Source organism: Thermostichus sp. OS-CIW-20 (assembly GCF_054061455.1).
In genome coordinates this window covers 56,722-152,863 of record NZ_JBSSEF010000003.1, presented here as the reverse complement: position 1 = coordinate 152,863, position 96,142 = coordinate 56,722, and the positions used below count along the sequence as shown (strand labels likewise).

Genomic DNA, 96,142 nt, shown 5'->3' with positions numbered 1-96,142 from the left:
AAGAAGTATGTCGAGCAGCAGGCAACGCCCAGATTGTGAGACTCAGGGGCATTGAACCCCTTCGTCTCACCGCCTATCCCCCATCCCGCCAAGCTCTGCTGTGGCGGGAGTACCCCGGAGGTTCTGATGGAAATCCGCCCTGCCACCCCTGAGGATGCGCCCGTTCTGTTTGATCTCATTTGTGCTTTGGCCGAGTACGAGAAGCTGAGCCACTTGGTAACGGGATCCGCTGAGCTGCTGCGACAGCATCTGTTTGGCCCCGAGGCCTTCGTTTCGGCGTTGCTGGCGGAGGTAGAAGGGCAGGCGGTGGGCTTTGCTCTTTACTTTCGCAATTTCTCCACCTTCCTCACCCGGCCGGGAATCTACCTGGAAGACCTGTTCGTGTTGCCGGAGTTCCGGGGCAGGGGCATCGGCAGGGCGCTCTTGGCGCGGGTGGCCCAGGAGGCGGTGGCCAAAGGATACGGGCGGCTGGAGTGGATGGTTTTGGATTGGAACCAGCCGGGATTGGAGTTCTACCGGCGCCTGGGCGCCAAGCCACATCCCGAGTGGATCCTGCACCGCGTGGTGGGTGCTGATTTGGAAGCTTTGGCTCGGCTGGCCGAGGATCCCTGGCGAGCTTGAGCAAGTCTTCTGGGATCGCAATTCGGAATGGCCGACGACCAGCCAAAAATCTGAGGGCGTGAAGGGGGGCCGAGACCTCTATGCTTGTATACTTGCGGCTGAGCTGAGCTCAAGGCCAAGCATGAGCCCACCGCAAACCGCTATTCCCCAGGGGGCTGAGATCCTCTGCATTGGCACAGAGTTGCTCTTGGGAGAGATCACCAACACCAACGCCCAATATCTGGCAGCCGAGCTGGCCAAGCTGGGGATCCCCCATTATTACCAAACGGTGGTGGGGGACAACGAAGCCCGCATCCACCACGCCCTGGAGGTGGCCTGCAACCGCTCCCGTTTGATTTTGATCACCGGCGGCCTGGGGCCGACCCCTGATGATCTGACCCACGCGGCGCTGGCCTCTTTCTTCGGGGTGGAGATGGTGGAGCACCCGCAGGTTTGGGAGGAGATCCGGCAGAAGTACGGCCAGCGAGGTATGGAGCCCTCCCCCAGCAACCGCAAGCAGGCCTTTTTGCCTCAGGGGGCAACCGTCCTGCCCAACCCGGTCGGCAGCGCCTGTGGCCTCATCTGGCAGCCGCGGCCCGACCTGCACATCCTCACCTTTCCCGGGGTGCCGCAGGAGATGCAGCAGATGTGGCAGGAGACGGCTGTGCCCTATTTGCGCTCCCTGGGCTGGGGCCAGGAGGTGTTCTACAGCCGCGTGTTGCGCTACTGGGGCATTCCCGAATCGACCTTGGCCGAACGGGTGGGATCCCTGCTGGCGGGGGAAAATCCCACCGTGGCACCCTACGCCAGCCAGGGGGAGGTGCGCCTGCGGGTTACCGGACGCGCCCCCACGCGCGAGGCGGCGGAAGCGTTGATTGCCCCGGTGGTGGAGCAGATTTTACAGGTTTCTGGGGAAGACTACTTCGGCAGCGACGAGGCCACCTTGGCCAGCGTGGTGGGGGAGCTGCTGCTGCAGCGGGGGCAAACGCTGGCGGTGGCGGAATCCTGCACCGGCGGGCTCCTGGGGCAATTGGTGACCGGGATCCCGGGCAGCTCCCGCTATTTTGTCGGCGGGATTGTTGCCTACGACAACCGCATCAAGGAGCAGCTTTTGCGGGTGGATCCAGAGACGCTGCGGCAGCACGGGGCCGTGAGCGAGCCGGTGGCGGCCCAGATGGCCCTGGGGGCCAAGCAAGTCCTCGGCTCCGACTGGGCCCTGAGCATTACCGGCATTGCCGGCCCAGAGGGGGGAACATCCACCAAGCCGGTTGGCCTGGTCTATCTGGGCTTGGCCGACCCGGAGGGGAAAGTGGAAGTCCACGAGTACCGCTTCGGCAGCTTGCGGGGCCGAGAGGGGGTGCGCTGGTGGAGCGCCCAGACGGCGCTGGATTGCCTGCGGCGGCGCTTGCTCCACTACCCCCTTTCGGGGGGATCCACCTCAGCAAGGCCAAATCCTTGAGTAAGCTGGGGGAGCAGGCAGATCTCGGAGCAGGCTGATGACCCCCGATGCCCTTCAGGCCGGCAGGGAGGCGCTGCAGCAGGGCCGTTTCCAAGAAGCCATCCAACTGCTGGAGGCCTACTTGGCGCAGTCTCGCCAGCGGGGCGAAGCAGGCGCATCCGACAGCCAAGCCCTGGAGGCCCAGATGAACCTGGTGCGGGCCTACCATCAGTTGGGCGAGACGGAGAAGGCGCGGGCGCTTTGTCTGGAACTGCTGCAGCACCCGGATCCGCAGGCGCGAGGCTGGGCCCAAAAAATCCTGCCCCGCCTGCCCCAAACGGTGGAAAAACCCGCTGCTTCCCCACCCTCCCCAGAGCCAGCTCCTGAGGCTCAGCCGCTCTCCAGCCGCCAACGGGCCGGTCAATTGGGCCTGAAGATCCCCCTGCCGGAGCGGGCCGGCCCTCTGCGCTGGGCCAAGTGGGGATCCCTGGGGGTGGGCATTCTGTTCCTCTGGTGGCTGAGTTTTGTGCTGGTGGGCGCTCACCTGGATTTCGGACGGCTGAGTTTTCCGCGGCAGCTTTGGTTTTTGCAGGGGTTGCTGCCCTGGCTGCGCAATGGCCTGCGCTGGTTGGTAGCCGGCAGCCTGGCGGTCAACTTTGGCGTCGGCCTTTTGTTTTTTGCCCCCTGGCTGATGGATCACCTGCACCGGCGGCTGCACAAGCTGCGCTGGGCCACCTTGGGGGAAATCGAGCGCCACAGTCCCGAGACTGCCCGTCTGCTGCAGCGCCTCTGCGCCCAAAAACAGCTAAAACTGCCTCGGCTGGGGGTGATCCCGGAAGGGGGGCCGCTGGCTTTTGTCTATGGCACGCTTCCCGACGGCGGCCGCATCGTGGTCACCCAGGCCCTGTTGCAGCAGCTTGCCCCGGATGAGATTGCCGCCGTCTATGCCCAAGCCCTGGGGCGCATCCTCAACGGCGACATCTTGATCCTGACCCTACTGGGATCCCCCGTTCAACTGGTTTACTTGGCCCTGGAGCAGGTGAGCCAACTGGCAAACAAGCGGCGGGATCTGATCGGGCATGTGGCTCCGCTGCTCTACCTGATCTACACGGTGCTCTCCTATCCCCTGTTTTTCCTCTGTCGCCTCGGCACCTACCACGCCGACCATTTTGCAGTGGAAGCGACGGGCAATCCCAACGGTCTGATGGCCGCTCTGCTCAAAGCGGCTGCCGGCCTGCAGGAGGCCGACAAAAACGACCGCCGCCCCTCTTCGCTGCTGCACTGCACCCGCCTCTTCAGCTTCTTGGACTTCAAAACCACCGCCGTCGCCAGTGCCGCCAGCTGCCTGCGGGATCCCGCCCAAGCCGGCCAAGTCTTTCTCTGGGATCAGCTCAACCCCTGGGCCCGCTGGATGCAGGTCAACTCCAGCCATCCGTTGCTGGGGCACCGCTTCCAGGTCTTGGCGGGGTATGCCCAACGGCTGCGCCTGCTGCCAGAGTTGAGCCTGGGATCCGGACCCAAGTTGGATGGGGCCCGTCTGCAAAGCCGCTTCTGGCTGGATCTGGCTATCTATGCTGCCGAAGTGAGCGGGATGGTAATTGGCTGGCTCCTGGGGCTGATCCTCTATCTGGCGCTGCCAGATCGCCTCGATCCCAAGGTGATTGCGGCAACAGCGGTGGTGGGCTATGGCCTGGGCCTGGGATCCAAGGCGGTCTTGATGTACCGCGGATCCCTGTCGCCCCAGCCGACCGATGTGCTGCACTTGCTGGCCGATCCCGAGGCGGATCCCTGCCGCAGCCAGCCGGTGGAGTTGGAGGGGGAATTGGTGGGGCTGGGACAGGCTGGCTACCAACTGGGGGCAGAGCTGAAGCTGCAAGATGCCACTGGGCTGATGCCGCTGCGCTTCACCTCTCCCCTGGGGCCGGTGGGCAATGTCTTTTCCGGCCTGAAGCGGCTCCGCGCCCTCATGGGTCAGCGCGTCAAGGTGGTGGGCTGGTTCCGCCGCGGCAACACCGCCTGGGTGGATCTGGCCTACGTCCAGGCGGGATCCCAGCAGCTCCACAGCCGTCCCCGCCTGTGGCTGGCGTTGTTCGGCCTGGGAGTCGTCTTGTTCGGCGTCTGGGGGGCCTTCTCTTTTCCCAACCTGCGCTTCTACCTGCGACGGTAGGAGCCGACCGCTAGCGGCGAGAGGCCGTCAACTGCGCCTTGCGCAGCCGCACCGACTTCGGTGTAACCTCCACCAGCTCGTCCTCGCCGATGTACTCCAGCGCCCGCTCCAGGTTCATCTCCACCGGCGCCTGCAAATGCACCAGCTCCTCCCCGCCGGCAGCGCGGTGGTTGGTCAGTTGCTTGGTTTTACAGACGTTCAACTCCAAGTCCTGCGGCCGGTTGTGCTCGCCCACGATCATGCCCTTGTAAACGCGGGTACCTGGCGTAATAAAGAACACCCCTCGGTCTTCCGCATTTTTCAGGGCATAGGTGGTGGCCACCCCCTCTTCAAAGGCGATCAGCACGCCGTTGCGGCGGGTCTCGATCCCCGGCGTCAGGGGACGGTACTCCAAAAAGCTGTGGCTCATGATCCCCTCGCCGCGGGTAATGCGGATGAACTCGCTGCGGAAGCCGATCAGCCCTCGGGCCGGGATGACAAACTCCAACTGGGCCCGTCCGTCCGCGCCTACCATCATGTTCTGCATCTCTCCCCGCCGCTGCCCCAGCCGTTCAATGCAGGCGCCCACCGTGGATTCCGGCACATCCAGCACCAAGCACTCGTAGGGCTCGTAGGGCTGGCCATTTACCTCGCGGAAGATCACCTTCGGCTGCCCCACCTGAAACTCGTAGCCCTCCCGCCGCATGGTCTCCAGCAAAATGCCCAGGTGCAGCTCGCCCCGCCCGGAGACCAAAAAGCAATCGGGGGAGTCGGTTTCTTCCACCCGCAGCGCCACGTTGGTTTCTAGCTCCCGCAGCAGGCGCTCCCGCAATTGCCGCGAAGTAACAAAGGTGCCCTCCTGGCCGGCAAAGGGAGAGTCGTTGACGCAGATCATCACCTGCAACGTCGGCTCGTCCACCTTAATGAGCGGCAGGGCCTGCGGGTTTTCGGGAGAGGTGAGGGTGTAGCCGATGTTGGCCTCGGCAAACCCCGCCACGGCGACGATATGGCCGGCAGTAGCCTCGGTCAGCTCAACACGCTGCAAGCCCTGGAAGCCAAACAGCTTGGTTACCTTGCCCTTGGCAATCGACCCATCTTCTTTGACCACCGCCAACTGATCCCCAAGGCGGATGGTGCCGTTGTGGATCTTGCCGATCACGATCCGGCCCAAGTACTCCGAGTACTCCAGCGTGGTGACCTGTAGTTGCAGCGGCTTGGCCGGATCCCCAATCGGCGGTGGGACATGCTTGAGGATGGCTTCAAAGAGGGGCTTCATGTCCAAGGGGCCGCTGTACCTCCCTTCCAAAAAGGCTTTCAGGTCGGCTTCTTCCAGGGCAAAGCCCTGCAACCCCGAGGCAAAGAGGTAAGGGAAATCGCACTGGTCTTCGTCTGCCCCCAGCTCCAAAAACAGATCCAGAACCTTGTCGACAACTTTGTAGGGCTCGGCGCAAGGGCGGTCGATTTTGTTGACCACTACGAGCGGGCGCAGGCCTTTTTCCAACGCCTTGCGCAGCACAAAGCGGGTTTGCGGCATCGGGCCTTCGTTGGCGTCCACAACCAACAGACAGCCCTCCACCATGCCCAGCACCCGCTCCACCTCCCCGCCGAAGTCGGCGTGGCCGGGGGTATCGACAATGTTGATCAGGGTTTCGCCGTAGCGGACGGCTGTATTTTTGGCCAGGATGGTGATGCCCCGCTCCCGCTCCAGCGTGTTGCAGTCCAGCACGCAGGCGGGAATGTCCTCTCCCTCGCGGAAGGTGCCCGCCTGGCGCAACAGGGCGTCCACAAGTGTGGTTTTGCCGTGGTCGACGTGGGCGATGATGGCGACGTTGCGGATGGGGAGTGACATAAATAATCAACCCATAAAGTATTGCCCTACAGGCGAGTTTGCCCTAGGGCTGTCTCTATAACTGTAGCGCAAAGAAGCGTTACATTAAGAGATAACAAAGAAACAAGCCGAACTCCCTGGTCGATGCCGACAGGGGCTGCTCAGGGGGTTCTGTCAACTGCGCCGGCAACCAGCCTGGCTCGCCTACATATCGGCGCCGCGCAGGTAAAGCAGCAGAATGACCGCTGGCCCTGCCAGGACGATCAAGGCCAACAGCAGCAACTGCACAAACACTTCGTACTGTCCGAACATGCCCCCAACTCCCAGCGCTTACGTTTTGTATCCTAAGGGCAGCTCTCCCCCTGAGATGAGAGAGCTGTTACAATTCTTCAACACCTGACCCCACTTCACCCCCTGGGGATCCCTAGCGCTCCTGCTGCGCCTGAAACGGCATTGGATCGAGGTTAAACAGCTCCTGCAGAATTTGCATAGCCCTGCGCCGCGCCTCGATGTCCCGCTGGGCCCGCAGTTGCACCATGGGATCATGCAGGATCTTGTTGACAATGCCGCGGGTGAGCGCCTCGATGACCTCCAGGTGCTTTTCGGCGAAGTCCTTGCCCAGGCGGGAGAGGGCTTTTTCCATCTCCTGCTCGCGGATGGACTCCACCTTGTGGCGCAGGCTGGAAATGGTGGGCACCGTCTCCAAGGAGCGCCACCACTCCATAAACTGTTCTACTTCTTCTTCCACCAAGGCTTCGGCGGCCAGGGCCAGCTTTTGCCGTTGGGCGCGGTTTTCTTCCACGATACGGGAGAGGTGATCCACGTTGAACACCTGTACCCCTCTTAGCTTTTCCACGCCGGGATCGATGTTGCGGGGCACCGAGATGTCCACCAACAGCAGCGGCTGATCCGGCTGCAGCACCCCCGCCAGTTGCTCGTAGGTGAGGATGGGCTGGGTGGCGCCGGTGCTGGTGAAGACCAGGTTGGACTCCGCTATGCTACTCAGCAGCGACTCCCAAGGCAATACTTGAATTGGCTGCTCAAATTGCTTGGCCAGCGCTTCTGCCCGCTCCAAGGAGCGGTTGACCACGGTGATATCCACCGCCCCTTTGGCCAAGAGGTGCTGCACCAACAGGCGAGCCATTTTCCCCGCCCCCACCACGGTCACCTTGCCCTGAGAAAGGGATCCCTGCTCCTGCAAGGCCAACTCCACCGCTGCCGAGCTGATGGACATGGCGCCAGTGCCGATCCCCGTCTCGGTGCGGATGCGCTTGCCGGCGGTGATGGCCGCCTTGAAGAGGCGGTTGAGGATGCGATCCATGCCGTTGCAGGCCTGGCCCAGTTGCTGCGCTTTCTTCACTTGCGACAGGATCTGCCCTTCCCCTAATACCAAGCTGTCCAGCCCGGCGGCCACCCGCATCAGGTGCGTCACCGCATCCTGGTAGAGCAGCGTAAACAGGTGCGGGCGCAGTTGGGGCAGCGGGATCCCTTTCGCCTCGGCCAAGAACTGCATCGTCTGTCGGACACCACTTTCCATTTCTGGAGTGACGATGTAGACCTCCAGCCGGTTACAGGTGCTGAGGATCGCCGCTTCCTCAATGTGGGGGTGGGCACGGAGCTGCTGGATCCGCTCCCCCACCTCGGCCTCGGGAATGCTGAGGCGCTCCCGGATCTCCACAGGAGCTGTGCGATGGCTAAGACCGACAACCGCGATAAACATGCCTCTCCGTCGTCTGTACAGCAACAGTTATTAAAAACAGAAACTATGAACAAAAGCAAACTCACCTAGCTAGGACAAGGAAGGCAAGACCGATGTCAAGGGATTGCCTTGTCTCGGCTGCAGCAAGCTTAGGTAACTTTTCTCAGCCTACCTAAACCCTAAGAACAGTATCGAGCCGGTTTTGCAGGATTTTGCTGAAGAGTTATTACGTTTTTTCGGGCGACTGACTGATAGATTTCTTAACTTCCCAAAGGACAAGAGCGACCTTCGCCAGAGGAAAGCCGCCCTTGCCGAGGGAGATGTCGGGCCGGGGATCCGTCAGCGCAGTTGCAGGCTGCGGGGCTGTTGGCCGTCTTTCATATGGATGGTATCCACAAAGCGCACCGTGCGCGACTGGCTGGAGATCACCAAGGTCTCGGTGCGTGCCCCGCCGCCGAAGAAACGCACCCCGCGCATCAGGTCGCCATCAGTAATCCCGGTGGCCGCAAAGAGGACTTCCTTGCCGCTGGCTAGCTCTTCGCATTCCCACACCTTGTCGGGATCCTCGATGCCCTGTTCTTTCAGTTGCCGTCGTGTCTCTTCCACCGGCGGCAGGTAGGTGCCCGCCTGCACCACCTCGGGGTCGTAGATCAGCCGACCTTGGAAGTGGGCGCCGAGGCAGCGCAGCGCCGCCGCCGAGATCACCCCCTCTGGGGCTGCCCCGATCCCCATCAGGGCGTGGATGCCGGTGCCGTTGAAGCCTGCCGAGAGGGCCGCCGAGATGTCGCCGTCGGTAATCAGCTTTACCCGCGCCCCCGCCTCCCGGATTTGGCGAATGAGATCGACGTGGCGCTTGCGGTCCATGACCACCACCGTCAGATCGGAGACCTCCCGATCCAGGCTTTCGGCGATAATCTGAAGATTCTTTTCCGGCGGATAGTCGAGATGTACCTTGCCCTTGGCCTGGGGCGGAGCCGCCAGCTTCTGCATGTAGATGTCCGGCGCGTGCAGAAGGCCGCCTTTTTCGGAGATGGCCAGCACCGCCATGGAGCCGTTTTGGCCCTTGGCCACCAGGTTGGTGCCTTCGCAGGGATCCACGGCAATATCGATTTCCACCAGCTCTTCCACGCGGCAGAACTGCTCGGCGTCCGGGCGCGTACAGATGCCCACCTCTTCCCCGATGTAGAGCATGGGGGCCTCATCGCGGGTTCCCTCCCCAATGACGATGCGGCCGCGCATGGGGATCTGGTTCAGTTTCTCCCGCATGGCCTCGACGGCCACCTGATCGGCGGTCTTGTTGTCGCCTTTGCCCATCCAACGGGCGGCGGCGATGGCAGCCTGCTCCACCACTTCGATGATCTCTAGCCCCAACTTGTTGTCCACGGCGTGCCCCCTTGGTATGTCGGAACGATGAAGGCCAATTAAGGATATCTTCAGACTCTTCCCCTCAGTTTACCAGGCGGGCTTCTTCTCGGGATCCCCTTGCCTCAGCTTTCATAAGCTGAGAAAACAAATCGGCCAAAGTCAAGCAGAAAGAGCGATCCCCGTCTTGCTCGTTGGCTATTGTCGGCTGGGGATCAAGAGTGATAGCCTGGCTTAAAGCCAATAAGTTTTTCTTAAGGCGATTAAAAAAAACGCAATGGAAAGATACGTTTTCGTCAACTGTTCTCAGCAGGTTCAGGTCATCCGAACAATTCCCGGCCACTGGGAGCGCACCCTCTTCCCCGGCCAGTATGCCATTTTCGAGGCAGAGCCGGACGACTACCTGGAGGTTTATAGCTGCTGCTGTTCTACCACCATTTTGGAAGAGCGCCACCCCTGCCGCCGTTTGTTGGACTCCTCACTGCCTGAGGCTGACCCCCACCTGGACAGGCTGGCAGATGCAGTGAACGGATGAATCAGCTTGGGGATCCCGGCTCCTGAGGCCGAGCCTCGGTTTCCTCGCAGGGCAGCTCGGCAGAGGGGGCATCGGGAGGACGGGTGAGGCAACTGCCTCGCGCGGCGTCGCGAAAGGTATCGATGCGCTCCACGCAATTGTGATAGCCACAGTAGGGGCAATAGAGGCGATCCCCTCTCCACCACCGCCGGCAGCGGTCACAACAGAAGTGGTAGAGAAACTCCAGCGCCACCCTCATGGCAACCGACTCCCTGACCTGGCAGAGCCGAAAAACGGAAAGAAATGGGGATCCCCTGGATCGCGGCGCTCCAGCTTAGCCAGCCAGTAAGACAAAGTCATTATGAGTATGGTATGTTAGGTTTAGTTTACATTTGTACTTTACCGTAAGGAGCGTCGACTGATGTCTCAGGAAGGATGTCTGCGGGTGGGGCAGCCCGCTCCCGATTTTTCGGCCACTGCCGTTTACGACATGGAATTTAAGACGGTGAGGCTCTCCGACTACCGGGGCAAGAAGTACGTGGTGCTGTTCTTCTACCCCTTGGACTTCACCTTCGTCTGCCCGACGGAGATCACGGCTTTCAGCGATCGCTACGACGAGTTTGCCAAGCTGGACACGGAGATCCTCGGCGTCTCGGTGGATAGCGAGTACTCTCACCTGGCCTGGATTCAGACCGACCGCAAAGCCGGAGGGGTGGGCGAGCTGAGGTATCCGCTGGTCTCCGACCTGAAAAAGGAGATCAGCGCCGCCTACAATGTCCTGGATCCGGCGGCAGGGGTGGCTTTGCGCGGCCTGTTCATCATCGACAAGGAAGGGATCATCCAGCACGCCACCATCAACAACCTGGCCTTTGGCCGCAGCGTGGATGAAACCCTGCGCACCCTGCAGGCCATCCAGTACGTGCAAGCTCACCCCGATGAAGTTTGCCCGGCCAACTGGCAGCCCGGCCAGAGAACCCTGAACCCCGACCCGGTGAAATCCAAGGAGTTCTTCGCGGCGGTTGCCAAGTAGGCTTGTCCAGGCCCTGTCAGGGATCCCGGGTTTTGACACTCCCCCGCCTGAAGGCGGGGGATTCTCACGTAGTCCATAAACGGACTCGTAAAGGCGCTGTCAAGACACCTCTAGACAGTTCCGTGTAGGTATGCTTTGCTGGAGCTTTTTTTTTAGCAAAAGGCAGCCCGACAAAGGATCCGACTCTTCTCAACATGACCTTCCGCCTCCCCTCTCCCTCGGGGAGAGGGGCCGGGGGTGAGGGCTAACAGCGCCGAACCCTTTCAAACCGGTTGCCAGTGGAGACGAACAAATGTGGAGACGAACAAATAAAGATCCCCTGGGCTGGCCAGGGGATCCGACAAGACAGAAAGACAAAGGTCGCCGGAATTAGTCCCAGGGTTTCCCGTTGGTGAATTTGTAGGTAACCGGCTCTTTGTTCTTGCCGATGTTGTGATCCACCTTGCCGACGGGCTGGCGCCCCTCGTTGACCTTCTCGGGAAAGACACCATCCTTGGGATGCACCAGTTCCGGCTGTCCACCCGCCGGGATGCGGAAGATCTGGTAGTCCTTGATCTTGAACTCGGAGATCAACTGAGCGCCGAGCGCCAGGCACTGCTCTTTGCGGGCGAAGGTGAGGTAGTTTTTGCCCTCCACCATCTCGGCGGCGCCGCCGGTGGGCATTTCAAACACTTGCCCCGGCTTGCCTGTCCAGGTGATCACATATTTTTCTTCGGTTTCGGCTGCGCTCAACAGCCCTCCGGTGGATCCCCCGAATAGGGGCAACTTTGCCCCCTGACGGGGATCGCCTTCCATCACAGCCATAGCCTACCTTCTCGTCGTCGTTTGCGTTGTTGGGCCGCGCTTGGGGTTGAGGCGCGGAGCACTTTGAATGTACCATCGGCCCGATTTTTGACCCCAGATCTGCCGGCGAACTGTAATTTTTCGTAGCAGATCCAGCTCTGGCGCGGGCGGATCCCGGCTTACTCTCTGAGCCACCATAGAAGCAGGCGGCAGAGCCCCACGTTTGCAACAGGAACGACGCCCATGGCCCAGTGGTCCCTCCATCCCAGTTCCCAGTCCAACGCCAGGGTTGTCCTCATTCCCACTGCCTTTGGCCCAGATACGCAGGCGCCGCTGGCCATCCTCAACGCCGGTGCTGAGCTGTGTGCTTTTGAGCCGCGGTTGGGGATCAATGTGGATGAGATAGCAGTGGCGCAGTTGCCGGGGCTGGTGGATGAGCCGCCCTATGGCATGTGTGAGGCGGCGGTTATTCAGGCTTGGCGACGACAACAGTGGCCGGTGCTGTTGCCTTCGGTCTTGGCGGCCAGTTGGGGAGCCATTCGTGCCCTTTGGAAGCACTACCTCGCCCTGAGTGTGGTGCATTGCAGCGCCCATGCCAACCTGATGCCGCCCGAGGAGATGACCCAGCCGGAGCAAGATATGGGCTATGGCAACGCTGCCTGGGTGGAGTTGCTCTACCAGCATAGGCTGCCGGTGGTGCATGTGGGGCTGCGCAGCGGCAGTGCCCGCGCCTACGCCTGGCTGAAAAACCACGCCAGCCCGATCTTTTGGGCCCAGGATGGCTGGGATCCGCAGCAGGTGGTGGAGGCTTTGCCGGAGCAGCCGGTGTTCTTGGTGGTGGACTGCAGTGTGCTGGATCCCTCTTTGGCGCCGGCGGTGCACCACCCGGAGCCGGGGGGGCTGAGTTGGTTTCAACTGTTAACAACCTGTGAGGCCATCTTCGCCGCCCGCCCTGTGATCGGCCTTTCCTTGGGAGGAGTGGCGGTGGGAGCGGCGACGCGGCCAACCGCCCGCATGGTGGCCCGCCTGCTCAATTGGCTGCTGGCCTGCTACGGCCTCTACTCCCTGAAGCTGGCCCCCAACCCCGCTACGCTCGAACGGCCCGAAAATAGATCGCGAACCTCTTGAGCCCGGCTTATGAAGGCTTTCTACCGGCAGGTGCTTTTTCCGAGGTTGCTGGATTGGGCTCTGGCCAGCGAGCGTCTGGAGAGCTATCGGCGGCAGCTTCTGGCCCAGGTGCGGGGAGCGGTCTTGGAGATCGGCTTTGGCACCGGCCTCAACCTGGCCTGCTACCCAGAGCACATTCAAAAAATTACAGTGGCAGATCCCAACCCCGGCATGGGATCCCTGGCCCGCCGCCGCATCGCGGCTTCCTCCATCGCCGTCGATTGGCTGGTGGCGGACGCCCAAGAGCTGCCTTTTTCGAACCAGAGTTTTGACAGCGTGGTCAGCACCTGGACCCTGTGTAGCATCCCCGATTTGGCCAAGGCTTTGGGGGAAATCCGGCGGGTGCTGCGGGTGGGGGGCAAGCTGTTTTTTCTCGAGCACGGCCTCAGCCCGGATCCCCAGGTGCAAAGCTGGCAAAGGCGTCTCAACCCTATCCAGAGGGCGATCGGAGATGGCTGCAACCTAGACCGAGATATGGCTGGCCCTGGCAACCGTTAGCCTGCCCTCAACTAGCTCTTTGATTGGCGTTCTCCCCCCTTTCATCCCCCGTATACGGGGGGAAAGGGGAAGAGCGGGATCTGCGCCGCCAAGGTTTCGGTCAAGACTCCGCTAGACTAAAACCTGTACCTGGCAATTCCCACCTTCTATGGGCGATCCTCTCACCCCTCAAGTTAGCGAGCGCATCTGCAAACACATGAACGAAGACCACGCCGATGCCGTGGCCCTCTACGCCAGGGTCTTCGGCCAGGTGGAAGGAGTGGTCCAGGCCCGTATGGAGGCCATCGACGCGGAAGGAATGGACTTACAGGTGGAGGTGGATGGGGCTGTGCGGAAGCTGCGCATCCCCTTTGATCACCCTCTCAAAGATTCTGAAGATGCCCACCACACCCTGATTGCCATGCTCAAACAAGCCCGTGCCCAGCTCAGGCAGGCCGCCGGTTAGCCACAAGTTAACGGGTTTGGATCCCGCCCAGGCTAGCAGGAAAGCAGGCAGCTAGCTGGCCTGCTGCAGGAGCAAATCCAGCTTGCCCTGGGCCTCAAGGGCGTAGAGGTCGTCGCAGCCGCCGATGTGCTGGTTGTTGATAAAAATCTGGGGCACGGAGCGGCGCCCGTTGGCCCGCTTGGCCATCTCCGCCCGCGCCGCCTCATCCCCATCGATGGCGTATTCGATGTACTTCACCCCTTTGCGATCCAACAGTTGCTTGGCGCGGATGCAGAAGGGACAAAAACGCCACGTGTAGATCTCAACGGCCATAGGGAGATAACCAACACTTTCACACACTTTTACATAGCTTAACATTTCTCCGAGGCCGGGATCCCTTAGTTGGCCTCCTTCCAGTTGTGGCCAATTTGAATGTCCACCACCAGCGGTATGGAAAGGGGCACTGCCTCTTCCATTTCTCTTTGAATGAGGGGCCGTAAGTCCTGCCATTCGGAGGGCTCTACTTCAAACACCAGCTCGTCGTGAACTTGCAAAAGCAAACGCGAGCGAAAATGCTGCAGCTTTTCCTGCAAGCGCACCATGGCCACTTTGATGATGTCTGAGGCGGATCCCTGGATGGGGGCGTTCACGGCAGCCCGCAGCTCGGCCTGTTTGCGATGGCCGGATAGCTGAGACAAATTGGGAAAATAGCGACGGCGGCCTAAAAGGGTTTCCACATAGCCGTGCTTTTCCACAAAGGCTTCGGTGGCGCGGAGATAGGCAAAAACGCCGGCGTAGCGCTCGTTAAATCGCCGCAAAAATTCCTTCGCCTCCGCTAGAGAGACGCCGGCAGTTCGGGCAAAACGCTGCGCCCCCATGCCGTAGATCACCCCATAGTTAATCGTCTTGGCCAGGCGGCGTTCTTCGCTGGTTACTTCTTGTTTTTCAAAGAGCAAGCGAGCGGTAAGGGTATGCACATCTTCCCCAGAGTGAAAGCACTCGATGAGGGTTGGCTCTTGGCTGAGGTGGGCCAGGATGCGCAGCTCAATTTGCGAGTAGTCAGCTGAGGCCAACAACCACCCCTCCTGGGGAATGAAGGCCTGGCGAATGCGGCGGCTGAACTCGCTGCGGATGGGGATATTTTGCAGGTTGGGGCTGGAGGAGCTGAGTCGGCCAGTAGCGGTAACAGTCTGGTTGAAGTTGGTGTGCACCCTGCCTGTGTCGCGTCTTACCAGAGCTGGCAGCGCGTCCACATAGGTGGATTTGAGCTTGGCCAGAGTGCGGTACTGGAGAATCGTTTCAACAACTGGGTGATCTCCTTCCAGCTTCTCCAAAACCGAAGCATCGGTGGAGTAGCCGGTGGCTGTCTTGCGAGTTTTTCGGATATCTAGCTTTAGCTTTTCAAAAAGCAGGGATCCCAGTTGCTTGGGAGAGTTGAGGTTAAAAACCTCGCCTGCTTGGGCGTAGGCTTTCTGCTCCAGAGTCTGCAGCTCTTTCTCCAGTTCCTGGGAAAACTGCCGAAGAAACTCAGTGTCGATGCGGATGCCGACCCACTCCATTTCTTCCAAAACATGGGCCAAAGGCAACTCCACTTGGACAAAAAGATTCCAGAGGCGTGGGTCAGTCTGTTGCAGCTTTTCGGTGAGGATGGGCACCAAACGATAGGCGCAGTAGGCATCGGTGCCGCAGTATTCTGCCACTTTGGCAATGGGCAGATCGGCGAGGGACTCTGCTTTGCCCAGCAACTTTTCGTAGCTGGTGGTGGGCAAATTTAAATAGCTAGCTGCCAAGTCGGCCAAGTTGTGGCTGGCCTCTGGATTGAGAACGTAGCTGGCCAGCATGGGATCAAATTGGATCCCTTGCAGGCGGATGCTATGGGCGCGAAAAATGCTGAGATCATACTTGCAGTTTTGCAGGCTTTTGGGCCGATTGGGATCCTCCCAAATGGGCTGTAGGCTCTGTTTGACCAGGTCCCAGTCCAAGTTGGATCCCTGGCGATGGCCAAGGGGCAAATAGGCAACATCCCGTTCTGACCAGCAGCAGCCAATCCCCACCAGTTGGGCGTCGCGGGGATCCAGACTCGTGGTTTCTGTGTCCCAGGCTACGATCCCGGAACAGGCCAACAGCTCCTGCCGCAACAGCTCCAATTTCTCCGCTGTATCCACGATGCACACTGCTGGCAAAGAGGGAGCGGGAGCAGCGGGAAAATCAAACCAAAGAGACTCGTCGTAGGTAGAGCCATCCTTTGAAGTTGTCCTTGCTTGAGAGGCTTGGGCTGGGATCCCGCCCAAAGTGGCCTGCAGTTGGCGCACTTGAGCAATGAAACTGCGAAACTCCAATTTCTGCAGCAGCGGCAGCACTTCCTCTGGGTCAAACCCAGTTAACCTCATGCTCTCCCAGTCAGGCGAAAGGGGGACATCGCAGTGAATTCGAGCCAGAAATTGGGAGTGCTGGGCTGCTGGGATCCCTTCCTTGAGGTACTGCTGGACTTTGCCAGGGATCTCCTCCAGATGGTTGAAAATCTCCTCCAAGCTGCCGTAGCGCTGCAAGAGCTCTGCCGCTCGCTTGGGGCCGATCCCCTTGACGCCGGGAATGTTGTCGGAGGGGTCACCACAGAGGGCTTTGTAGTCGACCACCTGCCAAGGCCAGATGCCCAATTTCTCTTTGACCTCTTGGGGGCCAAATCCGCTGACGCGATCTTTGCTGTTGAGGTGCAGAACCCGAATTCTTCCCTCGGGGTCAATCAACTGAAAGAGATCCTGGTCGCCGCTTAAGATCTGCACCCGATACTCTTGGGGGGCAAGCCTGCAGAGCGTACCCAGAACGTCGTCAGCCTCAAAGCCGGGCACTGCCAAAATTGGAATGCGCAGTGCCGCCAACACCTGCCTGAGGTTTTCCACATCCTCAATAAACTCCGGCGGCGTTTCCGGACGGCCTGCTTTGTAGGTTTCATCGGCCTCGTGGCGAAAGGTGGGCTGCCGGGTATCAAAGGCAACAGCTATGTGGGTGGGGGGGTATTTCTCCAAGACCTCCAGTAGCGATTTCAAAAAGCCAAAGCTGACACTGGTCGGGATCCCGGTGGAGGTGCGCAAGCCTCCCTCGCGGCTATGGGCAAAGGCGTAAAAAGAGCGGTAGGCCAGGGAGTGGCCATCGACCAAAAGGAGCGTCTGAGGGTGGGAAGCCATCGGCCAAGACCAACAACTGAGTCCAGCCTATCGTTTGCTGCCCCCTAGGGCCGCCAGGGAAACTGGCGAAAGTTGGGAGGACGCTTCTCCAAAAAAGCGCGTCTGCCCTCGGCAGCTTCCTCGGTCATGTAATACAAGAGCGTCGCGTCTCCCGCCAGCTCCTGCAGTCCCATCTGGCCGTCGCAATCGGCGTTGAAAGCAGCCTTGAGGCAGCGGATGGCCAGAGGACTGTGTTGGAGGATCTCCCGCGCCCAGCGGATCCCTTCGGCTTCCAGTTCCTCCACCGGCACCACCGCATTGACCAGGCCCATCTCCAGGGCTTGCGCTGCGGTGTACTGGCGGCAAAGAAACCAGATTTCGCGCGCTTTCTTCTGGCCCACCACCCGCGCCAGGTAGCTGGCCCCAAAGCCGCCGTCAAAGCTGCCCACCCGTGGCCCGGCCTGGCCAAAGATGGCGTTGTCAGCAGCGATGGTCAGGTCGCAGATGAGATGCAAAACATTGCCCCCACCAATGGCGTAGCCGGCCACTAGGGCAATCACCACCTTGGGCAGGGAGCGGATGATGCGCTGGAGATCCAAGACGTTAAGACGCGGAACCCCGGCCTCATCCAGGTAGCCGGCCTCTCCCCGCACGCTCTGATCCCCGCCGGCGCAGAAGGCATATTTTCCGTCCGTGTGGGGCCCGGCGCCCGTCAAGAGCACGACTCCAATCTTGGGATCCTCCCGCGCGTCCAGAAAGGCATCAATCATTTCGACGATGGTCTTGGGGCGGAAGGCATTGCGCTTGTGGGGCCGGTTGATGGTGATCTTGGCAATGCCGTCGGTCTTCTCGTAGAGAATGTCTTCGTAGAGCTTGGCCGTCTGCCACATGGTGTCCAGCGTCCCAACTGCCCTCCCATTATCCCGCTAGGGGACAGTCTGCAGGAGGGATCCCACCAGCCCTTCCAGGGTGTACTCCTGGGCCACCACATCTACCCGCCCCAAGATCTGCCTGCAGGTTGCCGCCGTTTTGGGGCCGATGGCCGCAATCTGCACCGGCGGATCCCAGACCTCAGGGCCTAGCCCTGCCTGGCGTAGGAGATGGGCAAAATGCTGCACCGTTTTGGAGCTGGCAAAGGTGAGGATATCCACCTGGCGATCTTTGAGAGCCTCCACCACCTGGGGATCCGCCGCTGTCGGACAGGCCGACTGGTAGGCGGCCACCTCCACCACCTCGGCTCCGCGTTGCCGCAGCCCCTGCACCAGCTCCTCCCGGCCTCCAGATTCGACGCGGGGAAAGAGGATGCGCTGCCCCTGCACCGGCTCCGGCCAAATGGGCAGCAAGGCTTCGGCCACAAACTCGGAAGGCATCAAATCTGGGCGGATGCCATACTGAGCCAGCACCGCCGCCGTTTTGGATCCCACCACCGCCACTTGCAGGGAGTGGAGCGCCCGGCTATCTCGCCCCTGCTGCTGCAGCCGCTCGAAAAAAGCCTGCACCCCATTGGCCGAAGTCAGCAGCAGCCAGTTGAACTGTTGCAAGTTGGCAATGGCGGTGTCCAGGGGATCCCAACTGCTAGAAGGCTGGATCACCAGGGCAGGCATCTCCAACACCCGCGCCCCCTGAGCCCGCAGCAGCTCGCGAAAAGCCGGCGACTGCCCCTCAGCACGGGTGACCAGCACCGTCTTGCCTGCCAAAGGAGCCGGTGGCGGCAACGGTGGGATCCCCAGCAAAAATTCCTGCCGCAGCCGCACCACCTCGCCCACTATCAATAGCCCCGGCAACCTTTCCCCAGCCTCCGGCTCTACCCCTTCCCCCTGCTGCAGCTCCGCCAAGGTGCCCACCCAAACCCGCTGCTCCGCCTGCCCCGCCCCCCAGATCAGGGCCGCCGCTCGCTCCGGCGGGATCCCCGCTGCCATCAACTGGGCCGCAATCTGCTGCCGCTGCCGGGATCCCATCAAAATCACCAGCGTATCCAACTGGGCCAGAGCGCCCCAGGGCAGAGCCTCCAGCTCATGGGCAGTCAGCACGGCAAAGGCGCGGCTCAGGTGTTTATCGGTCAACGGGATCCCCGCCCACAGGGGGCCGGCCAAGGCCGAAGATAGACCTGGCCAGATCTCAAACGGGCAGCCCGCCTCCCGCAGGGCCTGCACCTCCTCGCGGGCACGGCCAAAGATCAAGGGATCCCCTGACTTGAGGTGAACCACCTGTTTGCCTTCTCGGCAGCGCTGGATGAGCCAGTGGATGCCCTCCTGGAGGCTTCCTGGCCCAGAGCGTCGCCACACCTGCGCCTGCGGCGGCAACTCTGCCAACAAGCGCTCATCCACCAGCTCGTCGATCCAGATAGCCTCAGCCTGCCGTAGGATCTCCAGTGCTCCCTGCGTCAGGCCCGCCCGCCCGCCCAGCCCTGCCCCCACTAGATACACCTTGCCCATGCCCTACCCCTTGGAATGTCGATCTTGCCCCTTGTAAGAAGGGGATCCCGCTTGCTTTGCAAATATAAATCGAAGACGCCTCCCAACAGCTCCTCTTCCAAGGGGTGGCCAGCCTGAGGAAAAACTGGTCTACTTGCGAGATACTGAAAGCGTGGCCGCCTGAGGATCCCTGCCTATGTCCGGTGTAACTCCAGAGCCTTGGCCGCGGCGGCGTTTTTTGGCCAGTGGAGCTGCTCTGCTAGCAGTAGGAGCGGGCTCCCGCCCCTCTTCGGCCAGATCCCGGCCCTTGCGACTGGTCACCAACTGGTACGCCCAGGCCGAACACGGCGGCTTCTACCAGGCCCTGGCCCTAGGCATCTACGCCGACTATGGCCTGCAGGTGGAAATCCGCATGGGGGGAACGGCGGTTAACGTGTTGCAACTGCTGGCCGGGGGAGCGGCAGACTTTGTCCTCGGCGGCAGCCCCGAGGCCCTAGCGGCTCTGCAGTCAGGGATCCCGGTGCTCACCGTGGCCGCCTTTTTCCAGAAGGATCCCCAGTGTCTTTTGGCCCATCCGGGGGTGGGCATCGAGCGCCTAGAAGACCTGCGGGGCAAGCCCATCTGGGTCTCTCCAGGGGCCAACCTCACCTACTGGCCTTTCTTGCGGGCCAAGTTTGGCTTTACCGACGAGCAAAAGCGCCCCTACAACTTCAGCCTCACCCCCTTCCTGCTGGACAAATCCTCTGCCCAGCAGGGCTATGTCACCTCCGAGCCCTTCCGCGTGCGCCAGGAGGGCGGCTTTGATCCGGTAGTCTTCCTGCTGGCCGACTACGGCTATTCCCCTTATGCTACCACCCTGGAGACCACCCGCCCCTTTGCCGAACGACACCCTGAGGAGGTGCGAAAATTTGTGGCCGCCTCCATCCAGGGCTGGCAGAGCTACCTGGAGGATCCCCGCCCCGGCAACCGCCTCATCCGCCAGGACAACCCCAACATGAGCGAGGCCCTTCTGGCCTATGCCCACCAAGCCCTGCAAGACTACAACCTCCTCACCGGCGGCGACGCCGCCACCCTGGGGATCGGCGCCATGACCCACCAGCGCTGGCAGACCTATTTTCAGGAAATGGTTGCCCTGGGAATTGTCGAAGCTGGCCTGAATGTCCGCCAGGCCTACAGCCTCGACTTTCTCCCCGGCCCCACCGCCTGAGGGATCCCACCTCCCTCCATCACCGCCAAGCTCTGCAGCCGCGGCGATCCCTGCATCGCCAGCTCATGGCGCCGGTGCATCTGCTCTGTCAGCAGGTAGGCCAGAGGCGGGTAGCCGCTCAGTCGCTGCCGCGGGTGGGGCAGACGGTCGTTGCCAAACGTGCGGCGGTATTCCTCCGAGTCGATAAAGGCATTGACCATGGCTTGAAAGCCCTGGCGCACCAGAATGTTGTGATAGGCCGCCACCTCCTCCCTGCTGGCCGGCGCCCGTCCCAAAAAGTGCTTAAAAGCCTGCTCCACACAGCGGGTGTTGCAGCCGGCACTGAAAAAGAGTTGCCGGTAGAGCCGGGATCCCCCAATCTGGCGAACCAAGCGCTTAATCCCGATCCGCCCCCGCAAGAAGTCCTGCTCGATTTTCTCCAGCTCTCCTGTTTTCTCGTGCTGGTAGGGCTGGCGTTCCAAAAGCTGCTGATAGGCGGCCCGCAACAGGTTTTGCAACGTTTGCGGATCCCGCTGGCGTGGTTCCATGGCAATAGCTCCCAATCGACAGAACTGACAAAAACAGACAAAACGAGGGGCTACTTTAAAGAAATGGCCAAGAGAGTAGCGAATGGCTCAATACGCTTTTACGGCAAACTTCAGCACATCCTTCTGTAACAAAATTGCCAATAAAAGACCGTGAAGGTTCTACTTAAGATTTACCTTGCCGACAGAACGACCGGGGGAGATCTGCGATAAATATTTACGAAAGGATTGTCATTTTCTCCAATTTACGTGATTTCACTTTGTAACTTTCTAGCCGATAAAAAAAATTCCGTGTTTATTCGTAGTTAAGTATTATGACACTTCCATCCAGAATAACCTGCTCCAGATCCAGAATATAAGTTAAGTAAAGAATGCAGCCTCTCCCAGGGTCACAGGTGCAGGGCTCATCATTTGAAGTGCTCTGGTGAAGTGCTCTGGTTTGATTGACTGGGGACTCAGGTGTTGCTGTAGACCTGCAAGGGGGCTGCAGGGGAAGGGATCAATCAATTTTTGTGATTGGTTTGCGTTGCTTATGCAGTAGATCCTGCCCGCCGGGGTTTTTTGTCTGCCCTTAATGTGGATCCCGTCTATGGTTAAACAAATCCGGCTAGAGCCTTTATCTCGTGTCTCGGAGGTCGATACCTACAGCAATCTGCTGTCGGCCATTTTGTCGGAGGAGCTGCAGGTTTCGCGGGAATGTAACGGTCGCGGCCTCTGCGCCACCTGTCATGTTTACGTCAAAGAGGGAATGGAAAGCCTCACTCCCATCACCCCCCGCGAGGCCAAGACTCTGGAGACTATTACCAGCGCCCGCAGCAATTCCCGGCTGGCCTGTCAGGCGCGGGTGGTTTCCGATGGCGTGGTGGTGGAGCTGCCGCCGGGGATGTACGTGAACTCGCTGAGGGATATCGAAGTGCTCATCGGTCGGCGGGCCGAACAAGACCTGCTGCACCCACGGACGGGGAAGGTTTTGGTGGAGCAGGGCAAGATCATCACTCGCTCTACTGTTAAGCAGCTAGAAAATGAGGACTTCCGCATCATTGGCAATACGCTGGCCCAAACTCGGGAAGTTTGATGGATTGTCGATATTCAGGGATCCCTTGGGCTCGGCAGGTGTTGTTTTATAAACAATCAAAAAAAGAGTTGAACAATGTTGGATCCCTCAGATAGCTGACCAAGTTTATCGAATGCTTAGCCATTCATTTTGTTGACTCATTGGCATTATCTGGCCCAGTTGATCCCTACAAATCCCACCAAATCCTGTTGCTTTGCAATCTAAAATTATCCATTTTTTATCAGGAGAGCACCATGGTCACCACTCCATCTCGACCGGATCCCCGTCCTGCAGTCACCCTGCCTGTGGGCCGCGACAAGCATGCCCACTACAGTTACCGCGATTTCTTCCGCTTCAACCGAGATCAGGGCACGATCATCGACTGGAACAACACGCAAAATCTCCTGCTCAGCGAAGACTTTATTGTGGGCCTGCAAACAGGCTTGGAACGGGAGGTGGGGGATGCTTCGGCGGCGGTGATGTACACGATTGGCAGAGATTGGGGCATCCGCGATGCCAAGCACTTCTCCGAGTGGTACGAGCGGGAGTATGGGATTGGCGTAAAACAGTCCAACCTTTTGTTTTTGCTGGAGACTTGGTGGTGGCCTTTTACGGCTCAGGGCTGGGGCAAGTGGGAGGTGGAAACCGAATCCAAACAAAAAGGCTTCCTGTTTATCAACTTGTTTGACTCGATGGTGGCTCGCACCCTAGGGGATGTGGGCAAGCCGGTTTGCCATCTCTATGCCGGTTTGTTTGCCGGATTTTTCACCGCCATGACCTCGCGAGAACTGGGCTGCATTGAGATCCAGTGCTACGCCATGGGGGAAACCTACTGCAAATTCCTGTTGGGCGGGCAAGAACGCATTGATGCCGCCAATTTTTGGATCACCGAAGGGGCCAGCGCCCGCGAGATCGAGCAGCGTTTGCACCAGTTGTGAGGCTTGCTTGTGGCTTTTGAAGGCTCTCTGGGATCCCTCGACACTTTGGAGAAACGCCCATGGTCACCTTCAACTTAGACACCGATCTGGACTTAACCCAGCCGCTGGCGGTCTTTTTGCAGGGGTTGAACTGGGATAATCGACCCCCAGCCAAGGCTCCCTTTGCTCAAGAGCCGCCGCCGCAGTCCCCCATGCTTTTTGCCCAATCGGTGGGACAGTTTTTTGCCGGCTTCAATTGGTCGGGCATCTGCCCACGCTCAGAGCCGCTGCCGGAATTGCCGGCAGAGGATCCCTTTACCCTTGAGGATTTTGCCGCTTTGTTTGGCGGAGCTTTGCTCTAGCTCTGGTTTGTTCAGGGCTCTCAGTTGTGCTCTCTCGATTCGTGCTCTAAGGAGACTTCACCCATGGATGACCTTCACTCTTGGCCGGAGCGCATTGCCGAGCGAGAAGGGGATTACTTAACACCCGACGATCTGCAAGACCTGATTCGCTACTCTCTCTCTTTTCAAGAACGGCTGGAGCTCTACCAAGTCTTACAACAGCAAGAGCTGACCTGGATCCAAAAGGTTTTGCAACAGCAGGGGCACAGCGGTGGAACAGAGTCCCCTCTGACACCATCTCAGCGCCTCTTGGCTCGTCAATTGGCCTTTTGTTTGCGCTCCCTGGGCCTGAGTCTGTTGCTGGGGGATCCCACCCCTGTGCAGCAGGTAACTCTTGGTGCGATGGAACAGTACCTAGGGTTGCCGCAAGCGCTCGCTCAGCTACGGGCAGTGGTTCAGGGATCCCTGCCGGCGGATCAGCAGGGGTTGCTTGCCCCCTACTGGCAAGAGCTGCAGACTGTCTGCGCCACTTCTCAGGCCCAATCTCCTTCCCCTTCTTCTTCTGAGATGGAGGTTGACCTGCCCACAGTTCCGCCGGAGAGGGCTCTCACCTTGGCGGAAATGTTTGTGTGAAGCCCACTGAAGGAGGCTCTATCTATGAATTCAAGGGTTGCCGAGCTGATGCACCAAAGTGAGGGCCGCTATCTGCGCCCAGATGAGTTGAAAACTCTACACGCCTACGTGGAAGGGATCCCGAGGCGGGTACGCCTTTACCAGGTTCTGCAGGCCAAAGAACAAGAGTTGCTGGATCGGGTGATGGAGAAGTTTCAGCCGATGATGCCGAATTTGACCCGCCAGCATGGTCACCTGGCCTGGGAGCGCTGCCGCCGGGATCTGAGCATGGTGTGGCGCTACTGCTGCATGGCCATGCTGCTCAACGACGAAGACTACCTGAGGGATAAATTGCTCTACTGGCTGGAGACGATCCTGAAATCGTTCAAGATGCGCGACCAATGCCAGCCTGCCTACAAGTTAATGCTCGACTCCCTGACCTACATCTTTGGGGCAGAAGAGAGCGAGATGATCCGCCCTTATCTGCTTTTGGCCAAATCCATGCTGGTTAACTGAGTCCATTCGCCCTCAATCTATTCACCAAAGTTCCCTGCGCCCTCCGATAGCGACCTCCTTCTCCCGATTTACTGTATACAGCTTATACAGCTCACTCCTTAATCATTCATTCCCTCACGCCAAAAATTCCAGCCGCTCCCCAATCTATCCATCCCCGCCCTCTTGTCCACCTGACTGCGAGAATAGCCATGATCTCCCTGCAAGAGATTCTGCAAGACCAGATCTTGCCCGGACACTGCTTCAGCCCTGCCTACTACATCCGCCCCGACATCCACAGCGGCCTGCTCTACAGCCGCGGAGGATACCGCTTGGCGGCCTTTCCCATGCCCCTGCTGGAAGCTCTCTACTCCGGCCTGCGCTATGAAACTGGCCAAGCCACCCGCGTCATTCTCTACAACTGTGGCCGCGATTGGGGAGAGGCATTTTTCCGCCGTGTTGAAGACGAGCTTTCCGGCTACTACCAGCAGCCGCTGCAGGAATTGCCGATGGGGATCTTCCTGGATGCCCTCAGCGATCTCTGGGCTACCCACGGCTGGGGACGCCTGGAGCTGGATTTTTCCGCCGCCGACCGCGGCCTGGTTCAAGCCAAGATCCGCAACTCCGGCTTTGCCCTGGCTGCTCGTGCCAGCCTTAGGCCGGAGGAACTGTCTGCGCGGCGGGAGCCGGCTGGCCATCTGGAGGCGGGCATGCTGGCCGGCCTCTTCTCCTTGCTCTCGGAACGGGATCTAGTCTGTGTGCAGACCACCTGCGAGTCCCTGGGGGCCGACCTCAACCGCTTCCTCATCGGCACCGCCCAGCGCCTGCACAATTGTGAAGAATGGGTGCGCAAAGGCCTCTCCCACGAGGAGATTTGGGATCGGCTGGCCGCCGGTTCCTAGGGAGGGATCCCTGCTGAAGACCCATGTTTCCAGGCTGGCAGAGAAGGAGAGAATTGAATTTTTCTGGGTCTTAAGACTTGTAAAGACAAAGACAAATCTCCCTGCTCAATCTTTCATCTTTTGCAAAGTTTTTTGGGCTCCTCGGCCAGTAGGTCCTCAACTGAGCAGCCGTCGAGATCCCAATTGCTAAGAAAGTTAGCTGTCCTTAGGGATCCCTGCGTAATATATTTTTTCACACGCTCCCCTACAAATTCGCCATCCTAAATATTAGCTATTCCAAGTCTTGAGCAGTTGCGAAGGGGGAGAGGCAATGAATGCTCAGCAACGGAGCCAAATCATCGCTTCGGAGTGGATGATCGACAGCCAAAATCCGGTTCATTCCATTTCCCGGCTGAAGCGGCGGGCAACTTACTCCGACGTTACCCTTTGGTGGCTGGTGGTGCAGCTCAATCTGAGCGAGCACAACTCCATTCATTCTGATCCTCGCTAGGATTGACAGCCCAAGGAGAGTCGGTTAGAAGGGAATTCCAGCCCAAAACATCCTCACTCACGAGTCCAACTCGAAAGTTAAAGCAAGCTAAAAAAACAAAAGAAGAGCTGAAACTTGAGGTAAGCAACTTCTCAAGCAACAGCTCTTCCGTTCAAGGCGAGACCAATAGAGAGAAGCGGGGATCCCGATGCTCCCTAATCTGTCGGGGGCAAAGCCGCCACCTGAGCCGGTTGCACCGGCAGGAGGGGCCGTTGCACAATTTCCGTCGGCAGGGCACTGCGCAACTGAGCGGCTACCGCCACCGTTGTAACGTCGTAGGTTTGGGTAGCCAGCCGCGGGTAGAGGCCAATGCCGAGAATCGGCAACAGCAGACAGAGAGCCACCGCCATTTCTCGCGGGCGCAGATCCCCCAGGTAGTCTTCCAACACCAAGCCGGGATCCTGAGCCCCATAGAACACCTGCCGCAGCATAGAGAGCAAGTAAATGGGCGTCAGAATAATGCCCACTGCCGCCAGCAGAGCAATTCCTGCCTTGAAGGTCGGCGCATAGGCATCGCTGGTGATCAAGCCCAAGAACACCGTCAGCTCGCCCACAAATCCGCTCATTCCGGGTAGCGCCAACGAGGCCAGGGATCCTGCTGTAAACAGGGCAAAGGCCTTCGGCATTTGCTTAGCCAACCCGCCCAACTTGTCGAGGGCAAGGGTGTGGGTGCGCTCGTAGGTGATCCCCGTCAGGAAGAACAAAACCGCAGCGATCAGACCGTGGGAGATCATCTGCAAGAGGGCGCCGTTGAGACCTAGCTCCGTAAAAGCGGCAATGCCGATCAAGACAAAGCCCATATGGGCAATGGAGGAATAGGCCAAGCGCCGCTTGAGGTAGTTTTGCCCCAGGGCGGCCAGGGCTCCGTAGACGATGTTCACTGCCCCCAGCACCGCCAGCACTGGCGCGAAGTACACATGCGCCTCCGACAAGATGCCCACGTTTAGGCGGATCAGGCCGTAGCTCCCCATCTTGAGCAGCACCCCGGCCAGGATCATGGAAATGGGCGCCGAGGCTTCGCTATGAGCATCCGGCAGCCAGGTGTGCAGCGGAAAGACCGGCAGCTTCACCCCAAAGGCAATTAGGAAAGCTGCATACGCCAAGATCTGGAGAGCCAGCGGATAGGACTTGGCCCCCAGCTCTGCCATCTCCAAGCTAAAGCCCTCGCTGCCAAAGGCCATCGCCAGGGATCCCACCAGAATGAAAATAGAGGCGGCAGCGGTGTAGAGGATAAACTTGGTGGCGGCGTACTGGCGCTGTGGCCCACCCCAGATGGCAATCAGGAGATAAACGGGCACCAGCTCGATCTCCCACATCAAGAAAAACAGGAGCAGATCCTGCGCCAAGAACACGCCCACCTGGGCGCCGTACATCAGCAGCAGCAGGAAGAAAAACAAACGCGGCTTGTGGGTGAGATTCCAAGCCGCCACGATCGCCAAAGTCGTAATCAAGCCCGACAGCAGCACCAGCGGGAAGGAGAGGCCATCCACCGCCAGCGACCAGTGGAACCCGATCTGGGGCACCCAGGCGTAGCGCTCTGCCAGTTGCAGAGAAAAGTCCTGCAGGTCATAGTGCCGCGCAAAGACATAGACCATCAGGCCCAAATCAAAAGCCCCCACAGCGAGGGCATACCAACGCACCCAACGGCTCTGGGGGATCAAGGGGATCCCAAAGGCTGCCAGCAGCGGCAAGAGCACCAGGGCCGACAGCCAGGGAAACTCAAGAGAATTGCTCATGACCGGGAATAAATACTCATGCTCGATACCCCAATGATATAAAGCTATGTAAACAAATGGAAAGCGATTTTTACAGATCTGCGCTCTTGCGCAGATCTGGAGAAGGTTTCTCTGAGGCTAAGCCGGGAGGATTGCCAAGGGAGCGGCGATGGCAGCCCGGGTGGAAAGTTGCGCGGAGTTGGGCCCCCGCACTCCCTCGACACTGGGAACCAAGCAGGATCTACTCGTCTTCAGCGAAAACGAAGCGGTGCAACTCGTCCAGGGTAGGCTCAGGGCTTTCCAGCGCGAAAAGGACAGCATCCTCAATCACGGCGCTCACCTTTTCCTGAATGGCCTGGAAGTCCGCTTCAGTCATCAAGTTGTGTTCCAAGGCGTAGCGCTCCAGTCGTTTGATGGGATCCCGCTGCCGCCAGAATTCTTTTTCTTCCGGGCTGCGCAGCTCGTCGGGGTCGGCCAAAGAGTGGCCGCGGAAGCGATAGGTGAGGCACTCCAGCAAGGTGGGGCCTTCCCCGGCGCGGGCACGGGCAATGGCCTGCTGGGCTGCCTCCCGCACCGCCAGCACGTCCATGCCGTCTACTTGGTAGCCAGGCATGCCAAAGGCGGGGCCCTTGAGGTAGATGTCGGTTACCGAAGTGGCACGCCTGTGGGCCATGCCAATAGCCCAAAAGTTGTTCTCCACCACGTAGACGATAGGCAACTTCCAGAGGGCGGCCATGTTGAGACATTCGTAAAATTGGCCGTTGTTGCAGGCCCCATCCCCAAAAAAGCAGACGGTTACCTGGTCAGTGCCGCGGTACTTGGCCGAAAACGCTGCCCCTGTAGCCACAGGGATCCCTTCGGCCACAAAGGCATAGCCCCCCAAAAAGTTGTGCTCTGCCGAAAACAGATGCATGGAGCCGCCCCGACCCTTGCTGCAGCCAGTGGCCTTGCCGAAGAGCTCCGCCATCACCGCTCGCGGCGGGATCCCAGCGCTGAGGGCATGCACGTGATCCCGGTAGGTGCTGCAGATATAGTCGGTGGGCTTGAGCGCCTTGATCACCCCCGTGGACACAGCCTCCTGCCCGTTGTAGAGGTGCACAAAGCCGAACATCTTGCCCTTGTAGTACATCTCGGCGCACTTGTCCTCAAACAGGCGGCCCAGCACCATGTCTTCGTAGAGCATTCGAGCCTCTTCGGCGGAGATGCGGGGACTAGCCACGGGAGGGGTAAGTTCCTGAACCATTCTGAAATCCAATTGAGGGTAACCCGTTCTTGCAGTTTTTCAATTATCCCACGCTCAGGGACACCTGCGATCCCGCCAAGCTGGAGATCGCGGGGGATCCCAGCGGTAGACTGGAAGATTAAGGCAGGAGGCATTGCCGTTGCAGCAGCCACGTCGAAGTCGGAACTCCGTCTCGCTGAGGCGAAGACCTCAAGAGCAGGCACCCTGGCAAGGGTCTCGGGCGGCTGGGATCTCTCCCCCGAACCGGAACGGCTGGCCAACATAGCGGGGTGCGCCTATGGGAGCCCGTTGGGTTAGCGGTTTCGTGGCGGTGCTGTTTGCCCTGACGGTTACCCTGCTAGGGGGCTGGTACTTCACGGCAGCCCTTGGGCTGATTATCTTTCTGGCCCAACTGGAGTTCTTTCGGCTGGTACGGGCTAAGGGCAATGCGCCGGCCATGCGCACCACCATGTTTTCCAGCCAGGTGCTGGTGATTTTGCAGCAGGTCAAGCCCGAGTGGACCAGCCCTGCTTTTATTGTGGCGGGATCCATCATCTGTTTTTATTTGCTCTTTAAGCCCAAGGTGGCCACCATTGCCGATATTGCCACCTCAATTTTGGGACTGTTTTACTGTGCTCTGCTGCCCAGTTTTTGGATTCGGGTCAGGGCTTTGTCTTTATCCAAGGGCATTGGCGAAGGGCTATGGATTACGCTGTTGGCCATTGGCTGCGTGATCGCCGCAGATGTAGGGGCCTACCTGTGTGGTCGGGCCTTTGGGCGCACCAAGCTCTCCACCCTCAGCCCTAAGAAGACGGTGGAAGGGGCAGTGGCCGGGATCGCAGCCAGCATGGCCCTGGCTATGCTGGGAGCCCACTACCTAAACTGGCCCTGGAGCTGGCTGAGCGGCAGCGTGTTGGGGTTTTTGATTGGGTTGACCAGCCTGCTGGGGGATCTCACAGAGTCCCTCATGAAACGGGATGCGGGAGTAAAAGACTCCGGGGATCTCATTCCCGGCCACGGCGGCATTTTGGATCGGGGCGATAGCTACGTCTTTACCGGGCCGCTGGTGTTTTACTTTATGGAATGTCTGGAATGGCTCAACGCTTACTCTGGGCTGTAGAGCCATCTCGTAAGCCTGCCAAAACCCAAGAACGCACACCAGTTACAAGTGGGGGAGTCCTCAATTCAAAATGGCTTGGCACTCGGGAGCCTCTAAAAACTCATCCGGCGAAATGAGGTATCCTGGAGGCGCAGTCACAGGCACGAACCCCTCCAAGTTCAACTCGGTTTCGTCGTAAACCACCAGTTGGCTGAAACCGGCAACAGGATCCCCAGGATCCCCCTCCACCTCTAGAATGCGGGCTTTTCGCTGTATAATCCAAGGGTTCTCCCCTTCTAGTTCAGAAGGGGCCAGAGGGCGATCTAGGCCAAACACGAACTCTCCACTTCGACCGACGAGAATTGCCTCCAGGCTACCGGGCTTTCCTGCACCTACAAAGCAAAAAAAGTAGTCAGAGTTCGGGGTAAAATACAGGCCTATCAGGGGTAGTAGAGGCGGCCAGGATTGTTCATCTGGATGAAGGCGAGCACTGAAGCAAGCTTCATAACCTGCCAGAGAGCCTGGTTCAGAAGGCTCCCCACGACAAAGTAGGATGTCTCTCTCTGATCTCTTCCAGTCCTGTTGCGCCAAGGCAGGGATCCCAGGGGATAGAGCCATCAGGGCCATCAGTACCGTTGCCGTCAATGATCTGGACATAACGCCGTACCCAAAGCTGAGGATGGTAGTACCCTAGCTCGGAATCCCTCTCTAGCTGTGTGATCGGGGTCAAGACCGATGGGCCACTCTACCCCGAAGGGCAAAGGGTTGAACTGCTACTCTATAAAGTGATTCATCAAAGTGATTCATCCTTCTCAGCCGTTGGCCTATCCTCCCTATGACTGCTGCAATTTCCTCCGCCAACCTGCCCAGCCAGTACAACCCCTTTGAGACCGAGCCGAAGTGGCAGCGCTTTTGGGAGGAAAAGGGGTTTTACGTAGCGGATCCCAAGGCGCCGGGAGAAGCCTTCAGCATGGTGCTGCCCCCGCCCAATGTCACCGGCAGCCTACACATGGGCCATGCCTTTGCCTTTACCCTGCCCGATGTGGTGGTGCGCTACAAGCGCATGCGCGGCTACAACGTCCTCTGGCTGCCGGGCACGGATCACGCCAGCATTGCCGTGCACACCATCCTGGAAAACCAACTGCGCCAGGAGGGCAAGAGCCGCTTTGAGCTGGGCCGCGAGGCTTTTCTGGAGCGGGCCTGGGCCTGGAAGGAGCAATCCCAGGGCACCATCAAAAGCCAACTGCGGCGGCTGGGCCTGTCGCTGGACTGGATGCGGGATCGCTTTACCCTCGACGAGGGCCTGAGCCGGGCAGTTACGGAAGCCTTTGTCCGCCTCTACGAAGCAGGGCTGATCTATCGGGGCGAGTATTTGGTCAACTGGTGTCCGGCCACCCAGTCAGCAGTCTCCGACATCGAGGTGGACAACAAAGAGGTCAAGGGCCACCTCTGGCATTTCCGCTACCCCTTGGCCGCCGATCCCGGCCAGTACCTGGTGGTGGCCACCACCCGCCCGGAGACGATGCTGGGGGATACAGCCGTGGCGGTCCACCCCCAAGACGAGCGCTACCGCCATCTCATCGGCCAGTTTGTGCGGCTGCCCATCAAGGATCGCCTCATCCCCATCATCGCCGACGAGTATGTGGATCCCACCTTTGGGTCTGGCTGCGTCAAGGTCACCCCGGCCCACGACCCCAACGACTTTGAGATGGGCCGGCGCCACCAGTTGCCCTTGATCAACATTCTCAACAAGGACGGCACCCTCAACGAGAACGGGGATCCCTTCACCGGCCTGGATCGCTTTGTGGCCCGCGAGAAGGTGGTGCAGTGGTTTGCTGAGCACGGCCTGCTGGAGAAGGTGGAGGAGTACACCCACAGCGTGCCCTACAGCGACCGCGGGGGTGTGCCCATTGAGCCGCTGCTCTCCATTCAGTGGTTTTGCGATGTTTCCGGGATGGCGGCCCGCTGCTTGCAGGAGGAGCGGGAACACCACAACCCCCGCTTTATTCCGGAGCGCTGGACCAAGGTTTACACGGGCTGGCTGGAGAAGCTGCGCCCCTGGTGTATCTCGCGGCAACTGTGGTGGGGGCACCAGATCCCGGCCTGGTATCCGGTCATCGACGGCCAGCTCCCTGAGGATCCGCAGGCTTTTGTGGTGGCCCGCAACGCCGAAGAGGCGTGGGCCAAGGCGCGGGAGAAGTTCGGCCCCGACGTGGAGCGGCTGGAGCGGGATCCCGATGTGTTGGACACCTGGTTTAGCTCGGCGCTGTGGCCTTTTTCCACGCTGGGCTGGCCAGAGGAGACGGAGGACTTCAAGCGCTACTACCCCACCTCCCTGATGTCTACGGGCTTCGACATCATCTTCTTCTGGGTGGCCCGCATGGCCATGATGGGAGTGCAGTTTACCGGCCAGATCCCCTTCAAAGATGTCTACATCAACGGCCTGGTGCGGGACGAGCACGGGGCGAAAATGTCCAAGTCCAAGGGCAACGGCATCGATCCCATCGAGCTTTTGGACAAGTACGGCACCGACGCCCTGCGCTACGCTTTGGTTAAAGAAGTGGTGGGGGCCGGCCAGGATATCCGCCTGGCCTACGACCGCAAGACCGGCGAGAGCGCCAGCGTCGAGGCGGCCCGCAACTTTGCCAACAAGATCTGGAACGCCTCCCGCTTTGTGCTGCTGAACCTAGAGGGGCAAACCCCCGCCCAACTGGGATCCCCGGCTCCGGAGGCGCTGGAGCTGGCCGATCACTGGATCCTGTCGCGGCTGCACTCCACGGCCACCCAGGTTATTGAAGAGCTGGAAGCCTACGGCCTGGGCGAGGGGGCGCGGCTCTTGTACTCCCTGATTTGGGATGACTTTTGTGACTGGTACATCGAGCTGGTCAAGCCGCGGCTGCGGCGGGAAGACCCCACCTCCAAGCGCACGGCACAGCAGGTGTTGGCCAGCGTGCTGGAGACCATCCTCCGGCTGCTGCACCCCTGGATGCCCCATATCACCGAAGAAGTCTGGCAGCTCCTCACCCAGGCCAACCAAGCCACCTCCATCTCCGTCCAGCCCTATCCCACCCCCGACCCCAGCTGGGTTAACCCGCAACTGGAGCGGGAGTTTGGCCTGGTGATCCAGACCATCAGCAGCCTGCGCAACCTGCGGGCAGAGGCTGGCCTTAAGCCGCATCAGACCATCGCCGCCTTTCTGGTTACCGCCGATCCGGACGAGCAGCGGATCCTCACCACCGCCCAGGCCTACATCCGCGAGCTGGCCAAGGTGGAGTCCTTAGAAATCACGGGATCCCTGGCCAGGGATCCCAAGCAGGTGGCGGCTGCCGTAGTGGGCACAGTGCAGGTGCTGGTGCCCCTGGCAGGGCTGGTGGATGTGGAGGCGCTGCGGGCCAAGGTGCAAAAAGATCTGGCCAAGCTGGAAAAAGAAGCCCAAGGGATCCGCGCCCGCCTGGAGAACCCCAATTTTCTCAACCGGGCCAACCCTGAGGTGGTGCAAGCCAGTCAGGAGCAACTGGCGGAGCTGGAAGCCCAGATGAGATTGCTGGGATCCAGGCTGGAGAAGCTGGGCTGAGGTGGCGTCAGCGCAGGCAGAGCGGCGGGGTGATGAAGGCAATCTTCCCAGGATTTGGAAAAATCGGAGTGGCGAGCCCCTACTTCTGTGCTAGGATAGAGGAAGAGATCGTTGTCGGTTGTAGTGCTCGTTTCTTCTGGTCTTGACGGATTTTCACGTTTTGTATTGGCAGACGGCTCTCCGAACATCTCACCCTTTGTTACTCTCTCTTTCGGAGATCTTCTATGTCGATTTATGTTGGCAACCTTCCCTTTGAGGTGACAGAAGCAGATTTGACCGCTGTTTTTGCTAAGTACGGTTCTGTGAAGCGGGTGCAGATCCCCACTGACCACGAGACAGGCCGCAATCGAGGCTTCGGGTTTGTGGAAATGAGCTCTGAAGCAGAGGGGCAGGCTGCCATTGCTGCTCTGGATGGGGCAGAATGGATGGGGCGCGACCTCAAGGTGAACAAAGCTCGTCCCCGGGAAGAACGCCCCACCTCAGATTTCCGCTCTGGTAACGCGAACAGTGGCGGCGAGCGGCGGCGCAACTTCCAATCTCGCTATTAACTCGCTATTAAAACGTCAACCCCTCACCCCCGGCCCCTCTCCCAGAGGGAGAGGGGGGTTGGGGATCGAGACAACGAGCCTTTTCTTGCAACTAAGCCGGCGGTTTGTCCGGCCAGGGGTCTGTCAGGTCAACGGCTAGGGGATCCCAGTCCCAGCCCCAGTCGCGGGCAATGGCCTGGGTGAGGCCCAACTGGCCAGCGCCCGGGTAGCGGGCCAGGGCCAACAGGAGATCCACCAGTTGCTCGCCAGTGGGGGTGCGGCCAAAAATGTGCAGCCCATCCCGGATCTGGGATTCTTTGAGCTCGCAGAGGTAGCCATCGAGGCGGCCCCAGTCTTCCTCTTTCTCCAGGTTGAACTGCCAGTCCAGCTGCTCTCGGCGAACCAGCTCTTGGATCTGGGCGCGAATCAGGGGGCAGCGGCCCGGATCCATCTGCTGGGCCTCGTAGTACTCGTCCATCAGCCGCTCCAACTCTGCCAAGGGGCCGTAGAGCTCGGCGCGGGTCAGGGGCGGGGTGAGGTGGTCGAGGATCACCGCTTGGGCCCGCCGCTTGGCCTGGGATCCTTCGCCGGGGTCGTTGACGATGAAAGGATAGAAGTGGGGCAGAGGCCCTAGGGCAATTTCTGGGTAGCAGGTGGCGGAAAGGGCGGATCCCTTGCCGGGCAGCCACTCCAGGTTGCCGTGCTTGCCCACATGCACCACCGCGTGGACGCCGAACACCTGGCGCAGCCACAGGTAAAAGGCCAGGTACTCGTGGGGTGGCACCAGATCCGGAGCGTGGTAGTTCAAAGAGGGATCCCGGTCGTAGCCCCGCGGCGGCTGGATCCCGACAAAAACGTGCTCCAACTGCAGGCCGACAATGGGGATGTCGTGGGCAGGCGGATCCCCCCACTGCCGCAGCAGATCGCCTTGGACAGCGGCAGGCAACTGGGCAAACCACTCCCGATAGAGGGCAGCCGGCAGCACCTGCCGCGCCGGGCGTAGGGATCCCAGCGGATCATAGGTTTGGCCCTGGGTTAGCCAGCGGATGAGCTCATCTCCGCTCTGGGGCAGTGGACAGGCGCGGTAGCGGGCTTGCGCCAGGGCTTTGAGGATCTCGACGCAGCTTGCCGGTGTATCCAACCCTACCCCATTGGCCAGCCGCCCATCCCGGCTGGGGTAGTTGGCCAAAATCAAGGCCAGACGGCGCTGCTCGGCAGGGGTGCGCCGCAGCTTTACCCAGTTGGCCGCCAGCTCGGCCACAAACGCCACCCGATCCGGCACGGCCTCATAGGCCATGATCTCCGTCTGCAGGCGGGGATCCCACTGTTGAACCGTCTTGAACGAGATGGCCCGGCTGAGGATGCGCCCGTCCACCTCTGGCAGCACCACGTTCATGGCCAGATCCCGCGCCCCCAAGCCTCGCGTGGCGTTCTCCCAGCGCTCCCGCGACCCGCTGCTCAAGACCACCTGCACAACCGGCACATCCAGCTCCTGCCAAAGGCGAACATCGGGCTGCTCGCTCTCCAGCCGAGCGAGGGAAAAACTGGTGGTGTTCAACAAAAGTTCAATTTGGCCGCCGAAGTGCTCCCGCATGGCCTGGGGCAAGTCCGGCTCCTGCAGGCTGTAGGTATAAAGACACAGCGGCTGCAACCCCCGCTCCTGCAGGGCTTCGGCCAGGGCATCTATGGGCTGCGTATTCCCCGCCAAAACATGGGCCCGGTAGAGCAGGATCCCTACCTTGGGGGCGTGGGGATCCCTGGGCAGGGGGGGATGGTAGATCCCCAGGCGGGGCAGCACCTGCGGCTCCGGCACGGCGTACTCCTGCCCCAGGAACTCCCTGGCCAAGAGTTTCAAGCAGGCCGCCACATTGGCCGCCCCCCCTTCCAGCCAGTACTGCCACACCCGGTCTGCCACCGCTAGGGGCACGGTGGAGTGGCTGACCAAATCCCAGTCGGGGCGGTCATCCCCAGGGATCACAATCAGGGTGGATCCCGCTGCTGCCGCTACCTCTTTGGCCACCTCCAGGCCATAGCTCCAGTAGGCCCTTCCCCCCAAAAGGCGAAGGAGCACCACCTGGGCCCGCCGCAACACTTTCTCGGCGTAGTCGTCGATGCTCAGGGGCTGTTGCAACTGCAGCAAATTGGCCGCCCGCACCGCTGGAAAATCAGCCGGCAGCAGCCGCATCGCCGCGCTCAAGGCCGTCAGATCCGTGTCGGCTGCCGACAGGACAACGATGGGGGCCGGATCCTGCTCCAGGAAAACGACCCCGCCTTGCGAAGGATCCCATCCCCCTGGCAAAGCGGCTATCCGATGCATAGAGCCAGCGCCAAGCGCTCCGCCAGTAACTTCTCCTCAGCGTACACCTCAGCTTAGCGACCGTACTTAAGCACAAAAGCAGCCTGCCCGCCGGCGCTGGTCTGGCCGGGGAAAGTTCCCTGGTTGACACTCCCACCCAGGGGATTCTTACGCAGCCCAAAATGGACTCGCGAAGGCGCTGTCAAGACGCCCCTAGACAGTCCTTTGAGGCATAACCTCAAAGTTCTGCTTACTTCGGACTTAAGTTCCTCCAGGTTAGTTATTGCCGCGCGGGTTTTGCACCGCAGTAGGTTGTTTTCCTGGAGAAGCTCTGTACTAACTATAACAAAGAAGCAACTAAAGTTGCTCAAGGGCTTTTCCGCCCCGCACTCAAGTACGGGGCTACCAAGCTATCCTCTTGTGTACTTGCGCAAGAAAACATCGCTGCTCCCCGCCGAGCTTTAGCCAAAAAAGTTTCCCTCGGTTACCCCTGCCACCCAAACATTTCCCTGGGCATCAATCGCGATGGCGCGGGCTTCGTCAGAGGAAGGGGTGCCCAACTGGCGCAGCCAAGGGCCGCGACCACACCCAAAACCTAAGCCGACACAAGCTAAGCCGCCCAGAACTGCTCTAGCCAGTGCCTGTCTCCTGCTCATAGGCCCTCTTTTCCGAGCTACTCCCCGTTTCATTCCCTCCCACACCCCTGTCTGGTCGAGGGCAATCAAATCCTCCGCTGGAATATCCCTGACTTCTTGACTATAAGCTAGTCGTTCTCTTTGCACCTCTTCTTCTTGGTCTCTCGCACTGCGGTAAGTCTTTTTTTAGAGTCATTCCTTGCTTTTTCAAGAGATTGTGTATCGTGACGGTACTCACATCAATCGCTAAGCCCTCCCGCAAGAGTTCTTGATACTGCCACAGGTAGAAGTCTGGTTGTTCCGCAATAATTGCCATCACTTTCTTGAGAATCTTCCCTCAAAGCGATCCCCGCCCGGAAGGGCTAGGAAGAGCTGAAAATCCTCTTCCCTACCATTGTGGGAGGTAGCTGTCATTAGCAAGAAATGGCGCGTTAGCTGGGAGAGCAACTTACCTAGCTTATAGCGCTTGGTTTCCTTGACTTCTCCGCCGAAAAAAGAGGCCGAGAGCTTGTGAGCCTCATTGACAGCAATCAAATCCCAATCTGTTGCCTTCAGCTTTTCTTGCAGCGCCTCATCTCGGCTCAGTTTATCCAGCCGGGCAATCAGCAAAGGGATCTCTTGAAACAAATTTCCCGTTCGCGCAGCTTCAATCCGCTGCAGCACTAGGCTGCCAGGACAGACAATGAGACAACGGTGCAGATTGCCGCGAATCAAGAGCCCCGCCATAACTCTCTTGCCGGCGCCGGGATCTTCAGCCAGCAAAAAGCGCAGCGGCTGCCGCGTCAGCATTTTTTCATAGACGGCGCTAATCTGGTAGGGCAGAGGTTCCGCCAGGGAGGTATGAACTGGAAGTAGGGGATTGAAAAGTGGGCTAGACGAATTCGTTAGGCTTCGGAAACCAGCGGGAACAGAGCCTCATCTCGCTTGAAGTTCCAGAAAAATCCCTCGGCTACAACTTCTGGGGCCGTCTCTTTGTCCCGAAACACTCCCCCGACTAAAGTCGGGGGATTCCTACGCAGTCCACAAGCGGACTCATCAAGTCGTTGTCAAGACGCCCCTACACAGTTCTCTAGGGCAAAGCCCTAAGGTTCTGCTTACTTCGCTGAGCAACGCCCCCACCCCAGGCACTGGAAGGAAGAAAGCCGGGATCGCCTACAGAGATAGGCCCAGCTTCAGTCCCAGCAAAGCATGGGCGAAGAGCACGCAGAGGATGAGGCTGCCTAAGTAGGCATGGGTGGTGCGCAGGGCCTCGCGGTTGCCCCCAAAGCCACTTAGGGACAGGGCACCGTTGGCTGCCAACAGCAGCAACACCAGGGATCCCGTCCAAAAATGGGGGCTGCTCAGCAGGGGCTGGCCCTGCATGACCAAGGAGAGAAGGCCGCCGGTGTAGCCTAGGGCAATGAAGGTGGCCATCCAAGGGGCCAGCTTGCGGTGATCCCAAAGCGGCTTTTGGGCCGATTCCGGCAGGGATCCCTCGGCTGCTAGGCGCAAGACCCGCCCCCGCCAGCCGGTCAGGCCGACAAAGCTGCCCATGACCACTACCACAATGCCCATCATCAAAGGATGTCCCCATTGCACGATTGGCTGGGGCAGGTTGAAGCCGGCAAAAAACTGGGCCACCGGCTGCAAGGCAGCCGTCAACCTCTCCGAAGTTGCCGACAGATCGGGCAGAGCCACACTCAGCATAGGGATCCCTCCACCTTCGGGACAACTACAACTTCTTAACAAATCTACAACAAACCCACTTTCGATGACAGATGCCGGCGGGAAGCTTCAGGGGGTGCAGCCGCAACGGTAAAATGTCTAGCGGTGAAGCCGTGGTCGGCCACAGATCTTCGGCTGCCGCCTGCTGATGAGCAAAACGGAGTTATTCACATGGCCAAGTTGTTGTTGGGGGATCAGTCCTTTGAAGTTGAGCTGCTGACGGATGTGCCCACCAATTGGCCTGGAATTAAAGTCATGTCCAAGGGCGCCAAACTGGATATCCCAGCAGGAACAGTGGTGAGGGTGGAGTCGGAAGATGACCATGTAACCGGCTCTTACAAGGTGGTTTATCGTCTGGCTCCCGCCTATCCTCGCAGTTGGCGGCTGCTTCTGGAGCGGGAGAGTGCCGCTGCACCGCAAGCGGAAGCGGCTCCAGCGACCAAACCTGCTCAGGTTGCCCCTTCGGCAGCCTCGTCCCTGCCCAACAGCGACAAGATCTTCACCATCAAGGTAGCCGGTCTGGTGGGAGGGGGCGTGCGCAAAAGCGTTGTCGAGTACAAAGTGCCCTTCAGCCGCCTTTCTCAAGAAGTAAAGCGGATTACCCAAAGGGGGGGCAAGATCGTCAGCATTACGGAGTCCAATTTGTTGAGCAACCTCGACTAACTTGCCTGGAAGGCATCTGGGGCGGTGGGCTTTGGCTCTGCTGCCACTTCTATGGGCTGGGGTGCTACCTGGGCGAGGAAAGGGATCCCTGGGCGTTTTGGAGGGAACCACGGGCAAGGGCTTCCCTATCCCCAACCAGGAGATGGGGGTGGTAGGCTGACGTTGGTTTTGCCGGTGAGGAGGAGGACATGACGTCTCGACAGCCGCCGACGCGCCGGGGCGGCCATCCAGTTCCTAGGGCAAAAAGGGGATCCCCCTTCCTGGGCCGAAGTCTTTCTAGCTCTGCGCAGCGACCGCCAACCCAGTTGCGCTTCCGGCTGCTCCGCTTCTTGGCTTTGTTGACCACAGTGCTGGGATTTGGGACGGGAGCCCTGGTGGCCTGGGCCACTGCCCATCCTGGTTGGGTGAGCCGCCTGTCGGGGCTGCTGCCACCCCCAGCCGAGTTGCCAGCGCCTCGGGCCGAGGCCAAGGCAGCCCGACAGCGCCCGCCCCTCCCCCAACAGCCGCAACTGCAGCGGGATCCCTTTGCGTTGGATCCCTTGGCCAGCCTCTCCTACGTGCCCGCCATCATGTATCACGATGTGGTGGCCGGCCGCAAAGAGGTTTGGTTTGACACCACGGCGGCGGAGCTGCGACAGCACTTTGAAGCCATCAAGCAGGCGGGGCTGATTCCCATCCACATCGACCAGCTTTACAAACACCTGCGAGATGGGGATCCCTTGCCGGAAAAGGCCATTTTGCTCACCTTTGACGACGCCTACCTTGGGCTTTACGAAAACGCCTACCCGCTTTTGAAGGAGTACAACTACCCCGCCACCTACTTTGTGCAGACCGGCTTTGTCGGCGTGCCCACCAGCAAAGATCACTTCACCTGGGATCAGATGCGGGAGATGGATGCCAGCGGGTTGATCGACTTTGCTGCCCACACCGTCAACCATCCCCCTGACCTACGGGTGCTAGACGATGCCCGCCTGCGGCGAGAGGTGTTTGACTGCAAGACCAAGCTGGAAGAGGAGCTGGGCCACCCCATCCACTACTTCGCCTATCCGGAAGGCAATCGGGACGAGCGGGTAAAGCAATACCTGGCCGAGGCGGGTTACTGGATGGCCTTTACGATGGATCCCGGCTTTACGGGACAGTCGCCCAACTTGCTGGAGGTACGGCGCTTTAACCAGTTTCGCATCACCGAGGCCATCATCGGCGCCCGCACCTTCACCCTCAGCCGCAGCCCCGACTACTGGCTGGATGTGACTCAGCCCCTGGCCCCGACCGATGAGGTCATTGACGGGGTGAGGATCCTCACCATCCGCGGCGGACGGGCAGCCACGGTGCACGCGGAGCGGCGCTACGAGGTGAGAACCTTGGCCCAGCGCTACCAGGCCGATGCCGGCATCAACGGCAGCTTCTTCTCCATTCCTTGGATCAACTCCGCCAGCAACGTCATGGTGGGACCGGTGATGGCCGCCAACCACAAGACGTTCATCCCCGGTCGCCCCGAAGACGACAAGGTGGTGCGCGGTCGCCCCCTGGTGCTGCTGGGCAGGGATCGGCTGCGCTTTGTGCCTTTTGATCCCGACACGATGACTCAGCTCGACAACCTTCGCCAGCTCATGCCGGATGTCACGGACCTGTTTGTGGCGGGCTTGTGGCTGGTCAAGGATGGCCGGGCCCTTTCGCCAGCGGAGATTGACTCGTTTCGCCTCTCTAGCGCCGCCGAGTTCCGACCCCGCGCCTTTTTTGGGGTGGACGACCAGGATCAGGTGGTAATCGGAGTTACCAAAACCCACGTCAACGCCGCCATCCTGGCTAGCCTATTGCCCAAAATCGGGATCCGCGAGGCGGTGCTGCTGGACTCTGGCTTTAGCACTTCGTTGGTTTACCGAGGAGAAATTCTGGCCACTGGCCATGCCGGCCCCAACCAGCCCAGCCGCCCGGTGCCCCATGCCATTTTGCTCTACGACCTAACCCGTTTGTGGAGGGAGGATCCCCAGCAGCAGGCAAGCGCCAACTCTCCCGGCAGCCGGCTGGAGGGGCTGGTGCAGTTGCTCCCCAGCGGCGACCAGGAAGTGGCCAAGGCGCAGCTGGAGAGCATCCTGGCCGGCCAGCGCACCCTCAAGCGGGGGGAGCGGGGCCCGGCCGTGGTGGCGGTGCAACTGGGCTTAAGCCGCCTGGCCGCTCAGCAGGGACGGCTGGATCTGCTCCCCTCTGGCCCCGATGGGGTGTATGGCAATGAGGTGGCCCAGGCAGTGGCAGAGTTGCTGTTGACCGATCGCGTCAGCGGGACGGAGTCCTTAGCTGGGGGCGGTGAGACGGGATCCCCGCAAACAACCCCCACTCCCCTGGTGGCGGGAACGGCAACCCTGTCCCGATCGCGTCCGTGGGACGGAGTCCTTAGGGTGGATGCCATCGATGCTCAACTGCTGCAACGCTTACTGGAGCGGGTTAATCTCGCCCCAGCCTCTGTGTTGGTGGATACCCGTCTGGAGCGGCCAACTTGGCCTCTGGAGCGCAAGCCGACCCGGAAGCTGCTGCCGAGAGCGGCTCTGGATTGACATACTCCCCACAGCCATAGCTGCAAAGAGTTGGTGAGCGCAGCGATTTAACCTCAAGCTGAGGCCAAAGCCAGGCTAGGCCCCCCTGGTTTGCAGGGTGAAGTTTCTCCCGGCAGAAGCCAGGCTGGTCGCGACTGTTGCGCGTGAAAGTGGCCGAGCGGGGTTGGGATCTGGGGGGAGTGAGAGATATCCTTTCTGGGGCGAGTTCTGCTATCCTGCTTTCAGGAATCTTTAACCTTTCTGATTTTCTGCCGCCTTTGATGGTTGTTGCTTCGGCCTCTCTTGCTTCAGCAAATCTGCCCCGCACTCTTCTGCCGGCGGAGATCGCCCATCTAGACAACCTCAGCTACAACGAACAGGGTTTGATCCCGGCCATCGTGCAGGACTACCTGGACGGGACGGTGCTGATGATGGCCTGGATGAACCGCGAGTCGCTGCAGAAGACTCTGGAAACGGGCCGCACCTGGTTCTGGAGCCGCTCCCGCCAGGCGCTGTGGCCCAAGGGGGAAACTTCTGGCCACGTGCAGTGGGTCAAGCAAATCCGCTACGACTGCGACAGCGACGCGCTGGTTATCTTGGTGGAGCAGGTGGGAGAGGCGGCCTGCCACACAGGGGCGCGAAGCTGCTTCTTCCGCACTCTCCCCGAGAAGGAAGGGGATCCCATGCCGGCCGCCGATACCCTGTCGCAGGTGTTTGCCGTGGTCAAGGCCCGCCAGGCGGATCCCCGGCCCGATTCCTACACCAGCAGCCTGCTGGCCAAGGGAGACAACGCCATCCTGAAAAAACTCGGCGAGGAGACGGCTGAAGTGGTGATGGCGGCAAAAGAGGGAGACAAGGCAGCCCTGGCCCGCGAGGTGGCGGATCTCTGGTACCACTGCCTCGTGGCTCTTGCTCATCATCAGGTGGATATTCGGGATGTCTATCGCCAGCTCCAAGCCCGCCGTTCCCCTCAGTGAAGGTGCTCTGTCCGAGGAGGGGCAGCTGCCTTTGGAGGAGATGGAGCAACCCCCCGCCAAGACCTACCTAGATTTACAGGCTGCGCGACGGGGCCAGGTGGATCTGGAAACCGACCGGGAGACTTTGGCCCGTTACCTGCGCGGCCATGGCCAGTGGATCCAGCGCTGCTTCCAGCCGTTGCGAGTGGAGCCCCTCTCTGCTGAAACCTACAGGCTGCAGTTTTTCCGCATGGGCGGGCTGGGGTTTGAGCTGGAGCCCAGCTTTGGGGTGAAGATCTGGCCAGAGGAAGATTACCTGTTTCGGCTGACTTCCATTGAGCTGCCGGGGGATGCCGCCCTGCCCTACTGGGTGGATTGTCGGGCCAGCTTCCGGCTGGAAGAACTACCGGGATCCCTGGCCACCACCCGCGTCCACTGGGATCTCCAGCTGAATATCCGGCTGCATTTGCCCAAGTTTTTGCAGGTTCTGCCGCGCAAGTTGGTTCAGAAAGTGGGCAGCCAGGTGGTGCAGCAGGTTACCCGCGGCCTCAGCGATCGCTTTACCCACAATGTCTGCAGCGATTTCTATGGCTCCATTGGCCGTTCCCATCACCCCTATCGCTTGGTTGCGGTGGAAGATGGGGCGTGATATGGTAAGGGGCACATGTGTTGCGGGCAGGCTGCTTGGTCCTTCCCGGCAACGGGCGATGGGGTTCGCCGCAACCGCCTCAGGCAGATCCTAGGGATAAAGTTTCTCTAAGACTTAGAGCTGGGGCTGATGACTCCTACTCTTCTGGGCAGATCCAGGGGGTGGGAGTCTTTGATGTTGAGTTCTCACCCCGCAGAAACGCGAACGGCTTTTTCTCCCTAGGCTGCCCTTCAACACGCGGACGGCGAGGAGAGAGGTTTTGTTGATGCTGGGCAGTTGGCTGTGGATCTTGGGGATGGGCTTTTTTGTCGGCCAGATCCTGGGCCGGCTGGGAATGCCGCCGCTAGTGGGGATGATCCTGGTCGGGATCCTGTTGCAAGAGGTCTTGTCCCCAGAGCTGTTGGCGGCAGCCGGGGATCTGCGCTTGGTGGCCGTCACGATTATCCTGATGAAGGCCGGGCTGGGGCTGGATCGGGAAAAGCTGGCCCAGCAGGGATCCGTGGCGCTGCGGCTGGGGTTTTTGCCGGCAGCCTGTGAGGCGCTGGCGGTGGCGCTCTTGAGCCGCTGGATCCTGGGGTTGGACTGGGCGACGGGGCTGCTTTTGGGCTGTGTAATCGGGGCGGAGTCGCCGGCGGTGATCGTGCCGGGGATGTTGCGCCTCAAGAGCTTGGGCTGGGGGGTGGCCAAAGGGATCCCGGACGCCATTTTGACCGGCAGCGCCCTTTCCGACGTGCTGCTGCTGTTGGGCTTTAGCCTGTTGCTGAGCTTTTTGGGGCAGGGATCTCCAGAGGGCCTTCGCCTGTTCGGCCTGGAGCTGTCGCCGCTGCAGTGGCTGCCGTTCCAGGTGGGGATGGAGATCCTGCTGGGGGTGGCCATCGGCTACCTGGGGGCGCGGCTTTTGGTGGCGCTCCTGGTGCAGCAGAACTGGACGCGCAACAGCACGCAAGAGGTGTTGCTGGCAGCCTGCCTGGCGCTGGGCCTGGTGTTGGCGTCGCAGGTGTGGCCCTATTTTTCCGGCTACCCGGCGGTGATGGCCCTGGGGTTTTTTCTCGTCCAACTGGATGGGCCGCTGGCGCGGCGGCTGCGGCTTGGGTTCGACGCCCTCTGGACGGTGGCGGAGATCGTGCTGTTTGTCCTGCTGGGGGCCTCTTTGGATCTGCAGGTACTGGGATCCCTGCTCTTGCCCGGCTTGCTGCTTTTGACCCTGAGCCTGCTGTTGGGCCGGGGCCTGGGCTGGTGGCTTTCCACGGTAGGGAGCAACTGGAACTGGCGGGAGCGGCTCTTTTTGCTGCCGGGCAACATGGCCAAGGCCACGGTGCAGGCGGCCATCGGCGGCATCCCCTTGGCCCAAGGGATCCCTGGCGGAGAGACCATCCTGGCCATAGCGGCCTTGTCGATTCTGGCCACAGCACCCCTAGGGGCTTGGCTGACCCAGGTCTTTGCCCCTCGCCTGCTGGAAAAAGGGGAGGTGGATCCCACCAAGGTGGGCAGCCAGGGCAAGGTGAGCTTCTTGGCAGCCGTCGATACTTCTCCCTTGGCCGAGGCAGTGCTGCGCAAGGCAGCGGATCTGGCGCGGCGGCTGGACGGGGAAGTGATTGTGCTCCATGTTACCGACGAGCCGCAGGGGAAGAGAGTAGAACAGTTGCGGCAGCTGGCCCAGCGCCTCTTGGCCGACATTCGCCACGAATTTTGCCTGGCCTCCGGGCCTTTGGCAGAGACCATCGTGGGCCTAGCCCAGGAGCGTCAGGTTACCGATATAGTCATGGGCAAGCGGGGCCAGCGCGGCTGGGAGCAAGTATTGCTGGGATCCACTTCGCAAGCGGTGTTGGAGACCAGCCCCATCCCGGTGATTTTGGTGGAAGAAGAGGAGTTCGGGAAAGCCAGAATTGACACTCCCACCGCCTAAAGGCGGGGGATGCTTACGCAGTCCACAAAAGAACCCGTAACGGCGTTGTCAAAGCGCCTCTAGACAGTTCCTTCACGCAAAGCCCCAAGGTTCTGCTGACTTTCTTAAGTAGGTTGGTGGCAGCATTCGCCTCAGCCTAGAGGGTCTCCACCCGTCGGGTTTTTCACCATAATTAGGTAGCTCATCTCCATCTAGGAAGCTTGCCTGCGAGCTGTACGCCTCCTCTACCTCAATAAACTCCATGCCATAATGCTGACATAATTGCGCAATACGCTCCTTGAACCGACCTGTTGGAATGAAAACAAAGTTTTGGTTAAAGCCGCATTCTTGTTTTTGTTCTTTGTTCCAACCAAAGACGATTCTCCCAATTGAGTGGTGTAAACAGAAGTCAATGACCTTGCGCGCAGCTTTGTGGATTGCATCCCGCATCCGCCGGTTTCTTTTTTCCGTAATTCGACCAAGCTTTTGCAATCAAAACCCCGGCAGCTTGTGAGTCTTGAGCCTAGCCAGCTCCTTGTTGTACCCCTGGTTAAAGGACTTGACTTTGCGGCCGTCAATGATGAAGCTATGTCCTAAGTTGCTAACGCACGTAAGCCAGTTGTTGACTCCGTGGTCAATTGCTAAAGCTTTTCTCGGATCCAGCGATTGAGGTCGAGCAGGCTTGGCATAGACCCACTTCAGCTACAGACTTGCAGGTCTGTTGCGCGGCGGAAACATACATTGCGATGAAGTGCTTGCTTTGGGTTCTCCCCATCTCAGCGCAAAGCTCACCATAGCTTGCCCATCGCTTCGTTTTGAAATAGACTTGTCTCGCATAGTACAAAGCACAGTTGCTTATTAGACTGTTGACACACTAATAGGGGGACTAGCTCTCTGTTCCTGACTATAACCTGCTGACAGCCGTACTCCATCATTGTTGGCAAGCGGCATGACAACCGCAGTCTGACATGGGCAAGCGATAGTGCGAGAGGAAAGTCAACGGTACAATCACTACAACCATGGTGTGGGGCTAGCGGTTGTTTATCTTATTTTTTGGCTAAAGAGAAGGAAAGAGGTCTTGGTGGGAGAAGTCAGGAAGAGGTTGTTTGAGCTATGAAACTATATCAACGACCCCCATCATGGGTAAGCGACCAAAGTCGCTAGCGGGCTTTTCCGCCCCGCACTCAAGTGCGGGGCTACCAAGCTATCCTTTTGTGTGGCTCGGCAAGCCCTAGGGGAAGTGGTGGAGCCTGTCTAGGCGAATCTAAGTCAGGTTTGAACTGGGGATCTGGTGGGGGGCAGGCACCGGACTGAGAAGCGCCCACCGTTGGGCAAAGGCTTAGCCAACAAGCTGGCAGAGGGTCTCTTGTCTTTCTCGGTCTTGTTCGGCCAGCTCCTGAATGGCCCGTTGGTACACCTGGGCGGGTGTGGATCCCTGGTCGACCTGCTTCAGCCAGCGCTGGGCCTCGTTGCCCTGTTGGAGCAGAGTTTGCAGGGGAGCCAAAAAGCAGCCCAGGCCCTGGGGTTGGCCGAGGCGCCACGCTTCGGTCAGCAGCTCTTCAATCCATTCCTGGGCCACCCGTTCTCGGCCCGTGCGCCAATCGACCAGACGGGCTCGCAAGGACTCGCGAGCAGCGGCCTGCTCGTTGGCCTCGCAAAGGCTCTCCAGCTCCGTCGGTGTCAAAGGCCCCCGCAAGGGATCCAGCGCTTCTGGCTGGGCCAGCAACTGCCAGAGACGGGCCTCTACCAAGGCAGTGATGGCCAGGGTCATCACCGGATCTGCCACCAGGTCGCAGATGCGCAGCTCCACCCGGTTGAGATGGTAGGGCCGCTCTGGGCCGTTGGGCCGCACAGAGGCCCAGAGGTGGCGCACATTCTGCATCGTGCCCAGGGCCAGTTGCTCCCGCATCCAGGCGATGTAATGGGCGTGATCCCGGAAGAAGGGCACCTGGGCCGGCGTTTTGGGAAACACCTGCCAACGGCTGGAATGGTAGCCTGTCACCTGGCCGTCCAGAAACGGAGAAGAAGCGCTCAGGGCCAAGTACAGGGGAGCTTCCGCCCGCAGCAAACGGCAGGCAAGAAAAATGGCCTCGCTATCCGGCAGGCCAACATTGATGTGAATGCTGGCGGTCACCACCCGCGTGCCGTAGGTGCGCTCGATGTAGTCGTGGTAGGGGTTGTCCGGATCCGAGCGCTCAAAGTGGTCGCTGCCGCCCAAAGCCAGCGTGCTCCCCGGCAACAGGGTGTAGGGGCCAAGGCGGCGCAAAAATTGCCGCAGTTGCAGCCGAGGCCGCAGCAGGGCACAGAGCAGATCCTCGTAGCGGCGAAGGGGCGGAGTGATGTACTCGACGTTGCGCCGATCTGGTTCTCGCACAAACCCCGGCAAAGCCTGGCAGATGCGATCCGACAACCCCACCACTTCTCCGGCGGCGGTGCCGGTGTACATCTCTACCTCAAAGCCCTTGGTCAACAGCACAGGCCAGCCTCCAGCCGCAGCCTCCTCAGTCTAACCTCTACCCATTTTCCCAGGGTTGTGTAGGAAAGGGTTTCTCGCACTACCGTACAATGTCGGCAACGCTTGAAGACGATCGTGGGGAAGGGGCGGCGTGCGGGATCCCATCTACATTCTGGGAGCAGGGCCGGCGGGCATGGCGGCTGCCTACCGCTTGACCCAACTGGGCTTCCCTGTGGTGGTAGTGGAACGGGAAGACAGGGTTGGGGGCTTGGCCAAAAGCATTTGCTACCGGGGGTTCATTCTCGACTATGGCCCGCACCGCTTTTTTACCAAGATCCCAGCGGTGCTGGAGCTGTGGAACCAGGTTTTGGGATCCGAACAAGTGACTGTCCGGCGGCTTACCCGCATCTACTACCGCAAGCACTATTTTCAGTACCCCATTCAAGCCTGGGAAGTCCTGCGCAAAGTTGGCTGGTGGGAAAGCCTGCTCATTGTTCTTTCCTACCTCTGGGCCCAACTTATCCCGCACCCAGCTCCCCAGAACTTTGCCGACTGGGTCAAGGGAAAATTTGGTAGCCGGCTTTTTCAGATGTTCTTCAAGAGCTACACGGAAAAGCTCTGGGGGATCCCTTGTACCGAAATCAGCGCCGATTGGGCTGCCCAGCGCATCAAAGGTCTCAGCCTTGGGCAAGCCATCCGCAAGGCCTTGGGCTGGAAGCGCGGTTCGGTCAAATCCCTGATCGACCAGTTTCAGTTTCCCCGCCTGGGATCCGGACAGCTCTACGAAAAAATGCAGGAGTTTTTGCTGGCTGAGGGTCAAAAGGTTTGGCTAAATACAGAAGTCATCGCCCTTAGACATCAGGGATCCCGGATTGTCAAGCTGCAATTGCGCAATCTTCAGGATGGAAGTGAAACATGGGTCTCCCCCTCCCACGTCATCTCCTCGATCCCTCTGACAGTTTTGGTGCAGAGCCTACAGGAGTTGCCTCCTCCAGAGGTACTGCAGGCAGCCCGCAACCTCAAGTTTCGCAACACCGTTTTGGTTTATCTGATTGTGGAGGGATCCCAGCTTTTCCCCGATAACTGGCTGTATATCAATGAACCAACAGTACAAGTTGGTCGGGTAACCAATTTTGCCAATTGGTCGCCGGCTATGCTCCCCAACCGAGAACAAACCCCCTTGTGCTGTGAGTATTGGTGCAACTTTGAGGATCCCTTGTGGCAAGCCCCTGAGGAGGAATTGCTGGCTTTGGCTGAGAGGGAGCTGCGCCAAATTGGCCTGCTCCAGGATCAGAAGATCTGCGGTGGCTTTGTGGTGCGCCTGCCCCGCACCTATCCCATCTACGCCGGCAGCTACAAAGAAGACTTGGCCATTTTGCAGAGGTATCTTGGCGAGTTTGAAAATCTGCAACTGGTAGGCCGCTACGGCTCGTTTAAGTATAACAACCAAGATCACAGTTTGCTGATGGGCCTGCTGGCTGCTGAGAACATTCTCCAACCCGGCAGCCACGATCTCTGGCAGGTGAACTCCGATGACGATTACCAAGAGGAGATTAAAGTGCCATCCCCACCCGCAAAGGTGCGACAATGAGCTTCCCTCCTAGCCACCTCTTGCAGCACAGCCGGCAGCATCTGGTCTCTTTTGCCGTCCAAGTTTTGCTTCCCGCTGTGGCTTTGACGCTGCTGCAGATTTTCTTGATCTCCTTTTGGAGCCAGGAGGATGACTATGCTTCCATCTTCAAGGGTTTAACCCAGCGCGATAGCTACTGGTACCTGAGCATTGTGGAGCGGGGGTATCAGTTTGTGGGCTTTGACAAGATTGCCTACGAGCAGAGCAATGTGGCCTTCTTTCCAGGCTATCCCCTGGCGGTGGCCGCCATGAGCCGCCTGTTGGGAGTTGACCCTGAACTGGGGCTTTATCTCACTGCCCAGCTCTTTTGCTGGCTGATGTGGATTTACCTTTTCCTGTTTTACCGCCGCTGGCAGATCCCCCCTCTTGGGCAAGTTTTGGCCAGCTTAATCATCCTGGTCTATCCCAGTAGCTTCTACTTGGTAGTGGGCTACAGCGAGTCTCTGTTTCTGGCTAGCCTGCTGGGTTTTTTCTACTGGTCCATGGACTTGAACGCTCCCTGGCCGGCGTTTCTAGCCGGGATCCACGGTTTGGTGATGAGCGCCACCCGCATTGTGGGTTTGCCGGTGGCGCTGGTTCCTCTGCTGCGACTATCCCACCCTTGGTTTTGGACAGCCAGCGCTGTTGTTCTGGCCTTGTTGGGTGGGCTGGGCTTTTTCCTCTCCTGCCAGCTCCGCTTTGGCTGTTGGGATCTCTACCTGGAAATGCAGCGCTACTTTGGCCCCAGTTCTTTCGATTATTTGGCTATTATTCGACCTCGTACTTATGCCCCCCTCTTTTCTAGTGGCTATTGGCAGTCCTTGCTCTCCTTTTCCGAGGCTTTGGGGGCTGGGATATGGGCCATTTCCCTCAGTCAACTGTTTGTTCTCCTCACGCTGGGATCCCTAATTATTACAGGCCTGCTGGATGGGTGGAGTGTCCTGGCCGGCAAGAGCCGGCGCTGGCAAGAGCGGCTGGGGTTTCATTTGGCTGCCTGGGCCATGTTCTCTATTTCCGTGGCTGGCATGAGTGCCGTGGCCCAGAGAAGTATGATCCGCTACTGCCTGCCAGTCCACATCCTGCAGGTGCTGACCTGGCTGCATGGGGTTAAATACACCAATTTCAGCTTCATCCCGCAACAGGTGCGTCCCTATCTTGGCAGTGTCCTGAGGCTGGGCTACTGGATCTTGGCTTTAGTCTTCTTTGCCCTGAATCAAGTCCTCACCTGGCGCTACGTCCAGCATCTCTGGGTGGCTTGATTGAACTTCCGTAGTCAAGAAGGAGAATGCGCCAATGAGTTTGCGCCCTTGCCACCTGTTGCAACAGATTTGCAGACTTTTAGTTGGCTTTTCTGCTCGGATTTTTTTGCTGGGCCTAGCGCTGACTGTTTTGCAAGTGTTAATGATATACCTTTGGACAAAACACAGCGACTATGCTTCTGCCTTTACAGCCCTGAGCCAGCGCGATAGCTACTGGTACCTGAGCATTGTGGAGCGGGGGTATCAGTTTGTGGGCTTTGACAAGATCGCCTACGAGCAGAGCAATGTGGCTTTCTTTCCGGGCTATCCTCTGGCGGTGGCCATCATGAGCCGCCTGTTAGGAGTTGAGCCGGAGCTGGGGCTTTATCTTACTGCCCAGCTCTTTTGCTGGCTGATGTGGATTTACCTTTTCCTGCTTTACCGCCGCTGGCAGATCCCCACTCTTTGGCAGGTTTTGGCAAGTCTAATAATCTTGGTTTATCCTAGTAGCTTCTACTTGGTAGTAGGTTACAGCGAGTCTCTGTTCGTAGCCAGCCTGCTAGGTTTTTTCTACTGGTCAATGGACTTGAACTCTCTCCGGGCGACACTTTTGGCTGGGGCCCACGGTTTTGCGATGAGTGCCACCCGCATTGTGGGTTTGCCGGTGGCGCTGGTTCCCCTGCTGCGGCTATCCCGCCGTTGGTTTTGGACGGCAGGCGCCGTTGTTTTGGCCTTGTTGGGGGGGCTGAGTTTTTTCCTCTACTGTCAGCTCCGCTTCGGTCGCTGGGATCTCTACATGGAGATGCAGCGCTACTTTACCGGCGTCCAGGCCAATTACCAAGCCCTTTTCCAGGCTCATACCTATGTTCTTTCCCCTGAGCGATGGCAGGTCTTGCTCTCTCCTTCTGCACCGCTGCAGGATCCTGGCCTGTGGTCTGATGCTCTCAGCCAACTGTTTGTGTCTGTTACGCTGGGATCCCTAGTTGTTACAGGCTTGCTGGATGGTTTGAGTGTCGTGGCCGGTAAGAGCCGGCGCTGGCAGGAGCGGCTGGGGTTTCACCTAGCTGCCTGGGCTATGTTCTACATCGCTGTAGCCGGCATGAGTCCCCTAGGCCAGCGAAGCATGATTCGCTACTGCCTACCGGTTCACCTCGTGCAAGTGCTGGCCCTCCTGCACTGGGCCAAGCACACAGATTTCGGCTTCCTTCCCCTGTGGGCGCGCCCCCACCTAAGCAGAGTTCTCAAGCTGGGCTATGGGCTTCTGGGCCTGATCTTCCTCGTCCTCAACCAGATCTTGACCTGGCGCTACGTCCACCATCTCTGGGTGGCTTGACCCTGCTTTCTTGAGGATAGGATGTGAGGGATCCCGACTTCTCACCGACTGAGAGCTGTGGCGTTTTCCTCTCCCCACAAGTGGCCTCGGCAGAAATCGTCCCTGCGAGTGGCTCAGCCCATCGAGCCCACCAAAATTTACCCCTGCCCCTGTTGCCACCAAGGTCAGTTGCGCCTGATTACCCTGACTGAGGCTTTTGGCTGCAGCCGTTGCCAGCATATTTTCGCCATCACCCCCGACCGTTTGCACATTGAGCAACTGGCCGTCTCCTACCCCTACCGTAAAATCTGGTTCTGGAACGGCCATCAGTGGGTGTTGCACCGGCAAAGCACTTTCCAGGGATCTGCGCTCTTGGGCCTCACCCTCAGCCTGGGGGTTGCTTTGGCGGTGGGGTTTCTGGGCGTGTTGCTCTTCCCCAGCCAAGCCCAGTTGCTCAGTTGGTTCCTGATTCTTTGCCTGTTGCTGACGCTGTTGATGGTGACGGCGATCCTGCTGCTGCGGCGGCCTTGAGATGCTTGGGATCGTTGCCAGGGATCCCTAGTTTCAGCCCTTGTGGATCTAGCCATTTCTTGTTAGCAGTGGTCAGGAGCAGGTCTGTCGTCGGTCAGCCGGGCAGGAGGGAAGCGAGTGACCGATTTTGGTTCAGCCTTTGACCTCAGCACCACCCTGCGCCAGGTGCGCCGCTTGCTGCCTCAGCTCCAGCGCTTGAGCGGCGAAACCAAACGCCAGGCCCTGCTGGCTCTCTCGCGCTGTTTGCTGGAGCGCTCCGATCTGCTGTTGGAGGCCAATACCCTCGACCTGGAAAGCTGCCGCGAGCAAACCCTGCCGGAGTGGATCCTCAACGGCCTCAAGCTTACCCCCGAGCGCCTGCAGCGATCCGCCCAGTTGCTTGCTCTCCTGGCCCAACAGCCGGATCCCATCGGGAGCCTGGAGAGGGGGTGCCGTCAGGACAACGGGCTGTTTATTGGCCGCTACCGCGTCCCTTTGGGGCTGATCGCCTTGGTCTACGAGATCTACCCCGAGTTTGCCTTGAATGGCATTGGCATGTGTCTCAAGACGAGCAATGGCGTGATCTTGGCCGGCAGCGGCCCCATCCAGAAAACCCATCAGGCCCTGGTCAACCTGTTGGCAGAGACCGCCTACGAGCACGGGATCCCGGAAGGGGCCATTCAAACCCTCCCCGCCCAAGACCAAGCGACCGATCCCCAGGCCGATTCCCCACTGTTGCTGTTGTTGCAGCAAACCCGCTATGTGGATCTGGTGATCCCCTGCGGTCGCCCCGGCTGGGTGGAGTTCCTGTTGCAGGCCAGCAAAGTGCCGACTCTGGTCACGCATCTGGGGTACGGCCACATCTATGTGGATCGCACCGCTCCTTGGCCTTTGGTGAAGTCGGTTTTGTTGGATCCCTTGGCTCGCTATGGCCCAGAAGGGATCCCGATCTATCAGCCCCTCACCCTTTGGCTGCTGATCCACACCGATTGGGCCGCCCATCATCTGACCGCCCTGATTGAAGACTTGCTGGGTCAAGGGATCGATATACAGGCAGCAGCCCCCATTCTGGAGCGATTCCCCCAGCTTCAGCCGCTGGGGGAAGGCTTTGACTCCACAGAACGGCCTCATCTGCGCCTCCAGCCCGTTGCCGACCTGACGGAGGCGATCGCCTGGATCAACAAAAATGGCTGTCGTCAATCGGAGACGATCCTCACCGACAGCCAATCGGCAGCCCAGCGCTTTCTCCAGGAGGTGGATGCCGCCCTGATCCACATCAACACCTCTCCCCTCTCGGCAGGCCGGGGAGCCGGGATCCCCACCTTGGGAGCGTTTCGCGACCTGTCTTTGGGCATTTCCACCCAGCGGCTGCACGTGCGCGGGCCCATCGACCTGGAAGCCTTGACAACGGTGAAGGTAGTGGCTCAGGGTGACCTGTAGCAGGGGAAAGTTGGGATACCGAACTGCTGTTCTCCCCAAAAGCCAAGAGATGGCGTGAGACTAGAAAGGGAGGAATGCCGGCCCCGTCGTCCGACGTCCAACCCAGCCCAACAGACAGGGGGGAGAACTCCTTTGGGGATTGACCTGCGCAGTTACGTGTTTTTGGATCGGCTCCAGCCCCAGTACGCTGCTTATCTGGGCACGGTGGCCCAGGGCTTTTTGCCTCTGCCAGGGGATACTTCCCTCTGGGTCGAGATTTCCCCCGGCATCGAGATCAACCGCGTTATGGACATCGCCCTCAAAGCCACCTCGGTAAGGCCGGGGCTGCAGGTGGTGGAGCGCCTCTACGGCCTTTTGGAGGTACACTCCAGCAACCAGGGGGATACCCGCACTGCCGGTCGGGCCATCCTGGCGGCTTTGGGGGTGAGCGAAAAGGAGCGCCTCAGGCCGCGCATCATCTCCAGCCAGATCATTCGCAACATCGATCCCCACCAAACCCAGTTGATCAACCGTTTCCGCCGCGGCCAGATGCTCCTAGCCGGCCAAACCCTCTACATCCTGGAGGTGCAGCCGGCAGGCTATGCCCCCCTGGCCGCCAACGAGGCAGAAAAATCGGCCCGCATCAACATCCTCGAAGTGATGCCCTTTGGCAGCTTTGGCCGCGTCTACTTGGGCGGGGAAGAGCAAGATATTCTGGCTGCCTGTCGGGCTGCCGAGGAAAGCTTGGCGGCGATTTCTGGCCGGGATCCCCTACTATTGCCCGAGGAGGTGTAGCCGTGGCAACATCGGAGCCCAAACCTTCCCCAAAACCTGGCTCGCCCCTGCCCCCAGGTCGGGATCCAGCGGCAGATCGGGTGAGGCTGCTCACGGAACTGGCCGCCCCCTACCGCAGTCTGCGGCGCTTTGTCTACCTGGCGGTGGGTTTTTCGGCCACCATCGGGGCATTTGTATTTTTCTTTCGAGCCTTGGCAGGGCGGGATCTGGAGACCACCCTGCCCAGCTTGGCCTTACAGTTAGGGATCCTGGCCGGCGCCCTCGGCCTCAACAGGCTGGAAAGCCACTCCCAGCAAAAGCTGGTCAGACGGATGAAGCAGCGCCTTAGCAGCCAAAAAGACTCGCCCCGTCCGCCCGAGGGCGATGCCCCGCTTTAGGGCAGGGACGGCTAGCCTGTCAATAGTCCCAGTCCCCTTGGCGGGGATCGGAGTCGTCTTCCTCGTCGGCGCTGGGAAGATAACGGCGGGCTTCCTGGGGCCACTTTTGGGCTATTTGGATGGCAAGAAAGGCCGCGAGAGCCACTAAAACTGCCAAGGTGAGAATTGGAATCGCCAGGATCACCACTGCGCCCAACACGTAGATGGCCACCTTGGGCAAGGAAGGATCCACCCTCCAGCCACGCCTGTACACCCAGTCGGTGAGCTGCCGATCCCAGCGGCGCAGGCGAGGTATGTTCTCCGCATAGATTTCCTGGAGAATGCCGGCCAAAACGGGCCCCAGGCGGTGCATTTGGCTTCGAGTTTGCCTTCTCCAATTCCGCAGCGAGCGTCCCATTCGTAGGATCCTTGCCCTGTCCTTCCTCAGGCAATCCTAGCCCAACCGCGAGGGCGACCTTCCCGTCGGCGCGGCAAGGGATCCCTGGGGATGTAAATTTGTTTGAACATTTGGATCGCAGATCGGGGTGGTTTGGCAGGACTACAGTACACTGAAGGCACCCGTGCAGTGGTGTTGCTGCCACGCCCTTCGGTAAACCTTTTTTTAATCTTTCAAACAGCTCGACTGGAGAACGCTAATGGCTCACACGGTCAAGATCTACGACACCTGCATCGGCTGTACTCAGTGTGTGCGGGCCTGCCCTACTGATGTGTTGGAAATGGTGCCCTGGAAGGGGAACAACAAGGCCGGCATGATTGCCGCAGCCCCCCGCACCGAAGACTGTGTTGGCTGCAAACGCTGTGAGACTGCCTGCCCCACGGACTTCTTGAGCATCCGCGTCTACCTTGGCCCCGAAACCACCCGCAGCATGGGCTTGGCTTACTAAGCCATCGGCAGGTTGGGTTGCAATTTTCATTTGAGACAAGCCTTCCTACTTTCAGCGAAACAGCCTCTCTTCAGCCCCTCCTGGCTGGGAAAAAGTTGGGCGGGCTGTTGCTCTAGTGAACGGGTTTATCGGAGAGGAGGGATCCCTCCTCTTTTTTTCTTCAAGGGTCGAGGTAGAGCCGGTGTTGGCGAATGTAGTGCTCCACAGCAGGGGGCACCAGGTAGCGGATGGATCCCCCCTTTTGGATTTGCTGGCGCAGGTAGGTGGAAGAGAGCGTTAGGGTGGGGGCGTCCAGGATTGCTGCCCGGATGGGCAGCTTTGCGGCCACCGACCGCAGCACTTGGGCGGCGTCGCCGGCATCGATACGGGGGGCAACAATCCAATGGCAGAGGCGGGCCAATTCTTCCGCCTGGTACCACTGGGGCAGATCCCGCAGGGCATCCACGCCGATAATCCAATACCACTGGGTATCCGGCTGCTCTTGCATCAGGCTGCGCAGCGTCTCGATGGTGTAGGAGGGGCCGGGACGGCGGATCTCCAGGTCGGAGCAGGCAAAGCGCTCGTGGTCGGCAATGGCCAGCTTCACCATGGCCAGGCGATCGGCTTTGCTGGCGCCGGCGGCCAAGGGCTTGTGGGGAGGATCCCCTGCCGGCATCCACAGCACCTGATCCAGGTTGAACTGCCAGAGGGCCTGCTCCGCCATGATCAGATGGCCGTGGTGGACGGGGTTGAAGGTGCCGCCCAGAATGCCAATGCGGCGCTGCTGGGGATCCGGAGGGCTCATGGCTGCCGGCTGAGGTAGGTGATGGCATCCCGCAGCCACTCTTCCGTTGGGCGGGGTTGGGAGGGCAAAGCTTGCAGGGCCGCTTGAATTTCTTGGAGGCTGTAGCCGAGGGCCAGCAAGGCCATTTCCACCTCTTCCCGGATGGCCGGAGGCGGCCCGCCGGCCAGGGGGCGATCGGCGTTCTCCAGGCCTTGTCGCCAGTGGGCCAGCTTGGTTTTCAGCTCCAAGGCTAGCCGTTGGGCCGTTTTGTGCCCTACCCCTGGCGTGAGGGAAAGTAGGCGCACGTTTTCGGTCACCACTGCCTGAACCAGCTCCGGCAGGCCGAAGGTATTCAGCAGAGCCAAGCCCAAAGCCGGCCCCACCCCCGAAACTTTGATGAGCTCCACAAACACATCGCGCTCGGCTGGCGAGCCAAACCCGTACAACACCAGCTCGGTCTCTCGCACCACCAAGTGGGTAAACACCCGCACGGGCTCTCCGATGGGGGGCAGTTGCTTGAGAAAACGCGCCGGGGCCTTGACCCGATAGCCGATCCCCTGCACCTCAACGGTGAGGCTACTGCGCTCTCCCCATTCGATGGCGACGAGGTGGCCGCTCAAAAACGCGATCATGCTGCGAGTCCAATCCGTGTTTAGGATACGCTGCTCGGCTACAGCTCCAGAGTCGGCCGAGCAGAATCTAAAAGAATCTAGAATAAGAAAAGCTTAAATAACAAAAGCTTACAAGCGACCTCTATGGCTTCAACATCGGCATCGGCCACTCCTATCTCGGCACGCTGGATTTGGCGGGGGCAATCCGTCCATTACGTCAAACAGGGCGAGCAGGGGCAGCCTTTGCTTTTGGTGCACGGCTTTGGGGCTTCCACCGACCACTGGCGTAAAAACATTCCCGAATTGGCTCAACACTACCAGGTCTATGCCATCGATTTGCTCGGCTTTGGCCGTTCGGCCAAGCCCAACTGGGACTATCGCGCCGAGATCTGGCGGGATCAACTGCGGGATTTCTGTCAACAGGTGATCCGGCGGCCTGTGGTGGCCATTGGCAACTCCCTGGGCGGCTATGTGGTGCTCAGCCTGGCGGCAGAGTGGCCGGAGTGGGTGCGGGGGGTGGTGCTGCTTAACGGGGCAGGCGGCTTTTCCACGGTTAAGGGATCCCCATCTGGCTGGCGGCAATGGCTGGGTGGCCTGGTAGGCTGGGGCCTGCGCCAGCGCCTGGTGTCTTACCTATTGTTTCAGTATTTGCGGCAGCCGCGGGTGATTCGCTCCAAGCTGAAGCAGGTCTATTACGACCCGGCGGCAGTGACGGATCAACTGGTGGAAGACATTCATCGCCCCACGCGGGATCCGGGGGCTGCCGATGTGTTCGTGGCCCTGATGCGGGGCGGGCAGAAGGGGCGCTATGTGGACGAGCTGCTGCGCAGCTTGGTGCGCCCCCTGTTGTTGATTTGGGGCGAACGGGATCCCTGGATGCGGGTCCGCGAGCGCTCTAAGCTCTACCGGGCTCACTACCCTCAGGCGGTGGAATACTTCCTGGAGGCCGGCCACTGCCCTCACGATGAGCGCCCCGAAGAGGTCAACGCCCTGATCCATCGCTGGATCGAGCTGGGGATCCCGGCCACCACCTCTCCTCCCCTTTCCAAAGCAGCGCCGGTCTCAGACCTGCATCCTTAGCCTTGGGAGCTAGGCGGGCTTGACTGCCAGCTCCGGCGGCGGATCCCCTTCCAGGCCGATGGCGTACTTCAGCCATTCCCGATGGGATCCGCTGCCGACGGCTTTGGAGATTTCAAAGTAAAGGGTGCTGTGGGGGCGGCGGGGCTGGCGGAGCAAGGGCATGCCGGCCTCCCAAGGGGTGCGATTCCCTTTTTTCACGTTGCAGCGCACACAGGCGCTGACTACATTCTCCCAGGTATCTTCACCGCCGCGGGAGCGCGGGATCACGTGATCCAGGGTTAGGTCTTCGCCGTAACAGCCGCAGTACTGGCAGCGGTGCCCATCGCGGTAGAGGACATTGCGCCGCGTCAGGGGGATCTCCTTGTGGGGAACGTGAACGTAGTGGCGCAGGCGGATGACGGTGGGCAGAGGGATGTTGCCGTAGACTACTTTGCCATTGTGCTCGATTTGCTCGGCCTTGCCCTTGAGCAAAAGGACAACAGCTCTGCGCCAACTGGTGATGTTGAGCGGCTCGTAGGAGGCATTTAAAACCAAAACCTTGCCCATAGTGCTACGCACCGCTGACGAAATCCCCTACCGGATCTGAAAGGCGCCAGCTCTCTTGAAGTTACGCAAAATCTTAACACAGCTTTAGAGGCGAGGTAGCCCACTTCACTCCGGTAAAACCTCGGGTTCCCTTCCCTCTGCCGGCTCAGCACAACAGGATCCCGACGTGGTGGATCGAGATCCCGAGGCACTTTCTAGCCCTTGCTGTTAGAGCCGGCCCTAATCCCAGGCAGGGTGGGCTTCGGCTGCTGAGGCTGCTCCGGCTCGCGGCCGAAGTTGGTAATCAGAGTTAGAGATTGGGCTTTTTCAGCTCGATTTGCTCCCCGTCGGCCTCCCCAGCCGTCACCTGTAAGGTGGCCTTGCCGAGGTTATCCCGGAGATCCTCTGCCAAAAGACCGGAATCCCCCCAGGGGCAATCGGGCCTTGCGCCGGATCTGTCCTTTGGGATCATCTCAACCGGTTTCATTTGGTGAAGCTAAGCATCCCGGCTCTGGAGCAGGTTTTGCAACACCGGATGCAGTTGCTCTTGGATTTTTTGCTGCTGCCGAGGGATCTGACCCAGCACGGGGAGCCAGAAAACCACGCTTGGTTGGCAGAGCGGCTGGCCCGTTTACCTTTTCCGGCTTTTGTGGTGCCCGGCAACCACGACGTGCCCCAGCCCGAGGCATTGGCAGAGTTTCCCCGCTACTACCGAGCTTTTGGCTATGAGGACGGGCTTTCCACTTTCTTTCCACTTTCTTTCCACTTTCTAGGAACCCCCCCGAAGGGGGAAATCTACCCCCATTAAACCCACGCAGAGCAAGGAATGCAAGGCCCATTGTGGCTAGGAACGGGATCCCTCGATGTGGGAGTAGGGCTCCAGGTGGATGGTGACGCGCACCGGCCCGTAGCGCTGCTGCAGCAGTTGCTCCACCGCTTCGGTAAGGCGATGGGCCGACTCCACATCCAGCGGCTCCACCACCATGTGCATTTCGATAAAGATCATCTGCCCCGGGATGCCGCGGGAGGTGATGTCGTGGCAGTCGAGGATCCCGGGCAGGCTGAGAACCAGCTCCCGCAAGGTTTTGGGGGGGATAGCCACCCGGTCGGTTAAGAAGGGAACGTTTTCCCGCAGCACTTCCCAGCCGCTCCAGAACACCAGCAGCCCCACCGGCACCGCCAGCACCTGGTCCAGCCAAGGGATCCCCCAGAAGTGGATCCCGGCCAGACCCAGCAATACCGTCAGGGTTACCCAGACATCGCTGAGGGTATGGCGGGCATCGGCCAAGAGCAGCGAGCTGGCCAGCGCCCTGCCCCAGAAACGTTCATAGACGGCCACGAAGAGGTTGATCCCCAGCACGCCCAGCATCAGCGTCAAGGTCAACCCCTCGATCCGGAGCTGCGGCGGCTGGGGTGCAAAAAACCGTCCCACCGCTGCGCTGAGGATCTCGAAGCTAGCCATGGCCAAAAGGGCAGCGATCCCCAGGGCACCGATTGCCTCAAACTTGCTGCGGCCATAGGGATGTTCCTCATCCGGCTCTGGCGAGGAAAAGTGGACCGCCACCAGGGCAAGGAGGTTGCTGGCGCTGTCGGTAACACTGTGCAGGGCATCGGCCACCAAGCTTAGGGATCCCGTCGCCAGCCCCAGGGTTAACTTGATGGCAAACACCAGGCTATTTAGCCCCAACGTAACGTACAGCACCCTCTGCACCTGGCGCTGACGGCGGCTGGCTATGGCGGCAGAATCGGGGAAGCTCACCGCTGGGGAGCCTCAGACCAAGCCGGTTCAGCTTTATTTTGCCACCGACTCCCCCTAGGGGCCGACCTTCTTCGAGGGGATAGGAAATGCGGGCCGGCGGGGTATTTTAGAACCAAGCACCGACGCGAGGGGGAGGCGGCCATGGACATGGCGGTCGTGGGAGCTGGCTATGTGGGGTTGGTAACCGGCGCCTGTCTGGCCCACCTGGGCCACAGCGTTATTTGTATAGACAACAACCCTGTCAAAATCGAAAACCTGCAGCGAGGTCGTCTGCCCATCTACGAGCCCGGCCTGGAAGAGCTGGTGCGGGAAGGCGCCGAGGCTGGCCGGCTGCACTTTACCACCGACCTGGGCCTGGGGGTGAAGGCCAGCGAAGTGATCTTCATTGCCGTGGGCACCCCGGCTTTGCCCAGCGGCGAGCCAGACCTGCGCTACGTAGAGGCTGTAGCGCGGGAGATCGGCCAGCACCTAGACGACCGCTACCGGGTTATTGTTAACAAGTCTACTACCCCCATCGGCTCCGGCGACTGGGTGCGCATGCTTATTCTGGACGGGGCGGCCGAGGCCGCCAAGCAGCGGCTAGGCAGCCAGGCAGAAAAACAGAAGATGGCCATAGCGGGCGGGGATCCCACCCCCTCCTCCCTGGCTACCTTGGACAGGTCTCCCTGGGTGCCGCCCTTCGACGTGGTGAGCAACCCCGAGTTTCTGCGGGAGGGCAGCGCCATCCACGATACCTTTTACCCCGACCGCATCGTGATTGGCTCCAACAGCCCCCGGGCCATCGAGATCCTGCGGCAACTTTACGAGCCCATCCTTAGCCGCCAGCAAGGCTTGGGCGGGGATCCCGTGCCCTTGCTGGTCACCGACCTGGCCTCCGCCGAGATGATCAAATATGCCGCCAACGCCTTCCTAGCCACTAAGATCAGCTTCATCAACGAGATTGCCAATATCTGCGAGCGCACCGGCGCCGACATCCTCCAGGTGGCCGAAGGGATTGGCCTCGATAAGCGCATTGGCCGCGCCTTCCTCAACGCCGGCATAGGCTGGGGGGGGAGCTGCTTCCCCAAGGATCTGGCCGCTTTGATCCAGACGGCGGCTGACTACGGCTACGAGGCCAAGCTGTTGCGGGCTACTGTCGAGGTCAACCGTGAGCAGCGGCAGCGCTTGGTGGAAAAGCTGCAGCAGGCCCTTAAGGTGCTTAAGGGCAAGACCATTGGCCTTTTGGGCCTCACCTTCAAGCCCCACACTGACGACCTGCGGGATGCGCCGTCTCTAACCTTAATTGAGCAGCTCCACCGCCTGGGGGCCAAGGTAAAAGCCTATGATCCCATTGTCTCGGCTTCGGGAATGCGGGAGGGCCTAGCCCATGTGGTGGTGGAAACGGACGTGTTCCGCCTGGCCCAGGATTGCGACGCCCTGGTGCTGGTGACCGAGTGGCCGGAGTTTTTGTCGCTGGATTACCGGCGCCTTGCCGAGCTGATGCGGCGGCCCCTCATCCTCGACGGCCGCAACTGCCTTGACCGGCAGGCCGTTCAGCAGGCGGGCATTACCCTGATTGGAGTGGGCTGGTGAAGATCCTGGTTACGGGTGGTTTGGGGTTTATCGGCTCCCATCTGGTCAGCCGTCTGCTGCAGGAGGGCCACACGGTGATCTGCCTCGACAACGGCTACACGGGGCGGGAGGAGAACCTGCAGGCCCACCGCAACAACCCTGCCTTGACCTTGCTGTGGCACGACGTGGCCGAGCCGCTGCCGCCGGAGCTGGAGAAAGCGGGAATTGAGCAAATCTACCACCTGGCCTGTCCCGCCTCGCTGCCCCACTACCAGGCGGATCCCATCCGCACCATCCGCACCGGCGTCTGGGGCACCTACCACCTGCTGGAGCTGGCCCAGAAAACGGGGGCCAGGTTCCTGCTGGCCTCCACTTCAGAAGTGTACGGGGATCCCCAGGTGCACCCCCAGCCGGAGGACTACTGGGGCCATGTCAACCCCATCGGCCCGCGGGCCTGCTACGACGAGTCCAAGCGCCTGGCCGAAACCCTGACCTTTGACTGGCAGCGGCAACACCAAACCGAGATCCGCGTGGCCCGCATCTTCAACACCTATGGCCCGGCCATGCGGGAAGACGATGGCCGTGTGGTCAGCAACTTCATCGTCCAGGCGCTGCGCGGCGATCCCCTCACCGTCTATGGCGATGGATCCCAGACCCGTAGCTTCTGCTACATCTCCGACCTCATCGAGGGCCTGGTGCGCCTGATGAACAGCCCTTATCCCGGCCCCTTTAACCTGGGCAACCCGCAGGAGGTCACCATTCTAGAGTTGGCTCGGCAGGTTTTGGCCCTCACCGGCAGCTCTTCTCCCATCGTCCACCGGCCTCTGCCCACAGATGATCCCAAGCAGCGCCGGCCCGATATCGGCAAGGCCCGCGCCCTGCTGGGCTGGGATCCCCAGATTCCTCTGCAGCTTGGCCTGGAGCTGACTATCCCCTACTTTCGCCGCCGGCTGGGCCTGGAGTAGAGGATCCCTCTTGTCCTGGCGGGGCAGGCAGGAGGGTGGGCAGAGCTCGACAAAACCGTCATAATACGGAGAGAGGCCGTCTTAAGCCTTCCATAACCTCTGCCTAGGTGGGATCCCTGTAACTTTGGATACTTACCCTTTGTCTCTCGAAGAGCCGACCACCTGCATCTCCCTGGAGTGCTATGGGCTGGGAGTGGAGAGAGAGCCTGTGGGCGCCTTTTTGACCGTGCTCTGGGGGGCCAATATGGGCATGACCTTTCCCTTGGGGGAAACAGCGGTAGTGGGGCGCAGCTCCCAGGCTGACATTCAGCTCTGGGATCACGCCGTTTCTCGGCAGCACTGTCGGCTGGAGAGAGAAGGGGGAACCTACATCCTCACCGACCTAGGCAGCCTCAACGGTACCTATGTCAACTGGCAGAGGGTAACTCGCCTTCCCTTGGCCGATAGGGATCGCATCCAGGTGGGAAATAGCCTGCTGCAGTTTGCCTACTATGACCGGCTGGCGGAGGCTTTCTTTTTCCAGGTCGCTGCCGCCGCTCTCTACGACCCGCTCACGGGGCTGCACAACCGTCGGTTTTTCCTAGAGCACCTGCAGAGGGAGATGGCCTTTGCCCGCCGCCATAGCTTTCCCCTCCACTTGCTTTACCTGGACTTGGACAACTTCAAGCTCATCAACGACCGCTGGGGGCATTTGGCCGGGGATCAAGCCCTGATCCAGGTGGCCCGCCAACTGCAGGACCAGGTTCGCCAAGAGGATCTGCTGGCCCGCATGGGGGGCGACGAATTTGCTCTCCTGGTGCGCGGGATCCCAGACTCTCAGATCCTGCAGTTGGCCGGGCGCCTGCAGCAGGCCGTCCAATCCCTTCCCCTAGAGGGGGGAATTCCCCTCACCTGTAGCATCGGTGTCGCCTCTTTGCTCCGGCTTCCAGCAGAGACTTCTGCACAAAGCTTCCTAGCGGCAGCCGACCAAGCCCTCTACCAGGCCAAAAGGCAGGGGGGCAGCCGGGAAGTGTTGCTGTAGGTCTTAGGATCCTTCTACCAAGCTGGCGTAGGCCTCGGCGCTCATCGTGTCGTCGAGATCTTCCGGGTTGGTCATGCGCACCTTGATCAGCCAGCCATCGCCATAGGGATCGTCGGCAATGCTCTCTGGGCTGTCCACCACTGCTTTGTTCACTGCCACCACTTCCCCCGAAACAGGGGCATAGAGATCCTCGACCGCCTTAACGGATTCCACCGAGCCAAAGCTTTCGCCCTTTTCAATCTCTGTTCCTTCCTCGGGCAGGCCGACAAAGACAATATCTCCGAGCTGATCGACGGCATAAGCCGTGATCCCAATCACCGCAATGTCATCCTCAACGCGGATGTACTCGTGGGTGTCCACATAGCGCAGATGGGGCGGATACTCCAGGGCCATGCCGTTTCCCCTGCTAGAATTCAGTGGATTATTCTAGGGTGAACCCCTGGGGCTGGTAAAGCTCTCCCAACTTGACACCTAGAGGAACTCCATCAGCAGCCGATTCACGGTTTGCGGCGCCTCCTGCTGCGCCCAGTGGCCGCACTCGGGGATGTATTCTTTGCGAATGCCGTTGGGGAAAAAGGGATCCATTCCCTCGGTCAGCTCGCGGCTAAGGGCAAAGTCTTCTTCTCCCCAGATGAGCAGGGTGGGGGCGAAGATCGGCCGCAGGGGCTGCAAAAACAGGTTCTGCAGAGTGGGCAGGCTAAACAGGTGGCGGTAGTAGTTAAGGGCAGAGGTGAGCACCTTGGGTTTGGCGAGAGCCTCTTGGTAGATCTTCAGGTCGTGTCGGGTGAAGGCACTCTTGCGCACCGAGGTCTCTCGGAAGATGCGCTGCACCCAATCGCCCAAGTTCCACTGGAGCACCCACTCCGGCAGCCAGGGCAACTGGAAGAAAAACAGGTACCAACTGCGGCGCATCTGGTCCAAATTGGTCAAGAACTCCCGGCGAAAGCAAGCGGGGTGAGGAGAGTTGAGCACGGCCAGCTTGCGGATCTCCTGGGGAAAAAGTTGCGCCCAGTGCCAAGCAATAGCCCCTCCCCAGTTGTGGGCCACCACTACCGCCCTCTTGGCCCCAAAGTGATCCAGGAGGCCGCGGACATCCGCCGTGAGGGTATCTAGGTCGTAGCCGTGATCCGGCTTGTCGGAATCGTTGTAGCCGCGTAGATCGGGGGCCACCACGCAAAACCGCTGCGCCAACACCGGGATCTGGTGCCGCCAGGAGTACCAAAACTCCGGGAAACCATGCAGCAAGATGGCCAGCTCCCCTTCCCCCTGGGTGACGTAGTGCAGTTGAATACCATTGGTGAGGGCATAGCCGTGCCGCCAGCTCCCCATCTTGGCGGCTACCTCAGCAGGAAGGCGTCGGATCCCTGCTTCTGTCATCTCGTCTGCTCTTTGGCCGAACCCATGATTTGGTATCCAACCATACTAACCTTTGTCGCTCTCTTGCTAACGGGGAGTTTAAGGCATCCTGGGAGAGAAGCTGCGGCTGCAAAGGTCAGATGAAAACTAACACAACATCCCCCCAGAAGATCGCCATTCTAGGGGCGGGAGCCTGGGGAAGTACGCTGGCTCTGCTGGCCCAGGCCCAGGGGCACCGAGTGCAGGTTTGGGACCGGCGCAAAGATCTGGATCTCAAAGAGGTGCTCCAGGGATCCCAAATCCTCATCTCGGCAGTCTCGATGGCAGGGGTGCGCCCCGTGGCCGAGGTTGTGCGCCAGGTGGGGATCCCACCGCAGGTTATTTTGGTCTCAGCCACTAAGGGACTGGATCCGCTCCAACTTTTGACTCCTGCCCAAATCTGGGGGGCTGCCTTCCCCAACCAGCCGTTGGTGGTGCTCTCCGGGCCTAACCTTTCCGCCGAGATCCGCCAGGGTTTGCCGGCAGCAGCAGTGGTAGCCAGCCGGGATCTCTGGGCAGCCGTGCAGGTGCAGCATGCCCTGGCTTCAGAGCGCTTTCGCCTCTACACCAGCAGCGATCCGCTGGGGGTGGAGCTGGGAGGCATCCTGAAAAATGTTATCGCCATCGCCGTGGGGGTGTGTGATGCGCTGCACCTGGGCACCAATGCTCGGGCTGCCCTGGTTACCCGCGGCTTGGCAGAGATGATCCGGGTGGGATCCCGCTTAGGGGCGCGGCCTGAGACCTTCAACGGCCTCTCAGGCCTGGGGGATCTGCTGGCCACCTGTCACAGTCCTCTGAGCCGCAACTACCAGGTGGGCTACGGGTTGGGCCAAGGTAGGCCTTTGTCCCAGGTTCTGGCTGAAATCGAGGGCACTGCCGAAGGAGTTTACACCGCTCCTGTCGTGGTCAAGATCGCTGCCCAACACAACATCCGGGTGCCTATCACCCAGGAGGTGCATCGGTTGTTGCAAGGACAGACCACCCCCACTGCTGCCCTGGCCAGGCTGATGGAGCGACAACTCACCTCGGAATAAGACCCTCACCCCCCTGCCCCTCTCCCTCTGGGAGAGGGGAGTTAGGGATAAACGTTGCATTGCTATTTGAAATGACCATAGCCGCAAATCCGCGGATGAGGAAAGGGGTTCTGCACCGTATCAGGATTTTTGCAGAGGGTTAGGGTACCAGAATGAGCCATTTGGCGGAGCTTTTTTCCCCAGAGTTTTTCTATGCTGTCTCTGTAGCTTCCCTGTTCGTTCCCGCATCAACTCGGCTCTCGGTTGTTCCAGGAAGCCGACGGCCAGCCCAAGGGATTGGGGGTTTCTTGTTTGCTTTTTTACGAAGCCACATGTCCAAACGCATCTTGGTGATTGAAGACGAACCCGCCATCCGCACCTATTTGCAGAAAGTGTTGCAACGAGCTGGGTACGACACTGTCGCGGCCAGCGATGGGGAGGAAGGATTACAGATGGTGCACGCTCTCCTGCCGGATTTGGTGTTGTGCGATGTGGTCATGCCCAAGCTGAACGGCTATGGAGTGTTAGATGCTGTGAGATGGGGTCGGTCCACTGCCCACATCCCCTTTGTCTTTCTCTCCTCGAAAACCAGCCGAGAAGACATGGAAGAAGGGCTGCGGCTTGGCTCTAATGCCTACTTAACCAAGCCCATCGACCAAAATCACCTGTTGAGAGCAATCGCCGCCCAACTGCTCTGAACTCTTAGCTATAGCCATTTACTATTGGGATAAAACTTCCAGGGAACCGAGAAAAGTTTTCCGGATCCCTGCCGGCTGTAGCTAAGGGGTCAGCGCCTGGTGTCGCTGTCGCTGTTGCCGTTCCAGGGCCTCGAACAAACCCTGAAAATTGGCCTCGCCAAAGCCCGTGGCCCCGCCTAGCCGTTGAATGACTTCAAAGAAAAAGGTGGGCCGACCAAAGAGGGGCTGGGTAAAGGTCTGCAGCAGAAGGGGGCGATCCTGGCCATCAGAAGCGGGCAGGGTAGCATCCAGAAGGATCTGCTGCTCCACCAGGTCTTGCCAGGAGATGGCCTGCCCAAGGGCAGAACGGAGCGCCAACCCCAGCTCCCTTTCCAGGCTGGTGTAGTACTGCGGCGCCACTTGCAAAAAGTCCACTCCCCCCTGCCGCAACCGGCGCAGGCTGGCAACAATGTCTGAGCTGTGCAGCGCCGCGTGCTGAATGCCCGGGCCGCCATGGGCATGCAAAAACTCCTGAATCTGGGAAGCGGCACAGGTGGGCTCGTTGATGGCCCATTGGATCCCCGCTTCCGGATCCCCCACCACCACGCTTTCCAGGCCGGAGGTGGCGGTGCCGATGCTGTAGCGGTACAGCCGCCGCCAGCCCAGCACCCGCCCATACCAGTCGGCTGCCGCCTGCAGGGATCCCTGCTCCACGTTCAACACCACGTGATCCCAGTGGGAAAACAGGCCCGCTTCGGCAGGGGCGGCATCCAAGGGGCCAGGGATCAGAGAATGCCGGATCCCGTAGGGGGTGTGGAGGCAGAGCGCCGCTGCTGCCGGGATCCACGCCAGTTGGGCGCCTCGGCCCCGCAACAGCTCCGCCAAGGCCGGTAGCTCCTGCTCTCCCACCGCCAAGGCCACATCCACCACCCCCGGCCCATGCCGCTGCAAATGGCGGTCCACCTCGTCCCCCGCCCGTGCCGGCTGAGACAGGCGCAAGCGCAGGGATCCCTGCTCCAGCTCCAGGGTGTTGCCGGCGTCGCTTGCCACCCGGAAGCCCCAAACCCGACAAAAGTGTTCCCGCCAACGGGGCAGATCCCAAAGGTAGAAGTGCAGGTGGTGGATCCCTTGGACAATTCGAATGGACGGGTTCATAGAAAACTTCATAGAAAACGCACTGCTAACGCGAACACCAGGTCTTCTGGTGGGGCAACCGGGGCTGCCCTACCTCAGCATAGGTCGGCCCTTCGGCGAGGGAAAAGGTCAAAACTCTTTCCAGCAAACTCTTAAGACAACATTAAAAAACACGGTTAAAAATGCGCCCACAAAAACATCTTCCCAGGGCAAGAGACTAAAATTGAAGTGGGCGAGGTGTAGGGCCAACATCTAAAAAAAGAAACAGCAGAGTTGCTAAAAGCTCTCCCTCAAGTGAGTGGCTAGACCTTCCCTTTTGCAAAGATTGTTGTAGCTTTTGGCAGCTGCTGAGGCGTCGCCTCGCCCTGTCGCCAGCCTATTGGCGGAGTTGTTAGGCGTAATAGCCGGGAGGATTGTTATGATAGCAAGCGCGCAGCGTTCTGTAGCTTTATCTACAGAATCGAAGGCCCAAAAAACCACAGAACGCAAAGTATCCGATCAAACGATTGGGAGAGATTTTCTGCCGGGACGGTGGCAACGCTGCATTGATGTCCGAGATTTTATTCAGCGCAATTACACTCCCTACACCGGCGACGAAAGCTTCTTGGCGCCGGCCAGCGAACGCACGCAGCGGCTGTGGGCCAAGGTTAAGGATTTGATGGCGCTGGAGCGGGAGCGGGGGGTTTTGGATGCCGACACGGACCTTCCTTCCAGCATCACCAGCCACCCGCCGGGCTATATCGACCGGGAGCTGGAGCAAATTGTAGGCCTACAGACCGACAAGCCCCTGAAGCGGGCCATTATGCCGTTCGGCGGCATCCGCATGGTGGAGACGGCCCTCAAGGCCTACGGCTACGAGCTGGATCCAAAGGTTAAGGAAATCTTTACCAAGTACCGCAAGACCCACAACGACGGGGTTTTCGACGCCTACACGGAGGAGATGCGCCGCTGCCGCCGCTCTGGCATCATCACGGGCTTGCCGGACGCCTATGGGCGGGGCCGCATCATCGGCGACTACCGGCGGGTGGCCCTCTATGGGGTGGATCGGCTGATTGAGGACAAGGAGGCGCAAAAAGCCAGCCTCGACCTGGACACGATGGATGAAGAAACCATCCGCCTGCGGGAGGAGCTCTCGGAGCAGATCAAAGCCCTACACGAGCTCAAGGAAATGGGGGCCAGCTACGGCTTTGACCTGGGCCGTCCGGCCAGCAACGCCCGCGAGGCCATCCAGTGGCTGTACCTGGCCTACCTGGCAGCCGTCAAAGAGCAAAATGGCGCTGCCATGTCCCTGGGGCGGGTCTCCACGTTCCTAGACATCTACATCGAGCGGGATCTGCAGGCCGGGATCCTCACCGAGGAAGAGGCCCAAGAGCTCATCGACCACTTTGTCATGAAGCTGCGCATGGTCAGGTTTTTGCGCACGCCGGAGTACAACGAGCTCTTTAGCGGGGATCCCACCTGGGTAACCGAGTGCATCGGCGGCATGGGGCTAGATGGGCGGCCTTTGGTGACCAAGACCAGCTTCCGCATGCTGCATACCCTCTACAACCTTGGGCCGGCGCCGGAGCCCAACTTGACCGTGCTCTGGTCGGAGCGGCTGCCGGAAGCTTTCAAGCGCTACTGCGCCAAGGTCTCCATCGAAACCAGCTCCATCCAGTACGAAAACGACGACTTGATGCGCCCCTACTGGGGGGATGACTACGGCATCGCCTGCTGTGTGTCGGCCATGCGCATCGGCAAGCAGATGCAGTTTTTTGGAGCGCGGGTGAACTTGGCCAAGTGCCTGCTCTATGCCATCAACGGCGGTCGGGATGAGATCTCCGGCGAGCAGGTGGCTCCTGCTTTCGCCCCCATCACCGCCGATGTCCTGGACTACGACGAGGTGTGGCCGCGCATGGCGCAGATGATGGCCTGGCTGGCCAAGACCTACGTCAACACCATGAACATCATCCACTACATGCACGACAAGTACTGCTACGAGCGCCTGGAGATGGCCCTGCACGACCGGGACGTGCTGCGCACCATGGCCTTTGGCCTGGCCGGCCTGTCGGTGGTGGCGGATTCCCTCTCGGCCATCAAGTACGCGCGGGTGCGGGCTATCCGGGACGAGCGCGGCCTAGTGGTGGATTACGCGGTGGAGGGGGACTTCCCCAAATACGGCAACAACGACGACCGGGTTGACCAGATGGCGGTGCAGTTGGTGCAGACCTTCATGGCGGAGCTGCGCAAGCACAAGACCTACCGCAACGCCATCCCCACCCAGTCCATCCTCACCATCACCTCCAACGTGGTCTACGGCAAAAAAACCGGCAACACCCCCGATGGGCGGCGGGCCGGCGAGCCCTTTGCGCCGGGGGCCAACCCCATGCACGGCCGGGACACCAAGGGGGCGGTGGCCTCGCTGGCTTCGGTGGCCAAGCTGCCCTACGACGACGCCCTGGATGGCATCTCCAACACCTTCTCGATTGTGCCGGCGGCCCTAGGTCGCACCGCCGAGGAGCGGGTTGCCAACCTGGTGGGGCTGCTGGACGGCTACATGCGGGATGGCGGCTTTCACCTCAACGTCAACGTCCTTAACCGCGAGACCCTGCTGCAGGCCATGGAGCACCCCGAGCTCTATCCCCAGCTCACCATCCGAGTGTCTGGCTACGCGGTGAACTTCATCAAGCTCACCCGCGAGCAACAACTGGATGTGATTAACCGCACCTTCCACCAACACTTCTAACGGAAAACGGCGGAGTGGGGGATCCCGGAAGGCTGCCCGTAGCAGGGTCGAGGGAAGGGATCCCCCCTCCCCAAGCAAGGAGGTTCGATGAGCTATAGCGTTTTGGACTTGGTTAGAGACTACGCGGCGGGACGGCGCGATTTCCAGGAGATCGAGCTGCCCCAGGCCGACTTGCGGGGCATCCACCTAGCCGGTGCCGACCTGCGCTCTGCTGATTTCAGAGGGGCCAACCTGGCAGGCGCCAACCTGCGGGGGTGTGACCTCAGCTTTGCCGATTTCACCGGCGCCAACCTATCGGGAGCGGATCTGCGGGGATGCCTGCTTTTCGGCAGCGATTTCCGCGGTGCCCTCTTGGAGGGGGCTTTGCTGGATCACGCCGATTACGATGCCTATACCCATTTCCCGGCGGGCTTTGATCCCAAAGCCCATCGCCTGCACAACATCTCGGCAGGTGTTTCCCAGTAGGGGGGTCTTTCCAGGGGTTGTCAACTGTTAAGCAAAACCCAGTTCGGGTAAAGCCCAAATCTCAAAAGAGACAAAACCATGGTGTGCGCAGCATAGACAGCAATTGGGAAGAAAACCTCAAGATTAATTGATATTTTGCAAAAGCTGTTGAGGATAGAAGTATGGATACCCCGCTCAACCCCTTGACGCCGATAACCGGCCGCATTCACTCGGTCGAGACCTGTGGCACGGTAGATGGGCCAGGGATCCGCTTTGTTATCTTTCTGCAGGGCTGTCCTCTGCGCTGTCTGTACTGCCACAATCCCGACTGTCGGGATCCCAATGCCGGCCAGGTGGTGACGGTGGATTCCCTCATGGCGGAGATCCAGCGCTGCCGCAACTACTACCTCAAGGGCGGGGGAGTCACGGCCAGCGGGGGGGAACCGTTGATGCAGCCCAACTTTGTGGCGGAGATTTTCCGCCGCTGCCATGAGCTGGACTTGCACACGGCTCTAGATACTTCCGGCTATGCGCCCTTGGGCGTGGCCAAGCCGGTGTTGGCCCATACAGACTTGGTGCTACTGGATATCAAGTCCTATCTGCCGGAGCTCTATCGCAAAGTTACCGGCGTTTCGCTGCAGCCCACTCTCGATCTGGCTCGCTATTTGGATCAGATTCACAAGCCCACCTGGATTCGTTTTGTGCTGGTTCCCGGGCTAACAGATCCCGAGGAAAACATCAAGGGCTTGGCCGAGTTTGTGGCCACGCTCTCCAACGTGGAGCGGGTGGAAGTTTTGCCCTTTCACAAGATGGGGGAATACAAATGGCAGCAGTTGGGATTGCCCTATACCCTCAGCGATGTTCAGCCGCCTACTCCTGAACAGATCAACCACGCTTTGCAGATCTTTCGCGAGCGGGGATTGGTGGCAGTTTAGTTTATCGCTGGAGCGACAGCAACAAAACTAGAGCCAATTCTGACTTGAGCCAGCCTGATCCCAAAGTCATCTCTAAAGTCCTTAGGCTGTCTCCAAGGTAATGCTAAGTTGAACTTAGTTGAACCCAATAGTCTAGCAGCTTGCCAACTCTGGTAGCTCCAAAAATGAGGAGGGATCCCCGGTGGAAGTGCGCGTAACCTACCAAAATGGCGTTCAATTTCAAGCCCAAAGCCGCGGCCATCGCATCCTCAGCGATCAGCCTTTGGACAACCACGGCCAAGATCAGGGAATGACGCCGCCGGAGTGGTTTTTGGCCTCTTTGGGTGCTTGTGTGGGGTTCTATGCCGTCAAGTATTTGGAAGCGCGGCAGTTGGATCCCAAAGGGCTGGAAGTGGTTGTTACCGCAGATAAAGTCGAGCACCCTGCCCGCCTAGACAACATTTGCATTCGGGTGAAAAGTGGGATCCCGCTCGACGAAAAACACCAAAAAGGGTTGGAAAAGGCAGTCGATGCGTGCATCATCCACAACACCCTTACCCATCCCCCAAAAATGACCACTGAGATCCAGGTTCCCGCGCCTGTTGGCGCTTAGCCGGTCAGCAGGCCCATGGAGTCTTGCAGCAATTTCTAACGGTTGCCTCAACTTTTAACCTGTATGGATGTAATTTTGGAGGATCCACCTATGCCTGTCACCAACCTCGAGGAACTGGAAGCTCTGATCCAACAGGTAAAAGCTGCCCAGGCTGAGTATGCCACCTTCACCCAGGAACAGGTGGATCGGATCTTTCACAAAGCTGCCCTGGCCGCCAACAACGAACGGATCCCGCTGGCCAAGCTGGCCGTGGAAGAGACCGGCATGGGGATTGTGGAAGACAAGGTGATCAAAAATCACTTTGCCTCTGAATACATTTACAACAAATACAAACACGAGAAAACCTGTGGCGTCATCGAGCGGGACGAGAGTTTTGGCTACGAGCGCATTGCCGAGCCGGTGGGGCTTTTGGCGGGCATTGTGCCAGTCACCAACCCCACTTCGACAACCATTTTCAAAGCTCTCATCACCCTGAAAACCCGCAACGCCATCATCTTTTCCCCTCACCCCCGCGCCAAACGATGCACCATTGCCGCGGCCAAGGTGGTCAAGGAGGCGGCTGAGGCAGCCGGTGCGCCTGTGGGGTTGATCGGCTGGATCGACGAGCCCACCATCGAGCTGTCTCAGGCTTTGATGCAACATCCGGAGGTGAAGTTGATCCTGGCCACCGGGGGCCCTGGCATGGTCAAGGCGGCCTATTCCTCCGGCCACCCCTCGCTGGGTGTGGGGGCGGGCAACACGCCGGCGGTGATCGACGCCAGCGCCGACATTCCCACAGCTGTCAGCTCGATCTTGCTCAGCAAAACTTTTGACAACGGCATGATCTGCGCCTCGGAACAGGCGGTGATCGTGGTGGAGGCCGTTTATGAGCAGGTGAAGGCGGAGTTTTGCCATCGAGGGGCCTACTTTTTGGATCCGGAACAGACGCAAGCGGTGCGCCGCATTCTCCTCAAGGATGGCCGTCTCAATCCAGCTATTGTTGGCCAATCGGTGCAGACCATCGCTGCTCTGGCCGGGATCCAGGTACCCGAAGGCAGCAAGCTGCTGATTGGGGAAGTGGAGAAGGTGGGGCCCGAAGAGCCGTTTTCCTACGAAAAATTGGCTCCTGTTTTGGCCCTCTACCGCGCCAAGGATTTCCCCAGCGCTGTCGATATGGCCGTCCAAGTGGTCAATTTCGGGGGGCGGGGCCACACCTCTGTTTTGTATACCGATCCCGCCAATCGGGACGATATTGCCTACTTTGAAAATGCCCTACAAACAGCGCGGGTGCTGATCAACACCCCCTCTTCCCAGGGAGCAATTGGGGATCTCTATAACTTCAGGCTGGATCCCTCGCTCACCCTAGGCTGTGGCACTTGGGGGGGCAATTCGGTCTCGGACAATGTGGGGCCGCGCCACCTGCTCAACATTAAAACGGTGGCCTACCGGCGGGAAAATATGCTCTGGTTTCGGGTGCCGCCCAAGATCTACTTCAAGCCGGGATGTCTACCGGTGGCGCTGCGGGAGTTGGCCGGCAAAAAACGGGCTTTTTTGGTTACCGATAGGCCCCTCTTCGAGCTGGGCGTGCTGCAGGCGGTTACCCGGGTTTTGGACGAACTGCAGATCAAGTGGGATGTCTACCACGACGTGGAGCCGGATCCCACCCTCAGCAACGTCAACCGCGGCCTGGAGCAGTTGCGCCAATTCCAGCCGGATGTGATCATCGCCGTGGGGGGCGGATCCCCGATGGACGCGGCCAAGGTGATGTGGCTGATGTACGAGCAGCCGCAGGTGGAGTTTGAAGGCCTGGCCACGCGCTTTATGGACATCCGCAAGCGGGTCTACGAGCTGCCGCCGCTGGGGCAAAAAGCCCAACTGGTCTGCATCCCCACCACTTCCGGGACGGGATCCGAGGTGACGCCCTTTGCCGTAGTCACCGACGACCGGGTGGGGATCAAGTACCCACTGGCCGACTACGCCCTCACCCCCAGCATGGCCATCGTGGATCCGGATCTCACTTTGAAGATGCCCAAGAAGCTAACCGCCTACGGCGGCCTCGATGCCCTTACCCATGCCCTGGAAGCCTATGTCTCGGTGATGGCCAGCGAGTTTACCGATGGGCTGGCGCTGCAGGCGATTAAGCTGCTGATGACCTACCTGCCGCGGGCCTACGAGAAGGGGGCCGAAGATCCAGAAGCGCGGGAAAAAGTCCACTACGCCGCCACCATTGCCGGCATGGCCTTTGCCAACGCCTTTTTGGGGGTGTGCCACTCCTTGGCCCACAAGCTGGGATCCACCTTCCACCTGCCCCACGGCCTGGCCAATGCCCTGATGATTACCCACGTCATCCGCTACAACGCCACCGACGCCCCCTTTAAGCAGGCCATCTTCCCCCAATACCGCTACCCCAACGCCAAGCACCGCTATGCCGAGATTGCCGATTACCTGCAGTTGGGCGGAGCCAATGATGATGAAAAGGTCATGCGCCTCATTGAGGCCATCGAGGAGCTCAAGCGGAAGCTAGGGATCCCGGCTACCATCCGCGAGGCCCTCAGCGAGAGCGAGCAGGCGTTCTACGACCGTCTGGAGGCGATGGCGGAGCAGGCTTTCGATGATCAATGCACCGGCGCCAACCCCCGCTACCCGCTGATTCAGGACATGAAGGAGCTGTACGTCTTGGCCTACCGGGGCTGCCGGGTGGAGGCTGCCCTCTACCACCAGCCGGAGCCGGTGTTGGCCTAGTCACCAGACATTGAGGAGTAAGCCCATGCGGCGCCGCCCTGACCCCAGCCTCGACATCTGGAAGGCCAGATCCCACCCCTTAGATCCCATTTTTCTGCCCCGCTCGGTGGCGGTGGTGGGGGCAACAGAGCGGGAGGGCAGTGTTGGGCGCACGGTCTTGTGGAACCTGATCAGCCACCCGTTTGGGGGCACGGTCTACCCGGTCAACCCCAAGCGGCACCAGGTGTTGGGCATCCGGGCCTATGAGCGGCTGTCTGCTTTGCCGGAGCCGGTGGATCTGGCCATCATCGCCATCCCGGCAGCCGGGGTGCCGGCGGTTATTCAAGAATGCGTCGAGGCCGGCGTCAAGGGAGCTATTGTCCTCTCGGCGGGCTTTAAGGAAATCGGCCCCGAGGGGCTGGAGCTGGAAAAGGCCATCCAAGAGGCTGCCCGCGGCAAGCTGCGCCTGATTGGCCCCAACTGCCTGGGGATCCAAAACCCCCACACGGGCCTAAATGCCACCTTTGCGGCCCAGATGGCCCGGCCCGGCAACGTGGGCTTTATCAGCCAAAGCGGGGCCCTCTGCACCTCGATCCTAGACTGGAGCCTGCAGGAAAATGTCGGCTTTAGCGCCTTTATCTCCCTGGGATCGATGCTGGATGTGGGCTGGGGGGATCTCATCGACTACCTGGGCCAGGATCCCCATACCCACAGCATCGTCCTCTACATGGAATCCGTCGGGGATGCGCGGTCGTTTTTGTCGGCGGCCCGCGAGGTGGCGCTGAGCAAGCCCATCATCGTCATCAAGGCGGGGCGCACCCAGGCGGCGGCCCAGGCGGCGGCCTCCCACACGGGATCCCTCACCGGCAGCGACGCGGTTTTGGATGCGGCCTTCCGCCGCTGCGGCGTGCTGCGGGTGGATCACATTGAAGATCTCTTCGACATGGCGGAGGTGCTGGCCAAACAGCCCCGTCCGCAAGGGCCCCACCTCAGCATCCTCACCAATGCCGGCGGGCCAGGGGTGCTGGCCACCGACGCCCTCATTCGCGCCGGCGGATCCCTGGCCTCTCTTGCCCCGGAGACGCTGGAGCAGCTCAGCCAGATCCTGCCGCCCCACTGGAGCCACGGCAACCCCATCGACGTTTTGGGCGATGCCGGGCCGGAGCGCTTTGCCCAGGCGCTGGAGATCGTGCTGCGGGATCCCGGCAGCCAGGGCTGTCTGGTGATCCTCACCCCCCAGGCGATGACAGATCCCACCGCCACGGCCGCCAAGGTGGTGGAGACCTGGCGGCGCAGCGGATCTCGCCAACCCATCCTGGCCAGTTGGATGGGGGGAGCCCTGGTGGATGCCGGCGAGCAGATCCTCAACCAGGCCGGGATCCCCACCTACCGCTATCCGGATCAGGCGGCGCGGGTGTTCAGCTATCTGTGGCGCTTCAGCGACAACCTCAAGGCCTTCTACGAAACCCCCGCGCTGCCCCCTGCAACAGCGGTCGAGCGCGAGAGGGTGCAGCCAATCCTCAGCCAAGCCCGGCGGCAAGGTCGCACGCTCTTAACCGAGGTCGAGTCCAAGGAGATCCTAGCCGCCTACGGGATCCCGGTGGTGCCCACGCGGGTGGCCGAGAGCCCGGAAGCGGCTGTAGAGGCCGCCGAACAAATCGGCTACCCGGTGGTGCTCAAGCTCTACTCCCACACCCTCACCCACAAGACCGATGTGGGCGGCGTGCAGCTCAACCTGCCCGATGCCGAGTCGGTGCGGCGGGCCTACCGGCAGATCCAGACCAATGTTGCCGAAAAAGCCGGATCCCAGCACTTTCAAGGGGTGACGGTGCAGCCCATGGTTCCCACCAACGGCTACGAGCTGATCCTGGGCAGCAGCGAGGATCCCCAGTTTGGGCCGGTGTTGCTGTTTGGCAGCGGCGGCCAATTGGTGGAAGTGTTCCAGGATCGCGCCATCGGCCTTCCCCCCCTCAACACCACCTTGGCGCGGCGCCTGATGGAGAATACCCTCATCTACAAGGCCCTCAAGGGGGTGCGGGGGCGCCGAGCCGTCAAGCTGGAAGCGCTGGAACAGCTTTTGGTGCGCTTCAGCCAACTGGTGGCCGAACAGCGGGAGATTAAAGAGATCGACATCAATCCGCTGCTGGCTTCCAGCGAGGGCCTGCTGGCTTTGGATGCCCGCGTCATTTTGCGAACCGAGCAGGATCCCCAGGTGCCGTTGGCCATCCGCCCCTACCCCAGCCAGTACACCTGGCCCTTCCGGGACGGCATCACCATCCGCCCCATCCGCCCTGAAGACGAGCCGCTGGTAATCCAGTTTCATCGCCACGTCTCCGACTACAGCATCTACCTGCGCTACTTCCACCCCATCAAATACAGCGCCCGCATCGCCCACGAGCGCTTAATCCGCATCTGCTTCAACGACTACGACCGCGAGATCGCCCTGGTGGCGGAAAAACAGGAGCCAGAAGCCACAATCCTCGGCATCAGCCGCCTCTCCAAAAGACACGGCCTCCCCGAAGAGGCGGAGTTTGCCCTGCTAGTGGCGGATCCCTATCAACGGCAGGGGATCGGCACGGAGCTCTTGACCCGCCTGATTCAGGTGGCCCGCTGCGAAGGAATCCGGCGTCTGGCCGGCGAGGTGCTCAGCGAAAACGAGGGCATGCGCCGCCTGTGCAAGCGGCTAGGGTTCCAGTTGCTCCCCTCCCCGGAGGATCCCGGCCTCCTCAATGCCACGCTGGATCTCGCTGCCGACGCGGCGCCCCCCACCCCCTGCCCCGCCTAGGGATCCCTGGTCTAAAAACGGTTTGCCGACTGGATTACCGTAGAATAGTTCCTTAGCCTCCAACCTCCCCTCGCCTTTTGGGAGAGGGGTTGGGGGTGAGGGACGGAGAAGTGGAGAAGTTTTTGGGGATGGCGGTGAAGATGGAAGGGGCAGCGGGGAAGCCATTGGGGATCCCTTCACCCGTCGCGGTGGCCTGGTGGGGGAGAGCGGGGCGGTGGCTGGCGGTGGGATTCCTTCTGCTGGGGCTAGGTGGCTGTGGGGTGGGATCCCACGGGGAAGTGAGGATTCTTCTGGCTTCTTTTGCAGTGACCCGCGATGCCTACCGGCAGATCATCCCTGCCTTTGAGGCCTACTGGCTGGCCCAGACCGGACAACGGGTGCGGGTGGAAAGCAGCTACGCCGGCTCGGCAACGCAAGCGCGGGCGGTCATCGAGGGGCTGGATGCCGATGTGGTGGCCCTGGCCCTAGGCCTGGATGTGGAGCGCATTGTGGCTGCCGGCCTGATTCGGCCGGGTTGGGAAAGTCGCACACCCAACCAAGGGATCGTCACCCGTTCAGTGGTGGTGATGGTAACGCGGGAGGGCAACCCCCACGATATCCGCTCCTGGACGGATCTGGCTCGGCCCGGCTTGCAGGTGGTTACTGCCAACCCCAAAACCTCAGGGGGTGCCCGCTGGAACTTTTTGGCCCTCTGGAGCGCTGTCCCTGAGCCGCAGGCCCTAGCCTTCACTACTCAGGTCTACAAAAACGTCCGCGTCCTGCCGCGGGACTCGCGGGAGGCTACGGATGTCTTTTTCCAAAAAGGGCAGGGGGATGCCCTACTCACCTACGAACATGAGGTGATCCTGGCGGGCTTGCGCGGCCAGCCCTTGCCCTACGTGGTGCCGGATCCCAACATTTCCATCGACAACCCGGTAGCGGTGGTGGATGCCAACGTAGACCGCAAGGGCACCCGCGCCGTGGCCGAAGCCTTTGTAGACTATCTCTTTACGCCCGAGGCGCAGCGGGCCTTTGCCGAGGTGGGTTTTCGGCCGGTGGAGCCCACGGTGGCCCAAGAGTTTGCCTGGCGCTACCCTCCCATCAAAAATCTGGTGACTGTCGCCGACCTGGGCGGCTGGGAAGCTGTCCAGAACCGCTTCTTTGCCGACGGGGCTTTGTTTGACCGCATCCAAGCCCAGTTGTAGACCGATCCCTTGTCTTCCTCTCCCCGTTCGGGGTATCCTGGGGGCTGTATCAACGGTTTGTTGACAGGTTTACCGTAGATTAGAGGCTCCCTCCTTCGTCAGAAACGCCGTCCGGCCAACCCTTAGCTAGGCAGAACCTATGGGCATCACCATCGCAGGGGTATCGAAGCGTTTTGGGCAGTTTCAGGCCCTCCACCCTACGGATCTCACCATTCCCACGGGATCCCTGGTCGCCCTGTTGGGGCCGTCGGGTTCGGGCAAATCCACCCTCTTGCGCCTCATTGCTGGTCTAGAAAAGCCGGACACGGGGCGGATTTTCCTCACCGGGCGGGATGCCACCCACGCCAGCGTCCAGGAGCGCAACGTCGGCTTTGTCTTCCAGCACTACGCCCTGTTTAAGCACATGACGGTGCGGCAGAACATTGCCTTTGGCCTGGAGATCCGCAAAGCTTCGCGGGCCGAGATCCGGGCGCGGGTGGACGAGCTGTTGGAGCTGGTGCAACTGTCGGGGTTTGGGGATCGCTATCCCTCGCAGCTTTCGGGGGGGCAGCGGCAGCGGGTGGCCCTGGCCCGCGCCTTGGCGGTGGAGCCGCAGGTATTGCTTTTGGACGAGCCTTTTGGGGCGCTGGATGCCAGGGTGCGCAAGGAGCTGCGCCAGTGGCTGCGGCGCCTGCACGACAAGGTGCACGTCACCACCGTCTTGGTTACCCACGACCAAGAGGAGGCCATGGAGGTGGCCGACCAGATCGTGGTCATGAACCAGGGGCGGATCGAGCAGGTGGGATCCCCTGCCGAGATCTACGATCACCCGGCCACCCCCTTTGTCATGAGCTTTATCGGCCCGGTTAACGAGCTCTCTCCCCGCTCCCTGTTATCTTGCCAGCTTCCCGAGGCGCAGGCCGGCCCGCACCAGCTTTTCTTGCGCCCCCACGATGTGCAGATCGAGGTCAACCCCAATAGCAGCGGCGTCCCCGCGTGGGTAAAAGCGATCATCCACCTGGGGCGGGAGATCCAGGCGGAGCTGGTCTTGAGCGATGGCGGATCCCTCTGGGCCCACCTGAGCCGGGATCAATACGCCAGCCAGCCGCTGCAGGTGGGGCAGCAGGTCTATGTCCGTCCCAAGGTGGTCAAGGCCTTTCCCCTCAAAAAAAACGACAAGAAAACTGCCATGACCCCGCTGGCGACGGCGGGACGAAGTCCGATGTCGCTGGGAGCTTGAGGAAAGTTGCAGCAAGCTGGGTTTCAACTGTCTTGGCCGTGGCGGCTGAGCTTGGGCTATCTCTTCCTGATGTTGGCCCTGCCGCTGGCCGCCTTGATCGCCAAGTCCAGCAGCGTGGGCTGGGCGGAGTTTTGGCGGATCGCGACGGATCCGGTGGCCCTCTCCGCCTATGAAGTTACTTTTGTAACTGCGCTGCTGGCGGCCTTAGTGAATGGTGTAATGGGCACCCTGACGGCTTGGGTGTTGGTGCGCTACACCTTTCCCGGCAAAAAGCTCCTCGAGGGGTTGATCGATCTGCCCTTTGCCCTGCCCACGGCTGTTGCCGGCCTCACCCTGGCGACGGTTTACAGCAGCAACGGCTGGATTGGATCCCTGTTGGCCCCCTTGGGGATCCGCATTGCCTTCACTCGCTTGGGGGTGGGGGTGGCGATGCTGTTTATCTCTTTTCCCTTTGTGGTGCGGACGGTGCAGCCAGTGCTGCAGGAGCTGGAACAAGAGGTGGAAGAAGCGGCCTGGAGTTTGGGCGCCTCCCGCTGGCAGACCTTCTGGCGGGTGGTGCTGCCCCAGATTTTGCCCGCTGTTTTAACCGGGGTGGCCCTGGGGTTTTCCCGCGCTGTGGGCGAATATGGCTCCATCGTTATCATCGCCTCCAGCATCCCCTTCCGGGATCTCATCGCGGCAGTGCTGGTGATCCAGCGGCTGGAACAGTACGACTATGCCGGGGTAACGGTAATCGGGACAGTGATGCTGGGGATCTCTTTCTTGTCGCTGGTGGTGATTAACCTTCTGCAAGCTTGGGGAAGTCGCCATGAAACCTGACGGGATATCGGGGGTCCAACCGGAGCCATCGACAAACCCTTGGCTGTCGGGCCTGTTGATCGGCATTGTCGGGCTCTACATTGCCCTGCTGCTTGGGATCCCGGTGGTGAACATCTTCTACCAAGCGTTTCGAGAAGGGATCCCAGCTTTTCTGCAGCACCTGACCGAGCGGGAGCTGCTCAGTGCCCTCCGATTGACGGTGCTGACTGCCTTGGTTGTCGTGCCTCTCAATACCCTTTTCGGCCTCTGTGCCGCCTTGGCCCTGGCTCGCCGCCGTTTTCCGGGGCGGGCCTTGCTGCTCAGCCTCATCGATCTGCCCTTTTCCATTTCGCCAGTGGTGGCCGGCCTGATGCTGGTGCTGATCTTTGGCCGTCAGGGTTGGCTGGGATCCTGGAATCTGCGGGTCATTTTTGCCTTTCCGGGCATTGTGCTGGCCACCGCTTTCATCACTTTGCCCTTTGTGGTGCGGGAGGTGCTGCCGGTGTTGGAAGAGGCCGGCACCGAAGAGGAAGAGGCCGCCAAAACGCTGGGGGCCAATTCCTGGCAGATCTTCTTGCGCATCACCCTGCCCAACATCCGCTGGGGCCTTCTCTACGGCGTCATCCTGACCAATGCCCGCGCCATGGGGGAGTTCGGGGCGGTGGCCGTGGTCTCCGGCAACATCATCGGCCGTACCCAGACCCTTCCCTTGTTTGTGGAAGATGCCTACCGCAGCTATGCCACGGGCTCGGCCTATGCGGCAGCGGTGGTGCTCTCCTTGCTGGCAGTGGTGACCCTGGTGGCCAAGGAGCTGCTAGAGCGGGGATCCCCTTCCCGCCGCATCTTCTAGGCCTTCTTTGGGATCCTTATCGCTAGGCAACCTCATCACGAACGCGCCGCTCTAACTTCCCTCTCCCTCAGGGAGAGGGGCCGGGGGTGAGGGTGGGACGGCCAGGGTGTGGCTCAAACAGACTCGGCAGCCAGCTCTGGCAAGGGAACTTTGGTGCCGCCCAAGCCGCAGTAGCCGCGCGGATTCTTGGCCAGGTATTGCTGGTGGTAGTCTTCGGCGTAGTAGAACTCTGGGGCGTCCAGGATCTCAGTGGTGATCTGGCCGTAGCCGTGGGCGCTCAGGGCTTGCTGGTAGAGATCGCGGGTTTTTTCTGCCAGCTCCTGCTGGGCCTGGGAATAGACGTAGATGCCGGAGCGATACTGGGTGCCCACATCATTGCCCTGCCGCATCCCTTGGGTGGGATCGTGGTTTTCCCAAAACACCTTCAAAAGCTGCAGGTAGCTGATTTGAGCCGGATCGTAAACCACCCGCACCACCTCGTTGTGGCCGGTCAAGCCGGTGCAAACCTCCTCATAGGTTGGGTTGGGAGTATACCCGCCGGCGTAGCCCACCGCAGTAGTGAACACTCCCGGCAACTGCCAAAACTTGCGCTCGGCTCCCCAGAAGCAGCCCATGCCGAACAGGGCCAGCTCCATGCCCTCCGGAAAGGGGGGCTTTAGCGGCGTGCCCTTGACGTAGTGCCGGTTGACGATCGCCATTGGCTCGGAGCGGCCCGGCAAAGCCTCCTCCGGGGTGGGCAGGGTCAGTTTCTTGCCCAATTTGCCAAAACCAAAGAGCGCCATCGCGATAGCCCGATACATTCGTTAACACTTATCAGCCTAACGCAGGTGGCCGCTGTTGTCTTGAAATTAAGGATTGGCAAGCGAGCAGCCTGGGGATTTCAGATTGCCAGCTCCACAACCACAGGGGCATGGTCGCTGGGCTTTTGTGCCCGCCGCGGTTCGACGTCGATCCAGCAGGCAGTAGCTTTGTCCTGGAGCAGAGGGGAAAGGTAGAAGTGATCGATGCGCCAGCCGCGGTTCTTCTGGAACCCACCCCCGCGGTAGTCCCACCAGCTAAAATGTCCGGGATCCGGGGTGAATTTGCGAAAGGCATCCTCAAACCCCAAAGCCAGGATCTCCCGCAGGGCCTGCCGCTCCGGCTCCGAGGCCATGATTTCCCCGGCTTTGCGGGGATCGTAAATATCCCGGTCTTCGGGGGCGATGTTGAAGTCGCCGCAGAGGAGGATGGGCTGCCCCTGGCCCAGGGCGATGTTGAGGTAATCCTTCAGGCGGGCCAACCAGTGCAATTTGTAAGCGTACTTGTCGGATCCCACCGCCTCGCCATTGGGCACGTAGAGGTTGAGAATGCGGATGCCGCGGTAGAGGCCGCCGATCAGCCGCTTTTGCTCGTCCAGCTCCGCCGCTGCCGGCAGCAGGGCCCCAAAGCCACGCTCTACTTTTTCCGGCACCTCCCGGCTGATCAGGGCAACGCCGTTGTAGGCTTTCTGCCCGTACACTTCTACGTAAAAGCCTCGCTCCTCAAAGGGCGCGCGGGGAAAGTCCGCATCCACCACCTTGGTCTCCTGCAAGCAGAGCACATCCAGGGATCCCTGCTTGTCCAGCCAAGCCAAAACCTGGGGCAGCCGGGTGCGAATGGAGTTGACGTTCCAGGTGGCCACTTGCATGGCAGCAGGTTTCCAAGACGACGCTCAGGCCACTATTTTGGCCAAACCCAGCGGACGGATCCCCTGTGGCGAGACCGCGATCCGGTAGGGCAGCACCTCAACCCCAGCCTGCAGCGCCTGGCGAAACAGATGGGCATAGCGGGGATCCCGTTCTTCGCCGGGGGCAAACTCGGTGCAATCGGCGCGGTTGATCCAATACAGCAGCAGAGCCCGCTGCCCTTGCCGGCGGATCTCGATGAGATCTTCCAGGTGCTTTTGGCCGCGAGTCGTCACCGTATCGGGAAACAGGGCGCGGGATCCCACGGCCCAAGTGGTATTTTTAACCTCTAGGTAGGCCAAGCCAGAGTCTCCCATCAGCAGGAAGTCGATTTTGCTCCTGCCGCAAGTCACTTCCCGTTGCCAGCGGGAGAACTCCGCCAATTGGGGAAACCACCCTCGTGCCAGCCCCCATTCCACCAGGCGATTGGGCAGGCCGGTGTTGATCCCCACCCACACCCCTTCCACCTGGATCATCTCCCAGGTGTAGGCCAATTTGCGCTTGGGATCGGGGTGATAGGAGAGGTACACAGGCGCTCCCACCTGGCAAACCCCCGTCATCGGCCCGGTGTTGGGGCAGTGAGCGGTTACCGGTTGCCCATTTTCCAGCTCCACCTCGGCAAAGAAGCGCCGGTAGCGGCTGCGCAACACCCCCCTGCGCAAGGGGGTGGAAAAACAGTAAGGGGGCGGCCCCTCTTGGGCGGGCATCTGCAAGCGTCCTCCGGTGAGTATTTTTCTTTAGGATTTTGGAAGTCTTCCGGGTGGAGGGAGCTTCCTGCGCTAGGGTAAATGACGTATCTCTCCAGCCAGGGCCTTTTTTGCCGACGCCTTGTTCCTATAGCTTTTAATACTTTATCTTTTTCTATCCCTTTGCCAAAACTTGGAGAAGAAAGCCCGAATGTTGCGTCTTGATCCTGAGCCCGGCTTTCAGCCCCCGGATCCCTTCCAGGACGACCGTGGGCGCGTGGCCATCTTTATCGACGGATCCAACCTCTTCTATGCCGCCCTACAGATGGGCATTGAGATCGACTACACCCGCCTGCTGAAGACGCTGACCGGCCGTTCTCCCCTCCTGCGCTCCTTTTTCTACACCGGCGTCGATCGCAACAACGAAAAGCAGCAGGGGTTTTTGCTCTGGATGCGCCGCAACGGCTACCGTGTGGTTACCAAAGAGCTGACCCAACTGCCCGATGGCTCCAAGCGGGCCAATCTAGATGTGGAAATCGCTGTGGACATGTTGTCGCTGGTGCGCTGGTACGAGACGGCGGTGCTGGTGAGCGGCGATGGGGATCTGGCCTATGCAGTCAATGCCGTCAGCTACCAAGGGGCGCGGGTGGAGGTAGTTAGCCTGCGCTCGATGACCAGCGACCAGCTAATTAACTTGGCGGATCGCTACATCGACCTGGAGTCCATCAAGGATCAAATTAAGAAGACCAACCGCCCCTCCTACCTGTACCGACCGAGCTTCACCACCGATGAGGAGGACGAGGGGTAAATTGCCCCCAGCTGGGGGCAGGGCGACGAGGCCGTTACTGCAACCTCAAATTTGAAGGGATCCCTTGCAGCAGGTAAACGGGGTTGAGCGGGGAAAAGCGGGTGCCCTCGGCCAAGGCCGTGGAACGGGAGATCTGGATGTGTTCCACCCGCACCTGCCAGCCCCGCGAGCGCAGCCATTGCAGAGCTTCGCTGCAGGTTTCCAGGGTGGCGAAGTTAGCCACCAAGATCCCCTCAGGCCGCAGGCGGGCCGCCACCGCCGGCAGCAGATCGGGGATCCCTTTGCCGCCTCCCCCCAGCAACACCCGCTCCGGATCCGGCAGGTCGGCCAGCACCCGGGGCGCTGTCCCCGGGATCACGTGCAGGTTTTCCAGATCGAAGCGTTGGCGGTTGCGCCGGATAAGACAAATGCCTGTGGCGTTGCGCTCGATGGCATAGACCTGGAGCTGGGGGGAGAGGCGGGCGATCTCCACGGCTACGGAACCGGTGCCGGCCCCGATATCCCACACCACTCCCTGCCGCGGCAGTTGCAGCGCCCCCAGCGTGAGCAGTCGGATGGGCTGCTTGGTGATCAGGCCGGGCTGGTCGGGAAAGGTGTGGAACTGGTCGTCCGGGATCCCCACCAAAGGCCAGCGGCGGGGATCCGGTTCCGGCTCAACGCGCCGCAACACCACCAAGTTGGGGCTGGGGAAGGCAGATTTCTCCCCTTCTTGCAGGGGCAGGATCTGCTCGTGGGGGGATCCCAGTTGGCTGCACACCCAGCCCTGGTAGCGCACCGGCAGCCGCAGGTCGGCGATAAACTGGGCCACCGCCGCCGGGGTGTGCTCCGGATCGGTCAGGGCCACAATAAGAGGGGATCCCTGCCTAAGGGCGTCTTGCAACCGCTCCACCCCCCGCCCGTGCAGGCTGAGGATGGTGGCCTCCTGCCAGGGGATCTGCAGGCGGTTGAGGGCCAACTGCACTGAGCTGACTTGGGGATAAAAGGCCAGTTGCTCCGCCGGGAAGTACTGCGTTAACAGGCGCCCAATCCCAAAAAACAGCGGATCCCCGCTGGCCAACAAAACCAGGGATCCCTGCGCCAGCTCCTTTTGCAAAAGCGGGATCCAACTTTCCACTGGTCCAGTAAGCCGGATCTGGCGGGCCGGATGGTCAGCAAAGTGCTGCAGCAAGCTGGAGGGCCCGGCCAAGGTTTGCGCTTGGGAGAGGGGGGGAATCGCCCAAGAGGCCACCGAGCCATCTGCTGCTACCCCTATAACCGCAAGCTGAGGTGATCGGCCAGATGTTGTCGTAGCCATCTAGCGTTCGACAGGCGGGTGGTACTGGCGCATGTGGTTGAGAAAATCCAGGCGCAACTCCGCCACTTCCCGCTGCATCTCCCGCATTTCCCGAATAAAGCCCAGATGAGCCTCGATCAGGCGGCCATCCCGCTCCCGGAATTGCTCCATCATCAGGGCTTGCGCCTCCCTCAGCTCGGCAAAGCCGGCCTGCATATCGCGGCGGGATTCCTGGATGGCCCTCTCCAGCTCATCTCCCCGCTCTTCGTTCTGGCGAATCCGCTCCTGGTTGTGCTGAATCAGCGTCCGGATCTCCTGGATTTCGGTCTGGAGCTGGGCTTCGATGGCCTGCCGCTCGGCTCGCATTGCGGCCATCTGGACCTCAAAGCGCTCGGCAGCCCGCTGCTGCTCGGCCCGGATCTCGGCAATTTGGGCGGCAAAGGCCTGCCGCATCTCCGTCATCTGAGCCTCAAACCGCTCGGCAGCTTGTTGCCGCTCAGCCCGGAGTTCGGCGATCTCGGCGGAGAAACGCTCGGCGGCCCGCTGCTGCTCGGCCCGGATCTCGGCAATTTGGGCGGCAAAGGCCTGCCGCATCTCCGTCATCTGAGCCTCAAAGCGCTCGGCAGCCCGCTGCTGCTCAGTTCGGATCTCGGCGATCTCGGCGGAGAAACGCTCGGCGGCCCGCTGCTGCTCGGCCCGGATCTCGGCAATTTGGGCTGCAAAGGCCTGCCGCATCTCCGTCATCTGAGCCTCAAAGCGCTCGGCAGCTTGTTGCCGCTCAGCCCGGAGTTCGGCGATCTCGGCGGAGAAACGCTCGGCGGCCCGCTGCTGCTCGGCTCGGATCTCGGCAATTTGGGCTGCAAAGGCCTGCCGCATCTCCGTCATCTGGGCCTCAAACCGCTCGGCAGCTCTCTGCTGTTCGGCTCGGATCTCTTGAAGCTGTTCTTGTTGAAGCTGAAGGTTGCGGATCAGCCACTCCTCTTGTTCGGGGGTCATGGGAAAGGTCTGAAGATGTCGTTCCAATTCTAGTCAGTTGGGGATGGGATCCCGGCGGGCGGCCAGCAGTAGGGCATTGACGATGGCAGCGGCCACCGGGGATCCGCCTTTGCGGCCCTCCACTCGAATCTGGGGGACATCCGTTTGCGCTAGCGCCCGTTTGGCCTCTTCCACTGCCACAAAGCCCACTGGCACCCCGATCACCAGGCTGGGCCGGATCCGCTGGGCCCGCATCTCTTCCACCAGCGCCAGCAGCGCCGTGGGCGCGTTGCCGACGACAAAGATCGCTTCCGGGTAGCGCCGGGCTACCTTGACCATCCCCTGGGCCGTGCGCGTTTGCCCGGCTTCAAGAGGCTCTTCTGCCCAGTCCAAAGCGCAATGGAGCGGGATCCCCTGCGCCGCGAGGCCAGCTTGGATCCCGGCGGCCACCATCCGCACATCCACCACCAGCGGCCGTCGTTGCCGCAGGGCCGCCAGTCCCGCCTCAACTGCCGTGGGGCTGAACACAAAGCGATCCCGCAGCTCGAAGTCAGCGGTGGCGTGGATGGCGCGGCGCACGATCTCATAGGGGATCTCTTGCCAGGGGTGGGGGCCGATCTCTTGGTCAATCTGGCGGAAGCTGGCCGCTGTAATGGGGTCTATCCAAGCTGTTTCATCCATCATGGGATCGGTAGGCAGAGCCACATCTGGCAGGAGGGTTTTCTCCATCCTGTTGACGCAAGCGGTTTTGTTTGGAAAAAGGGGTGGGGAATGTCCAGAAAAAGCCGCTCAAGAGGGTTATCTGAGAGAAACGCCCCTCCAGTCCACTCTAGACGCCCTCCAGCAACCGCTAAGATCGGTCTATCCTGATGGAGGTGGGCCTGCTGTTGTCACATACAAAAGGATAGCTTGGTAGCCCCGCACTTTAGTGCGGGGCGGAAAAGCCCGCTAGCGACTTTAGTTGCTAACTGCTATAATCCTAGCCAGACCAGGGGAAAACGCTAACTACGGTGAAAAACCCGAGCAGCAACAAATCCTCTGGAGCGAGAAGTAAGCAGAACCTTGGGGCTTTGCCTTAAGGAACTGTCTAGAGGCGCTTTGACAACGCCGTTATGGGTTCTTTTGTGGACTGCGTAAGAATCCCCCGCCTTTAGGCGGTGGGAGTGTCAATCCTCCCTTGCCTGAACATAACCCTCCTTCTTCTTCTCCCTCTGCTGCTGTCGGCGGGGCAGGTTTCCCCTCCCTTGCGACGCCCCCCTCTTCGGTCGGCAGCAGGGATCCCGTCTCAGGGCTTCCTCGCTATGGTCATTCCCAAACCTGGCTCTGGCGCGGCTGGCCTATTCATTTCACCTACACCCCCAGTCGCGCCCAAACCGCCAGCGGCCAGGTGAACTTGACGGCGGCTCCGGCCATCTTGATCCATGGCTTTGGGGCCTCGGTGGGCCATTGGCGCCACAACATTGTTCCTCTGGGATCCCAGCGCTCCGTCTATGCTCTCGACCTGCTGGGATTTGGCGAGAGTGCCAAGCCGGAGATCGCCTACAGCGTCGATCTGTGGGTCGAGCAGGTGTACGAGTTTTGGCGAACCCACATCCAGCAGCCCAGCCTCCTGGTAGGCCATTCCATTGGGGGCCTGGTGGGGGTGATTGTGGCTGCCCGCTATCCCCAGATGGTGAAGGGTTTGTGCTTGATCAGTTGTGCCGATGGGCCTCACCCCGAAGAATTGTCCCCTCCTTGGGATGTGTTGGTGCAGGCCCTTTGCGAAGGGATCCTGGCTGTTTTGGGCTGCCCGCTCACCTATCCTCATTTGTTTAACTGGCTGCGACAAACCGAGGTGCTGCGGGCCTGGATCAAAAATGTCTACAAGCGGGACGAGCAGGTGGACGAGGAGCTGGTGCAGATCTTCCAGAGGCCGGCCTTTGAGCCGGGGGCAGCCCACGTGTTTTTGGATAGCCTGAGGGCCATTCTCTGCCGCCGCTTCGACAGTCCCAAGCGCCTGTTGCCCACGCTCAAGATGCCCATTCTCCTCCTCTGGGGCCAGGAAGATCCGGCGGTGCCCAGCTTTTTGGCGGATCAGTTTAAGCGCTGGCAGCCGGCTCTTACGTTGGTGAAGCTGCCAGGGGTGGGCCACTGCGCTCACGACGAGCTGCCCCACTGGGTCAACACCCTCATTAGTGAGTGGGCAGCTAGCCTGGAGACTTGCCCTAACTTGTCCACCCACCTTCGCAAGAATCCCGCGGCTGGCTAGTCCAGCCAGTTCCCCTGCCCAGGTTCAGCAGTGCCCTCCCTGCTAGCGGTGAAACCTTATGTATGAATGAATGATCGCGCTAGGTGGGAACCTCCCTCTCCGGTTGGGAAAGCGGCTAGGGATGAGGGCCAAGGGATCCCTTTAGTCCTCGGGGGGCAGCTTGAGGATCTGACGCTGACGCATCCCCTGCCAGCGCTGGATGAGGTCGCTGTCGATGCCAAACTGATCCAGGGCCTTCACCACCACAAAGTCCACCAAGTCCAAGAGGGTACGCGGCTGGTGGTACCAGGCCGGAATGGCCGGGACGATGCGCGCCCCTGCCTCTGCCAGGATGGTCAGGTTGCGCAGGTGAATGAGGCTGAAGGGGGTTTCCCGCGGCACGATGACCAGGCGGCGGCCTTCTTTGAGCTGCACGTCAGCCGCCCGCTCCAGCAGGTCAGAGCTCAGCCCAGCGGCCAACTTGGCTACCGTGCCCATGCTGCATGGGATCACCAACATCCCCTGCGTGCGGTAGGAGCCGCTGGCAATGGTTGCCCCCACATCTTGCCAGCGGTGGCAGACCAAGGATCCGCCCTCGCTTTCGGCCTGCTGCCGCCAAAACTGGGCCTGCCGCTGGGGATCTGCCGGCAACGGCACCCCTTGCTCCCCTTGCCACACCTGATAGGCCGCTTTGGAGGCCACCACCTCGACGCGGTAATCCAGGCTGAGCAGAACGTGTAGGGCGCGCACGGCGTAGAGCATCCCGGAGGCGCCCGATATACCAAGGATGATCGGCTGGGAGGAGTTCAAGGGCAGGCGGAAAGGGTCTTTACCTCAGTTTACCGACTGCCGAGGCCCCTCGGCTCTAGGCCTTGGGCTGGGCGATGTCGAACTCGGCGTCGTAGTCGAAGTCCTCGTCTTCCTCGACCCAGTCTTCCTCCAGCCTATCGTCCTCTTCCAGCTCCTCCTCTAGGCGAAGCTTCTCTGGGTACTCCTCGTCCAGCCCCAAAGCGGCTCGCTCTTCCCGCCGCCGGAAGCGCTCCAAAGCCGCCGGCGTGATGAAGGGATACGGCAGCCCCTGCGCTTGCGCCTCCTCCAGCGCTGCCCGGTAGCTCTCCACTTCCTTGATGTCAATTTTCCAGCCAGTGAGGCGAGCGGCCAGGCGCACATTTTGCCCCTCTTTGCCGATGGCCAGGCTGAGCTGGTCGCTGGTCACCAGCACATGGGCCTGTTGGATCTCCGGATCCACCAACCGCACCTCCACCACCTTGGCCGGGCTGAGGGCGTTGGCGATGTAGGTGGCCGGATCCGGCGACCAGCGGATGACGTCGATCTTCTCGTTGCGCAGCTCTGCCACCACCGCCTGAATCCGGGATCCCCTTGCCCCAATACAGGCCCCCACCGGATCCACGTCCCGCTCCACGGTATCGACGGCAATCTTGGTGCGCGGCCCCACGTTGCGGGAAGGCGGGTTGGCCTCCCGCGCCACCGCCACGATGCGCACAATGTCCTCTTCGATCTCCGGCACCTCGTTGGCGAACAGGTTCACCACCAAGGCGGCGTCGGCCCGAGAAACCAAAAGCTGCGGCCCCCGCCGGGATCCCTCGTATACCTTTTTGAGGTAGACCTTCATCACCGCGTTGGGGGTGTAGCGATCGCTGGCCAACTGCTCCTTCTTGGGCAGTTCGGCTTCCACCTCCGGCTGCCCAAAACCGCTGGATACCGCCATGATCACCGTCTGCCGCTCCGTGCGCAGCACCCGTGCCTGCAACACGGTATTTTCCAGGTCGCGGAACTCTTCTTGAATCAGGCGGCGCTGCTGGTCACGCAACTTCTGGGCCAGCACCTGCTTGGTTTGGATGGCCGCCATGCGGCCAAACTCCGCCTGTTGGGGAGTGACGTCATTGGTTACTTCCCAGCCAACTTCGGCTTCCGGGTAGTCCTGCTGCACGTCGTACAGGGAGATCTCGTGATCTGGATCCCGTACCTCCTCGACAATGGTTTTGGTGGCCAAAATGCGAAAGCCCCCTGCCTCCACATCCAGCTCCACATCGAAGTTGCGGAAGTGGTCTTCTTCAAAGACGACATCTCGCTGAATGGTTTTGCGGTAGCGTTCGTAGCCCTTGAGCAGCGCCTCCCGCAAGGCGTTGGTGACCGCATGGCGGGGCAAGTTGCGCTCCCGCGAGATCATCTCCACCATTTCTGCCAAACCGGGCAGAGGCACCATCGACATAAGCTGTTGTCCTCCTAATGCAACTTAAGCTGGGATGAAACTGCTATCACTGTTGCTCCGCAATCCTGACGGGAAATGCATCGCCGCACAGCAGGCAGCTCCGACGCGAAGACAGGGCAACACACTTCGCGCTCGAACGTCCTCTCTATCCCCATTCCTCTACTCGGTTTCCGCCTCTGAGAGGACAACCCGCTGCACCGAGGCGCGGGGCAACTGCACGCGCCGTCCCTTGAGGGATAGGGCAACTTTCTCCTCATCCCGACCCAGCAGATGCCCTGACCAGACAGCTTTGCCCTTGTAGGGGGGATCCACCGTCACCTCCACCGCAAACCCTTTGAAAACCACAAAGTCGCGGTCGCTGATGAGGAGGTTGCTGATGCCGGGGCTGGAGACCTCCAGCACATAATGGCCGGGGATCAGATCCACTCGATCCAGCTCCACTTCCAAGGCCTGGCTCATAGCTTCGCAATCGGCGTGGCTGGTTTCCTGCTCCGGATCCAGCGGACGGATATCCACCCGCAGCACCGGCGGATACTGGTTGGTGTGAAAAACCATCTGTACCAACTCGTACCCCAGTCGAGCGGCCAAGGGACGGGCCAGACTCTCCAACTGCGGGATCAGAGGGTGAACCATAGCCAACTCATCGCCAACTCGGTGTAACGGCCAGATCCCAGCCCAGCGAAGCTGGAGCCGGCAGCGGGGGCATCTCCCCCCTAAAAAAGCAAAGAAGTGGGCGCTACCCACTCCCCGTTATCATTGCGGAGATCCTTGGGAATCTACCTGCCGTCGCGGGGGGCTTTGGGCAGGCTTTTCCCTGGCTATGATCTTAGAATACTTTGTCGGATTTGGCCAGAGGGATCCGCGTGAGCCAGATCTGCAAAAGGCCACACCTATAATTAATTAATGTGGACAGCCGCGGATTTGCCCAGACACCCAGCCGCATTCTGTGGGGTTTCCTATGACCGTTGCTTTCTCCTATCCCATCTTTGGCCCCAGCATTCAATGCCCCCACTGTCGGCAGACGATTGCGGCCCTTACCCTGACCGATACCTACCTCTGCCATCGCCACGGCGCCTTTGAGGCAGATCCCGAGCAAGAGGAGCTGGTTCACCTGCAATCAGGGCGGCGTTGGCGCCTCTGGGAAGGCCGCTGGTACCGCCAGCACACCCATGCCGATGGGATCCGCTTCGAGATTCACGAAGAGCTGGATCGCCTGCGCATGCAGGGGATGCGGGCCACGCAGGTGATCGTGGCCGAGCGCTACCGCTCTTTGCTCACCCCCTACCTGGAGCAGGGATCCCAGCGGCGCCCCGGCCCACCCCGCCTCTACGGCCTGCCGGTTAGCTTCAGCTCCCAGCTTCCTGAAGGAGCCGGTGGCTCGCCGCAGCGCTGGCGGGTGATCAACTTCGAGCTGATCTGCGAGCTGGATCCGGCCATGCGACAGCCGCAATCCCGGCTGCAGTTCTGTGACTAGCCCTGAGAAAGGCAAGGTCGGGCTTTAGAAGCGGCTAACCCGCCTGGGATCCCCCCTCCGGCTCAGGGGAGGCTATACCCCAGTAGGTGTAGCCGACCCACTTTGGTTGGCTAGGCATGTAGAATTGTTCCAACTGCTCAAAGCGAAACCCTGCCTCTCGGAGCGAGCGGGCCATCTGGCAGAGGAAATCGAGGCTTTGGGCAGGCAAGAGCGCCGCGAATTGGTCAATCGCTTGGGGATCCTGCCGGGACACCTCCTCAAGGGGCAGTTCCAGCTCCAGCTTCGCGGCAAAAGTTGGCGGGCAACTATTAGCGAACAACGTCGCCAAATCCAGCAATTGCTCAAAGAGAGTCCTAGCCTAAAGCCTGAGCTTTTGGCAGCTCTGCCAGAGGCTTACCAAGACGGGATCCTGTTGGTGGTGAAAGAAACGCCGCTCTCGGAAGAGGATCTGCCCGCCGAGTGTCCCTACACGCTTGAGCAGGTAATGGATCTCGGCTTTTATCCGGGATCGGAATAGCTCAAGGGGCTTTGCTCGCCCTTGGAAGTGCCGCCTCTTGCAACCTGAGAGCAAAAGCCGGAGCTCCAGCTTAACTGTCCTCCACAAGCTGTAACCAGAGCCTTAGGAAGGATGGCTCAGGCGTGATTTGAACACGCGACCCAGGGCTTATGAGTCCCCTGCTCTACCGCTGAGCTACTGAGCCGGGAAGATGCTTAACTAGGATAGCATCTTTGTGCAGGAAGTTGCTCTCGTCGGCTGGCAATGTCGCCTCCTTTTCTTAAGGGATCCCTGTTTTGGCTGGCCCTGGTGCTGCAGGTGGGCCTGGTTGGGCTGGTGCCAGCTCGGAAGGCGCTTACCCTTGCCACTGGCTCCCCGATCTACTTGCAGATTGCTCCTCTGGATCCCTATGACCCCTTGCGGGGCCGCTACGTAGCTTTGAGCTACACCGTTGCCCAGCTTTCCACCCTAGAGAAACTGCCCGGCTGGTCCCCTGAGCTCGCTAAGCCAGGGATCCTCTACCTGCGCTTGGCCCCTCCCAATGGGGATCCCGCTCAACCCTGGCAGGCCATCGGCATCAGCCGCGACCGACCCAAGGATCTGCAGCCTGCGGAGGTCGCCCTGCAAGGTTGGTTCGATGGGTGGCAGCTTAGGTTTGGGATCGAAGAGTTTTTCATTTCGGAAGCGCTGGGAGATGTTCTGGAACTAGAGATCCGCCGCAACCCAGAAACACTGCGAGCAGAGGTGAAGGTGGATCCCTGGGGCCAAGCAGCGCTGGTGGGCCTTTGGGTAGGAGAACAGCGGTACTAAGATAAGAGTGAAGCTGGTCTTGCTCTGCCGCCCTTCTAGCCCTCTTTCTTTTTCCGAGAGCGAGTTGCGCTTGTTCTCTTGGCACTGGTAGATGCCGTGGATTTTTTAGAGGACTTCTTCTGGCTAGGAGGTGGCGCTGTAGGAGCTAGAAAAAATACTTCTTTCAGGGCCTCCAACTTTTTGCCTCGTGTAATTTTGCACCCCAGCTTGGTTATGGGGGTTAAGTCCTGCCACCAGCTCCTATCTGCCTCCGCAATTCGCGCGGCTGCAATGGTTACATCAACTCCCTTGAGCGGAGTGCCGGGCTGCTCTGCCAGGTATCTCAACGCGGCCAAGATAGTTTCTCTCGGGGCCTCTGTCAGATTCACCTTTGGGACAATTTCTCTGGTGAGGATTTGGGCCTGCTTAACCTGCTCTGGGTCGGGATCGACAACAATGCACCAGAGCCTCTCCAGCCCCGCCTCTCGAGCAACTGCATAGACAAAATGGTTACCAATGGCCTTGTACTGATAGTCGCCAGCCTCGACCACCAGCAGAGGAACCCAGTTGTGTCCTCCTGTCGCCCTTAGCTGATCTGCGGCTGCTGTAACAAGGAAGGAGGGAGCAGAAAACCCCTCAGCGGGCGTAATGCTCTCAAGGGGTAAGTTAACCAACCTACCTAGATCTGAAAACTCACTCATCGATAAAGTACTCACGGGCAAGACTCTGGTAGTATTCTAAAACTTTCTTGTGATTAAAGACGGCAGGCTTTCGATCAAAGCTTGCAGAGGATATCACTACATAGTCAGGTATCCCAAAAATGCTTTTGTTTTCATTACCTCTCTTAAAATGCGGCCAGAAATATGGAAGTAGGTTCATGCTTCTCTCTTGGCTGACAATTTTTTCTATCTCATCATTTGCTCGTTTAATAGTGTTTTCGTTTCCTGAGGGGACGCCATTGAAAAAGATAGGCAAAGTCCTGGGGCCACCATCCTGTCGTGACCTAGCAGTTTCTGGAACAAATCTGGTGATTACTCTAGCAGCATTATTCA

At 60.2% G+C, this 96,142-nt stretch carries 93 protein-coding genes, 1 tRNA gene, 4 pseudogenes and 1 riboswitch (1 of these 99 cut by a window edge); of the genes and pseudogenes, 55 read left to right on the top strand and 43 right to left on the bottom strand.

Annotated features, from left to right (window positions below; genetic code table 11):
* Positions 1-126 precede the first annotated feature (126 nt).
* The 3 genes from ACVWXC_RS02545 to ACVWXC_RS02535 all read left to right on the top strand — a co-directional run bounded on the left by ACVWXC_RS02545 (position 127) and on the right by ACVWXC_RS02535 (position 4,205).
* A complete protein-coding gene (locus ACVWXC_RS02545; RefSeq protein WP_457390899.1) occupies positions 127-621 on the top strand; it encodes an N-acetyltransferase family protein in 495 nt (164 codons plus the stop codon).
* Between the two features lie 121 nt (positions 622-742).
* Positions 743-2,059, top strand: coding sequence for a competence/damage-inducible protein A (locus ACVWXC_RS02540; RefSeq protein WP_457390897.1), 1,317 nt, complete (start codon positions 743-745; stop codon positions 2,057-2,059).
* 37 nt (positions 2,060-2,096) lie between these two features.
* Entirely contained in the window at positions 2,097-4,205 is a 2,109-nt protein-coding gene (locus tag ACVWXC_RS02535; protein ID WP_457390895.1) for a M48 family metalloprotease, read from the top strand.
* 10 nt (positions 4,206-4,215) lie between these two features.
* On the opposite strand, the gene typA is transcribed toward ACVWXC_RS02535, so the two are convergent.
* From typA to glpX, 4 genes are all read right to left on the bottom strand, one after another.
* Positions 4,216-6,033: a translational GTPase TypA gene (gene typA, locus ACVWXC_RS02530; RefSeq protein ID WP_457390893.1), complete on the bottom strand. Its 1,818-nt coding sequence runs from the start codon at positions 6,031-6,033 to the stop codon at positions 4,216-4,218.
* A 183-nt stretch (positions 6,034-6,216) separates the two neighbouring features.
* Positions 6,217-6,324 (bottom strand): photosystem II reaction center protein Ycf12/Psb30, encoded by a 108-nt coding sequence (gene psb30, locus ACVWXC_RS02525; protein ID WP_011429448.1) that lies wholly within the window; start codon positions 6,322-6,324, stop codon positions 6,217-6,219.
* 112 nt (positions 6,325-6,436) lie between these two features.
* Positions 6,437-7,732 carry a glutamyl-tRNA reductase gene (locus ACVWXC_RS02520; RefSeq protein ID WP_011429447.1) on the bottom strand — a complete coding sequence of 432 codons (1,296 nt, stop codon included), beginning with the start codon at positions 7,730-7,732 and terminating at the stop codon, positions 6,437-6,439.
* 318 nt (positions 7,733-8,050) lie between these two features.
* On the bottom strand, positions 8,051-9,094 hold the full coding sequence (gene glpX / locus ACVWXC_RS02515) for a class II fructose-bisphosphatase (protein WP_011429446.1): 1,044 nt from the start codon (positions 9,092-9,094) through the stop codon (positions 8,051-8,053).
* A gap of 256 nt (positions 9,095-9,350) precedes the next feature.
* On the opposite strand from glpX, the gene ACVWXC_RS02510 reads away from it, so the two are divergent.
* A complete protein-coding gene (locus tag ACVWXC_RS02510) occupies positions 9,351-9,608 on the top strand; it encodes a DUF1830 domain-containing protein (RefSeq protein WP_457390890.1) in 258 nt (85 codons plus the stop codon).
* Position 9,609: 1 nt separating this feature from the next.
* On the opposite strand, the gene ACVWXC_RS02505 is transcribed toward ACVWXC_RS02510, so the two are convergent.
* Complete coding sequence (locus ACVWXC_RS02505; protein ID WP_099834660.1) at positions 9,610-9,846, bottom strand: hypothetical protein; 237 nt, start codon at positions 9,844-9,846, stop codon at positions 9,610-9,612.
* A gap of 162 nt (positions 9,847-10,008) precedes the next feature.
* On the opposite strand from ACVWXC_RS02505, the gene ACVWXC_RS02500 reads away from it, so the two are divergent.
* Entirely contained in the window at positions 10,009-10,617 is a 609-nt protein-coding gene (locus ACVWXC_RS02500; RefSeq protein ID WP_011429441.1) for a peroxiredoxin, read from the top strand.
* 369 nt (positions 10,618-10,986) lie between these two features.
* Here ACVWXC_RS02500 and ACVWXC_RS02495 read toward each other — a convergent pair whose 3' ends face one another.
* Positions 10,987-11,412 (bottom strand): photosystem I reaction center subunit II PsaD, encoded by a 426-nt coding sequence (locus ACVWXC_RS02495; RefSeq protein WP_041438839.1) that lies wholly within the window; start codon positions 11,410-11,412, stop codon positions 10,987-10,989.
* A gap of 231 nt (positions 11,413-11,643) precedes the next feature.
* On the opposite strand from ACVWXC_RS02495, the gene ACVWXC_RS02490 reads away from it, so the two are divergent.
* The 3 genes from ACVWXC_RS02490 to ACVWXC_RS02480 all read left to right on the top strand — a co-directional run bounded on the left by ACVWXC_RS02490 (position 11,644) and on the right by ACVWXC_RS02480 (position 13,510).
* Positions 11,644-12,528: an arginase family protein gene (locus ACVWXC_RS02490; protein WP_099812432.1), complete on the top strand. Its 885-nt coding sequence runs from the start codon at positions 11,644-11,646 to the stop codon at positions 12,526-12,528.
* 9 nt (positions 12,529-12,537) lie between these two features.
* A complete protein-coding gene (locus tag ACVWXC_RS02485; RefSeq protein ID WP_011429438.1) occupies positions 12,538-13,065 on the top strand; it encodes a class I SAM-dependent methyltransferase in 528 nt (175 codons plus the stop codon).
* Positions 13,066-13,213: 148 nt separating this feature from the next.
* The gene (locus ACVWXC_RS02480; RefSeq protein WP_011429437.1) at positions 13,214-13,510 is read left to right on the top strand and encodes a DUF2470 domain-containing protein; all 297 of its coding nucleotides are present in this window, start codon (positions 13,214-13,216) and stop codon (positions 13,508-13,510) included.
* A 51-nt stretch (positions 13,511-13,561) separates the two neighbouring features.
* On the opposite strand, the gene grxC is transcribed toward ACVWXC_RS02480, so the two are convergent.
* The 4 genes from grxC to cobA form a co-directional block, all read right to left on the bottom strand.
* Entirely contained in the window at positions 13,562-13,822 is a 261-nt protein-coding gene (gene grxC / locus ACVWXC_RS02475; protein ID WP_011429436.1) for a glutaredoxin 3, read from the bottom strand.
* A gap of 65 nt (positions 13,823-13,887) precedes the next feature.
* The gene (polA, locus tag ACVWXC_RS02470; protein ID WP_457390886.1) at positions 13,888-16,674 is read right to left on the bottom strand and encodes a DNA polymerase I; all 2,787 of its coding nucleotides are present in this window, start codon (positions 16,672-16,674) and stop codon (positions 13,888-13,890) included.
* Positions 16,675-16,718: 44 nt separating this feature from the next.
* Positions 16,719-17,552: a 1,4-dihydroxy-2-naphthoyl-CoA synthase gene (gene menB, locus ACVWXC_RS02465; protein WP_457390911.1), complete on the bottom strand. Its 834-nt coding sequence runs from the start codon at positions 17,550-17,552 to the stop codon at positions 16,719-16,721.
* A 27-nt stretch (positions 17,553-17,579) separates the two neighbouring features.
* Positions 17,580-19,088 carry a uroporphyrinogen-III C-methyltransferase gene (gene cobA, locus ACVWXC_RS02460; protein WP_457390884.1) on the bottom strand — a complete coding sequence of 503 codons (1,509 nt, stop codon included), beginning with the start codon at positions 19,086-19,088 and terminating at the stop codon, positions 17,580-17,582.
* A 175-nt stretch (positions 19,089-19,263) separates the two neighbouring features.
* Between cobA and ACVWXC_RS02455 the strand changes: the two genes are divergently transcribed.
* Complete coding sequence (locus ACVWXC_RS02455; protein WP_457390882.1) at positions 19,264-20,274, top strand: ABC transporter substrate-binding protein; 1,011 nt, start codon at positions 19,264-19,266, stop codon at positions 20,272-20,274.
* Here the strand turns inward: ACVWXC_RS02455 and ACVWXC_RS02450 are convergent.
* The gene (locus ACVWXC_RS02450) at positions 20,238-20,801 is read right to left on the bottom strand and encodes a phycobilisome rod-core linker polypeptide (protein WP_457390880.1); all 564 of its coding nucleotides are present in this window, start codon (positions 20,799-20,801) and stop codon (positions 20,238-20,240) included. The two genes, ACVWXC_RS02455 and ACVWXC_RS02450, sit on opposite strands and share 37 nt — an antisense overlap.
* Positions 20,802-21,387: 586 nt before the next feature.
* On the opposite strand from ACVWXC_RS02450, the gene ACVWXC_RS02445 reads away from it, so the two are divergent.
* The 7 genes from ACVWXC_RS02445 to ACVWXC_RS02415 all read left to right on the top strand — a co-directional run bounded on the left by ACVWXC_RS02445 (position 21,388) and on the right by ACVWXC_RS02415 (position 25,606).
* The gene (locus ACVWXC_RS02445; protein ID WP_414331883.1) at positions 21,388-21,873 is read left to right on the top strand and encodes a 2Fe-2S iron-sulfur cluster-binding protein; all 486 of its coding nucleotides are present in this window, start codon (positions 21,388-21,390) and stop codon (positions 21,871-21,873) included.
* 233 nt (positions 21,874-22,106) lie between these two features.
* The gene (locus ACVWXC_RS02440) at positions 22,107-22,790 is read left to right on the top strand and encodes a V4R domain-containing protein (protein WP_457390878.1); all 684 of its coding nucleotides are present in this window, start codon (positions 22,107-22,109) and stop codon (positions 22,788-22,790) included.
* Between the two features lie 59 nt (positions 22,791-22,849).
* On the top strand, positions 22,850-23,131 hold the full coding sequence (locus ACVWXC_RS02435; RefSeq protein WP_414331880.1) for a hypothetical protein: 282 nt from the start codon (positions 22,850-22,852) through the stop codon (positions 23,129-23,131).
* 63 nt (positions 23,132-23,194) lie between these two features.
* The gene (locus tag ACVWXC_RS02430) at positions 23,195-23,743 is read left to right on the top strand and encodes a globin family protein (protein WP_414389957.1); all 549 of its coding nucleotides are present in this window, start codon (positions 23,195-23,197) and stop codon (positions 23,741-23,743) included.
* 24 nt (positions 23,744-23,767) lie between these two features.
* Entirely contained in the window at positions 23,768-24,238 is a 471-nt protein-coding gene (locus tag ACVWXC_RS02425; RefSeq protein ID WP_457390876.1) for a phycobilisome protein, read from the top strand.
* Between the two features lie 188 nt (positions 24,239-24,426).
* The gene (locus ACVWXC_RS02420) at positions 24,427-25,116 is read left to right on the top strand and encodes a V4R domain-containing protein (RefSeq protein ID WP_457390875.1); all 690 of its coding nucleotides are present in this window, start codon (positions 24,427-24,429) and stop codon (positions 25,114-25,116) included.
* Between the two features lie 310 nt (positions 25,117-25,426).
* Entirely contained in the window at positions 25,427-25,606 is a 180-nt protein-coding gene (locus tag ACVWXC_RS02415) for a hypothetical protein (RefSeq protein WP_011429425.1), read from the top strand.
* Between the two features lie 194 nt (positions 25,607-25,800).
* On the opposite strand, the gene ACVWXC_RS02410 is transcribed toward ACVWXC_RS02415, so the two are convergent.
* Both ACVWXC_RS02410 and pdhA read right to left on the bottom strand, forming a co-directional pair.
* Entirely contained in the window at positions 25,801-27,381 is a 1,581-nt protein-coding gene (locus ACVWXC_RS02410) for an NAD(P)H-quinone oxidoreductase subunit 4 (protein ID WP_457390873.1), read from the bottom strand.
* Between the two features lie 220 nt (positions 27,382-27,601).
* Positions 27,602-28,603, bottom strand: coding sequence for a pyruvate dehydrogenase (acetyl-transferring) E1 component subunit alpha (gene pdhA / locus ACVWXC_RS02405; protein WP_457390871.1), 1,002 nt, complete (start codon positions 28,601-28,603; stop codon positions 27,602-27,604).
* A gap of 277 nt (positions 28,604-28,880) precedes the next feature.
* Between pdhA and ACVWXC_RS02400 the strand changes: the two genes are divergently transcribed.
* Positions 28,881-29,702 carry a phosphatidate cytidylyltransferase gene (locus ACVWXC_RS02400; protein ID WP_457390869.1) on the top strand — a complete coding sequence of 274 codons (822 nt, stop codon included), beginning with the start codon at positions 28,881-28,883 and terminating at the stop codon, positions 29,700-29,702.
* A gap of 60 nt (positions 29,703-29,762) precedes the next feature.
* Here the strand turns inward: ACVWXC_RS02400 and ACVWXC_RS02395 are convergent, their stop codons facing one another.
* Entirely contained in the window at positions 29,763-30,017 is a 255-nt protein-coding gene (locus ACVWXC_RS02395) for a hypothetical protein (RefSeq protein WP_457390867.1), read from the bottom strand.
* 499 nt (positions 30,018-30,516) lie between these two features.
* On the opposite strand from ACVWXC_RS02395, the gene ACVWXC_RS02390 reads away from it, so the two are divergent.
* Positions 30,517-33,255 carry a valine--tRNA ligase gene (locus tag ACVWXC_RS02390; protein WP_457390865.1) on the top strand — a complete coding sequence of 913 codons (2,739 nt, stop codon included), beginning with the start codon at positions 30,517-30,519 and terminating at the stop codon, positions 33,253-33,255.
* 224 nt (positions 33,256-33,479) lie between these two features.
* On the top strand, positions 33,480-33,803 hold the full coding sequence (locus ACVWXC_RS02385) for an RNA recognition motif domain-containing protein (protein WP_457390863.1): 324 nt from the start codon (positions 33,480-33,482) through the stop codon (positions 33,801-33,803).
* 91 nt (positions 33,804-33,894) lie between these two features.
* Here ACVWXC_RS02385 and cobN read toward each other — a convergent pair whose 3' ends face one another.
* The 5 genes and pseudogenes from cobN to ACVWXC_RS02360 all read right to left on the bottom strand — a co-directional run bounded on the left by cobN (position 33,895) and on the right by ACVWXC_RS02360 (position 38,399).
* Positions 33,895-36,099: a cobaltochelatase subunit CobN gene (gene cobN, locus ACVWXC_RS02380; RefSeq protein ID WP_457390861.1), complete on the bottom strand. Its 2,205-nt coding sequence runs from the start codon at positions 36,097-36,099 to the stop codon at positions 33,895-33,897.
* Positions 36,100-36,539: 440 nt separating this feature from the next.
* Positions 36,540-36,734, bottom strand: a complete 195-nt coding sequence (locus tag ACVWXC_RS02375; protein ID WP_457390909.1) for an SBBP repeat-containing protein — start codon at positions 36,732-36,734, stop codon at positions 36,540-36,542.
* Positions 36,735-36,746: 12 nt separating this feature from the next.
* Positions 36,747-37,038 (bottom strand): annotated as a pseudogene (locus ACVWXC_RS02370) (IS630 family transposase); the annotation flags it as partial.
* A gap of 2 nt (positions 37,039-37,040) precedes the next feature.
* A pseudogene (locus ACVWXC_RS02365) lies at positions 37,041-37,699 on the bottom strand (DEAD/DEAH box helicase); the annotation flags it as partial.
* A gap of 166 nt (positions 37,700-37,865) precedes the next feature.
* Positions 37,866-38,399 (bottom strand): DUF4079 domain-containing protein, encoded by a 534-nt coding sequence (locus ACVWXC_RS02360; protein ID WP_011429413.1) that lies wholly within the window; start codon positions 38,397-38,399, stop codon positions 37,866-37,868.
* Between the two features lie 189 nt (positions 38,400-38,588).
* Between ACVWXC_RS02360 and ACVWXC_RS02355 the strand changes: the two genes are divergently transcribed.
* The 5 genes from ACVWXC_RS02355 (at position 38,589) to ACVWXC_RS02335 (ending at position 45,122) form a co-directional block, all read left to right on the top strand.
* Positions 38,589-39,080, top strand: a complete 492-nt coding sequence (locus tag ACVWXC_RS02355) for a phycobilisome linker polypeptide (RefSeq protein WP_099812449.1) — start codon at positions 38,589-38,591, stop codon at positions 39,078-39,080.
* Between the two features lie 188 nt (positions 39,081-39,268).
* Positions 39,269-41,632, top strand: a complete 2,364-nt coding sequence (locus ACVWXC_RS02350) for a polysaccharide deacetylase family protein (protein ID WP_414389985.1) — start codon at positions 39,269-39,271, stop codon at positions 41,630-41,632.
* Positions 41,633-41,892: 260 nt separating this feature from the next.
* Positions 41,893-42,588 carry a bifunctional phosphoribosyl-AMP cyclohydrolase/phosphoribosyl-ATP diphosphatase HisIE gene (hisIE, locus tag ACVWXC_RS02345; protein ID WP_240527738.1) on the top strand — a complete coding sequence of 232 codons (696 nt, stop codon included), beginning with the start codon at positions 41,893-41,895 and terminating at the stop codon, positions 42,586-42,588.
* A gap of 40 nt (positions 42,589-42,628) precedes the next feature.
* On the top strand, positions 42,629-43,216 hold the full coding sequence (locus ACVWXC_RS02340) for a DUF1997 domain-containing protein (protein ID WP_457410462.1): 588 nt from the start codon (positions 42,629-42,631) through the stop codon (positions 43,214-43,216).
* 45 nt (positions 43,217-43,261) lie between these two features.
* Positions 43,262-43,362: riboswitch (Fluoride riboswitch) on the top strand.
* 119 nt (positions 43,363-43,481) lie between these two features.
* Positions 43,482-45,122 (top strand): cation:proton antiporter domain-containing protein, encoded by a 1,641-nt coding sequence (locus tag ACVWXC_RS02335; RefSeq protein ID WP_099812450.1) that lies wholly within the window; start codon positions 43,482-43,484, stop codon positions 45,120-45,122.
* Positions 45,123-45,194: 72 nt separating this feature from the next.
* Here ACVWXC_RS02335 and ACVWXC_RS02330 read toward each other — a convergent pair whose 3' ends face one another.
* On the bottom strand, positions 45,195-45,551 hold the full coding sequence (locus ACVWXC_RS02330) for an IS200/IS605 family accessory protein TnpB-related protein (RefSeq protein ID WP_049749708.1): 357 nt from the start codon (positions 45,549-45,551) through the stop codon (positions 45,195-45,197).
* A 42-nt stretch (positions 45,552-45,593) separates the two neighbouring features.
* Positions 45,594-45,740, bottom strand: coding sequence for a hypothetical protein (locus ACVWXC_RS02325; protein WP_346426101.1), 147 nt, complete (start codon positions 45,738-45,740; stop codon positions 45,594-45,596).
* 343 nt (positions 45,741-46,083) lie between these two features.
* Between ACVWXC_RS02325 and ACVWXC_RS02320 the strand changes: the two are divergent.
* Positions 46,084-46,215, top strand: a pseudogene (locus ACVWXC_RS02320) (IS200/IS605 family transposase); the annotation flags it as partial.
* 225 nt (positions 46,216-46,440) lie between these two features.
* On the opposite strand, the gene gshA reads toward ACVWXC_RS02320, so the two are convergent.
* Complete coding sequence (gshA, locus tag ACVWXC_RS02315) at positions 46,441-47,577, bottom strand: glutamate--cysteine ligase (protein ID WP_041438083.1); 1,137 nt, start codon at positions 47,575-47,577, stop codon at positions 46,441-46,443.
* 130 nt (positions 47,578-47,707) lie between these two features.
* Here gshA and ACVWXC_RS02310 point away from each other — a divergent pair, with 130 nt between their 5' ends.
* The 7 genes from ACVWXC_RS02310 (at position 47,708) to ACVWXC_RS02280 (ending at position 54,816) form a co-directional block, all read left to right on the top strand.
* Positions 47,708-49,147, top strand: a complete 1,440-nt coding sequence (locus ACVWXC_RS02310; protein ID WP_457390855.1) for an NAD(P)/FAD-dependent oxidoreductase — start codon at positions 47,708-47,710, stop codon at positions 49,145-49,147.
* Positions 49,144-50,424 (top strand): hypothetical protein, encoded by a 1,281-nt coding sequence (locus ACVWXC_RS02305; protein ID WP_457390853.1) that lies wholly within the window; start codon positions 49,144-49,146, stop codon positions 50,422-50,424. Before ACVWXC_RS02310 ends, ACVWXC_RS02305 begins: the two co-directional genes overlap by 4 nt.
* 142 nt (positions 50,425-50,566) lie before the next feature.
* Positions 50,567-51,736: a hypothetical protein gene (locus ACVWXC_RS02300; protein WP_457390851.1), complete on the top strand. Its 1,170-nt coding sequence runs from the start codon at positions 50,567-50,569 to the stop codon at positions 51,734-51,736.
* Between the two features lie 57 nt (positions 51,737-51,793).
* Positions 51,794-52,246, top strand: coding sequence for a hypothetical protein (locus ACVWXC_RS02295; RefSeq protein WP_011429404.1), 453 nt, complete (start codon positions 51,794-51,796; stop codon positions 52,244-52,246).
* Positions 52,247-52,363: 117 nt separating this feature from the next.
* Positions 52,364-53,665, top strand: coding sequence for a gamma-glutamyl phosphate reductase (locus ACVWXC_RS02290; protein WP_457390849.1), 1,302 nt, complete (start codon positions 52,364-52,366; stop codon positions 53,663-53,665).
* Positions 53,666-53,797: 132 nt separating this feature from the next.
* The gene (locus ACVWXC_RS02285; RefSeq protein ID WP_011429402.1) at positions 53,798-54,439 is read left to right on the top strand and encodes a hypothetical protein; all 642 of its coding nucleotides are present in this window, start codon (positions 53,798-53,800) and stop codon (positions 54,437-54,439) included.
* A 2-nt stretch (positions 54,440-54,441) separates the two neighbouring features.
* Positions 54,442-54,816: a DUF3493 domain-containing protein gene (locus ACVWXC_RS02280; protein ID WP_011429401.1), complete on the top strand. Its 375-nt coding sequence runs from the start codon at positions 54,442-54,444 to the stop codon at positions 54,814-54,816.
* A gap of 19 nt (positions 54,817-54,835) precedes the next feature.
* Here the strand turns inward: ACVWXC_RS02280 and ACVWXC_RS02275 are convergent, their stop codons facing one another.
* A complete protein-coding gene (locus ACVWXC_RS02275) occupies positions 54,836-55,213 on the bottom strand; it encodes a hypothetical protein (protein ID WP_011429400.1) in 378 nt (125 codons plus the stop codon).
* 238 nt (positions 55,214-55,451) lie between these two features.
* Between ACVWXC_RS02275 and psaC the strand changes: the two genes are divergently transcribed.
* Entirely contained in the window at positions 55,452-55,700 is a 249-nt protein-coding gene (gene psaC, locus ACVWXC_RS02270; protein WP_011429399.1) for a photosystem I iron-sulfur center protein PsaC, read from the top strand.
* Between the two features lie 160 nt (positions 55,701-55,860).
* On the opposite strand, the gene nadD is transcribed toward psaC, so the two are convergent.
* Together nadD and ruvA are read right to left on the bottom strand one after the other, a co-directional pair.
* Positions 55,861-56,484, bottom strand: coding sequence for a nicotinate-nucleotide adenylyltransferase (nadD, locus tag ACVWXC_RS02265; protein ID WP_011429398.1), 624 nt, complete (start codon positions 56,482-56,484; stop codon positions 55,861-55,863).
* Complete coding sequence (gene ruvA / locus ACVWXC_RS02260; protein WP_011429397.1) at positions 56,481-57,095, bottom strand: Holliday junction branch migration protein RuvA; 615 nt, start codon at positions 57,093-57,095, stop codon at positions 56,481-56,483. The genes nadD and ruvA overlap by 4 nt, the downstream gene beginning before the upstream one ends.
* A 123-nt stretch (positions 57,096-57,218) precedes the next feature.
* Here ruvA and ACVWXC_RS02255 point away from each other — a divergent pair, with 123 nt between their 5' ends.
* A complete protein-coding gene (locus tag ACVWXC_RS02255; RefSeq protein WP_011429396.1) occupies positions 57,219-58,154 on the top strand; it encodes an alpha/beta fold hydrolase in 936 nt (311 codons plus the stop codon).
* 9 nt (positions 58,155-58,163) lie between these two features.
* Here the strand turns inward: ACVWXC_RS02255 and ACVWXC_RS02250 are convergent, their stop codons facing one another.
* The gene (locus ACVWXC_RS02250; protein ID WP_099812453.1) at positions 58,164-58,700 is read right to left on the bottom strand and encodes an HNH endonuclease; all 537 of its coding nucleotides are present in this window, start codon (positions 58,698-58,700) and stop codon (positions 58,164-58,166) included.
* Between the two features lie 379 nt (positions 58,701-59,079).
* Here ACVWXC_RS02250 and ACVWXC_RS02245 point away from each other — a divergent pair.
* Positions 59,080-59,430: pseudogene (locus ACVWXC_RS02245) on the top strand (metallophosphoesterase family protein); the annotation flags it as partial.
* Between the two features lie 93 nt (positions 59,431-59,523).
* Here ACVWXC_RS02245 and ACVWXC_RS02240 read toward each other — a convergent pair.
* Complete coding sequence (locus tag ACVWXC_RS02240; protein WP_457390844.1) at positions 59,524-60,438, bottom strand: cation diffusion facilitator family transporter; 915 nt, start codon at positions 60,436-60,438, stop codon at positions 59,524-59,526.
* Between the two features lie 141 nt (positions 60,439-60,579).
* Between ACVWXC_RS02240 and ACVWXC_RS02235 the strand changes: the two genes are divergently transcribed.
* From ACVWXC_RS02235 to ACVWXC_RS02225, 3 genes are all read left to right on the top strand, one after another.
* Positions 60,580-62,010, top strand: a complete 1,431-nt coding sequence (locus ACVWXC_RS02235) for a UDP-glucose dehydrogenase family protein (RefSeq protein WP_457390842.1) — start codon at positions 60,580-60,582, stop codon at positions 62,008-62,010.
* Positions 62,007-62,954, top strand: coding sequence for a UDP-glucuronic acid decarboxylase family protein (locus ACVWXC_RS02230; RefSeq protein ID WP_457390840.1), 948 nt, complete (start codon positions 62,007-62,009; stop codon positions 62,952-62,954). The genes ACVWXC_RS02235 and ACVWXC_RS02230 overlap by 4 nt, the downstream gene beginning before the upstream one ends.
* Positions 62,955-63,093: 139 nt before the next feature.
* A complete protein-coding gene (locus tag ACVWXC_RS02225) occupies positions 63,094-63,975 on the top strand; it encodes a diguanylate cyclase domain-containing protein (RefSeq protein WP_457390838.1) in 882 nt (293 codons plus the stop codon).
* Between the two features lie 3 nt (positions 63,976-63,978).
* Here ACVWXC_RS02225 and gcvH read toward each other — a convergent pair whose 3' ends face one another.
* Positions 63,979-64,368, bottom strand: a complete 390-nt coding sequence (gcvH, locus tag ACVWXC_RS02220) for a glycine cleavage system protein GcvH (RefSeq protein ID WP_099812456.1) — start codon at positions 64,366-64,368, stop codon at positions 63,979-63,981.
* A 78-nt stretch (positions 64,369-64,446) separates the two neighbouring features.
* On the bottom strand, positions 64,447-65,352 hold the full coding sequence (locus ACVWXC_RS02215; RefSeq protein WP_457390835.1) for an alpha/beta fold hydrolase: 906 nt from the start codon (positions 65,350-65,352) through the stop codon (positions 64,447-64,449).
* A gap of 119 nt (positions 65,353-65,471) precedes the next feature.
* Here ACVWXC_RS02215 and ACVWXC_RS02210 point away from each other — a divergent pair, with 119 nt between their 5' ends.
* Complete coding sequence (locus ACVWXC_RS02210) at positions 65,472-66,404, top strand: NAD(P)H-dependent glycerol-3-phosphate dehydrogenase (RefSeq protein WP_011429387.1); 933 nt, start codon at positions 65,472-65,474, stop codon at positions 66,402-66,404.
* A 311-nt stretch (positions 66,405-66,715) separates the two neighbouring features.
* Positions 66,716-67,081, top strand: coding sequence for a response regulator (locus ACVWXC_RS02205; protein ID WP_011429386.1), 366 nt, complete (start codon positions 66,716-66,718; stop codon positions 67,079-67,081).
* An 81-nt stretch (positions 67,082-67,162) separates the two neighbouring features.
* On the opposite strand, the gene ACVWXC_RS02200 is transcribed toward ACVWXC_RS02205, so the two are convergent.
* Positions 67,163-68,227, bottom strand: coding sequence for a VOC family protein (locus tag ACVWXC_RS02200; protein ID WP_457410461.1), 1,065 nt, complete (start codon positions 68,225-68,227; stop codon positions 67,163-67,165).
* 385 nt (positions 68,228-68,612) lie between these two features.
* Between ACVWXC_RS02200 and pflB the strand changes: the two genes are divergently transcribed.
* The 10 genes from pflB to cysW all read left to right on the top strand — a co-directional run bounded on the left by pflB (position 68,613) and on the right by cysW (position 82,426).
* On the top strand, positions 68,613-70,919 hold the full coding sequence (pflB, locus tag ACVWXC_RS02195; RefSeq protein ID WP_457390830.1) for a formate C-acetyltransferase: 2,307 nt from the start codon (positions 68,613-68,615) through the stop codon (positions 70,917-70,919).
* A gap of 87 nt (positions 70,920-71,006) precedes the next feature.
* Entirely contained in the window at positions 71,007-71,384 is a 378-nt protein-coding gene (locus tag ACVWXC_RS02190; RefSeq protein ID WP_011429383.1) for a pentapeptide repeat-containing protein, read from the top strand.
* Positions 71,385-71,545: 161 nt separating this feature from the next.
* The gene (gene pflA / locus ACVWXC_RS02185; RefSeq protein WP_011429382.1) at positions 71,546-72,298 is read left to right on the top strand and encodes a pyruvate formate-lyase-activating protein; all 753 of its coding nucleotides are present in this window, start codon (positions 71,546-71,548) and stop codon (positions 72,296-72,298) included.
* A gap of 181 nt (positions 72,299-72,479) precedes the next feature.
* Positions 72,480-72,890 (top strand): OsmC family protein, encoded by a 411-nt coding sequence (locus tag ACVWXC_RS02180; protein WP_011429381.1) that lies wholly within the window; start codon positions 72,480-72,482, stop codon positions 72,888-72,890.
* A gap of 90 nt (positions 72,891-72,980) precedes the next feature.
* The gene (gene adhE / locus ACVWXC_RS02175; protein WP_099884257.1) at positions 72,981-75,611 is read left to right on the top strand and encodes a bifunctional acetaldehyde-CoA/alcohol dehydrogenase; all 2,631 of its coding nucleotides are present in this window, start codon (positions 72,981-72,983) and stop codon (positions 75,609-75,611) included.
* A 25-nt stretch (positions 75,612-75,636) separates the two neighbouring features.
* Positions 75,637-78,375, top strand: coding sequence for a bifunctional acetate--CoA ligase family protein/GNAT family N-acetyltransferase (locus ACVWXC_RS02170; protein ID WP_457390827.1), 2,739 nt, complete (start codon positions 75,637-75,639; stop codon positions 78,373-78,375).
* Between the two features lie 164 nt (positions 78,376-78,539).
* Positions 78,540-79,559 (top strand): sulfate ABC transporter substrate-binding protein, encoded by a 1,020-nt coding sequence (locus ACVWXC_RS02165; RefSeq protein WP_457390906.1) that lies wholly within the window; start codon positions 78,540-78,542, stop codon positions 79,557-79,559.
* Positions 79,560-79,698: 139 nt separating this feature from the next.
* Positions 79,699-80,778: a sulfate/molybdate ABC transporter ATP-binding protein gene (locus ACVWXC_RS02160; RefSeq protein WP_099812463.1), complete on the top strand. Its 1,080-nt coding sequence runs from the start codon at positions 79,699-79,701 to the stop codon at positions 80,776-80,778.
* Between the two features lie 6 nt (positions 80,779-80,784).
* Positions 80,785-81,597, top strand: coding sequence for a sulfate ABC transporter permease subunit CysT (gene cysT / locus ACVWXC_RS02155; protein WP_457390824.1), 813 nt, complete (start codon positions 80,785-80,787; stop codon positions 81,595-81,597).
* Complete coding sequence (cysW, locus tag ACVWXC_RS02150; protein WP_099812465.1) at positions 81,587-82,426, top strand: sulfate ABC transporter permease subunit CysW; 840 nt, start codon at positions 81,587-81,589, stop codon at positions 82,424-82,426. The genes cysT and cysW overlap by 11 nt, the downstream gene beginning before the upstream one ends.
* Positions 82,427-82,539: 113 nt before the next feature.
* Here cysW and msrA read toward each other — a convergent pair whose 3' ends face one another.
* From msrA to sfsA, 3 genes are all read right to left on the bottom strand, one after another.
* The gene (gene msrA / locus ACVWXC_RS02145; RefSeq protein WP_099812466.1) at positions 82,540-83,208 is read right to left on the bottom strand and encodes a peptide-methionine (S)-S-oxide reductase MsrA; all 669 of its coding nucleotides are present in this window, start codon (positions 83,206-83,208) and stop codon (positions 82,540-82,542) included.
* Positions 83,209-83,306: 98 nt separating this feature from the next.
* Complete coding sequence (xth, locus tag ACVWXC_RS02140; protein WP_099812467.1) at positions 83,307-84,092, bottom strand: exodeoxyribonuclease III; 786 nt, start codon at positions 84,090-84,092, stop codon at positions 83,307-83,309.
* 24 nt (positions 84,093-84,116) lie between these two features.
* Positions 84,117-84,836 carry a DNA/RNA nuclease SfsA gene (gene sfsA / locus ACVWXC_RS02135; protein ID WP_011429372.1) on the bottom strand — a complete coding sequence of 240 codons (720 nt, stop codon included), beginning with the start codon at positions 84,834-84,836 and terminating at the stop codon, positions 84,117-84,119.
* Positions 84,837-85,026: 190 nt separating this feature from the next.
* Here sfsA and ACVWXC_RS02130 point away from each other — a divergent pair, with 190 nt between their 5' ends.
* The gene (locus ACVWXC_RS02130) at positions 85,027-85,623 is read left to right on the top strand and encodes a LabA-like NYN domain-containing protein (protein ID WP_011429371.1); all 597 of its coding nucleotides are present in this window, start codon (positions 85,027-85,029) and stop codon (positions 85,621-85,623) included.
* Positions 85,624-85,657: 34 nt separating this feature from the next.
* On the opposite strand, the gene cbiE is transcribed toward ACVWXC_RS02130, so the two are convergent.
* From cbiE to ACVWXC_RS02115, 3 genes are read right to left on the bottom strand one after another with little or no spacing between them, the layout of a single operon-like run.
* Entirely contained in the window at positions 85,658-86,917 is a 1,260-nt protein-coding gene (cbiE, locus tag ACVWXC_RS02125; protein ID WP_457390821.1) for a precorrin-6y C5,15-methyltransferase (decarboxylating) subunit CbiE, read from the bottom strand.
* Complete coding sequence (locus ACVWXC_RS02120; RefSeq protein WP_457390819.1) at positions 86,918-87,892, bottom strand: hypothetical protein; 975 nt, start codon at positions 87,890-87,892, stop codon at positions 86,918-86,920.
* Between the two features lie 33 nt (positions 87,893-87,925).
* Positions 87,926-88,555: a cobalt-precorrin-8X methylmutase gene (locus ACVWXC_RS02115; protein WP_457390903.1), complete on the bottom strand. Its 630-nt coding sequence runs from the start codon at positions 88,553-88,555 to the stop codon at positions 87,926-87,928.
* A 493-nt stretch (positions 88,556-89,048) separates the two neighbouring features.
* Here ACVWXC_RS02115 and ACVWXC_RS02110 point away from each other — a divergent pair, with 493 nt between their 5' ends.
* The gene (locus ACVWXC_RS02110; RefSeq protein WP_099884263.1) at positions 89,049-90,119 is read left to right on the top strand and encodes an alpha/beta fold hydrolase; all 1,071 of its coding nucleotides are present in this window, start codon (positions 89,049-89,051) and stop codon (positions 90,117-90,119) included.
* A 141-nt stretch (positions 90,120-90,260) separates the two neighbouring features.
* Here ACVWXC_RS02110 and ACVWXC_RS02105 read toward each other — a convergent pair whose 3' ends face one another.
* The 3 genes from ACVWXC_RS02105 to rimP all read right to left on the bottom strand — a co-directional run bounded on the left by ACVWXC_RS02105 (position 90,261) and on the right by rimP (position 92,964).
* Positions 90,261-90,908: a flavin prenyltransferase UbiX gene (locus ACVWXC_RS02105; protein ID WP_011429365.1), complete on the bottom strand. Its 648-nt coding sequence runs from the start codon at positions 90,906-90,908 to the stop codon at positions 90,261-90,263.
* A gap of 55 nt (positions 90,909-90,963) precedes the next feature.
* Entirely contained in the window at positions 90,964-92,331 is a 1,368-nt protein-coding gene (nusA, locus tag ACVWXC_RS02100; protein ID WP_414346877.1) for a transcription termination factor NusA, read from the bottom strand.
* Between the two features lie 159 nt (positions 92,332-92,490).
* Entirely contained in the window at positions 92,491-92,964 is a 474-nt protein-coding gene (gene rimP / locus ACVWXC_RS02095; protein WP_099812470.1) for a ribosome maturation factor RimP, read from the bottom strand.
* 325 nt (positions 92,965-93,289) lie between these two features.
* Between rimP and ACVWXC_RS02090 the strand changes: the two genes are divergently transcribed.
* Positions 93,290-93,805, top strand: coding sequence for a TIGR02652 family protein (locus ACVWXC_RS02090; RefSeq protein ID WP_011429361.1), 516 nt, complete (start codon positions 93,290-93,292; stop codon positions 93,803-93,805).
* Positions 93,806-93,839: 34 nt separating this feature from the next.
* Here the strand turns inward: ACVWXC_RS02090 and ACVWXC_RS02085 are convergent, their stop codons facing one another.
* A complete protein-coding gene (locus ACVWXC_RS02085; protein ID WP_011429360.1) occupies positions 93,840-93,980 on the bottom strand; it encodes a hypothetical protein in 141 nt (46 codons plus the stop codon).
* Here ACVWXC_RS02085 and ACVWXC_RS02080 point away from each other — a divergent pair.
* On the top strand, positions 93,930-94,322 hold the full coding sequence (locus ACVWXC_RS02080) for a DUF29 domain-containing protein (protein WP_049749706.1): 393 nt from the start codon (positions 93,930-93,932) through the stop codon (positions 94,320-94,322). The genes ACVWXC_RS02085 and ACVWXC_RS02080 overlap by 51 nt on opposite strands.
* Before the next feature lie 112 nt (positions 94,323-94,434).
* Here ACVWXC_RS02080 and ACVWXC_RS02075 read toward each other — a convergent pair.
* A tRNA-Met gene (locus ACVWXC_RS02075) sits at positions 94,435-94,506 on the bottom strand.
* A 59-nt stretch (positions 94,507-94,565) separates the two neighbouring features.
* Between ACVWXC_RS02075 and ACVWXC_RS02070 the strand changes: the two genes are divergently transcribed.
* A complete protein-coding gene (locus ACVWXC_RS02070) occupies positions 94,566-95,111 on the top strand; it encodes a GDYXXLXY domain-containing protein (RefSeq protein WP_457390815.1) in 546 nt (181 codons plus the stop codon).
* A 35-nt stretch (positions 95,112-95,146) separates the two neighbouring features.
* Here ACVWXC_RS02070 and ACVWXC_RS02065 read toward each other — a convergent pair whose 3' ends face one another.
* Positions 95,147-95,791 (bottom strand): Rho termination factor, encoded by a 645-nt coding sequence (locus ACVWXC_RS02065; protein WP_457390813.1) that lies wholly within the window; start codon positions 95,789-95,791, stop codon positions 95,147-95,149.
* A protein-coding gene (locus tag ACVWXC_RS02060; protein ID WP_457390811.1) for an AAA family ATPase crosses the window boundary here: on the bottom strand, positions 95,784-96,142 show its 3' end. 991 nt of this gene lie beyond the right edge of the window; only the last 359 of its 1,350 coding nucleotides appear in the window; its start codon lies off the right edge, out of view; it ends in the stop codon at positions 95,784-95,786. Before ACVWXC_RS02060 ends, ACVWXC_RS02065 begins: the two co-directional genes overlap by 8 nt.

Excerpts from the sequence above, each read along its gene's own strand:
- ACVWXC_RS02300 (WP_457390851.1), top strand. The coding sequence starts at position 50,567 with ATGATATACCTTTGGACAAAACACAGCGACTATGCTTCTGCCTTTACA.
- ACVWXC_RS02505 (WP_099834660.1), bottom strand. The coding sequence starts at position 9,846 with ATGAGGGTGGCGCTGGAGTTTCTCTACCACTTCTGTTGTGACCGCTGC.
- ACVWXC_RS02425 (WP_457390876.1), top strand. The coding sequence starts at position 23,768 with ATGAATTCAAGGGTTGCCGAGCTGATGCACCAAAGTGAGGGCCGCTAT.
- ACVWXC_RS02390 (WP_457390865.1), top strand. The coding sequence starts at position 30,517 with ATGACTGCTGCAATTTCCTCCGCCAACCTGCCCAGCCAGTACAACCCC.
- adhE (WP_099884257.1), top strand. The coding sequence starts at position 72,981 with ATGCCTGTCACCAACCTCGAGGAACTGGAAGCTCTGATCCAACAGGTA.
- ACVWXC_RS02420 (WP_457390875.1), top strand. The coding sequence starts at position 24,427 with ATGATCTCCCTGCAAGAGATTCTGCAAGACCAGATCTTGCCCGGACAC.
- grxC (WP_011429436.1), bottom strand. The coding sequence starts at position 13,822 with ATGGCCGTTGAGATCTACACGTGGCGTTTTTGTCCCTTCTGCATCCGC.
- pflB (WP_457390830.1), top strand. The coding sequence starts at position 68,613 with ATGATAGCAAGCGCGCAGCGTTCTGTAGCTTTATCTACAGAATCGAAG.
- ACVWXC_RS02275 (WP_011429400.1), bottom strand. The coding sequence starts at position 55,213 with ATGGGACGCTCGCTGCGGAATTGGAGAAGGCAAACTCGAAGCCAAATG.
- ACVWXC_RS02130 (WP_011429371.1), top strand. The coding sequence starts at position 85,027 with ATGTTGCGTCTTGATCCTGAGCCCGGCTTTCAGCCCCCGGATCCCTTC.
- cysW (WP_099812465.1), top strand. The coding sequence starts at position 81,587 with ATGAAACCTGACGGGATATCGGGGGTCCAACCGGAGCCATCGACAAAC.
- ACVWXC_RS02540 (WP_457390897.1), top strand. The coding sequence starts at position 743 with ATGAGCCCACCGCAAACCGCTATTCCCCAGGGGGCTGAGATCCTCTGC.
- ACVWXC_RS02435 (WP_414331880.1), top strand. The coding sequence starts at position 22,850 with ATGGTCACCTTCAACTTAGACACCGATCTGGACTTAACCCAGCCGCTG.
- ACVWXC_RS02400 (WP_457390869.1), top strand. The coding sequence starts at position 28,881 with ATGGGAGCCCGTTGGGTTAGCGGTTTCGTGGCGGTGCTGTTTGCCCTG.
- ACVWXC_RS02200 (WP_457410461.1), bottom strand. The coding sequence starts at position 68,227 with ATGAAGTTTTCTATGAACCCGTCCATTCGAATTGTCCAAGGGATCCAC.
- ACVWXC_RS02170 (WP_457390827.1), top strand. The coding sequence starts at position 75,637 with ATGCGGCGCCGCCCTGACCCCAGCCTCGACATCTGGAAGGCCAGATCC.
- nadD (WP_011429398.1), bottom strand. The coding sequence starts at position 56,484 with ATGAGCCCTCCGGATCCCCAGCAGCGCCGCATTGGCATTCTGGGCGGC.
- ACVWXC_RS02385 (WP_457390863.1), top strand. The coding sequence starts at position 33,480 with ATGTCGATTTATGTTGGCAACCTTCCCTTTGAGGTGACAGAAGCAGAT.
- ACVWXC_RS02250 (WP_099812453.1), bottom strand. The coding sequence starts at position 58,700 with ATGGGCAAGGTTTTGGTTTTAAATGCCTCCTACGAGCCGCTCAACATC.
- ACVWXC_RS02545 (WP_457390899.1), top strand. The coding sequence starts at position 127 with ATGGAAATCCGCCCTGCCACCCCTGAGGATGCGCCCGTTCTGTTTGAT.
- ACVWXC_RS02350 (WP_414389985.1), top strand. The coding sequence starts at position 39,269 with ATGACGTCTCGACAGCCGCCGACGCGCCGGGGCGGCCATCCAGTTCCT.
- ACVWXC_RS02340 (WP_457410462.1), top strand. The coding sequence starts at position 42,629 with ATGGAGCAACCCCCCGCCAAGACCTACCTAGATTTACAGGCTGCGCGA.
- sfsA (WP_011429372.1), bottom strand. The coding sequence starts at position 84,836 with ATGCCCGCCCAAGAGGGGCCGCCCCCTTACTGTTTTTCCACCCCCTTG.
- ACVWXC_RS02410 (WP_457390873.1), bottom strand. The coding sequence starts at position 27,381 with ATGAGCAATTCTCTTGAGTTTCCCTGGCTGTCGGCCCTGGTGCTCTTG.
- ACVWXC_RS02190 (WP_011429383.1), top strand. The coding sequence starts at position 71,007 with ATGAGCTATAGCGTTTTGGACTTGGTTAGAGACTACGCGGCGGGACGG.
- gcvH (WP_099812456.1), bottom strand. The coding sequence starts at position 64,368 with ATGGCCCTGGAGTATCCGCCCCATCTGCGCTATGTGGACACCCACGAG.
- rimP (WP_099812470.1), bottom strand. The coding sequence starts at position 92,964 with ATGGTTCACCCTCTGATCCCGCAGTTGGAGAGTCTGGCCCGTCCCTTG.
- ACVWXC_RS02305 (WP_457390853.1), top strand. The coding sequence starts at position 49,144 with ATGAGCTTCCCTCCTAGCCACCTCTTGCAGCACAGCCGGCAGCATCTG.
- cbiE (WP_457390821.1), bottom strand. The coding sequence starts at position 86,917 with ATGGCTACGACAACATCTGGCCGATCACCTCAGCTTGCGGTTATAGGG.
- ACVWXC_RS02500 (WP_011429441.1), top strand. The coding sequence starts at position 10,009 with ATGTCTCAGGAAGGATGTCTGCGGGTGGGGCAGCCCGCTCCCGATTTT.
- ACVWXC_RS02120 (WP_457390819.1), bottom strand. The coding sequence starts at position 87,892 with ATGACCCCCGAACAAGAGGAGTGGCTGATCCGCAACCTTCAGCTTCAA.
- ACVWXC_RS02330 (WP_049749708.1), bottom strand. The coding sequence starts at position 45,551 with ATGCGGGATGCAATCCACAAAGCTGCGCGCAAGGTCATTGACTTCTGT.
- ACVWXC_RS02480 (WP_011429437.1), top strand. The coding sequence starts at position 13,214 with ATGGGCGATCCTCTCACCCCTCAAGTTAGCGAGCGCATCTGCAAACAC.
- msrA (WP_099812466.1), bottom strand. The coding sequence starts at position 83,208 with ATGGCGCTCTTTGGTTTTGGCAAATTGGGCAAGAAACTGACCCTGCCC.
- ACVWXC_RS02210 (WP_011429387.1), top strand. The coding sequence starts at position 65,472 with ATGAAAACTAACACAACATCCCCCCAGAAGATCGCCATTCTAGGGGCG.
- ACVWXC_RS02520 (WP_011429447.1), bottom strand. The coding sequence starts at position 7,732 with ATGTTTATCGCGGTTGTCGGTCTTAGCCATCGCACAGCTCCTGTGGAG.
- ACVWXC_RS02490 (WP_099812432.1), top strand. The coding sequence starts at position 11,644 with ATGGCCCAGTGGTCCCTCCATCCCAGTTCCCAGTCCAACGCCAGGGTT.
- ACVWXC_RS02445 (WP_414331883.1), top strand. The coding sequence starts at position 21,388 with ATGGTTAAACAAATCCGGCTAGAGCCTTTATCTCGTGTCTCGGAGGTC.
- pflA (WP_011429382.1), top strand. The coding sequence starts at position 71,546 with ATGGATACCCCGCTCAACCCCTTGACGCCGATAACCGGCCGCATTCAC.
- ACVWXC_RS02215 (WP_457390835.1), bottom strand. The coding sequence starts at position 65,352 with ATGACAGAAGCAGGGATCCGACGCCTTCCTGCTGAGGTAGCCGCCAAG.
- ACVWXC_RS02205 (WP_011429386.1), top strand. The coding sequence starts at position 66,716 with ATGTCCAAACGCATCTTGGTGATTGAAGACGAACCCGCCATCCGCACC.
- ACVWXC_RS02085 (WP_011429360.1), bottom strand. The coding sequence starts at position 93,980 with ATGGCCCGCTCGCTCCGAGAGGCAGGGTTTCGCTTTGAGCAGTTGGAA.
- ACVWXC_RS02450 (WP_457390880.1), bottom strand. The coding sequence starts at position 20,801 with ATGGAACCACGCCAGCGGGATCCGCAAACGTTGCAAAACCTGTTGCGG.
- ACVWXC_RS02090 (WP_011429361.1), top strand. The coding sequence starts at position 93,290 with ATGACCGTTGCTTTCTCCTATCCCATCTTTGGCCCCAGCATTCAATGC.
- xth (WP_099812467.1), bottom strand. The coding sequence starts at position 84,092 with ATGCAAGTGGCCACCTGGAACGTCAACTCCATTCGCACCCGGCTGCCC.
- ACVWXC_RS02235 (WP_457390842.1), top strand. The coding sequence starts at position 60,580 with ATGGACATGGCGGTCGTGGGAGCTGGCTATGTGGGGTTGGTAACCGGC.
- polA (WP_457390886.1), bottom strand. The coding sequence starts at position 16,674 with ATGGCTTCCCACCCTCAGACGCTCCTTTTGGTCGATGGCCACTCCCTG.
- ACVWXC_RS02440 (WP_457390878.1), top strand. The coding sequence starts at position 22,107 with ATGGTCACCACTCCATCTCGACCGGATCCCCGTCCTGCAGTCACCCTG.
- ACVWXC_RS02065 (WP_457390813.1), bottom strand. The coding sequence starts at position 95,791 with ATGAGTGAGTTTTCAGATCTAGGTAGGTTGGTTAACTTACCCCTTGAG.
- ACVWXC_RS02535 (WP_457390895.1), top strand. The coding sequence starts at position 2,097 with ATGACCCCCGATGCCCTTCAGGCCGGCAGGGAGGCGCTGCAGCAGGGC.
- cobA (WP_457390884.1), bottom strand. The coding sequence starts at position 19,088 with ATGGGCAAGGTGTATCTAGTGGGGGCAGGGCTGGGCGGGCGGGCGGGC.
- ACVWXC_RS02115 (WP_457390903.1), bottom strand. The coding sequence starts at position 88,555 with ATGATGGATGAAACAGCTTGGATAGACCCCATTACAGCGGCCAGCTTC.
- nusA (WP_414346877.1), bottom strand. The coding sequence starts at position 92,331 with ATGTCGATGGTGCCTCTGCCCGGTTTGGCAGAAATGGTGGAGATGATC.
- ACVWXC_RS02255 (WP_011429396.1), top strand. The coding sequence starts at position 57,219 with ATGGCTTCAACATCGGCATCGGCCACTCCTATCTCGGCACGCTGGATT.
- ACVWXC_RS02375 (WP_457390909.1), bottom strand. The coding sequence starts at position 36,734 with ATGAGCAGGAGACAGGCACTGGCTAGAGCAGTTCTGGGCGGCTTAGCT.
- ACVWXC_RS02430 (WP_414389957.1), top strand. The coding sequence starts at position 23,195 with ATGGATGACCTTCACTCTTGGCCGGAGCGCATTGCCGAGCGAGAAGGG.
- ACVWXC_RS02070 (WP_457390815.1), top strand. The coding sequence starts at position 94,566 with ATGTCGCCTCCTTTTCTTAAGGGATCCCTGTTTTGGCTGGCCCTGGTG.
- ACVWXC_RS02510 (WP_457390890.1), top strand. The coding sequence starts at position 9,351 with ATGGAAAGATACGTTTTCGTCAACTGTTCTCAGCAGGTTCAGGTCATC.
- pdhA (WP_457390871.1), bottom strand. The coding sequence starts at position 28,603 with ATGGTTCAGGAACTTACCCCTCCCGTGGCTAGTCCCCGCATCTCCGCC.
- ACVWXC_RS02455 (WP_457390882.1), top strand. The coding sequence starts at position 19,264 with ATGTCCGGTGTAACTCCAGAGCCTTGGCCGCGGCGGCGTTTTTTGGCC.
- hisIE (WP_240527738.1), top strand. The coding sequence starts at position 41,893 with ATGGTTGTTGCTTCGGCCTCTCTTGCTTCAGCAAATCTGCCCCGCACT.
- psaC (WP_011429399.1), top strand. The coding sequence starts at position 55,452 with ATGGCTCACACGGTCAAGATCTACGACACCTGCATCGGCTGTACTCAG.
- ACVWXC_RS02360 (WP_011429413.1), bottom strand. The coding sequence starts at position 38,399 with ATGCTGAGTGTGGCTCTGCCCGATCTGTCGGCAACTTCGGAGAGGTTG.
- ACVWXC_RS02355 (WP_099812449.1), top strand. The coding sequence starts at position 38,589 with ATGGCCAAGTTGTTGTTGGGGGATCAGTCCTTTGAAGTTGAGCTGCTG.
- ruvA (WP_011429397.1), bottom strand. The coding sequence starts at position 57,095 with ATGATCGCGTTTTTGAGCGGCCACCTCGTCGCCATCGAATGGGGAGAG.
- cobN (WP_457390861.1), bottom strand. The coding sequence starts at position 36,099 with ATGCATCGGATAGCCGCTTTGCCAGGGGGATGGGATCCTTCGCAAGGC.
- ACVWXC_RS02485 (WP_011429438.1), top strand. The coding sequence starts at position 12,538 with ATGAAGGCTTTCTACCGGCAGGTGCTTTTTCCGAGGTTGCTGGATTGG.
- ACVWXC_RS02415 (WP_011429425.1), top strand. The coding sequence starts at position 25,427 with ATGAATGCTCAGCAACGGAGCCAAATCATCGCTTCGGAGTGGATGATC.
- psb30 (WP_011429448.1), bottom strand. The coding sequence starts at position 6,324 with ATGTTCGGACAGTACGAAGTGTTTGTGCAGTTGCTGCTGTTGGCCTTG.
- ACVWXC_RS02160 (WP_099812463.1), top strand. The coding sequence starts at position 79,699 with ATGGGCATCACCATCGCAGGGGTATCGAAGCGTTTTGGGCAGTTTCAG.
- typA (WP_457390893.1), bottom strand. The coding sequence starts at position 6,033 with ATGTCACTCCCCATCCGCAACGTCGCCATCATCGCCCACGTCGACCAC.
- ACVWXC_RS02335 (WP_099812450.1), top strand. The coding sequence starts at position 43,482 with ATGCTGGGCAGTTGGCTGTGGATCTTGGGGATGGGCTTTTTTGTCGGC.
- ACVWXC_RS02495 (WP_041438839.1), bottom strand. The coding sequence starts at position 11,412 with ATGGAAGGCGATCCCCGTCAGGGGGCAAAGTTGCCCCTATTCGGGGGA.